This is a genomic window from Staphylococcus sp. M0911, from assembly GCF_003491325.1.
Taxonomy (GTDB): domain Bacteria; phylum Bacillota; class Bacilli; order Staphylococcales; family Staphylococcaceae; genus Staphylococcus; species Staphylococcus warneri_A.
Genome location: NZ_CP022881.1, coordinates 1,730,146 through 1,845,488 on the forward strand (window position 1 = coordinate 1,730,146; position 115,343 = coordinate 1,845,488).

Sequence of the window (115,343 nt, forward strand, 5' to 3'; positions counted from 1 at the left end):
CTCCGCTTATTACACATTTAAATAACAACGATCAAATCAACTTTTTTCAAATAAATATATAGTAAAAGCTGATGCAAAATCGAAATGATGATTTGTTCTACTATAGTTGATTATTTTTTTCCTTCTACATAATCTTTATCGAAAACAAATAGTCTCAATAATAATAGTAACGATGGAACTAATAAAAGTAAACCTAAAATAAATGCAATAACCAATGCTAGACCCATTTCATCATTTACATGAGAACTAGAAATTTTTACGAATGGATGTAATAAATATGGTAATTTACTGATACCATATCCAAAGAAAGCAAATAACATTTGCAATATCACCATTATAAATGCTAAACCATGATTTCTTTTAAAAATAGTTAGTGCGCCTGCAACTAGGAAAAAGATAAAACTTATCACGAACATCCACCAATAGTTAAAGACAGCATTATTAAAATGCTCTGAGTTTTGTACTCTTAGTGATAAAAAGACAAACAAGGAAATAATAATCATTGGTGGTCCCCAAAATATATGCCATTGTCTCATTAAATGATATGCCGGTTGGTCCTTTGCTTTATTAGCATAAAATGTAAGGAATCCAGAAGAGATATATAACACTGAGATAATTGCCAAGAAAACAACAGCCCATGCAAAAGGACTTAGTAATAGTTGAACCCAGTCTAAATCAACATGATTCCCTACCTCTTTAATATAGCCACCTTCTGAAATTGTTAATGCGGTTGCTAATGCAGCTGGAATAAGTAAACCAGTTAACCCATATAGAAAAATCCATGGTAATTTTGTATCTTGTCCATAATTCTCAAAGGCATAGAAACTGTTTCTTATTGAAATAAGAATCGTACCAATTGAACCTGGTACAAGTAAAACCGTTCCTAAATATTTAACGGAATCAGGGAAGAATCCAATAAATCCAACAAAGAAAAAGACAAAGAAGACATTCGTAACTTCCCATACTGGACTAAGATATCTTTCAATAAGATGATTGATTTTCTTTTCTTCACCAGTAAGTTTAGAATGTAATGCGAAGAATCCAGCACCAAAATCAATTGAGGCTACGATGATATAACAAAATAAAAATATCCATAAGACTGTAATACCTATATATGAATATATCATTTGTTATCACCTCTTTCTTTGAGCACTTGATTGACATCATTGATTGCAGGTTTGTTTCTAAACATTCTGAGTAACACATATGCAGATGTAACGATGAGTACAAGATATAATAAACCGAATAAAATCGTCACTAATGTAATACCACCAGCTTGAGTCGCTGCTTGAGATACTCTTAAGTATCCTCTTACAATCCATGGTTGGCGTCCCATTTCCGTTAAGAACCAACCAAATTCAATTGCTAACATAGACGCTGGACCAGTAAGTAATATGCTATATAAAACTACCTTATGTGTAGTTAAGTGTCGTAACTTCTTAATTAATAAAATCAACATAAAAATTCCTGAAATCACAAAACAGAATACGCCCATTGAAACCATTAAGTCAAAGAAATAATGAACAATTAATGGTGGCAATTCATTTTTAGGAAAATCGTTAAGTCCTTTTACTGTCGTCTTCAAACTATTATCAGCTAAGAAACTTAACATTCCTGGGATTTCTATTGCGCCTGATACTTCATTCGTCTTTTCGTTTAAAACACCAAAAAATACTAAATTAGCTTGAGATTGTGTGTCAAAATGCCATTCATATGCAGCCAATTTTTCTGGTTGTACTTTATGTAAAAACTTAGCTGACATATCTCCCGCTAACATCGATAACAATGTTGAAATAAACCCAACAATCATCGTCATTTTTAATGCTTTTAAATGATATCTTTTATCTTCTGGATGCGTCTGTTTTAGCAATTTAAATGCAGCAATTGCCGCAAGAATAAACGCCATTGTCATGCCAGCTGTTGCAACAACATGGAAGGACCTTACGATAAATGATGAGTTAAACATTGCTTCTAATGGTTGAACATTAACCATACGTCCGTTTTTCATTTCAAAACCAGCTGGTGTATTCATAAACGAGTTAACTGACGTTATGAAAAATGCTGAGAATGATCCACCTATAATTACAGGTAAGCCTATAACAAAATGAATCCATTTATTTTTAAATCTTTCCCAAGTATAAAGATAAATACTAAGAAAAATAGCTTCAAAAAAGAATGCGAATGTTTCCATAAATAGAGGTAATGCAATTACATGACCGCCCATTTTCATAAATGTTGGCCAAACAAGCGATAATTGCAAACCAATAATTGTTCCCGTCACTACACCGACAGCAACTGTAATGGTATATCCTTTCGACCATCGTTTCGCTAATGCAATATAATGTGCATCGTTGTTTCGTATACCAAGAAATTCAGCGATAACAAACATTAATGGCATACCTACACCAATCGTTGCAAATATGATATGAACGGCTAAGGTCATACCTGTAAGTAATCGACTCATTTCAACTGAATCCATATATAATCACCTTATATTTATATTTTTTAGTAATTTCACAATGCTTAAAATTATAAATCCTTATCATGATGAACTAAATGTTTTTGCTTGAATTTTTGACATAAATTTTTTATAGAGACACATAATGTTCACACCATTGATATTTTATAAAATTAAATATAAGATAGAATAATATAAATTAATATATAGAAAGGAAGACCAAAGTGTCACATATTACGATATATACACAAGATGATTGTCCACCTTGTACGTTTGTAAAAAATCATCTTCAAGCAAATCATGTAGATTATACAGAAAAAAATATAAAGAATAATCAATATCGAGTAGAAATGATGGATTATGATGCATTTGCGACGCCATTTATCTTATTGAACGATGAACCTATGTATCAAGTTGATATGGATAAAATTAATCAAGCTTTTGACATTCAATAAGTACTTAGCAATTAAAAGATACTAATGATATAAAAGAACCAACTAAAGCAATTTAAATTGCTCAAGTTGGTTCTTTTAATTATTATTTTGAAATGTTATTAACTAATTCCATAACTTCCTCTTGTGTTGCACAATGAATAGCACGGTTCGCTAATTCTGACATTTCATTTTTACTTAAACCATTAATTTGTCTTCTAGCTTTAAGAATAGATGTTGGACTCATTGAGAATTCATCTAGACCTAAACCTAATAATAATGGTACTGCAGTAGCATCTCCTGCCATTTCACCACACATACCAGTCCATTTACCTTCTTTGTGAGAAGCTTCAATGACTTGTTTTACTAAGCGTAAAATTGAAGGATTGTATGGTTGATATAGATAAGATACGCGTTCTGACATACGGTCAGCTGCTAATGTATATTGGATTAAGTCATTTGTACCAATACTAAAGAAATCTACTTCTTTAGCAAAGACATCAGCTAATGCTGCAGTAGCTGGAATTTCAACCATGATACCTAACTCAATATCTTCCGAAACGTCATAACCTTCGTTTTGAAGATTCTCTTTTTCTTCTAATAACATTGCTTTAGCATCACGGAATTCCTTGATAGTAGCTACCATTGGGAACATGATATTTAATTTACCGTAAACAGAAGCACGTAATAACGCACGTAATTGTGGTCTGAAAATATCAGGTTGCGCTAAGCAAAGGCGAATCGCTCTATAACCTAAGAATGGATTCATTTCTTCTGGTAAATCTAAGTATGGTAATTCTTTGTCGCCACCGATATCCAATGTACGAACAACAACACGTTTACCATCCATAGTCTCTAATACTTTTTTGTATGCTTCGAATTGTTCTTCTTCAGTAGGCAATTGATCTCTACCCATGTATAAGAACTCAGTACGATATAAGCCAATACCTTGCGCACCATTTTCAATTACACCAGGTAAATCATTTGGTGTACCAATATTAGCTGCTAACTCTGCGTGAACACCATCAACAGTTACTGTATCAGCATCACGTAATTTTTGTAATTCTTGTTTATCTTCAAAGAAACGTTCACGTTTATTTTGATAAGCGATAACTTCATCTTCTGTAGGATCGATAATAACATCACCAGTTAAACCATCAACGATAATCATATCGCCTTGTTTAACTTCTTTAGTGATTGATTTAGTACCAACTACAGCTGCGATTTCTAATGAACGACTCATAATCGCAGAGTGACTTGTTCTACCACCAATATTCGTTACAAACCCTTGAACGAATTCTTTATTTAACTGTGCAGTATCAGAAGGTGTTAAGTCATTACCAATAATAACAACACTTTCATCAATCATACTTGGGTTTGGTAATTCAACACCAAGAATATGTGCTAACACACGTTTAGATACATCTCTAATGTCTGCTGCACGTTCTTTCATGTATTCATTATCCATTGATTCAAATATAGTAATGAATTGAGTTGTAACCTCATTTAATGCTGTAGCAGCATTAACATGGTCGTTTTTAATTTTATCTTGAATTGGTTGAATTAATTCTGGATCATCTAAAACAAGTAAATGCGCATCAAAAATGGCAGCTTTATCAGCGCCTAATTGAACTTCTGCATTATTTCTTATTTTAGTTAATTCAATTTTAGATGCTTCGATAGCGTTATTGAATTTGCTAGTTTCACCTTCAACATCAGTGATTGTCTCACTGCTGTCGAAAGATAAATCTGGCTCAACTATTAAGTAAGCTTTAGCGATTGCTACACCATCAGATGCAGCAATACCATTAATTAATTTAGACATATTACTTAGTTAAACCTTCTTTTGATAAGACATCACTGATAGATTCGATTGCATCTGCCTCATCGCTACCGTCAGCATAAATTGTAATTTCAGCATCTTTACCTACACCTAAACTCATAACACCCATGATTGATTTTAAGTTTACTTTTTTACCGTTATATTCTAATTGAATATCTGAATCAAATTTTGAAGCTGTTTGTACCAACATTGTAGCTGGGCGAGCGTGGATTCCTGTTTCGTCGATAATTACATATGATTTTTGTTCCATAATTTATTTCTCCTTCTATAAGTTAGAATCTTCAATATACTTACAATCTAACATAAATTTTTATACCTTAACTTTACCAAAACCAATAGTTAAATTCAATTTGTTTAAAACCGGTTTCAGTATATTTCTACAATTTTTTAACAAATTATATCCCTTAAAGTAACTCTTTGATGACTTTTTCACATTTTTCAATATGATCTTGACCTAATTTTTTCATAAAGTAATAACTAATTGATGCTGAAACTGCTTGTCCTACAAATGGGAACCATTTAGTTTGTTTAGCTGCAGTTCGTTTCGCTACATCTTTAATCACTACTTTCATAAGTGCATTGGTTAATTTTTTACCAATAAATTGACTACCTTGAATGGCTGCTGCAGACATGATTCGTTCTCTAACATCATCACTCAATGAATTGACTTGTTTATGATCTAGTCCATAAATTTTATTGACATCACTAATGATATCTCTCATTAATTTTATATCGACACCAAAGTCCAATCCAGGAATTGGTACTACACTCATTCCTGATGATAATAAAGATTTCTTTTTAACGAGATTTTCTGCTTGTGCACGTCTTTGTTGTAACTCATTTTGAGTCACAGGTAAATTACTTTTTTCTTTGATTTCTTCAATATTTAATACTTTATTACCAACTGTATTTGTAACTCTATTCGTCATTTTATTTCTAATGCTCATCTAATTCACACTCCCATGAATCTTATTTCAATAAGACTCTATACCCAGAATACAACTATTTAATGCTCAATATTAACAAAAATTACTTTCAAATATTTTGAAGGTTTGTAATGTGGATGTGTTTTAAAATCTTTAGGTAATCCCATCACTTCTTTGATTTCATAATCAACTTCAGCTTCTTCTAGTGTTGTTTTAATAACATTTTTAAACGCTTTTAAAGAAAAGACACTCGAATTGGTACATAATAATAATGTCCCTTTTGGCGCTAATACTTCTAAGGCGCCATTAATTAATTTGTCGTAATCTTTTTGCACTGAAATTGTTTTCTTTTTATTTCGTGCAAAGCTTGGTGGATCAATGACAATTGTGTCATATTGATGCCCGTGTCGATTTGCATAATTATAAAAATCAAATGTATCCATGACATAAATATATTGTGATTTAGGATCAATGGCATTAAGCCCAAAATTCTCTTCGGTTAGTCCTCTTGAACGATTAGCTAAATCTACACTTGTCGTTGTTTTAGCCTTAGTTGCTGATACGACAGAAAAAGCGCCTGTATAGCTGAACACATTTAAAAGATGACGCCCCTCTGAAAATTGATCACGTAATTTCTTTCTTACTTCTTTTTGGTCTAAGAAGATACCTGTCATTAAGCCGTCATCTAAATCCACATTATAAAACGTAAAGTTCTCTTCAATTACAATTGGAAATGTTTGTTGTTCTCCCTCAACAAACCCACCTGTGTATTCAGTATCTTTAAAACGCATTTTTTCGTATATAGACTGATATTCAAAAACAATTTTGATAGCTTCTAAAATATGATACCTAAATTTATAAATACCTTTCGAATACCATTGAATTAATAAATGGCCATCATAGTTGTCGATAGTTAATCCGCCAACACCATCACCTTCAGCATTGAACAATCTAAAAGCATTCGTACCATCTATGTGATAGTAATATTCTCGTTCTGCTAAAGCTTTTTCAAATAATCGTTTAAAAAACGATGTGTTAATATCTTCGGATGGATCATAACTTAACACCCAACCTAAACCTTTATGCTGTCTACCTACATAAGCCGTTGCTATATATTGTTCTTTTCCATCGACTAATTTGAATAAATCACCTTCTTTTAGATGATCTTGGGCATAAATATCTTCTTCATCAATTAATGGATATTGATTTTGATATTTTGATTCTTTACCTCTATTTAAAGTTGCAATCTTCATTTATTACACTAACCTCTCTTTTATACATTTAATTTCTTCAACCGTCATATTGCTATGCTGATTCGTAAATGCATTTTACATTATATATAATTACTAATTGAATGATTCATTTATTATTTTAACAAAGAATGCTAGGATGTCCTATTTTCTAACAAAAAAGAGTGGTCTTACAATTCGATCGATTAAAGAAGGAATTGTAACCCACCCCATAACACGTGTGATTTGTTTAAATTAATTTGTTAAATGTTTTTTAATTACTCTTTTGGTTTATCTCTTAACTGTAATGAATAAGCAACAATCATTGCTAGTAACATAAGCAATAAAGTTGGCGTAATAAATACAGATAATAATAATCCGTGAACCATAATATTAATGAATTCAGTTAATAATTTAAAGAATAAGATACTTCCCATAAATAATTGTAAGAAGTAAAATTTACCTCTTAAGAAATAAGTAAGTGTTGTAGCAATATAAACTATGATAATAAATAAAAGTAACAATAATGTTACCCATTCTATCACATATTGCGTTTGTGATAATTCCCATTCTCCAGATAAGAACAATGCGTTTCTGTTGTTAAATTCTAAAAATGTAAAGAAGAAAATAACTACACCACAGAAAATTTCAACATACATTGGTTTTATCCATTTTGGCTTTCTCATCCAATGTGGAATATCATCTTCTTGGATATCAACAATATTTTTTACTTTTTCTTTAAATTTATCCCTTTTAACTCTAATTTTTTCTAAATCAACACTTCTTCTTGTTTTACGTGCATATTCTGTTGTCTTATCTTGTAGTTGTTTTAAGTGAACTTTAGTTTGATTCGAGACATTACCTTTACTTGTTCTTGATAATTCAGGTTCTTCTTCACCTAATTCTTGTTTCGTAAGCGGTAGCGCACGTCTTAAGAACAAGAAGTTCCAAATTGACATTTGTCCTAATAACCACATAATAATAAAGAATGTATTAACACTTAAGATGTCAATAGATTCAATTTCATTAGCATCTATACGACCATGTAATGCAATTTGCGTAATAAGGTAACTGATACCATATGATACGATAATCCACATATAATGACTCTTTCGATTATCACTATTCAATTCATCTTTATATACAATATAACCGATATGTATGATGAACGGAATAATAAATACGATACCAAAGAACCCATATACTTGCATCATAAGAACTAGAGTAATTAAGAAATACATTATCCCTATGACTAAGAAGAAAATTGAAATATCATAATCATACTTAATTGTTCTAAATAACGTATGACCTAGTAACATTACAAAGATACCAAATAATATAATAATTATGGCACTTACAATTGGGAAACCCCCGATAAATCTACTCATCACTTTAATTATTTCAGCGAAAAATGCGTTCAGGAATTCCCATATATTATACACATGTGTATTTACCTTCTTATCTCCATTTAATTGTTTAATAAGCGGTAAGTTAATTAATATAATGAGTCCTGTGAAAAGTGAAACGATACCGATGATATAACTAAATATAATCTCGGTGTGTTTCTTAAGAAAAGACATACTATTCACCTCAAAAGTTATTATATATGAAGAACTTATTCTTGTCTTTAATAAATCATTAAATACGTCTATAGACCTAGAAAAGTTTATTATTAGCATAACTGGGTAAAAGGTGTATGTAAACAATAAAACACAATTAGGGGTGGATTTATTATGAGTAACGAAGAATTTGCAAAAAAATCAGCTGAAAAAGCCAAAGAAGCAGAAGAGAAATTAAAAGAACAAAAAGAAGAAAAAACAAATGATACAGAACAAACTAAAAAAGATATTGATGACGCATTAAATTAATTACTAATTGACTATTTAACGATTAGATCATCCAATATTCTATAATAACGATGAATTTGGGACATAAATACAAAAAATAATAGCACAAAGATGATTTGAAATTTTAAATTATCTTTGTGCTATTTTATATTTAATACTACGTATTGACTGACTTAGAGCTTTCATAAGCACACATCATATAAAAATATTAATTTATTATATATTTTATTAACTTGACAATCCACATGAAAAATCATACATTAAAGACAAATTAAAATAATAAACGCACTAGGGGTGTTTTGAACTGAGATGAGGTTAACCCTCAAACCCTTTGAACCTGATCTAGCTAGATACTAGCGTAGGAAAGTGTAATTAACAAAGATGATAATCGTATGTTGAATCATATTCTTATGTTTTACGCACAACTTTCCTAGAGATGGTTGTGCGTTTTTTTAGGAGGATGTTTTTATGTCAAAAGGTTTAAAGCTTTCTGAGATATTAGTAACAGTACTTATCTCTGTCATTTTTGCCATTATTTATAACTTATGGTGGCTATTTTATAATGTTGCACAAGTCGCTGGTTTACACCTTGAACAATTAACATATGGTGTATGGTTTATGGCTGCGATTGTTTGTTATTTAATTATTCCTAAGCCAGGTATCGCCTTACTTGCTGAGTTTGCTGCAGGTGCCGGTGAAACAATTGTGATGGGTAAATTTGATATACCTACAATCATCTATGCCCTACTACAAGGTTTAGCTTGTGAGATTGTCTTTGCTATATTCAAATACCAGTCTCGTTCAGTCATGGTAGCTATGCTTGCGGGATTAGTGACTGCACTTATTTCATTCCCAGTCGACTATTTTTATGGTTATTTAAATGAAGTTGCTGGATGGAACTTAATTTTATTCATTGTTTTCCGTGCGATTAGTGGCATTATCATTGCTGGTTTATTATCTTATTTATTGGTTAAAGCATTGGATCAAACTGGTGTAACTAAAGTATTCAGACCCGCTTCTAAAGATGATTACGATACATTATAAGGGGACTTAAAAGTGTTGAAAGTTACAAATTTACGTTTGAAATATCCTAATGGATATCGAAAAATTTTTGATAATCTAAATATAGAAATTAAAGATAAAGAAAAAGTACTTTTACTAGGACCGTCCGGTTCTGGTAAAAGTACACTTTTAAATGTATTAAGTGGTATTGTACCCAATTTAATAGAATTACCTATGAAATATGACGAATTGCAAATCAATCAGCATAATGGAGTTATCTTCCAAGATCCGGATTCACAATTTTGTATGCCTAAAGTTTATGAAGAACTTGCCTTTGTTTTAGAGAACAGACAAGTGCCAAGACAAGATATGGATGAAGCCATCAGCCAAGCATTAGCATCAGTAAATTTAAATGTAAACGAAAATACACAAATCAATCAATTAAGTGGCGGTATGAAGCAAAAATTAGCTATAGTTGAAACCATATTACAACAAGCAGATACGCTATTTTTAGATGAACCCACTGCAATGTTAGATGTTAATGCGACATCAGATTTATGGCAACGTTTAATCAAGCTCTGGAAAGACCAAACAGTACTTATAGTCGAACATAAGGTCGAACATATTTGGCAACATGTGGATAGAGTTTTATTAATGAACTATGAAGGACAAATTATTGCTGATGATACGCCAAATCATATTTTAAAGCATTATGAACATTTACTTAGTGAATACGGCGTGTGGCATCCAAATGCATGGCATTACGCTCCTAAGCCAAAATATATGGCTCCCTCATCTGAAGCGCCATTATTTAAATTTGAAAATGGTGCTGTTATTCGTAATAAGAAAGATTTATTCAAAGTGGATCAATTAGCTATTCATTCAGGTGAGTGGATCACGATAACTGGTCAAAATGGTACTGGTAAAACCTCATTATTAGAATCCATATTACAATTAATCAAATATAAAGGCGTAATGACATTTCAAGGTCAGGAATTGCGTAAAATTAAAGATGCTGCAAAGCACATGTATCTTGTGTATCAGAATCCAGAACTTCAATTTATCACTAACTCTGTCTATGATGAAATATTGATTCATTTTAACCATTTAGATTCATCTATTGCAGAATCTAAAACCCTCGACTTATTAGATTTACTAGACTTAACCAATGTTAAAAATCAACATCCTTACGAATTATCAATGGGTCAAAAACGTAGGTTAAGTGTAGCAACGGCATTAAATTCAAATGCAGATATCATCCTTTTAGATGAACCAACATTTGGTTTGGATAGCCACAATACATTTCAATTAATAAAACTATTTCAAGAGAGAGTATCTAAGGGGCAAAGTATCATTATGGTTACACATGATCCAGAGATTATTAAACGCTATCCAACACGTCAATGGATAATTGAAAACCAATATTTAACAGAAATCAAAGGTGATCAACATGTTTGAACATTGGAAAATTAGACCCACCTTTATGGATGACGTCAATATTATCACTAAACTCGTTTTAGGCGTTTTACTATTTTTCTTTATTATTTTTATTCATAATTTTGACTTTATGATTTACATCGTTTGTCTCATGTTTATCTTTTTACTTATGTTTAACGGAACGCAATTTAAAATTACTGGTGCTTTTATACTAGCAACCACGTTCTTTGCTCTATTGTCATCACTATTCATGATTTTATACGGTGATGGTGACCACATTTTATTTAAATTTGTCATCATTCAAATTAGTACGGAAAGTATCGTCAGAGGTATTCACCTTTCTCTTCGTACAATTACAGTGTCGATGTTTGGTATTCTTATAGCATTAACGTCACAAGTAGTCATGATTTTTTATAGTCTAATGCAACATTTAAAAGTAAAGCCTAAAGTTGCCTATGCCTTTATGGCCGCAATTAGAATGATACCGTTAATCATCAGTTCTTTAATTCAATTACGTCGTTCTTTAAAAATGAGATATCAAATGATAAACAAATCTAATTATAGAGGGTTCAAAAGACTTAAACATTTAATTATTCCGTTATTAAGTCAAAACATACGACGTGCACATCAACTATCTGTTGCAATGGAGTCTAAAGGTTTTAAAGATGGCCCTAGAACGTATTATTATCATGCACCTTTCTCATACAAAGATATTATATTGATTATATGTTTATTAATTATTATAGGACTTTCTTATTATTTATCATCTACCTTGCCAATAACTGGTATCCATGATGTTCGAATAGGTAGATTAGAATAAAGTATTTTATCCATTCATTCCATATATAAATAAAAAATCCTGGGACAAAAATAATGTCTCAGGATTTAATCATATAATTATAGTAGTTCACTGTAGGCACATTCTTTTTCTCATAGAAATTAGAACGGCTTACACATGTATATCAACTTATATATTCAGATAAACTATAGGAATATACATGAGCTAAAGTCCATAATTACAACCGTCTAAGTAATGAATTATAAAGATGCTCTAATATAAAGTTTTTACAATTATAGTCAACCTTGTTGAAACAGGACAAGGAAATAAATTTTAGTAACATGTTATTTCTGTCCTGTTCTCTTTAATTATTCTTTTATTTCAATGCTTTATTTCCTATGTCTGTTCTATAAAACAAGTGATTGCTCTTTATCTTTTTAACACGTTTATAGGCAGCGGCTTGCGCTTCTTTTATATTTTGCCCTTCACCTATAGCTAATATGACGCGTCCACCACTGTTAACAAACTGGTCATTATCCTTCTTCAAACCACTTACAAAGTAATTTGAGTCTAGTTCAAATCCACTAACTTGATGCCCTTTTTCGTAATTACCTGGATAGCCTTTAGAAGCCAACATAACACCAACCACTGATTCATCCTTCCATTCAAAATGAATCGGCTCATCATTATCAAGTGCAACAATATGATGCATTAAATCGCTATTCATTCTTGTCAATAACACTTGTGCTTCTGGATCACCAAATCTTGCATTAAACTCTATGACTTTCGGCCCTTCTTGAGTCAAAATAGCACCGATGTATAATAGTCCAAAGAAATGGTGGCCTTCTTTAGCCATTGCATCTGCAATCGGTTGAGCAATCTCCTCATTTGTTCTAGCAATTATATCATTACTAATATGAGGTACTGGACAATATGCACCCATACCACCTGTATTTGGCCCTTTATCGTAATCATAAGCACGTTTATGATCTTGAGCAATACAATCAAATGGAACAGCTCTCTTACCATTAACAAATGTCATTAAAGAGAATTCTTCACCTTCTAAAAATTCTTCAAATACAATTGTTCCTGATTTTTCTTCAAACATTTGTTGAACTGCTTCTTTAGCTTCATCTCTTTTTGTAGCAATCACTACACCTTTACCTGCAGCTAAACCATCTTTTTTAATAACGATTGGCAAGTCACATGTTTCAACGAAAACTAATGCCTCTTCCTTATTATTAATTTCCTTATATTGTGCAGTAGGAATATCATATTTAGCCATTATTCTTTTAGCAAATGCCTTTGAGCCTTCAATTTGTGCTGCATCGCGATTAGGGCCAAATACTTTAATTTGATGGTTTCTTAATAAATCAGGTAAACCATCTATCAATGGTTGTTCAGGTCCAATTACAACCCATTCTATTTGATGATTAGTGACAAAGTCTAAGATAGCTTCGTGATCATTTTCTTTAATATTAGTATGGATTTGTGCCACATTAACCATTGCTTCATTGCCTGGTATCACATGAACTTGGTCTACTATTGATGATTGACTTAATTTATAGGCTAATACATGTTCACGTCCACCTGCACCAATAACGAGTACTTTCATGACTTTTCTCCCTTCAACATCTTATGATTAGTGTTTAAAATGTCGCATTCCTGTCATTACCATTGTAATGCCATATTTATTTGCCATATCGATAGAATCTTGATCCTTAATTGATCCACCAGGTTGAATAATTGCTTTAATACCATTTTGAGCAGCTAATTCTACAGTGTCATCCATTGGGAAAAAGCCATCTGATACTAATGCAACATTATCATTAATTTCAATTGCTCTTTCCAATGCAATTTTGGCTGAACCTACGCGATTCATTTGACCAGCACCAATACCTACTGTTTGTTTAGCGTTACTTAATATTACTGCATTACTCTTAACGGCACCTACCACTTTCCAACCTAACAACATTGCTTCCCATTGCGCTTCAGTTGGTTGTACTTCAGTAGCAACAGTCATTTCATCACGACTTACTTCAAAGTTATCTTTATCCTGTACTAAATAGCCACCAGATACTGACACAAATTCTTGTTCTCTATTATCAATTGTTGTATCTATTTCTAATAGTCGAATATTTTTCTTTTTCGTTAAAATATCTAAAGCCTCTTTCGTAAATAGAGGTGCGATAACGACTTCTAAAAAGATAGAATGTAGTGTTTCAGCTAACGTCGCTGTCACTGGTCGATTTAATGCAATAATTCCACCAAAAATGGATTGATTATCTGCATCAAAAGCATTTTGGAAAGCCTCTTCAATTGTATTTCCAATTCCTACACCACATGGATTCATATGTTTTACGGCAATCGTAGTTGGCTCTTCAAATTTTTTAACTAATGAAAGTGCTGCATCAGCATCTTTAATATTATTGAAGCTAAGTTGCTTACCATGTAATTGTTTAGCTCCAGCAATTGTATGTTTAGCATCAGTTGTTCTTACAAAGTAAGCAGATTGTTGTGGGTTCTCACCATAGCGTAAGGTTTCTTTATTCCCTTTAAAGAAATTCACAATAGCTTCATCATATTGAGTTGTATGTTCAAATACTTTAATCATAAGTGATTTGCGGTATTCTTCGTCTAATTGGTCATTTTTTATTCTACTAATCACTTCATTATAATCAGCAGGGTGTACAACGGTTGTCACATGTTTAAAATTCTTGGCAGCTGCTCTTAACATTGTCGGACCACCAATATCAATATTTTCAATCGCATCCATTTCTGTAACATCTGGATTTTCTACTGTTTTTTGGAATGGATATAAATTAACGACTACTAAATCTATTAAATCAATGTGTTGTTCTTTTAATTCATCCAAATGTTCTGATTTATCTCTATCTGCTAAAATCCCACCATGTACTGCTGGATGTAAAGTTTTAACACGTCCATCCATAATTTCAGGAAATTGTGTTAATTCAGATACAGATTTCACTTCAACTTGTGCCTCTTCTAAAATACGTTTCGTTCCACCTGTTGAATAAAGCTCATAACCTAATTCCTTTAAAGATGTCGCAAATTCTACAATACCGTTTTTATTTGAAACACTTAAAATTGCTCTTTTCATTGTTCGCTATACTCCTCTATCGAATGATTTTCGCAATAACGCTTGGATATAATTGGTACTCTAATTGTTTGACTCTCTCTTCTAACATTTCAATAGTATCGTCCGTTTTGATATCACATTTTCTTTGTTCAATAATTTCTCCCGTATCCATACCACTATCAACATAATGTACCGTTGATCCTGTTATTGAATCCCCGCTACGAAATGCTTGTCCAATTGCGTCTATCCCCTTATATTTCGGCAATAATGATGGATGAATGTTTAATATTTTATGAGGATAAGCTGTTAAAATATCCTCCCCAATTAATCTCATATAACCGGCCAATACAATCCACTGAACCCCTTCTGCAGAAAGTAAAGATAATAAATGTTGTTCATAATGAGATTTTGAATCAAAATGTTTTGGTTCATTGATATGTACTGGTATACCAAGTTGTTCTGCTCTATTAACACAATAAGCATCATGATGATCTGTATAAAGTGCAGTAATATCAATGTCCTCTAAATGTCCTTGTTGAACATGTCGTGCGATGTTTTCAAAGTTACTTCCAGAACCTGATGCAAAGATTGCTACTTTGACCACGTTTATACCCCCTGAATACGAATCGGTTTATGGCTATCTTCTACAATTCGACCGATTTCATAGGCATTCACATTCTGTTGTTTTAATATTTCTAATGTCTGAGTTTTATCATGTTCATCGACAATAACAGTAAAACCAATGCCCATGTTAAATATGTTATACATTTCATCTGTACTAATATTACCCTGTTCCTGCAACCAATCGAATATTGCTGGTGTCGGAAACGCATTTGCATCTATGTCTGCAGATAATCCGTCTGGTAAAGAACGAGGAATATTTTCATAAAATCCACCACCAGTAATATGGTTCATAGCTTTTATTGACACATGTTTTTTTAATTCTAATATTGGTTTTACATATAATTGGGTTGGTGCTAAAAATGTCTCTAAATAAGTATGTTGCTCAAATGTATCGTTAAGGTTTATACCTGACTTTTTAATGAGTTGTCTAACTAGACTGTATCCATTGGAATGAATGCCGTTAGATGCTAAACCTATAATGATTTGACCAGGTTTCACGTCTGAACCATCAATATATTCATCTTTCTCAACAGCGCCAACTGCAAAGCCGGCCAAATCATATTCACCTTCATGATACATTTCACCCATTTCGGCAGTTTCGCCACCGATTAAAGCTGTATTAGTTTCTTCACAAGCATCACTGATACCTTTAACGATTTGTTCAATGATTTCAGGAATTACTTTATGCGTTGCAATATAATCTAAAAAGTAAAGTGGCTCTGCACCTGTAGTTAAAATATCATTCACACACATGGCCACCGCATCTATACCTATTGAATCATGCTTAGCGTGGTCAATTGCTAATTTCAATTTGGTACCTACACCATCAGTACCTGAAACTAATACTGGGGCTTTCATATTGAGTTGAGATAAATCAAATGTGGCACCAAAGCCACCTAAACCACCGATAACTTCCTTACGCATCGTACGTTTAACATGACTAGACATTCTTTCTACCGCTTCATAACCTGCATGGATATCTACACCTGATTGTTCGTATGCTTTAGACATTTATATTTCCCTCACTATCAAAATAATGTTTATTTTCATTAATATATGCTTTTTGACGATCACTTAAATGCTTTTTATAATTCTCTTCGTAATCAAACAATCCAGCTGGATAATCTCCAGTGAAGCTCTCAACACACAAACCACTATATGGTGCATCATAATCTAAACCAATCGATTCAATTAATCCATCTACGCTAAGATACGCAAGCGAATCAGCACCTATATATTCACAAATTTCTTCAGGTGATTTACTCGCTGATATTAATTCAGCAGTTGTTGATACATCAATACCATAGAAACTTGGGAACATAAATTCTGGTGATGCAATTCTAACGTGGACTTCATTGGCCCCTGAATCTTTCAACATTTTCACAATTCGTTTAGATGTTGTTCCTCTAACTATAGAATCATCGACTAGGATAATATTCTGACCTTCAACAATATCTTTGACCGCTGACAATTTAACACGTACACCCTGTTCACGAAGTTGTTGTGTCGGTTGAATAAATGTTCTCGCTACGTATTGATTTTTAACAAGACCCATTTCATAAGGTAATCCTATCTCTTCGGCATAACCGCTTGCTGCTGATAACGACGAATTAGGCACACCAATAACCATGTCAGCTTCTACTGGACTTTCTTGTGCTAAACGTTTACCAGAGGCTTTACGAACTGCATGAACATTTTTTCCGGCAATCGTAGAATCTGGTCTGGCAAAATAGATATATTCCATTGCTGAAATTGCAGTATTCGTATGTCTTGTATATGATTTAACTTGGACACCATCATCGTTAATAATGACATATTCACCAGCATGAATATCTTGTACAAACTCTGCTCCCAAAACATCAATAGCGCACGTTTCACTGGCTAGAATATAAGTGTTATCTTGCATTTTACCGACTACTAAAGGTCTAATAGCATTAGGATCAACTGCACCATATAATGCATCTTTAGTTAACACTGCGAATGTGAATCCACCTTTAATTTGACGTAAACTTTCTTTTAAAGCTTCTTCAAATGTAGGTGCTTTACTTCTACGAATTAAATGCATAATCACTTCAGTATCAGATGACGAATGGAAAATCGCACCATGTTTTTCAAGATTTTGTCTTAAAGATTGCGCATTAATCAGATTTCCATTATGGCAAATCGCAACACTCATATCATAAAAGTGATATAAGAAAGGTTGAATATTTTCTATACCTTTGTTACCAGAAGTAGCGTATCTCACATGTCCAATTGCATTATGATAATCCTTTAATCTCGATAATTGATCATCTTTAATAGCCTCAGTAAGTAAACCAAGTCCTCTTTCACCTACTAATTTTTCATGATTGGCAGCTACTATTCCTGCACCTTCTTGACCTCTATGTTGTAAACTATGCAATCCCATATACGTTAATTGAGCAGCATCTGGATGATTCCAAATGCCAAAAACACCACATTTCTCATTTAGTCCTGAGTAGTTAAACATTGGCTAATAGCTCCTTCCCAAACATCTTTGATATCTGCTACATTTTTGATAATCGTTGTTTGGTTATTTGACACTTTGAACTGACTACCACTATTAAATTGACCAATTTCAATAGCATTTTCAATGTTTAGTGATTCATTTTCTTTAACAGAAATGATATATCTACCTTGAGATTCGCTAAATAACTGAGCATTAGAAACATCTATATTAGCCTCTAATCCTAAATTATAATGAGCACTCATTTTTGCTAGTGTAATTAATAAACCACCTTTTCCGACTGTTTGAACATGTGATGCAGCACCGCTTCTAATAGCTGATTTCACCGCTTCGCCTTTTGCAACTTCATCACTTAAATCAATTGATTCAAATTCATGATTCACTGTGCCATATAATAATTTTTCTAATTGGCTACCGCCGAAGTCATCTCTTGTATCACCAACGAGATATAATGTTTCTCCAGACTGTGGTTTAAAATTAGCTAAATAATTAACATCATCAATTAACCCAACCATACCAACTACCGGCGTCGGGAAGATAGATGTACCTCTTGTTTCGTTGTATAACGATACATTACCTGATACAACAGGCGTTTTTAATACATCACAAGCTTCTGCCATTCCTTTTGTAGAATCAATTAATTGTTGGTAAATTTCTTTTTTCTCTGGAGATCCATAATTCAAACAATCTGTCATTGCTAGTGGCGTCGCACCCACAGCAATCAAATTGCGATACGCTTCTGCTACTACCATTTTTCCGCCTTCATAAGGTTGATTAAATACATATCGTGCTTCACCATCAATCGTTGAAGCAATCGCTTTATTCGTGCCTTCAACTCTTACCACTGATGCCTGTAATCCTGGTTTAATAATCGTATTTGCACCAACTTGTTGATCATATTGCTCATATAAATAATGTTTTGATGCAATCGTTGGGTGTTGTAATAACTGGTCAAATACATTCTCAGTATCTATATGACTATAGTCATTTTTAGATGTATTGTACGCTTTCTCTTCACCTTCAAGAACATATACTGGTGCTTCGTCTGATAAGGGTTGTACTGGAATATCTGCAAACACTTCATCTTCGTATGTTAATACAAAGCGATTTGTATCAGTCACTTCTCCAATGACTGCACTATCTAATTCATGTTTTTCAAATAAATCTAAAAACTTTTGTTCTGTTCCCTTTTCGACAACAAGTAACATTCTTTCTTGAGTTTCAGATAGCATCATTTCATATGGTGAGATACCTGGTTCTCTTGTTGGAACTTGGTCTAATCTTAAGTGGAGACCACTGCCACCTTTAGCCGCCATTTCTGAAGAAGAAGAAGTTAATCCTGCCGCTCCCATATCTTGAATTCCGACTAATTCATCAAATGTTATAGCTTCTAATGTTGCTTCCATTAATTTCTTACCAACAAACGGGTCACCAATTTGGACAGATGGTCGTTTGCTTTCACTTTCTTCAGTTAATTCTTCAGATGCAAACGTTGCTCCGTGAATACCATCTCTACCTGTTTTTAAACCTACATAAATAACAGAATTACCTACACCTTTAGCTGTCCCTTTTTGTACCATGTCATGATCAATAATGCCGACACACATAGCATTAACAAGAGGATTACCATCATAGCGGTCATCAAACTCGATTTCACCAGCAGTTGTTGGAATACCAATACAGTTACCATAGCCACCGATACCACTAACTACGCCTTTAAGCAGTCTCTGATTTTGCTTGTTTGATAACTCACCAAAGCGTAAGCTATTTAATAAATTAATAGGACGTGCTCCAATAGAAACAATATCCCTAATGATTCCTCCTACACCTGTAGCAGCACCTTGATAAGGTTCAATAGCTGAAGGATGGTTATGTGATTCCACTTTAAAAACGACTGCTTGGTTGTCACCAATATCTACAACACCTGCACCTTCTCCAGGTCCCATTAATACATGTTCACCAGTAGTAGGAAACTGTTTTAAAAATGGCTTTGAATGTTTGTAAGAACAGTGTTCACTCCACATTACTGAAAAGATACCTGTTTCAGTAAAATTGGGTTCTCTGCCTAAGATCTCACATACTTTAGCGTATTCTTTATCGCTCAATCCCATATCTTGATATAGTTTTTCTAACTTAATTTCTTCAACACTTGGTTCGATAAATTTAGACATTTTGTTCCCTCCAACTATTCACCATAGCCTCAAATAATTTAATACCGCTATCAGTACCTAATAATGATTCCCTTGCTCTTTCAGGATGTGGCATCATACCGCAAACATTGCCTGCTTTATTAACAATACCTGCTATATCAGCGTATGACCCATTAGGATTGTCAGTGTATTTCAAAATAATTTGATTGTTAGTAATCAAATCGTTATAAATGTCTTCATTACAGTAGTAATGTCCTTCTCCGTGTGCTACTGGATAAACAACTAATTCATTTTCTTCATATAAATTAGTGAATGGCGTTTGATTATTTACAATACGTAAAGATTCATTACGACTGACAAATAAATGTGAATCATTATGAAGTAATGCACCTGGTAGTAAACCGATTTCTGTTAAAATTTGAAATCCATTACATACACCTAGCACTGGTTTACCTTCATTCGCTAATCTTTTCACTTCATTGATAACTGGTGCGACACTTGCCATAGCACCTGATCTTAAATAATCTCCAAATGAGAACCCTCCAGGAATAAGTACACCATCAAACCCTGCTAATGTTGTCGTTCTATAATCAACATATTCTGCTTCAACACCTGATTTGATTGCTGCATTATACATATCTCTATCACAATTTGAACCAGGAAATACAAGAACAGCAAATTTCATGTTATGCATTCTCCTTTTCATCAATCACTTTATAGCTATATTCTTCAATCACTGTGTTAGCAAATAGCTTTTCACTTAATGTTGTAATAATATTATCAACCGCTTCATCCGTAGCTTCATCAACAGTCATGTATAATACCTTTCCTACACGAATATCATTAACTTGTTTATATCCTAAATCATGAACTGCACGATTTAATGCTTGACCTTGTGTATCTAATACTTGGGGTTGTAAAGTGACATGTAATTCAATTGTTTTCATTATTTTAAATCCTCCAATTTATTTAAAAATGATTGATATGTTTCAATTAATGAGCCTGTATCATTTCGATAGACATCTTTATCGAAATTCGTATCTGAGTGTTTATCCCATATTCTGCATGTATCTGGTGAAATTTCATCAGCTAATAAAATATTTCCTTCATCTGTAATACCAAATTCAATTTTAAAATCTACAAGTCTTAATTCCATTTCGTCCATAAGTTGAATAAGAACTTTGTTAATATCGAGTGCCATTGATTTTAATGTTGAAATTTGATCATCATAAGCGATGTGTAATAACTTAATATGGTCTTCTGTAATCAATGGATCGTTTAACTCATCATTTTTATAGAAAAATTCAACCAATGGCGCATCAAATTGATATCCTTTTTCAAATCCAAGTCTTTGTGTAATAGAACCTGCTGCAATATTTCTAACTACCACTTCTAATGGAATAATTTTCACTGATTCTACTAATTGTTCAGTATCCGATAATTGTTTGATAAAATGGCTTTTCAAACCATTATTTTCTAGGTATTCAAAGATAATGGAAGTAATACGATTATTTAGTTTTCCTTTGCCAGACATGGCATCCTTTTTAGCACCATTGCCAGCAGTCACTTCATCTTTGTATTCAACACGTAACTCATTGGGTTTATCCGTTGTATATATTCTTTTAGCTTTACCTTCATAAAGTAATGACATTTATTGGTCTCTCCCTTCAAAACGCTTCAACATGTCCTTTTCAGTGTCATCGATTTGGTTCGTTAATATAGTCATGTGCCCCATCTTTCTATTTGGTTTACGCTCAGATTTACCGTAAATATGGACATGCCATTCAGGATGTTCTCCAAATTCATCTTCTAATAAATCTAAATCCTTACCTAATAAATTCATCATGACAGCAGGTTTTAGTATCTCTATCTTGTCAGGCAACGTTTGACCAGTGACAGCTAAAATATGAGTATCAAATTGTGAATAATCACATGACTCAATGGAATAATGTCCAGAATTATGAGGTCGTGGTGCAATTTCATTTACATACAATTGGTCTTTATCATCTATGAAAAATTCAACTGTAAAAGTTCCTACAAAATGGACAGATTTTATAATTTTTTCAACTTCTCGTTTTGCATTCTCTGTTTGATTACATCTTGCTGGGACTACTGTTTTAAATAAAATTTGATTTCTATGTTCGTTTTCTTGTAGTGGGAAGTATGTGATTTGTTGATGATTACCAATGGTCACAGTTAGTGACACTTCTTTATTTATATTTAAAAATTGTTCTGCGACACATTCTTGATTTGATACTAGTCTAACTGCTTCTTCGATATCTTCATCAGATTGAACTAATATTTGACCTTTGCCGTCATAACCACCGAAACGTGTTTTAACAATGAATGGATAACCAAGTGTGTTAATTGCCTTTGATAAATCATCTTTTTGTTTGATTGAGGTATAAGGAACAATTTGTGTCCCTGCTTGTTCTAATGTTTGTTTTTCAGTTAAACGATCTTGAAGTAATTGTATGGCTTGATAGCCTTGAGGAATATTATATTTTTCGGTTAACACCTTAAGTTGCTCTGCTGATATATTTTCAAATTCATAAGTGATGACATCCGAACTTTCACCTAATTGTTGAAGTGCACGTTCGTCATCATAATTCGCTTCTATAAATTCATGTGCCACATATCGACATGGACAATCAGAACTTGGATCTAAAACAATCACTTTATATCCCATTTTTTGTGCTGATTGTGCCATCATCTTACCTAATTGACCACCACCAATAATTCCTATGGTTGCGCCAAATGATAGTTTATTGAAGTTCATTTTGCATTTCCTCCACTTTTTGTACCAATGTTTTTTCATAATTTTCCAAATTTTTACGAACTGATGAATGACTAATACCTAATATTCTTGCAGCTAGTATACCGGCATTTTTGGCACCTGCTTTACCAATAGCTGTCGTCGCGACTGGAATTCCGCCTGGCATCTGAACAATTGACAACAGTGAATCCATCCCTTTTAAACTTTTAGATTCAATAGGTACACCAATAACAGGTAATGTAGTCATCGATGCCACCATCCCCGGTAAATGTGCTGCACCACCGGCTCCAGCTATGATTAAATCATAACCGTTGTTACATGCATGACTCGCAAAATCTACCATTAAATGAGGCGTACGATGCGCTGAAACGACTTTCTTTTCATACGGAATTTCAAATTGTTCAAGCATTGTGCAACTTTCACTCATAATTTCCCAATCGGAAGAACTACCCATAATGACTGCTACTTTCAAGATGTACACCCTTTCAAAACTTTGGATTTATTTGTCAGTAAGTTGTATATTACAGATATAGCATAACAATCATCAAATGCTTTTTCAATCAAAAATCGAACTTTAATTTGAAATTCTAATTAAATTTACGTCTTTTAGCTATTAAATTGTGTAAATTTAATGTTAAAGTTAAGTTATTGAAAAATTAGGAGGAGATATTGTGGTAGCAAAATTATTAGATGGTAAACAAATCGCTAAAGATTATCGTCAAGGTTTAAAAGATCAAGTTGAAGTACTTAAATCTAAAGGATATACACCAAAATTATCAGTCATATTAGTCGGTAACGATGGTGCTAGCCAAAGCTATGTTAGGTCTAAAAAGAAAGCTGCAGAAAAAATTGGTATGATTTCTGAAATCGTTCATTTAAGCGAAGATACTTCTGAAGAAGATGTTTTATCAGAATTAGAACGTTTAAATAATGATGATTCTGTCAGTGGTATCCTAGTTCAAGTACCTCTTCCAAAACAAGTTAGTGAACAAAAAGTATTAGAAGCTATTAATCCAGAAAAAGATGTAGACGGCTTCCATCCAAGTAATATTGGTAAATTATATATTGATGAACAAACTTTTGTACCTTGTACACCACTAGGTATCATGGAAATTTTAAAGCATGCTGATATTGATATCGAAGGTAAAAACGCTGTGGTTATTGGTAGAAGTCATATCGTAGGTCAACCTGTATCCAAACTTTTACTGCAACAAAATGCAACTGTCACAATACTACATTCAAGATCGAAAGACATGGCGAGTTTCGTTAAAGAAGCTGATATCGTTGTCAGCGCAGTCGGCAAACCTGAATTAGTTACTAAAGAAATGGTTAAAGAAGGCGCGGTTATTATTGATGTAGGTAATACACCTGATGAAAATGGTAAATTAAAAGGAGATGTCGTATTTGACGAAGTAAAAGAAGTCGCAAGTGCTATTACACCTGTACCAGGTGGCGTTGGTCCTTTAACAATTACAATGGTACTGAATAATACTTTACTAGCAGAGAAAATGCGTCGAGGTATTGAATAACCGTATAAATAAAAATAGCAGGAGGCCATGACCTCCTGCTATTTTTATATTATATTCAATTCTAATTATACCGCTACACTTAATTTAGGTATAAATGTTTCGTAATGAATTTTAGATTCATCAACATTTAATTCTTTTAAAGATTTAATCATTGATTGAATAAATGATTTTCCACCACAAACATAGATTTCCGTATCATCAATCCACTGTTTTAATTGCTCACTACCAATATAACCGTTTTTATTTTTATCATGTAAGTCATATGTTGCTTGTGTATTCTTATTAGCAATAGAAGTTAATAATGATGAGAATGGTGCATCATTCGTGTCATTTGTCACTTGTATAAATCGAGCTTCACCATTGTCATTTACTACTTCATTAAACATAGATACGAGTGGCGTTACACCTATACCAGATCCTAAGAACAATTGTTTATTACTCTTTTCAACAACATGGAATGGTCCTACAGGTGCTGTTAAATTAATGTTATCTCCTTCTTGATATTCATCGTGTAAAATTGTAGATACTTCACCTTCATGTTCTGTAGTGACATCTCTTTTCACTGCGAATGTAAGATGGTTTTGATCACCTTTTACAATTGAATAATGTCTTTTAGCTCTGTATGGCATTTTTTCACTACCCACATCAACGGTAATATATTGACCAGGTACAAACTGACTTAAATCATATTCATTTGAAGATACTGTGAAAGCCTTAATATCAGAAGATACTTGTTCTATTGTTTCAACTTTAAATGGTTGGAAACCATCCCATAACATTTCTGTGTATATATCCTTTTCAACAGAGATGAAAATATCTGCAATTTCTTGGTATGCTTTCTTCCATGTTTTGATAATTTCATGGTCATCATCTAATCCAACAACATCTTTGATTGCTGCAATTAAGTTTTCACCAACGATATCATACCCTGCTGGTGGTACTTGTAAAGCGCAATGTTTATACGCGATTTCTTTAACTACAGGTAGGATAGCTTCAAGATGATCAATATTAACCGCCGCAGCTAACACAGATTGTGCTAACGCAGTAGATTGTAATCCTCGCTGTTGATTTGTTTGATTAAACATGTTTTTTAGTTCAGGATGTTGTTTGAACATGCGTGCATAAAAATTCGAAGTGATTTCTACCCCTTTATCTTGTAATACAGGTACTGTTTCTTTAACTACGTCTTTTTCTCTTTCACTTAACATTATTTCCACTCCCAGATAACTCGTATTTAAAACCAAAACTTTTTACATTGTCATTCTATACCGTATATATATATTGAATCAAAGAAATGTTAAATTGTTCACATAACGTTCAATTTACATAATTTTAATTATTTATTTCTTATTATATGTTTTAAAAATCTAATTAATCAGGTATATTAAAACTATAGTATGATGTACTATTCTGAAAATTAACGTATGATATACATAAATCGTAGTTGACTAACATTCGGAGGTTACTTTATGAATAAACTAATTCAGTCACTATCAGCAATCGGAGTATCTGCTACTTTAGTCACACCTAATCTAAATGCCGAAGCGACAACTAATTCGGAACCTCAATTAAGAGGCGTGAATGACATCATCATCGAAAAAGGTGAAGACTATAACCTACTTCAAGGCATTAGCGCTTATGATAAAGAAGATGGTGATTTAACACATAAAATCAAAATTGATGGCGATGTTGATACTACTAAATCAGGTACATATGAGGTTAAGTACAAAGTCACAGATTCAGACGGTGCTCAAAAAACTTCAATTAGAAATATTAAAGTCAAATAATATTTTATATTTAGTTGAGATTAAATTCTCAACTTTTTTTATTTTCTGAATTTCTTCAAAATATCTATCTTGAAAATCATAATTTATTGCAATTTCACAAATTTATCCTTTTTCACAAAATGTACACACAATTTTAACAAATCTTACAATCCCCGTCATATCTCAAATTTTTTAAAATTTTTTGCTTATATCAATAATTTTTTTCTTTTAGGTACTTGTAAATATTGCGTAATAAACTAAAATTAATGGTAAGCCCTACATTTGTAGTATTAGGAGGTCAAAAAAGTGTCAAAATTTAAGTCTTTGCTTCTAATGGTCGGAACACTAATTTTACTTAGTGGTTGTTCGAACATTGAAGTTTTCAATGCAAAAGGGCCAGTAGCAAGTAGTCAGAAGTTCTTGATCATCTATTCAATTATCTTCATGCTTGTTATTGTTGTCGTTGTTCTTGCCATGTTCGCATTCTTTATTTTTAAGTATAGCTACAATAAGAATGATGAATCAGGTAAGATGCACCACAATTCTTTAATTGAAACAATTTGGTTTGTGGTACCTATCATTATCGTTATTGCTTTAGCAATTCCAACTGTTAAAACATTATACGATTATGAAAAACCACCAGAAAAAGACAAAGACCCACTTGTGGTTTACGCAGTCAGCGCTGGTTACAAATGGTTCTTTGCCTACCCAGATCAACACATCGAAACTGTTAATACTTTAACAATTCCTAAAGATCGACCAGTTGTATTCAAGTTACAATCTATGGATACAATGACAAGTTTCTGGATCCCAAAATTAGGTGGTCAGAAATATGCCATGACTGGTATGACTATGAATTGGACATTAACAGCAGATCAAACAGGTACTTTCAGAGGTAGAAACTCAAACTTCAACGGTGAAGGTTTCTCACGTCAAACATTTGATGTTCACTCTGTAAGCCAAAGTGATTTCAACAAATGGGTGAAAAAAGCTAAAAGTAAGAAAACGTTAGATCAAGATACATTTGATAAACAAATCTTACCAAGCACACCTAACAAAGAATTAACGTTTAATGGTACTCATATGGCGTTCGTTGACCCTGCAGCTGATCCTGAGTATATCTTCCACGCATACAAACGTTATAATTACGTTCAAAAAGATCCTAACTTCATCGACGAAAAAGATCTTTATAAAGATGTTAAAGATAAACCAGTGAAACCAGCACGTAAGGTTACTATTTCAAACGCTAACTACAAACGTCATGGTATGACACCAATGATTCTTGGCAACATTGAAAAATACGACAATGAATTCAAGAAGAAAGAAAAACACAATGCTAAGGAAATGGAAAAAATTTCCAAAGAAGCAAAAGACGATAGTCCGTCTAAAAAAGATGATCATGGAGGTGGACATTAATGAATTTTCCATGGGATCAATTAATCGTTAAAGGTAACTGGATGATTACAATGGCACAAATTGGTGCGCCATTCTTAGTTATCGGCCTTATAGCGGTAATTACGTATTTCAAATTATGGAAATATCTTTATAAAGAATGGTTCACATCCGTAGACCATAAAAAAATCGGTGTTATGTATTTAATCTGTGCCGTATTAATGTTCGTCCGTGGTGGTATTGACGCGTTACTTATTCGTACGCAATTAACTATTCCAGATAACAAATTCTTGGAATCAAATCACTACAATGAAATTTTCAGTACGCACGGCGTTATCATGATTATATTCATGGCTATGCCATTTATCTTTGGTTTATGGAATATTGTTGTTCCTTTACAAATTGGTGCACGTGATGTTGCCTTCCCTGTAATGAACAACGTAAGTTTCTGGCTATTCTTTGCTGGTATGATTTTATTCAACCTATCATTTATCATAGGTGGATCACCAGCTGCTGGTTGGACAAACTATGCACCACTTGCTGGTGAATTTAGTCCAGGTCCAGGTGTTAACTACTATCTAGTTGCAATTCAAATCTCCGGTTTAGGTACTTTAATGACCGGTATCAACTTCTTTGTAACAATCTTAAGATGTAAAACACCTACAATGAAGTTTATGCAAATGCCAATGTTTACTGTAACAACATTCATTACTACTTTAATCGTTATCTTAGCTTTCCCTGTATTAACAGTGGCTTTAGCTTTAATGACAGCAGATAGAGTGTTTGGAACAGCATTCTTTACAGTTGCAGATGGCGGTATGCCTATGCTATGGGCGAACTTCTTCTGGGTATGGGGGCACCCTGAAGTATATATCGTTATCTTACCTGCATTTGGTATTTACTCTGAAATTATTCCAACATTTGCGCGTAAACGCTTGTTCGGTCATCAAAGCATGGTCTGGGCAACTGCTGGTATCGCGTTCTTAAGTTTCTTAGTTTGGGTTCACCATTTCTTCACAATGGGTAATGGTGCTTTAATCAACTCATTCTTCTCAATTTCAACAATGTTAATCGGTGTACCTACCGGCGTTAAGCTATTCAACTGGCTATTAACATTGTATAAAGGTCGAATTACTTTCGAGTCACCGATGTTATTCTCATTAGCATTCATCCCTAACTTCCTATTAGGTGGGGTTACTGGTGTAATGTTAGCGATGGCATCAGCTGACTATCAATATCACAACACTTATTTCTTAGTAGCTCACTTCCACTATACATTGGTTACTGGTGTAGTATTTGCCTGCTTAGCTGGTTTAATCTTCTGGTATCCAAAAATGATGGGCTACAAATTAAACGAAACGTTAAACAAATGGTGCTTCTGGTTCTTCATGATCGGATTTAACGTTTGTTTCTTACCACAATTCATCCTTGGATTAGATGGTATGCCACGTCGTTTATACACTTATATGCCTTCTGATGGTTGGTTCTTATTGAACTTCATTTCAACTATCGGTGCTTTATTAATGGCAGTCGGTTTCTTATTCTTAGTGGTAAGTATTGTATACAGTCACATCAAAGCACCACGTGAAGCTACTGGTGATAACTGGGATGGCCTTGGTCGTACATTAGAGTGGACTACTGCTTCAGCAATTCCACCTAAATACAACTTTGCTGTCACTCCAGATTGGAATGACTATGATACATTCGTAGATATGAAGGAACATGGTCGTCATTACTTAGACAACCATAATTACAAAGATATTCATATGCCAAATGACACTCCAGTTGGTTTCTGGATGGGTATCTTCTTCACAATTGGTGGTTTCTTCTTAATCTTTGAAACAATCATTCCAGCGATCATCTGCTTAGCAGGTATCTTTGGTACAATGATTTGGAGAAGTTTCCAAATCGACCACGGTTACCATATCCCTGCTTCTGAAGTAGCTGAAACTGAGGCACGTTTAAGAGAAGCACGAATTAAAGAAAGGGAGGCTGTAAGTCATGAGTCATGATACTAATACAATCGATTCACGTACGCATGAAGGCGAATTAAATAAACTTGGCTTTTGGATTTTCCTTACAGCCGAATTCGCGTTATTCGGTACCCTATTCGCAACGTTATTAACTTTGCAACACGGTGGCGATTACGCTGGCAAGATGACTACAGAATTATTTGAATTACCATTAGTTTTAATAATGACATTTGCGTTATTATTAAGTTCATACACTTGTGGTATTGCAATTTACTATATGCGTAAAGAAAAACAAAACTTAATGATGTTTTGGATGATTCTTACTGTACTACTAGGGCTTGTTTTCGTAGGTTTCGAAATCTACGAATTCGCACACTACGCAACTGAAGGTGTTAACCCTACTATCGGTTCCTTCTGGTCTAGTTTCTTTATTCTATTAGGAACACACGGTTGTCACGTATCAGTTGGTATTGTTTGGATTATTTGCTTATTAATTCAAATTGCTACTCGTGGTTTGGATTCATATAATGCTCCAAAATTATTTATAGTAAGTTTATACTGGCACTTCTTAGATGTTGTTTGGATCTTCATCTTCACTGCCGTATATATGATAGGGATGGTGTATAGCGGATGAATACAATCGTAAAACATACAGTAGGATTTATTGCTTCTATCGTATTAACGCTTTTAGCAGTTTTCGTAACTCTATACACATCAATGACTTTCCAAGCAAAAGTAACTATTATTTTTGGATTTGCATTTATCCAAGCTGCACTTCAATTATTAATGTTCATGCATTTAACTGAAGGTAAAGATGGACGAGTTCAATTATTCAAAGTTATCTTTGCAATTATCATAACTCTAATTACTGTTATCGGAACATATTGGGTTATGCAAGGTGGTCACTCACACCACTTATAAAAAGTATAAAAATCATACTTTTAGACCTGTTAGCATTTGCTAGCAGGTCTTTTTTACGTCAAAATATAGTTATCTAATATTATTAAGGAGCAGATAGACATGACGATCCCATTAATTATAGATACCGATCCGGGCATTGATGATGCCGCAGCGATTAGCTTAGCACTCAATCATCCTCAATTAGATGTAAAAATGATTACAACTGTAAATGGTAATGTAAATATTGATAAAACTACTGGTAACGCTTTAAAATTAAAACAATTTTTCAATAGCAGTGTTCCTGTTTTTAAAGGCGCATCACGTCCATTAATTTCAAATCCTGTTGATGCAGCTGAAGTTCATGGGGAATCCGGTATGGATGGCTATGATTTTAAATCTCCTACAGATGAAACAATTTCACCTATGAACGCTATCGAAGCCATGAAAAATGTATTAAAGGAAAGCACTTCCCCCATTACTATTGTTGCTATTGGACCATTAACAAATATTGCGCTTCTACTTGCTACCTATCCAGAAATCAAATCAAAGATTAAGCAAATTGTAATTATGGGTGGTAGTAGCGGCAGAGGTAACGTTACACCTCTTGCAGAATTTAATATATATTGTGATCCTGAAGCAGCTAATATTGTTTTTAATTCTCAACTTCCATTGGTTATGGTTGGATTAGATTTAGCACGTCAAGCCATGTTTTCTCATGAATTTATAAAAAAAATAAAAACAATGAATCAGACCGGTGATATGTTATTTCAACTATTCCAACATTATCGAACTGAAAATGTTCATGAAGGTATCAAATTATATGATGTATTCACTATTTTATATTTAATCGATGCTGACCTATTTAATGTATTTGATGCTAACGTTCAAATAGAATTACAAGGTATACTTACTAAAGGGGCAACTGTTGTAGACTTTGATCCAATAGAACCCAACTGTCAGGTCGTTCATTCCCCTATTTCAAAGCATTACCAACAAGCTTTTTTACAAGCACTTGCTCACTGTAAATAAATTAATACAAAAACGCACATGTTGTCTGTCTCATAGACAACATGTGCGTTTATATTTTTATCATTCAACTTATTTCACTTGAATTCCAGGAACATTATATTGCTTTTTCTGATGAAGCATATCATAGAATACATGTTTCATTTTATTCTCATTAGTTTCATCAGCTGTTTCACCTTCTACAGTTAAGTTACTTGCTAATATCACGATATATTTGTCATTGTAATAAACTGTAAATTTCTGTCCGAAGAATACACCATTCACTCGGTTTATTGTCGGCATAACATAAAAACCGTATCGGTATTCCTTAGGATATTGTTTTGTATCAAATTCGTGAAGTAGTGGATCCGTCACATCCGCATCAAATATTTTATAGTGTTGTAAAGCAAGTATTAATTGTCCCATATCATGAGGTGCCATATATAAGTTACCAGCACCATAATACTGATCAAGAATTTTAGGATGCATTAAAGAGAATTTATTATGAATGATTTTATAACCCCTAGCCATATACTTTTGATATACTTTCTCATCAAAGAAAGCACTATGTTTTAATTTATATGGATTAGCCAACCTATTATAATAATTTTCAACATAAGGCTTATGCGTTACTTTTTCAATCACTTTTGCAAGCACTAAATAATTCCCATCATTATATTGATGCTTATGATAAAACTTATCATCAATACCTTTTTGTTGAATTGATTTAACAGCCTGGTCTAAGTTTTTAATATTTGTAGATGCTTCATATTTATGTAAACCACTCTCATGTAGCATCAAATCTTTTAATGTTATCTCCTTACTAGTTTTAAACCAAGGTAAGTATTTTGTCACAGGATCATTGATATTAACCTTATTTTCAACTTCAAGTTGTTTTAATATCAATCCAGTTGTAAATTTTTGAGAAGATCCGATTAAATACATCGTATTAGCTGAATTTTTTTCACCATTTTCAAAATTTTTAAATCCATACCCTTTATCTAATTTAACTTTCCCATTTTCGAATACTGTTGCAGTACCATTAAAATTAGTTGCTTTCAAATAATTATCAATATCTTTATAGACAGGATTTTTCTTATCCATCACATTTTTAAGTTTTTTAGGTGCCTTTTCATGTTTATCTTTTTTCAATATGTATGTTTCGTTATCATTTTTCTGAAATATGCGGCTATCCGTTTGTAAGTATTCGCTCCACTTTCTTCCAAATATAATCATTAATATAATAAGTATTACTAATACTATTATAAAAAATATAATTTTAGTCTTATTTAGTTTCATGTTATTATTTGCCTCACATGTTAATATCAATACTTTTCGTCAGTATAAAATCTTGATATTATGACAATCATTTTTTATATCCATAATACGCCTAGAAAAATATTTTAATTAATCTTTTATTATTTTTTCTTTCTCGAATACAGAAGTAACACAACACTACCTTATTTAATGTTCAATTTACTTACACCATCCTCCTTTAAACAAGTAAATCTACTTTAATATAAATACACACTTATCTAGTAAATGAAAATATGGTCGATTCACATGGTAAACCTTTTATACACTATGCATAATTATAACGTATATCCCTTTTTAAATCACTTTAAATTAAATAATACCTCTTTAAAAAAATATTTCCATTGTACTTTAGTACCATAAAGGTAAAATAAACATCAAAAATTAATTAAAGCCACAAATCAGTTTTCATAGTATTTATTTAATATACATGATTTGTCTGTTCTATTTTATTTATCTGTAAACAACTAATAACTATTGATTGAAAATAAAATCATAGCAAATTTATAAGGTATAAATATGCAACAATTTATGCATATGCAACATAATTTTTCTTGAAACTCTTAAAAGCATCACCTATATATAACATAATGATTCAAACATTGGTTATAAGTTAATCAATTTCAGTACTTTTCTATAATTTCACAATAAATATGATTCTCTATTCACATTTAATACGTGGAATCATTTATAATATGATATGTAAATTAAATTTTAAGAATGTAAATATTTTTGCATATGTATGTGTTGTAATTTTAACAATAAAGTAATACAATTTAAAGCTATAGTGTGGAAAATAATTAACACCGATACCAAGAAACAACATAACTTTTAATGAAACAAAAAAATAAGTTTATACTATTTAGGAGCAACAAATATGAATAAATTTTTTAAATTCTTTTTAATTCTACTAACCTTCGCTCTTATTGCAATCCCTGTTGTTTTTGCTAATAATCTTTTCAAATCATCGGAGAAAGCATTTGAATCTTCTCAAGATAAAAGTAATGCTGATCGACAATCTAACTTAAGAAGTTCAAAAATCGACCCTGAAAAAGATCCAATCTCTATCTTATTCTTAGGTATCGATGATAATGAAGGCCGTGAAAAAAATGGTCAGAGTTTAGAACATTCAAGATCAGATGCAATGATTCTGTCAACTTTTAATCAAGATAAACATCAAATCAGAATGTTAAGCATACCTCGTGATACGATTAGTTATATCCCTAAAGTAGGCTATTATGACAAAATAACTCATGCACACGCATATGGTGGTCCTATTGCTGCTATGGATTCAGTAGAGGCTACAATGAATGTACCAGTCGATTATTATGCACGTGTTAATATGAAGGCGTTCGTGCAAGCTGTTGATGAGCTCGGTGGTATATATTATGATGTACCTTATAATTTGAATGAACCAAATAGTGATGATACGGGAAGAATTAAAATAAAAAAAGGCTACCAAAAATTAAATGGTGATGAAGCTTTAGCTGTTGCTAGAACACGCCACCATGATTCGGATTTAAAACGTGGTCAACGTCAAATGGACTTAATTAAAATCTTATTCCAAAAAGCCCAAACGTTAGATTCATTTGATAAGTTAGACGAAGTCATTAGTATTGTCGGAAAAAATGCGAAACATAATTTAACTAAATCTGAAATTAAATCATTAGCTAAAATGTATTTATCTGATAGTGTAGAGATGAAGAAATCACAACTAGAAGGTAAAGACGATATGTTAGAAAATATTTATTATTACAATCCTAGCATTAAAAGTATTCAAAAATATTCAAATATCTTGCGCTCTGATTTAGGGTTATCTAAAATTACAGATAAAGATGACTTCTTAAATGAAAGAGTCATTGATCATTATGGTTCATTAGTTCCATTAACTAAATTAGATGATTCGTTATTAAGAAAAGCTCAAAATGATACAACAAATAAAAAGCATAAAAAAGATAACAGTAATGATGCGAATCAACAATCAGATAGTAGTAATGATCAATCCCAAAGCAACGATATGGATGCACAGCAATCAGATATGAATGCACAACAACCAAATGACACAGTTAATAATCAAAACAATCAACAACAGTCCCAACAGGGTCAAGAAATTGATACAACTGCTTATTAATCCAATTATATAATGATAGGAAAGGAGTTGCTAAGATGTCACGAAAAACATATGAAAAGATTGCCAACATCAATGGTATGTTTAATGTTTTAGAACAACAAATTATCCATAGTAAAGACATGGCTTTATTTAGAAATGAATTTTTCTATGTGAATCATGAACATAGAGAAAATTATGAAGCGCTACTTATTTATTATAAAGAAAGTAATCATAATCCTGTTGTAGATGGGGCTTGTTACATCGTAGCTCTTCCAGAGATTTTTAATAAGGTAGATATTTTCGAATCAGAACTGCCATTTTCTTGGGTATATGATGAAAATGGTATTACCGAAGAAATGAAAAGTATTAGCGTTCCTTTACAATATTTAATTGCCGCGGCACTTGAAGTAACGGATGTAACACTATTTAAACCGTCTGGGTTTACAATGGGAATGAACAATTGGAATATAGCTCAAATGAGAATATTTTGGCAATATACCGCAATTATTAGAAAAGAAGCTTTATAAAATCATAGATTACTTTAGGGAAGAAGACATCGAATTAATTGTCTCCTTCCCTATTTTATATCCAAAGGAGTTTGAATATGTTTAATAAAGTGACGAATGAACAAATGTTAGAAGATTGTTTTAAAATTAGAAAAGAAGTTTTTGTAAAAGAACAGCATGTTGCCGAAGATCATGAGATAGATGAATTTGAAGAAGTGGCAATACATATTATTGGTTATGTGGATGATTCTCAACCAATTGCAACTGCACGCATACGACTCTTAGATGAATATATAGGTAAAGTTGAACGCGTAGCAATTCTAAAAGAATATAGAGGCTTAGGGTTAGGTTTAAAACTATTAACTTTTGTTGAAACGATAGCTCGTGAACATCATCTTACCCGTTTGACAATGCATGCACAATATTATGCTACCCCTTTTTATGAAAAGTTAGGTTATATCACTTCTGGACGACCTTTTTATGAAGAAAATATTAAGCATATCGTTATGAATAAAAATATGATTACTTGATAACTTATCTTCACTATATCTTTTGTAATATTTCATTAAACTCAAATTAATAATTTCTATGAAATTACTTGCGTACCATCAATGTTTAAAGCCCTTACATCCCTACTATGGCAAATTTTTATAGGTTAAAATTCTATTACAAATCTGTTAAAAGACGTACACACTCCTTTTCTCATACTATAATTAATACAAATTCAAAAGATACAAGGAGTAATTATATAATGACGAAAAAATTCAATTACAAATTACCGTCAATGGTTGCAGTAACTTTATTGGGAACAGCATTTACGGCTCACCATGCAGATGCAGCAGAAACAGCACAAGATCAAACAAAAAATAAAAATGTACTGGATGACCAAGCAACACTAAAACAAGCTAACAATGCCAAACAAGAAGTGAGTAATCCTACACAAAATATTTCTGGTACTCAAACTTATCAAGATCCAACTAAAGTCAAACCAGTAAAAACTACTTCTACAGAAAATAATGATGCATCAATTAATCAACAGAAGACTGAAAATGCTTCTACTAATGAAAATACTAATGTAAAAGCTCAAACTACTGATGCGTCTAATCAAAATAATAATCAAATCAAAGAAAATTCAACTGTTGAGGAAACTCAGAAACAAGAAGAATCAAATCAAGCCCTTGATAACAATGAAAAACAACAATCTTCACAACAAAATTCAACTGAAGAAAGCAAACAAGAGGTTGCTCAACAAAATGCTAAACAAGAGACTCAAACAGCACAAGAAGAAACATCTGAGACTACAACTCAGAACCAAGCTCAACAACAAACTAATACAACTAATCAAAATGCTAAACAAACCGTTAAGGATAATGGTGGCTACAGATTAGATGATGATGAAGATGACGTAGACGATGAAGCTCATTCAGTTGAACCTTCACAAAAGACACAAGCAACTCAACAATCTAAAGAAAATGTTGCTACATCTTCTAATACTAAAACGCAGTCAGCAACACCTAAAGCTAACGAGTTAAAAGCTAATAACGTGGTAAATGAATCTGCTAAGGTTTCATCTACTCAGTCTAATGACAATGCTACTAAAGAAAATGCTAAACAAGTCACTACATTCAATTCAGTAGCTAAACCAAGAATGATGTATGCAACTGCTAATAGAGCAACTTCATCATTACCAAAGTATCAACCACAAGTGAAATCTTCTATTAATGATTATATTCGTAAAAAGAACTTTAAAGCACCACAAATCGAAGAAGATTATTCATCATACTTCCCTAAATATGGCTATAGAAATGGTGTAGGCCGTCCAGAAGGAATTGTGGTTCACGATACAGCAAATGAGAATTCTACAATTACTGGCGAAATCAACTACATGAAAAATAATTACAACTCAGCTTTCGTACATGCATTTGTAGATGGTAACCGAATTATTGAAACTGCACCTACTGACTATTTATCATGGGGTGCTGGTCCAAATGCGAATAACCGTTTTATCAACGTTGAAATCGTACATACACACGACTATGATTCATTTGCACGTTCAATGAACAATTACGCTGATTATGCAGCCACTCAATTACAGTACTATGGCTTAAAACCAAATAGTGCAGAAAACGACGGTAGTGGTACTGTATGGACTCACGCAGCAATTAGTAGATGGTTAGGTGGAACAGACCATGCTGATCCACACGGTTACTTACAACAACATAATTATAGTTATAACGAATTATATGATTTAATTAATGAAAAATATAAAATTAAAATGGGCCAAGTTGCACCTTGGGGTACAACAACTACTACAAAACCATCTACTGGTGGTACAACTACGAAGCCTTCTACAGGTGGTTCAACAACAAAACCATCAACAAATGATAAATTAACAGTTGCTGCTAATAGCGGTATGGCTCAAATTAAACCAACTAATAATGGTTTATATACAACTGTTTATGATAAAAAAGGTCATTCAACTAACCAAGCTCAAAAGGCATTATCTGTAACAAAAACAGCAACATTAGGTAATAATAAATTCTACCTTGTACAAGATTATAATACTGGTGAAAAATTTGGTTGGGTTAAACAAGGTGATGTTGTTTATAACACTGCTAAATCACCTGTTAAAGTAAATCAATCTTACAATGTCAAACCTGGTACTAAAGCTTATACAGTTCCTTGGGGTACTGATAAACAAGTTGCAGGTACTGTATCTGGTAAAGGTAACCAAACTTTTAAAGCTACAAAACAACAACAAATTGATAAAGCTATTTACTTATATGGTTCTGTTAATGGTGTAAATGGATGGATTAGTAAAAGTTTCTTAACAACACCATCAACATCTAATACAACTAAACCAACTACACCTTCTAAACCTGCAACTAACAGTCAATTAACGGTTGCTGCTAATAATGGTGTAGCACAGATTAAGACATCAAACAGTGGTGTTTATACAACTGTTTATGATAAAACAGGTAAATCAACTGACCAAGTTCAAAAAACATTAGCAGTTTCAAAAACAGCTACTTTAGGTAATGATAAATTCTACCTTGTACAAGATTATAATACTGGTAAAAAATACGGATGGGTTAAACAAAGTGATGTTACTTACAATACAGCTAAGTCCCCTATTTCTGTAAATAAATCTTATAATGTTAAACCTGGTACAAAAGCTTATACAGTGCCTTGGGGTACATTTAAACAAGAAGCTGGTACAGTATCTGGTAAAGGTAACCAAACTTTTAAAGCTACTAAGCAACAACAAATTGACAAAGCTACTTACTTATATGGCACTGTCAATGGTATCTCTGGTTGGATTAGCAAATATTATTTAACTGAGCCTACTGCTACAAGAACAGCACTTGCACAACCTAAAATGGCTATAAAGTCAAATGATACAACTAATAATGAAGCAGCTAAAGCTCAATCACCAACTAATGTGAATACAACACAAGCTACTAAACAAATTGGTCAAGTGAAAGCAAATAATACTGGTATCCGTAGTTCTGTATACGATAAAACTGCTAAGAGTGGTACTAAATATGCTGACCGTACCTTCACTATTTCTAAACAAAGAACCGAAGGCGATCAAACTTATGTATTATTGCAAAATACAGCTTCAAATACACCTTTAGGCTGGGTTAATATCAATGATGTTGACGTTCAGAACTTAGGTAATGAAGCAAAATTAACAGGTCAATATAAAGTTAATAATAATAACAATGGCCTTTATTCAATAGCTTGGGGTACTAAAAATCAACAATTATTACCTGCTAGCCAATTAGCAAATCAAACATTTAATGCTTCAAAAGCTGTATATGTTGGTAAAGAAAAATATTTATATGGTACTGTAAATAATCGTACTGGTTGGATTGCTGCTAAAGATTTAGAACAAGCAAACTCAAATAATCCAGCTACACCTTATAACTATACTTTCGTTATCAAAAATAACAATGGTCACTATTACGACGAACCAAGTGCTAAAAATGGCTATTCTTTAAAAACATATTTTGAGAAACCATTTGTAGTCATTAAACAAAAACAACAAAATGGTGTGACTTGGTATTATGGTAAACTTACTAATGGTAAATACGTATGGATTAAAGAAAGTGATCTAACAAAAGAATTAGTTAAATATTCAAATACAGGTCGTACATTAAATCAAATGGCGTCGATTCAAAATAACTTAAGTTATGGCCCACAGGTACAAAGAACACCTGGTGTATGGTCAAATGCGACATTTAGTGAAACTAAAAATGCCATGGATTCAAATAAACTTGCTAAAGATCCAGTTTCTAAATATCAATTTTTACGTTTAGATCAACCACAATATTTATCTGAAGCTACTTTAAATAAATTACTTAAAGGTAAGGGCGTTCTTGAAAATCAAGGTGCTGCATTTAGTCAAGCTGCTAAGCAATATGGACTAAATGAAATTTATTTAATTTCACATGCCTTATTAGAAACAGGAAATGGCCAATCTCAATTAGCTAAAGGTGCTAATATAACAAATGGTGCAGTTAATACACGTTCTGCAACTAAATATCACAATGTATTCGGTATCGCTGCCTACGACTATAATGCTTTAGGTGAAGGTGTGAAATTTGCTAAAGCATCTGGTTGGGATTCTGTTTCAAAAGCTATTATTGGTGGCGCTAAATTTATTGGCAATTCTTATGTGAAAGCAGGACAAAATACGTTATATAAAATGCGTTGGAATCCAGAAAATCCTGGTACACACCAATATGCAACAGATATTAATTGGGCAGATTCAAATGCACAAGTATTAAAAGGTTTATATGATCAAATTGGTGAAGTTGGTAAATTCTTCGATATTCCAAAATTCAAAGCTTAATTTAATACAAAATAACGGGTTAAATCCCTGATAAAAAGCCAGTAGATGAATTCATCTACTGGCTTATATATATTTAAATATTAAAAGAGATCACCCTAACCATTGTAAGATGATCTCTATTACAACAACATTGACTCCACGGTTATGATTAAATATAACTATGACGACTATTCAACTTATTTAATAGCTGGTTTAAATTCTCAATCTCACTTTCTGATAAACATTGGCAACGGGCTTCTATTAACTCACAACGCGCTGTATTGATCTGTTTAATAAGTGCACGTGCTTCATCAGTGAGTACAAGTTCTTTACATCTTAAATCTTCATGTGATTGATGACTTGTAATATAACCTTTCAATACAAGTTTCTTAATCCATCTTGAAACAATAGATTGTTCTCTACTCACTTTCATCGTTAAATCATATTGAGATAAACGATCATAATTGTACAATATACGTAGTAATTCTAATTGTTCTGATGTAATGTCTGTTCTTTGTCCAAAGCGTCGGTTAACTATATTTAAATCGTTGTTAGTAAGTGTGATAAGTTTTTCAAGTTGTTTATACATGCTGTTCTACTCCACTTTATTTAGTTGATAATATTATATGCTTTTTTTATAAGATATACAATAGAATTTTATACTACGGACAAAATCGTTGCATAATTGCCATAAAATATAATAAATTAAGTACAGTCAAACATGAAAAAAGGAGACATTTATATGCCTTCCATCAAGGAAAGGGATTATTTCTTTGATAATGCTCGAGCAATACTCATATTTTTAGTGGTGCTAGGACACCTATTGCAACCTTACACTTCTGAAGATAAATACTTATCTGCATTATATCTTGTTATTTATAGTTTCCATATGCCGACATTTTTATTTATTTCAGGATATTTTGCGAAAAATTTGGATAAACCCTATTATCTAGAACATATTGCTAAAAAATTATTATTACCTTACTTTATATTTTTCGCATTTTACTCAGTTTATTATTTCTTAACTGGTAAAAGTGATAGTCTACAATTGGACCCTTTCAATCCAGTCTTTGCATTGTGGTTCTTACTAACATTATTTTTCTTTCACGTTGTACTAGTGATCGTTAGAAGATATAATCCTATGATTGTGTTAGGAACATCTTTACTTGTTTCAATCTTTGCTGGATTCTCTGCTAATATTGATGAATATATGAGTATTTCTCGTACGATTGTATTTTTCCCTATTTTTTATTTAGGTCATTTATTTACTAAACAACAAAGTATGATAATTAGAAGTAAAAAATGGGTACCTATTTCTATTGTTGTATTTGTCCTTTATTTTATTGGGTATCTTATACATCCTATAAATGTAGATTGGTTGTTAGGCAGTTCACCCCATACGTCACTTGAACATAATGCTGAAGATGTATATAGTCCTCTTAAACGTTTATTACTCTATGCTGTAATACTAACTTCGATGTTTGCATTTTTAAATTTAACATCACAAAAGTTACGCTTTTACACTTATATAGGTAGTCGAACAATGTATGTGTATTTATTACATGGTTTAATTATCGGTATTATTCGTGGATTCGGACTATACCCATTCAAGTCTCCCGTTTCCATAATGACGTATTTGTTTTTAATAATAACATCAGGTGTTATTGTATATCTATTATCCAATCGCTTAATATGTAAATGGACTAATCCAATTATTAACTTGAAGCCCCCTTCTAAATTCAAAAGGTAAAAATCACTATAAAATTTTTGTTTTCATACCAAAATGTATTACTAAAAAATATGTTATGATAGTAATAATTTGAAAGAATTATATGACTATTCAAACAATTACAGTACTATATTTTGGTATTTTTTAGAGGAGTTAAGATAAATGAAATTACAATTGAACGAGCAATCTAAATTTTTAAGAGCGCCTAGTATTCGTCAATTTTCTAATCGTATGCAACACATTGATGATTGTATTAATCTAACCATTGGGCAACCTGATTTTTCTATGCCTGATGTTGTTAAAAAAGCTTATATCAAAGCTATCGAAGACAATAAAACTACATATTCTCATAATAAAGGTTTACCTGAAACCAGAGAGGCAATCAGACAGTACTTTAACAATAAATATGGCTTTAACTATAACGTAGATGAAATCATCGTTACCAACGGGGCTAGTGAAGCATTAGATACCGCATTAAGAAGTATCATCAATCCAGGTGATGAAATATTAATTCCTGGACCAACTTATGCTGGTTACATTCCTTTAATACAAACTTTAGGGGGTAAACCTGTATTTATTGATACATCTGCTTCTGCGTTTAAAATCACACCCGAGTTAATCAAGCAACATATTTCTGATCAAACTAAAGCGATTTTGCTTAATTATCCAACTAATCCTACAGGTGTCACCCTATCCAAGTCTGAAGTTGAAGTTATTGCAAAAACTTTATCTGATTATGAGATATTTATTATTAGTGATGAAATTTATGCTGAAAATACCTTTAATGGTCAACATACTTCATTTGCTGAATTTGACATTATTAGAGATCAATTACTACTTATAGGTGGCTTAAGTAAATCACACTCTGCTACGGGCATTCGTATAGGTTTCCTAATGGGACCAGAATATTTAATTGAAAAGTTAACATTCATGCATGCTTATAACTGTATTTGTGCTAATGTTCCTGCCCAACACGCGTGTATCGCTGCATTAACTGAAGGCTTAGAAGCACCACAACATATGAACAAAGCATATATAGAACGTCGAGATTACTTAATCACTACATTAAAATCATTAGGATTTGAATTGAATGCTAAACCCGAAGGTGCCTTTTACATTTTCCCAAGTATTAAAAATTACACAGAAGATGATTTTAACTTTTGTGTCGATGTTTTAGAAAAAGCGCACGTCGCTATGGTACCTGGTTCATCTTTCACAGATATCGGTAAAGGCCATGTTCGTATTTCTTACGCTTACGATATGGCTTTACTTAAAGAGGGCATGCAACGTTTAGAAACGTATTTAAAAACGTATTACCCTAATCAATTTGCTTAATAAATAAAAAACCACTTGTAGTTATATAGCGATGCATCCATCATCGATTTATAACAAACAAGTGGTTTTATTATGAGATTCTATGGGAATTTAGGGAATTGGTCAAAGTCTGGGTCACGTTTTTCTTTAAATGCGTCACGACCTTCTTTAGCTTCATCAGTTGTATAATAAAGTAAAGTCGCATCGCCTGCCATTTGTTGTAAACCAGCTAAACCATCTGTATCTGCATTCATTGCAGCTTTTAAGAAACGTAAAGCAGTTGGTGAATGTTTCATAATATCTTGACACCAAGCAACTGTTTCATCTTCTACTTTGTCTAATGGTACCACTGTATTAACTAAGCCCATGTCTAATGCTTCTTGTGCATTATATTGGCGACATAAGTACCATATTTCTCTTGCTTTTTTGTGTCCAACGATTCTAGCTAAATAGCCTGAACCATAACCAGCATCAAATGAACCTACTTTTGGACCTGTTTGACCAAAAATCGCATTGTCTGCTGCAATAGTTAAATCACATACAACATTTAATACGTTACCGCCACCGATAGCATAACCACGAACCATTGCTATAACTGGTTTAGGAATAACACGAATTAAACGTTGTAAATCTAAAACATTTAAACGAGGGATTTCGTCTTCGCCAACGTAACCACCATGTCCACGTTTCTTCTGATCTCCACCTGAACAGAATGCTTTATCTCCTTCTCCAGTTAAGATAATCACTGAAACATTTTGATCATCACGTGCACGTGAAAATGCATCAATCATTTCAGCCACTGTCTTAGGTGTGAATGCATTACGTACTTCAGGACGATTAATAGTTACCTTTGCAATACCTTCGAAAAATTCATATTTAATTTCATCATATTCTCTAAGTGTTTCCCACTGTCTAGTCATTTTGCTCCTCCTTTAAAAAACCTAATATCATTGTATCAAATTCCGTGCTATCTTCCACATGAATTGTATGCCCAACATTAGAAACTATTGTTTTTCTGCTATTAACAATTGAGTCTTTCAATTTTTGTGCAATTTTTACAAACTTCGCGTCTAGCTCTCCTGCCATAATATATGTTGAAATATCGATTTGTGATAGTAATGACCATAGATTAGGCATCTGTCCTGTACCATAATCTCGTAATGCTTTTGCTAAACGATGAGGATCTTGACTCATTCTATTATTCCGAATTTGCTTTTTAACTGATTTTTCTAAGTTATATTGTGATTGGAACAATGGTAATCTTTCCCAATCATTGACAAATATTTCTAAACCAGCTATTTCTAATACTTTCGCTCTTGCAGCATCTACTTGTTGTCTCTCAATTCGATCTTCTTCACTTTGAATACCCGGTGATGTGCTTTCTAATATTAAGCCTGCAAGTTCTATCGAACCATGCAACGCATAATATAAAGCTACTCTACCTCCCATTGAATAACCAAATAAACATAACTGATATTGTTGATATTCAGATAAAACTTGATTTAATGCTTGATTGATATAATCAAAGCTCCATTCTATATCCATAGAAGTTTCATCTTTTCCGTGACCTGGTAAATCAATGACTAATACGTTAGTTTGTTCTGTTAGCTTATCAATATGATTATCGAAGGTTCTGCCATCGCTAATAAATCCGTGTAACATAACTAACAATTGCTTGGAAGATGATTTTGATTGATAAAAATTATGATATAACATTAATCATTTCACTCAATTTCTTATATAAAATTTGATGTTGTTGTAAATTATCTTCTCTATCGGTGATGACTTCATAAACATTCGAACCTAATTTAGATAACGATTCAAATTTAAAATCAGTTAAATGATCAAATCGCTTAAAATTAAAATCATATAACAATGCCGCATGTTCAAAATCTAAGCCAGTTGGTGTTCCGAATAATCTCTCGAAATATTCTGCTGCTGATGCTTTTTGCGGTAAATATGAAAAGATACCACCACCATCGTTATTTAATAAAACTATGTTTAAATGTATGTCATTAATTTTAGACATAAGTAAGCCGTTCATATCATGATAAAAGGCTAAATCACCAATGAGTAACGTAACATTTTTATGTACTGCCATACCTAATGCCGTAGAAACAACACCATCAATACCATTCGCGCCACGATTAGCATAAATTTCCGCTTCATTATCAAATAGTAAATTATCGATATCTCTAATAGGCATACTATTACTTACAAACAAAGCATCTTCATTAGTTAATTTAGAAAGCAATGTGCCGACATAGGCCGCTTCATCAGTGGCATGTTGTAGAAAATCATTGATTTCAATTCGAGCTTGTTTTTCTAATGATTGCCATTGTTGTAACCATGCTTTTCTGTCTATTGTTCTTTCTTCCATTAGTGATCTGAAAAAGTCATTAGCCGATATTTCGTATGACACATCTGGCGGTACAGGGAAAACATCAATTTTATCATTATTTTGTACTAAAATTTGAAATGCTGTAGTCGTTTTTAGCCATTGATTTAACTTTTTAGAAATAACCGGTTTACCAACTCTGATTACGAAATCAACATCCCAATCCATACCTGCTCGATATAATAAATCATAGGTTGTGATGACATTAGGATGATTATGTCGTCTTAACTGGCTTAATGGGTCTGCCAACACAGGTATATCGAAAACCGTTGAATAAGTTAGAATTTGATCTACTTCTTGATGTTGCATATCTCCAACAATGATTAGACCTTTAGGCTTTTCAATTTTATCCTTAATAGGATCAACATGTACCATTTTTTGATAATGAGGTAATGTTTTTGTTTCTGATTTCAATAGATCTTTTCTATCTAAATTAGGTGTTAATGGTTCTCTAAATGGCATATTAAAATGTATCGGCCCTTTATGTGGTCCATAAAGATACTGACTTGCGATTTGCATTTGATAATGTATCGTATCTAGCATATTGGTTGTGCCATCAGCAATTGGCATATCAAATTGGAAATTGACATAATTACTGAACATATTTACTTGATTAATTGCTTGTGGTGCACCTACACTTCTTAGTTCGTGCGGTCGATCACTCGTTAATACAATGAGTGGTATTCGACTAATTTGACTTTCTGCAATTGCTGGAGTGTAATTAGCCGCTGCTGTACCAGATGTACATAAAATAGCGACGGGTCTTTGACTACCTTTGATTAAACCTAATGCAAAAAATGCTGCACTACGTTCATCCGGATGAATCCACGTTTTAATATTTGGGTGTGCTTCTAACGCAATAGCTAATGGCGTCGAACGTGACCCCGGGCTAATAACAACTTCTCTCACACCATAAGCATATAGTTCTGATGCAAATGTAAAGACTTGTGTCGTTAAAGCTTCATTTTTATTACTCATGTTTATCTACTCCTAAAGCATTCATCATTGGTGAAAATTTCACTGCTGTTTCAGCAATCTCACTATCTGGATCAGAATCTTTAACTATGCCACATCCAGCAAATAGTGTTGCTTGATCACCTTTTATCAACATAGATCGAATTGCTACGATAAACTCACAATCATCATAGACATCTATATATCCTACCGGTGAACCGTATAAACCACGTGTGCCAAATTCTTTTTGTTCTATAAATTCTAGTGCTTCATCTTTAGGATAACCACCTAACGCTGGTGTAGGATGCATTCGATCAATTAACCCAATATAAGACTGTTCTTTTAAATTACCTTCTATTTTTGTAAATAGATGATACAAATGGTCATTTTTTAAAATGTTTGGTGTTTCATTGTAGTATACATCTTCAACATAGGGTTGAATGTCATTCAATATACTCTCAACTACAATTTGATGTTCATTTAAATTCTTTTTATCGTTTAGAAAAGCTTGTATGTTTGCTTCATCTTCTTGTTCATTTTGAGAACGTTTAATCGTACCTGCTACTGCTTTGGTTGAAAGCACTTGATTTTCAACCTTTAATAATTGTTCAGGTGTTTGTGAGAAGAACACAGATTCATTAGATTCAAGTAAGAAGATATAACTGTTTTTTTCATTCTTTAATGCTCTAGTTAAAATATATGGAATGCTAATCTTTTTATCAAATTTTATTAATCTTCTACGTGCAAGTACAATTTTCTTAGAATAGTCAATATGATCAATCGCTTCTTGTACTAAATCTCGCCATTCATCTAAATAGATATCCTCCATACGTGTAACATTTCCCAGGTGATCATCTTCTGTATCAACATTGGCTTGTTCCAAATCATTTACTAATGACTTGAATGTCTCCATATCAAATGTACTTTTTTCAGTTGTATAAGTTACAAATGTTCGTTCGTTTTCTGTAGAAATCAATACCTCAGGTAACACAAAATGATTTAAACCATATGCTCGCCATTCATCATCAGACTTATGTTTTGAAAATTGGAACCCACCACACAAACGTAAATGATGTTTCTCATAATCTGGATGAATTAATTCTATATCTTTTTTTAACGTTTCCCATTCTTTAAAGATAGACTGTTTATTTTCGAAATCATTTTCAAATTTTCGAATCGCATGATAACCGAAATATGAAGACTGATTGTCATTTAATCGCAAATAAAAACGATCACCTGCTTGCGATTCAGTTATATGAAATAACTTACTTGGATCTAACTGTTTTTCTATCTCTACTTCAACGGAGACCCAATCCTTAGAACTTCCATATAGCTTGTCGACAATCTCATCTTCTCTTACGTTAACAGTCATTCATCTCACTTCTTTCTTCTATATTTACTCATTAGTATATTGTATCATTTTTCAATACCAATTTTGGTGTGAATTGCTTAATAATCACATGCAATTTTTCACGTGAATTGACCTTTATTCATAATTACTTTAAAATATCAATGTTAAAACTAAAAAAATTAAGAGGTTATAAAAAATGTCAGATCAATATCAACAATATTCAACGGTTAAAAAGTATTGGCAATTGATGAGACCTCATACCTTAACTGCCGCAGTTGTGCCAGTACTAGTTGGTACAGCGTCAGCTAAATTATTCCTACTTGGTAGTGAAGATCATCTTAAATTTAGTTTATTCTTAGCCATGTTAATTGCTTGCTTATTAATCCAAGCAGCTACAAACATGTTTAATGAATACTATGATTTTAAAAAAGGCTTAGATGATCATACTTCTGTAGGTATCGGTGGTGCAATTGTACGAAACGGTATGAGTCCTAAACTTGTGATGAATATCGCAATTGCTTTTTATATTATCGCAGCTTTACTGGGTATATTCCTAGCTTTCCATAGTTCATTTTGGATTATTCCAATAGGCGTTGTTTGTATGGCAATTGGTTATTTATATACTGGTGGACCAATGCCAATTTCATGGACGCCATTTGGCGAATTATTCTCAGGCGTATTTATGGGTATGATTATCATCTTATTAGCCTTTTTCATTCAAACAGGTAATGTTCAAGGACTAATCATTTGGTTAAGTATCCCTATCGTCATAACGATTGGCCTTATAAATATGGCTAACAACATTAGAGACCGCGTCAAAGATAAAGCTAGTGGACGTAAAACACTACCTATTTTACTTGGTAAACGCGCCTCAGTTATCTTTATGGCAATAATGTATATCGTTGCATATGCGCTTGTAGTATTTACAGCCTTATTTAAATCTGGTGGATCATTATTCTATTTATTAGTTTTATTGTCATTCCCAATGCCAATTAAAGCTGTAAGAAGATTTAACAAAAATGATACACCTGCAACAATGATGCCTGCCATGGCTGCTACAGGTAAAACAAATACTATTTTCGGTTTATTATATGCATTAGGCATTTATATTAGTGCGTTGTTAGGTGCAATTTAATGACATTTAATTACTCGGCAATGATAATCAGTCATTGTCGAGCTTTTTATTGCATAATCATATGTCTATATAAATGACCATAAAGATCTATATCACTCACAGTTTTAAACCCTAATTTTTCATATAATCCTAACGCTTTTTCATTATCATAATCACAATTTAAGCTCCATTTTTTCTCAGAGTACATCTCAAGGAGATAAGTCATTAGTTGTGTAGCTATACCTTGTCCTCGATACTCGGGAAACGTAGCGACAGTTTCAATATACATCTCATCGTCCGCTGCTTCTTTCACTGGTAAAGGCGTCCCATATTTACGGATATCTTCATCAAGCGGTAACTTTAACCAATTTTCCTCATAATCAAGTTCATGTTTACCATCATAAGCAATGACACATCCTGCAACTTTGCCATCCACTTCATAAACCCAAACATTTTTATAATAACTTCGATATTCAACATTCACAACACTTAGCTCTAGTATGTTCATCAATCGTTCTTTACTAATTTCATTAACTATATCTAATTCCATATCTTCCCAAATCATATAACATAATTCAGCGATACGCTTATTATCACTAGGATGCGCTTGTCTAATCATCATATATCCTTCCTTAAAATATGTCTTAATTTCATTATATAGAATCTACGATATAATATAAATCAAAGGACCTACCTCATATAGATTTTAAAAATTTCGGTGGTAGAATTGAATTATTAGAAGGACTATCTAAAATAGATTTATAAGTTTGTCATGTACTTAAATCTTTAAACGATACATTTTATCTTTAGGAGGCAATCATAATGAGAGTTAATAAAGTCATTTATATATTAGTAGCTATCTTTTTAGGCGGTATTGGTGTTCATAAGTTTTATGCTGACAAAGTTGGACAAGGTATTTTACATCTTGCCTTCTTTTGGACTGGTATTCCAAGTATTGTGGCTATTATTCATGCTGTTATTGTCGCTTTTACTAAAAAGGCTGACAAAGATGGCTACATTGTTTTTGAATAATAATATTTACCCTATTCTAACGATTTATCTTCCATTCACTTTTAAAACATAAAAAACTGGGTATATTATATCTATCAAGTAAAAGCAAAAGGGAGACATAACCATGATGAACATTATTAAACGTGTAGTAAGATCGCTTATAACAGGTTACATTGTTAAAATTATCCGTGATTTGATTTCAGGTAAATCAAACGGTAAAAAATAAAGAACGCTTTATCAAAATTATCGCTCGTCAATGTATTTATTACTATTGATGGGCTTTTTTATATAAATGGTCATTTAATAAAGACAAAACCTTCCATTCGTTATATAATAAGATAAATTTTATAAGTATTATAATTTTTATTAGAAATTTAAAGTCTTTTATTCTTAATTACTTATGAAATTTACTTTTTTATTTTATAACAATCTGGAGGTCAGTCTATCAATGAGATTTGGAATTTTATTAATTAGATGGATGTTAGCGACATCTTTTTTAGTACATGGTACTTTAAAATTTGTAGACCTAGAAGGTACGATACATTTTCTAGGTTCATTAGGTTTACCCCCACTACTTGCTATTTTAATGTCAATTGGTGAAGTTGTTGGAGGTATCTTCTTGATATTTGGGATTTTAACACCGTATGTTAATGTTTTCTATATTTGTGTGATGTTAGGTTCCATATTCACCTTAAAGTTAACCCGAGGATACGTTAGTGGTTATGAGTTCGAAGTAATTCATATCGTAATGAATGTAGCAGTGATGAGCAGTTATAGTTGGAAAAAGTGTATACAATTTTACTAATCATTTTATTTAATATTAACAGACTTTTGTAAGTATCTTATCACTTTAGGAATACAGCTTGAGTATTGCATTGATATTATAATAATAAACACCATGATTTTAAATCAGCCCTATGGTTAGATTCTAATTTCATGGTGTTTTTATACTATGATATTCAATTATCGCCTAGCCTCATAGTTGGCTTGCTACTATGTTCAATGTATTTCGTTTTAAAGGTCTCACGCACTAAAGAATCTTAACTCTTCGTAGTACATGTTATAAAAAGGAAGTCAACTCTTGATAAGTCAAAAATTAGTAGAAAAAATAAGCCTAGAATGGATTAAAACCATTCTAGGCTTATTTATAGTAACGAAGGGACTATCCATTCGCATTAAATAAAGTGTGTTGACCATATATTGACCAAAATATATTAAACAAACTTAAACGGATTTTTAACAAAATAAAAAAGAACGTTGATTTAACAACGTTCTAGGTAGTTTAAGTAAATCAGAATTAAACTGATTTTTACTATAAAACGGAAACGGAGGGATTCGAACCCTCGCGCCGCTCTCGCGACCTACACCCTTAGCAGGGGCGCCTCTTCAGCCAACTTGAGTACGTTTCCATGGCTCCACAGGTAGGACTCGAACCTACGACCGATCGGTTAACAGCCGATAGCTCTACCACTGAGCTACTGTGGAATAATTAAATTGCAGTGCTTTCTCTATCAAGCACAAATATTATTATATCAATTTTACGTAATTTATCAAGAGATAACTTAAAAAAATATACGGAACATTTACACTATATTAATATAACGTTCCGCATATTTTAAATTTCATCATAATTTATTTATCTACAAATAGCGAATAACGTGATAATGCTTCAAAAATGTTTAGTGAGGATTTTTCATAATCGATAGGTTTATCGGGGTCATTAGATTTCATACGGGATTGTTTATCTACCATATAATAAAAGAAGATTGCGTTCGTATACTGATGCCATAAACTGTGGAATGATACATTTAGGGTAATGGTTTCATTGTTTGCAAATATGATTTTACATTTACGATGTTTTAATTCTTTAATAGACTCAACATAATGCATGTTAATCCATAAATTTTCTTCTTGTCGATCTGAATGAGTAGGAAAAAAGTAAGTTGGGAATAAAGGAGTTAATAAAATTGGGGGTTTACTAGAGATACCTGTAATTCGATTGGTTTCAGCCTTTTTACTTAAATAATTGTTGCCATAAAATTTACATGACCTCTCAATAATCTTCTGAACTTTAAATGGACTTTGTAGGACTGTCTTATCAAACCGAATAATTTCTGAACCATTTGGTTGATTTTGATCATCATAATTAGGCCTAATCACCATGTCTCCCTTTCTAATTACGTATATATTCTGAGTTGTCATTGGGAAAACCTCGCTTTATTAAGTTTTATTATCAATTCTATTTTATAGAACCAATAATATGTTTTTTATTTTATAAGAAAAATGTCAAAAGTCAAGTTATTCTTAAAGTGTAATATGGTACATTTTTTCGCATAAAATGTCAGAATATTCATTGATTTCAAAATTTAAAAAATGTATAATATTTATATATTAAATTCAAACGAAAGGTCGAGATCCCTATGAATCATAATACAAATGTGAAACATACGACACTTGAAGAATTTGTAACTACGGTTAATGATTTAGGCGTTGAACTAGTCATTGATGAAGCACTTAGAGAAGTTAGAAAAAAAGAATTGAAATTACTAATTGATGAAGCTTTAGTAAATAAAGATGAGAAAGCATTCAATGAGTACACGACAGAATATAAAAATTTGGAGGCATTTCTCAGTGAATAATTTAGATTCGAGTCATTCAAAATAAGGTCTATTCCCTACTAAAAAGTTAGAGAATAGACCTTTTAATTTATTAGACATTAAGACATTAATCTTAATATTTCATTTTTATCTATATCACCAAAATAATAATATAAGTTATAATTTGCCAATGCTTCTTCTAAATGGTTAAAGTCATGAAGGCACCCTTCTAAGGCATGTTCTAAATCACTAATATCCCCTTCACCAAAGAAATCACCGAAGATTTTTGCATGTTCAATTATACCTTTTTTCACATCAAATTTGACTTGAATAAATCCTTTCTCGAATTTTTCTTCTCGTTCAAAATTATATTTTGGATTTTTACCATAATTCCAGTCCCAAGTACGGTATTTTTCATTACTTAATTTCTCGATATTTTTCCAATCTTCATCAGTTAATACATACTCTTCAACTTGTTGTTCACCAAATATTGATTTTAAAATGATTTGTTTAAATTGGTCAATATCTATAGACTCTGTTAAAAATTCTTCAATATTAGCCACACGTTTTCTAACAGATTTAACACCTTTTGATTTAATTTTAGCTGGATTAACTTTCAATGCATTTTGAACTTCATCAAGTTCACTGTTTAGCATTAATGTTCCGTGACTAAACATTCTATCTTTAACTTTAACCATTGCATTTCCTGAAATTTTAGCAGCACCAACTTGAATATCGTTTCGTCCTGTCATTTCTGCTTCTACGCCCAATGATTGTAAAGCTTGAACGATAGGTTCTGTAAACTTCTTAAAGTTATGGAAGCTATTACCATCATCATCTGTAATAAAACTAAAGTTTAAATTACCTGTATCATGATAAACTGCACCACCGCCAGAGATTCTACGTACAACATCTATACCTTTTTCATCAACATATGATTTATTGACCTCTTCAATCGTGTTCTGATTTTTACCAACAATAATGGAAGGTCTATTTACATAAAATAAAAAATAACTTTCTTCTGACGGCAGATTTTTTAATACATATTCTTCCATAGCTAAGTTAAGTGTTGGATCAGTTATATCATTATTACTAACAAATTTCATAACAAACGCTCCTTATAGATTCTCTATATATGCCCTTACTTTATTTATGCACAATTTACATTTAAAATTCCAATTATTTACTCAATAATGACAAAATTTTCATAATTTATGCATTAATTCTAAGCGTTTTTAGTGTTATTAGTTTATTTGTAGTGTTTTTTTTAGTACAATATAGTCTAGCTATGAATTAAGGGAGGACTCGAAATGACTGTTGCAGAAGTAGGTAATATCGTAGAATTTTATGATGGTTTAAGAGGCCGAGTTGAAAAAATAAATGATAACTCAGTTATTGTAGACTTAACAATAATGGAAAACTTTAACTCACTAGACTTACCTGAAAAAACGGTTATTAATCATAAACGTTATAAAATTGTTGAACAAGAAGGTTAGTTGTAATGAAAAAAGTTTCGAAAGCTTTATTATGGTTTATAATTAGTTTCATAGTTTTTCATGCCATTTTATTTGTTATGTGGGGTGAACATCAAGAATATTGGTATTTGTATACTGGAATTATGCTAATAGCTGGTATTAGTTATGTATTTTATCAACGTGATATACATTCTAAACGGTTATTAACATCCATAGGTATTGGGATTATTGCCAGTATTATTTTAATCATTATTCAATTGATCTTATCACTCATGACGTCTGAACTAACTTATGCTTCATTAATAAAAGAATTAGCCAAAACTGGTGTACACTGGAAATGGCAAATGTTAGTAACATTAGCATTCGTTATACCGTGTCATGAATTATATATGCGCACTGTTTTACAAAATGAGTTAAATAAGTACAATTTGCCGAATTGGTTATCTATCTTAATCACTGCAATTTGTTCAAGCTCTCTATTTATATATTTAGATAATTGGTGGATAGTACTGTTTATTTTTATAACTCAATTACTACTGTCAATTAGTTATGAATATACAAGACGTATTGCTACAACATCTATTGCACAAATTGTTGCTATTATTCTTTTATTAATTTTTCACGGATAATTTTTAGAATATTAAATGATTAGAAAATAAATATTTAAAGTATAAGTTTAGAGCTCCAAACCATGTGTCCTTACATGATTTAGAGCTCTATTTATTTTTTAAAGTAATTATTTCGACACATACGTTAATTAATATGAAGGTGAAATGATATCGAATTACTTAATCACTTTAAAATTATTTATTAATTCAATTGAATAGTGCTTATCTGATAAATTTTTGGCAATTAGTGTACTCATTGTACTTTCACTAGTTTGATGAATAATAGCATCTTTTAAATATGCTTGATAGTTTCTATAACAATAATCAGTCATATTTATTCTATATAATCCATTTAAATCAATACCATCTAAAGTTACCCGGTTAAATGGTGCTTGATTCATGTCAATGGTATAGTTAAATCCTTGCCAAAATGTACATAACGTTTCATCAATCAGTGTAGATTTTAAAGTGTCTGATTCAAATTCAAGATATGAATATGAAAATTCTAATATATCTTTAATACATTGCCCTTTAATTGTTAAATCAACAGGTTTATCTGGATATGGGTACGCATCATATAAAACTCTATTCGTTATGACGCCGTCTAGTCCTTCTTCACCATTTCGTGGTATATGTACACAACTAATTTGATAATTATAGGCTAATCTAATGCTATCATGTAATAATTGAGCAAAAGGATGTGGTTGTCCAACTAACTCTGCTAAATCTTTAACTGGTGCGTTTATTTCAGTTTCGTTTATCTCTTCGCCTGCCCAATGTTCAACTGCTTTTCGATCATAATACGTGACATTAAGTAAATCTTCATCTTCATCATAATTATTCAAATCAATGACTTCAGGTAAAATTTCCTCAACCTCATAGGTATTAGTTCTTTTTTTAAATCTAATTTTCACATGCACGAGTTCTTCTGCATTTTGTCCAGCTTGTACATAAACTGTTCCATGATCTTGACCAACTAAAGTTTGATGCTGATGTGCTGTAATGATGAGATCTATAACCCCTAATTCCTCCATCAATACTTCAGCTTCATTGACATTTACCTCGTGTTTCTTATTAGATTTGCTAATTTTGTCTAATCCACCATGATATATCACTATTAAAAAATCTGGTTCTTCGATTTCATGTATATATCTAATCCATCTTTTAGCTGATAATAATGTTTTTTCAATACTCACATCTTCTTCCATCTCTGCATATTCATTTTTCATAAGGCCATCAGCTGTTAATCCTACTATTGCAATTTTTAAATTATCAAAATGTTGAATAGAATATGGTGTTGAAAAGTATGGTTCTTTCGTTTTGATATATTCTATATTAGCCGATAACCATGGAAATCTAGATAATGCAACAGAACGCGTTAAAAATGACAATCCAAATTTAAATTCGTTAGGGCTAATACCACTAGCATCATATTGCATGGCATTCATTAACTTTATCATTGGATGGCGCTTATATGGTGCAACAATAGCATAATAAAATGCTGCTAATGACCCTGCCAAACTACCGCCACTATCTAATAAGATTACATTTTGATTATTGTCTCTTACTTGTTTAACAAAAGTTCCGGCACGATATATATTTGAGCCATAATCTCCGTTTAAAAAATGACTATGCATATCAGAAGTTGCTATGACATCTACATCGATATTCTCATTTCTCTCCATCTCAACACACCTCTCATTATGGTTAGTTTAACATGTATTTTTGTTTAAGTGATATCTCTTTGGATAGATAACTTATTTTATCAACAATAATACAAAAGACATTTTAAGTATAAACTGTCTTTGATACTTAAAATGTCTTTAATTAAATTTATCCAATTTGTATACGTTCTTTAGGGTAGCTAAATTTTTTAGGCTCTTTTCTTCCAGCTATCATTATAATAAAGGAAATTAAACCTACACGTCCTATAAACATTAATATCATTAATACAATTTTTGTAATATTGCTTACATCATCTGTTACACCTAGTGTTAAACCACATGTACCAAACGCCGACATAACTTCAAAGAAAACTTGTAAAAATGATAGTTTTCCTTGCTCTGCTACAGATATAATAATCATGCTTGTGAAGGTCAAAATGGAAGCCATGGTAAATACCATAAATGATCGTTGTATATCCATAATATGAATTTCTCTATTGAATACTTTAATTGAAATTTTATCTGCAGAATTACTAAAATTAATGACAAATAAAATTAAAATAGCGAAAGTAGTAGTACGGATACCACCACCTACTGAACTAGGAGATGAACCTATAAACATCAAAATGCTCATAATGATATTTGTTGCATCACTAAAGTGGGATACATCAATGGTTTGTAATCCTGCACTCCTAGTTGTAGCTGATTGAAACAGCGAATAAAACAACGACTGATGCCAACTCATCCCTTTGAATGCATGGTTATGTTCAAGTAAGAAAATAATGATAACACCAAAAACAAATAAGAATAAATATGTTGATGTTGTAATTTTCGTAAATAATGAAAATCTAAAATTTGTTACTCTATTTTTAATGTAGGCTTTGACTTCAAGCAACACTGGAAAGCCAATAGAACCTAAAACGATTAGGAACATTACAATCGTTTGCACAAAATAATCTTTTGCATATGGGACAAGTGAATCACCTGTGATATCGAGACCGCCATTAGTTGTGGCTGATATAGAAACAAATATCCCCTGCATAATAGCATATTTTAAATCGGGATTATCTCTATAAAAATAAAATGCAAGTAAAAGTGCACCTATAAATTCAATTACAAATATGGTTCTAACTATTTCTAAGATTAATTTTACAGTCCCACTCATTGTATCTTTATTGTTATCAAGCATAATTAGCTGGCGTTCACGAATACCTATATGTTTACCTAATACGACCCACAATAATGTTCCAATGGCCATCACACCGATACCGCCAATATTTAAAATGACTAGTATAATAATTTGACCAAACGTAGAATACGTATCAACAATACTAATTGGTGTTAATCCCGTAACGCTTATTCCAGATACTGCTACAAATAATGTATCTATTGGATTAACGTCGACTCCAGATTTGTGTACATATGGTAGATTTAACAACAAGAACGCGACAACAATTGCTGCTAAATAGTATAGAACTATCCCTTGTTGAGGACTGGATCTTTTTAATAGTTGGCCAAATATCGACATTCATTTCACCTCAACATTATTTTAGTTTTATATCTATATTAATGACTTTTCCATCTCTATACACTTTAGCTTTTAATGTACTTTTGTCTTCTCTATGATTAAATATAATTTGTCTATATCTTAAATTATCTTCAATTCTTTTCCCATCTAATTCTACTATGACATCATCTTTTTTCAACCCTGATTTATCGCCAGGGGCATTAGGCTTTACTTCACCAACTATAATACCATTTTTAACACTATCGGGTAATTTGATTGATTGGCGTTCGTCATCATCAATATCTGCTACATTTTTAATTTTGATTCCAGTATTAGGATATTCAATTTTACCTTCTTTCTCTAAATGAGCAGCTATTTTTTGAGCATCATTAATTGGTATTGCAAATCCCATACCTTCCACATTATCCATATCAATCTTCAGAGAAACAATACCTATCAGTTTACCATCTCTATCTACAACTGCACCACCTGAATTACCAGGATTCACAGGAGCATTAATTTGGAAGGCTTTCATTAGTACATCATAGCTATCGTCTTTATCAATATCTACTGGTACATGCCTATCTAAACCAGAGACTATACCATCAGATACACTTTCTTTGAAGTCAACACCTAATGGATTACCCACTACAATAATAGGTTCTCCTAAAACAAGATGATTAGAATTACCAATGGTGATGGCTTTTACAGAATCATCTGCACTTTTAGCTTTAATGACTGCTATATCAGACCATTTATCGGTACCAATCACTTTTCCTTGAACCGACTTATTATTACCAAATGTTATCTTTTGTTTATCCTTATTACCAACTACGTGAGCATTTGTCATAATAAAAAGAGAGTCGCCCACTTTTTTGTAGACGACACCTGAACCAATTTCATTATCTGCTTTAGATGTATTATTTGGAACTGAAGTATTTTTTGTCCCTTCGTTCTCTACTGTTACTACAGATTTTACTGTACTATTCGCACTTTTCATTGTGTCAGTATAATGTTTATTCGTAGGTGTTAAAGCACTGTCATTTGTATGGTCATTTTTATTAACATTAGTAAAAATAGCGTTAAGTATAATAATTAATAATATCACGCCTATAATAATCGCTATTTTAGGCCAATGTTCCTTAAAGAATGACTTGATAATATCTAGATAATCCGTTTTATTTTCTACTTTATTTTGAGTTGAAGATGCATTATCTTTCTTTGTTTCAAATTGATTTTGTTTAGCACTTTGCTTGCTATGATGCTGATGTTTCTTTTCAGTATCAAAATCACGATTTTCAACAGAAGTTGATTGTTTATTTAACTTCTTACTAGATTCTGTTTTATTGTTTTTCTTTTCACTTTCAATTTCACTACCGTTATTTAGGTGATTTTCTTGAGATGCTTTTGATGCTAATCTATCACTTTGATGCTCCCCATAAGTAGATTTTTCATGTTCTTCTTGTTTGCTATCATTTGATGATTGATTTTTACGATTTTGCGTTCGTTTAAGTTGTTGTTCCTCAGGTAATGTTAATTTCGACTTATCATTTTCTTGATCTTGTTGCGTTTTATTCGTTTTATCATTTTGATTTGATACTTGATTTTGTTGTTGGTGAATTTCTTCTTTAGTTAGCTTTTCTATTCTTGCTTTTCTTAAGTTATCTTTAACCCTTTCTTCATTAACTTTAGCTTGGTATTCTTCTTTTTTAGCTTGAATTCTTTCTTTTTGTCTTTGTTTTTCTACTCTTTCTTCTCTTTCTTCATTATGAAAAAATTCACGACGTTGACGTCGATAGCTTTTACGAGGAATTACTTGTTTTTTATTTTTTTCCACTAGATAGCCACTCCTATCATTTCAATCAATTACTTTTATTATGACATACTCAATGGGTTTAAGGTAACATTTTTCACTGTGATATGTATAACCTCAATAAATAGTATTATGTATATATAAATTTTAATATTTTATTATTAAAACTGCAATGTTTAACAAATATTAAATAAGACTTCGTATTAATATACGAAGCCTTAGATTATTATTTCTTTTTCTTTTTATTACTTACAGCTGATGTTAACCAACCGATAACAACTAGTAATATTAGGACTGCCCAGAAAATAGATTGCCATAAAACTGTATGTGGGAATTCTTCTGGTAAGATACCTACGTCTTTATGTGCTAATACTAATACGACTAATTTAATTCCGACCCAACCTACAATCGCGAAAGCTGCGCCTTCTAAACCAGGATATTTATTTAATAATTCAACAAACCATGTTGCTGCGAAACGCATTAAAATAACGCCTATCATTCCGCCTAAAAACATCACTGAGAATTGACCTAAATCCATGCCACCAAAATGTATACCTACTTTTGGTAAAGTCACAGCGATTGCTAATGCTGCTAACATGGAATCAATAGCAAATGCAATGTCTGCGAATTCTACTTTAAATACAGTACCCCAGAATGCTTTGGGACCAACTTTCTTTTCTTGACCTTCTTCGTCAAAGTGATGGTCATCTCCAACATTTTCCTGATTCTTGTCATCTTTCTTATGGAAGAATTCCCATAAATTTTTAATTGACATATAGATTAAATATACAGCTCCTGCTGCTTGAATAAACCAGAAATTAGCAATAATACTAATTAAGAATAATGCTAAAAATCTAAATATAAATGCGCCTAATAAACCATAAAATAGTGCTTTCTTTCTTTGCTCAGGTGGTAAATGCTTTACCATAACTGCCATTACTATTGCATTATCGGCAGCTAAAAGACCCTCTAAAAATACTAAGACTAGTAATACCCATGCATAGGATAACAACAAACTCGGATCCATAGTGGACAACTCCTTTAAATTTTATACAAATAAAGAGACCTATGCTAAATAATAGCAAAGGTCTCACTTAGCAAATATTATTGCCCACTTTACCGGAAGTGAATACTTCGTAATGACGATAAAGCGTAAAATCACTTAAATCATTTAAGTGACCATCAAGTTACTCCCCTCTGACATGAGTGTCATAGGTATTTATTTGTGAATATAAATATTATACAGGTTAATTGCTATAATGACAATTTATTATTTAATAACATCATCATTACATTAAAAGCGATACCCACATATATATATAGCCAAACATTTTACAATAAACTATATAATTTAATGTCTGGGAATTTTTCTTCAAACCAACGTGTCGCAAATTCATTTTCAAATAAAAATACATAATTATCATAACGATCGTGTACAAGTATCGAACGAGATGTATTCATATTATCTTTAATATCTTCCTCGTTTTCAATCCATCTTGCAATTTTACGGCCTACTGGTTCCATCACTACATCTACGTTGTATTCATTGTTCATTCGATGTTCAAAAACTTCAAATTGTAGCTGTCCAACTGCACCTAAAATAATTTGATTCGTGTGCAATGTTTTATAGTATTGAATCGCACCCTCTTGTACTAATTGCTCAATGCCTTTATGAAAATGCTTTTGTTTCATAACATTTTTCGCAGATACTTTCATAAATATTTCAGGTGTAAATTGTGGTAAATCTTGGAAACTAAAGTTTTGTTTCCCACCAACTAATGTGTCTCCAATTTGATAATTTCCTGTATCATATAAACCTATAATATCTCCTGCGACTGCATGATTAACTGTTTCTTTATCATCCGCCATAAATGATGTTGATCGTGTAATCTTTTGTTTTTTGCTCGTACGTTGTAAGGTTACATCCATACCATGTTCAAATGCACCGCTGACTACTCTCATAAATGCAATTCTATCTCTATGTTTCGGGTCCATGTTTGCTTGAATTTTAAATATAAATCCTGAAAAGTCAGTATCAAAAGGACTTACTTCAACATCTTCTTTAGTTTGACGAGCATTTGGCATTGGTGCATGATCGACATAAGCATTTAAAAAGTTTTGAACTCCGAAATTAGCTAATGCTGATCCGAAGAATACTGGTGTCAATTCACCATTTAATAATGCTTCATTATCAAAATTTTCTCCTGCTTCTTCTACTAACATTAATTCTTCAATCGCTTGTTCGAATGCACTATCATTTTTAATCGCATGATCTTCTTCTAATTCATAATCGTCATTTAGGTGTAAGATATTTTCTTCATCTCTAAACGGTTCAATAGATTTAGATTTTCTATCAATAATACCAAAGAAGTTTTGACCCATACCTACTGGCCAATTCATTGGATAAGTATCAATATTTAATGTTTCTTCAATTTCATCCAATAATTCAAATGGTTCCTTACCAACACGGTCTAACTTGTTAATAAAGGTAAAGATAGGAATACCTCGCATCTTACAAACTTTAAATAATTTGAGTGTTTGGGGCTCTATACCTTTCGCACAGTCAATTACCATCACGGCACTATCTACTGCCATTAAAGTACGATACGTATCTTCTGAAAAGTCTTCGTGACCTGGTGTATCTAAAATATTAATCTTATAATCATCATAATCAAATTGCATTACAGAACTCGTTACTGAAATACCACGTTCTTGTTCTACTTTCATCCAGTCACTTGTAGCGAACTTACCTGTTTTCTTACCTTTAACAGTACCTGCTTCACGAATAGCACCACTGAAGAATAGTAGTTTTTCAGTTAAGGTTGTTTTCCCAGCATCCGGATGGGATATAATAGCAAAAGTCTTTCTTGACTCTACTTCTTCCTTTATATTCATTAATCATTCTCCTTTAATATTGTTTCAAACCAATTGGTTACAACATTTGCTAATTTTTGAGCTTCTTCTTCATCATTAAATGTGAAAAATTGCATCAATAACGTATCGTTTATTTCTGACCTAGTTAAATCAATGGCGACTTCAACTGACCAAAATTGATCAGGTATAGCAATAAGCATTGTATCATTCAATCTTTGAAAATATACTTGAAATGCGTATGTTCCTTCTGTATATTCTCTAATCTTCAACAGGCCCACCGCCAAATTTTTTATAAGCCGCTTCTAAACCAATTAAGTCATCACGGTGTGGTACCTTTACATGCCCAGGCATAATTTGATAAGGTTCTCTACCTTTTGAAGCTAATACTACAGTATCACCAGGTTCTGCAACATCAATGGCATGTTTAATACCTTCTGCTCTATCTTCAAATTCAACATAATTTGAGTGAGTGGCACCCTTAGCTAATTCAGCTGTAAGCATTTTAGGATCATCATTGGCAGGATTATCAGGCGTGAAAATAACGTAATCAGCACGACAAGCTACGCTACCCATTTCAGGCGTTTTAGTCATGTCTCTTTCACCAGCCATACCTACTAAGAAGATAAGTTTTTGTTTCACAAATGGTTTAACTGCATCAATGAGTTTATTCATTCCATCTGCAGTATGTGCATAATCTATAATTAAATCTATTGGCAAATTAGGGTCTAATACTTCTAAACGTCCCTCTACTGGTTCAAGCGATTTGACCGCTTCAATGATGTCTTCAAATGTCGCACCTTTACTCCAAACCGCTATCATAGCTGCCATAATGTTTGAAATATTGAATTTACCTACATATGGACTTTCAACTTGATAACTACCAAATGGTGTGTCAAATTCAAATTTAACACCTTGTAAAGATTCTTCTACATTAATTGCTTTAAACTGTGCATCATGATCTATACCATATGTAAATACCTCATACGGCGTAACAGAAGCTAGATACTCTGAAAAATCGTCATCATTATTTAATACTACATATTTTTCTTTAGCGAGGTCCTCTCCTAATTGACTAAATAATAGTGATTTAGCATGTCCATATGCTTCCATTGTTCCATGAAAATCTAAATGATCTTGCGTTAAATTAGAAAAAATCGCAACATCAAATTCCACGCCTCTTAATCGACCTAATGATAAACCATGACTAGATACTTCCATTGTCATTGCTTCAGCACCTTCATCAACAGCTTCTTTGATTTTTTTAGTTAGAGATACTGTTTCTGGTGTTGTATTCGCACCTTTTGTTTTTGTTTCATTAATTTGAAAACCATTCGTTCCTAAATAAGCACTACTTTTATTTAATTTTCTATAAATTAAATGAATCATTGTTGCTATAGATGTTTTACCATTTGTTCCTGTTACACCATATGTAACTAAATGATGACTCGGAAAGTCAAATAATTCATGTGCTAATAAGCTCGCTACTCTTAAAGTGTCAGGTACAATAATTTGAGTAACTTCACCTTTTAAGTCTTGCTCTCTATTGACTACAATGATACTACATCCTTGATCTACTACATTTTGACAAAACTTATGGCTATCAACTGTATAACCTTTTGATGCGACAAAAATACTGCCTTCTTTAGCTGTTCTTGAGTCAGTAGTGATATCTACTACTTCTTTATCTAATGTTCCTATAACTTGTTTTACTCGAATTTTTTCGAACAATACACTCGCATTCAAAATGAATCGCTCCTTTTTTTACATTAAGTCTATTATACACGTTTTGATGACTATGATAAATTTATTCTTTCTATTTAACTGTATTAAATATTGGTTATTCTAAAACAACAAAAACTAACTTATTTCAAGCCAATTTCTTATATCGTCATTTTGATTTTTCTAACATATATTAAATGAGGTTATACCTCTTGTAAGCCCATGAAAGATAAACATTTAGCTCATTCAAAGCTATGAAAATGTAAATTTATACCTCATTTATTAATCTACTATTAAATAAAACTAAAATTCTTGTTATTTGATAGGTTTTAATAATACATACTTGTTAAACCATGCTAACATTATAAATAGATTATCAACCTTATTTAAAGTAATTATAAAGATAATACATCACTTGTATTAAGTTCTTTCAAATTTATTTTTAAGTTAGTTGTGGTATAATGCATAAATACAAATTTTCGGGCAGTGTCTAATTACCCTTTTAAATTGTAATTAAGACTAAATTGCTACAAATCAATGGTATTTCATGTACATGTAATCACGATATTCCTTTTATAATGTATTAAAATACGTTACACTTATTATAAATTTTAAAAATTAACGGAGGGTGGCTTTTAATGGTTACTCAAAATAAAAAGATATTGATTATTACTGGTTCTTTCGGTAACGGTCATATGCAAGTTACTCAAAGCATCGTAAACCAATTAAATGAAATGAATTTGGACCATTTAAGTGTGATTCAACACGACTTATTTATGGAAGCGCATCCTATTTTAACTTCTATATGTAAAAAATGGTATATCAATAGCTTTAGATATTTCAGAAATATGTATAAAAACTTTTATTATAGCCGCCCTGATCAACTAGATAAATGTTTTTATAAATATTACGGTCTAAATAAATTGATTAATATACTCATTAATGAGAAACCGGATTTAATTTTATTAACATTCCCTACACCAGTCATGTCTGTTTTAACAGAACAATTTAATATCAATATTCCAGTAGCTACAGTGATGACTGATTATAGAATGCATAAAAACTGGATTACACCTGAATCAGATCGCTATTATGTAGCAACTAAAGATACCAAAAATGATTTTATAGAAGTAGGCGTACCAGCCTCACAAATTAAAGTCACGGGAATCCCGATTTCAGATAAATTCGAAGAACATATTGATCAAAGAGCTTGGTTAAGTAAACATCACTTAGATCCTGATAGACCTACAATATTAATGTCTGCAGGTGCTTTTGGTGTTTCAAAAGGGTTCGACCAAATGATTAATGAAATCTTAGAGAAAAGTAAACATTCACAAGTTGTTATGATTTGTGGCCGTAGCAAAGAATTAAAACGTTCTTTACAAGCTCAATTCAAAGATCATCCTGATGTTCTCATTCTAGGTTTCACAAAACATATGAATGAATGGATGGCATCAAGTCAATTAATGGTTACAAAACCTGGTGGTATTACAATTTCAGAGGGACTTACTCGTTGTATTCCAATGATTTTCTTAAATCCAGCTCCTGGACAAGAATTAGAAAATGCTAATTATTTTGAGGATATGGAATTTGGTAAAATTGCCAATACACCAGATGAAGCTATAGATATCGTTACACATCTTACAAATAATGAATCAATATTAAATAAAATGACTTCAAACATGAAAGAATCTAAAATTGAGTATGCCACTCAAAAGTTATGCAAAGATCTATTAGAACTATTAGGCCATTCTTCGCAACCAGAAGAGATTTATGGAAAGGTGCCTTTATATGCAAGATTCTTCGTTAAATAACTATTCTAATAATAAAAATTTCATTATAATGCTAGTCATTTTATTTCTTATGGAATTTGCGAGAGGTATGTACATATTAAGTTATATAAACTACCTACCTACTGTCACTTCAATTGCAGTTGCAGTGACATCATTAGCATTTTCTATTCATTTTATTGCAGATGCAGCAACAAATTTTGTGATAGGTTTTTTATTAAAGAAGTTTGGTGCTAAGCTAGTATTAACTTCTGGGTTTTTATTAGCATTTCTAAGTTTATTCTTAGTCATTTGGTTTCCATCATCACCAATTGTCATCATTATTAGTGCTATCATGCTAGGTATAGCCGTTAGCCCTATTTGGGTTATTATGTTATCAAGCGTTCAAGAAGATAAACGTGGTAAACAAATGGGCTATGTATATTTTGCATGGTTGTTAGGTTTATTAGTTGGTTGGGTCGTAATGAACTTCTTAATTAAAATACATCCATTACATTTTGTATTTATGATGTCTTTAGTAGTATTAATCGCATGGGTATTATACTACTTCGTTAATATTCAATTGACTAATTACAATACTAAACCTGTTAAAGAACAATTATTACAGATTGTAAATGTAACTAAACGACACATTGTTTTATTCCCTGGTATATTACTCCAAGGTGCTGCGATTTCAGCATTGATACCTATTCTACCTACATACGCTACAAAAATTGTACATGTATCAACGATTGAATATACAATCGCAATCATGATTGGTGGAATTGGTTGTGCTGTTTCAATGCTATTTCTTTCAAAAATAATTGATAAAAATAGTAAAGGATTTATGTATAGTATTATATTCGGTGGGTTCATCTTATACACACTTATGATATTTGGATTATCTCTAATCACCAATATATATATTGTGTGGGGTATCGCGCTATTCATTGGTCTCATTTACGGCATCTTATTACCGGCATGGAACACATTTATGGCTGGACATATTAATCCAAAAGAACAAGAAGAAACTTGGGGTGTATTTAATAGTGTTCAAGGCTTTGGTTCTATGATTGGTCCTTTATTAGGGGGCTTAATTACACAGTTTACTAATAATTTAAATAATACATTCTATTTTTCTGCACTTATTTTCTTAGTTTTAGCATTATTCTATGGCTATTACTTTATAAATAGAAAACGAGCTAAGTAATTAAAATGGAGTGAGATAAAGATCTATGTACCATAGATTCCACTATCTCACTCCATTTTTTTATAACTATTTTTTATTTCTAATTTAATTTAAATGTATCGATAACTTTCCATTTGTCTTCTTCAGTGCTAAATTGTAGTAATGATAATTCTTCGATTGTCTCTTTATGATCTACCCCTGCTAACTCTACTTGACCATAAATATCTTCAAATTCTTGGCTTGAAAGACCTTGAGCAATTGTAAAATGAGGTACAAATTGATGTTCGGCCTTACCATAGAAATCATCTGTATTAAAACGATCGAAAATTTCTTCAAGTTCGTCATTCTTAGCAACTTTAAAGTAAATGACATTATTTACTGGTTTAAAGCTAGATGCTTTAGTTGCATGAATATCAATTGATGAAATACCTTTAATTCGAGTTTCAATTTCTTTTTTAACTGAATCTAAATCCGCATCATTAACTTCAAATTGAGATTTCACTGTAATATGTGGCATAATTTGTGCATAATGTGTATCATAACGCTTACGATATGCATTTACCTCTTCTTGAAATGACTTTGATGGGATTAAAGCTAATCCTAAAATCATTTGAATTCCTCCTTTGTTTAACCTATTTCCATTATATCAAAATTCTATGAAAACCGTTACTTTAAACTTAAAATTATTTTTTCTATTTTAAACAATATACATAATAATATTTGTACGTTATTAATTTGAATAACGATTGAACATGATGAATTATGAGTATGATTTACTCTGGTAACTCTTCATCTAAAAAGTATTTTAAAATATCCCCTAACAACGGTTTCCATGATTTCCAATTATGTCCCCCATCAAATTCTTGATAGTGATAACGAATATCAAATTGATTAATGAGTGCATTCAACTCACGATTAGGAGTTAAAAAATTAGCACGTTTGCCATTCGTTGGTAATTTAAAGTCTTCCTCTTCTAAACCAATTCCATGCCAAATAGAAAGTTGTGATTTCGTGTCACATCTCTCAACTTTTTCTTTAACCACTTCATCGTATTGTGGACTTAGCATTGCAACTTGGCTAAATATTGTTGGATACGTTAATGCTGTAAGTAATGCTATACTTCCAGCTAAACTATCACCCATTAAAAGTCGAGCGTTACCCACTTTGTATGTTGGGAAAGTTGCATCTATAAACGGTAATAGTTCTTTACCAACTGCTTGAACTGTTAAATGTGATCGACTACCTTTTGGATGAAACTCCTCACGACGTTTTTCTACATCTTCATAATGAAAACCTACAATAATCGCTCTTTGAATTTCATTATCTTTACGTAGTTTTTCATATTCTCGTTGAATTCTTCCAAACCTTAAAAAGTCTAAACCATCGAAGCATATAATCACTTGGTATTTAAATAAATCAGTATATTCTTCAGGTAAGTAAATAGAAATAGTAACATCTCTTTCTAATATGTCACTATACAATATATGTTTGTTAATTTTACCTGGTTTAAATTCAGACATGCTAAAACGCCCCCTAGTAGTATTATTTATATTGTACCAAGAGACGTTATATTTTTAAATTATGTGCGTTATGAACTTTGATTAAAACTGCAAAATGAAATCTACTGCTATGTTTATTTGTTCTATTTATTCCAATACTGATTAATAATTAATAAGTATATTCTTTCATCTTGAAAATGATAAACTCATTATTTATTTTTCAATCTTTCTGGATATGTTTTCAACCAGAATATTGCATTAGGTATTTTCTTCGCATCAGGCTTATAAACAGCATAGTAGCCAGAACCCAATTGTGCCTTTTGTTGTTCATAGTCTTTAAGTGCTTCTAACGCAGGCTTATGCAATATCCATATTGCTATAATATTCAACCATGCCATTAATCCAACACCTAAATCCCCTAATGCCCATGCGACATCAGCTGTTTTAATTGAACCATAAAAAGTTGCAAATAATAAAGCTAACCTTGCTATGATAAAGAAGATATGTGTAGTCCTCTTACTTTGATGTCTTGTTAAATAAGCTACATTGGTTTCTGCAATATAGTAATATGCCAATATCGTCGTAAAAGCAAAGAAGAATAAAGCAATGGCAATAAAGTATGAACCAATACCAGAAAAATGTGGATCAAAATGGTAGCCGCTACCATGGAAAGCTTTATCTATACCTGCTTGAGCATACATTGCAGTACCTGAATAATCTTTACTGCCATCTGCATTTTCTACAAATATTCCTCCATCTTTGATTAAATGTGGAGTGCCATTTGCATTAGTCTCGCCATCAGTTACGTTATATGTACCTGAAAGTAAAATGATGAGCGCTGTCGCTGTACATACAAATAAGGTATCTACATAAACTGAGAATGATTGAACAAGTCCTTGTTTAGTTGGATGAGAAACTTCTGCAGCTGATGCGGCGTGCGGTCCTGTACCTTGTCCTGCTTCATTAGAATACAAACCTCTTTTTACACCTATCTCAATCATGGCTCCGACAATCCCACCAAATGCTGACTGTAACCCAAACGCAGATTTGAAAATTAGTGCAAATAAAGCTGGAACATGTTGAATATTTATAATAATGATTATAATGGCCATTAATATATATATTACCGCCATAAACGGTACAACTGCTGTAGCAACATTAGCAATTGAACGTAGTCCACCAAAAATAATTAACGCTAAAATAACGACAACGATAATAGCCACTATCCAATTTGGAACATTAAAAGCATTGTGCATAGAGCTAGCAATTGCATTCGATTGAACACCAGGTAAGAGTAATCCTACTGAAATTACTGTTACAATCGCAAATATTAAACCATATATCTTTCCAAATTTTCCACCTATCCCATATTCAATATAGTATGCTGGTCCTCCGCGATATTCTCCCTTATCTTCACGTTTGAAAATTTGCCCTAAAGTAGATTCGATAAATGCACTACTAGCACCTAGAAAGGCACTAATCCACATCCAAAATACAGCGCCTGGCCCTCCAATAAATATAGCAGTCGAGACACCTACAATGTTACCTGTCCCAACACGTCCTGCTAACGACATAGCTATAGCTTGAAAGCTTGTGATACCACTTGGTGACTTTTCCCCTTGGAACATTAAACGTATCATCTCTTTAAAATGTCTCACTTGGAAAAAACGCATTCTCAAACTAAATAAAATCCCTGTTAACAATAATCCGTATACTAATGGTTTACTCCAGACGAGATCATTTAAAAATGTAACGATTTTTTCAATCATCGTATACCCCCTTAATTATTATCGATTAAAAAAATTATACAATGTACATTTACACTTTACAATATATTTTCAGAATTTTCATTAAATAATATGTATTTTTAACTTACTCAATATGTCACTTTATCGAATCATGACTCTTTTGTAGCTTTTCAATTTGAGATATACTATATAAGACTATAAAAAATGAAAATTTTCAGGAGGATCTATATATGTTAAATAAAGTTTGGTTTAGAACCGGCATAGCTTTAATTATGTTGTTCATACTCATCAAACTATTTATGCAAGTGCATGAAGTATTTACACCAGTTGTAACTATCGTCGGTTCTGTTTTTCTTCCTTTTTTAATTAGTGGGTTCTTATTCTACATATGTTTACCATTTCAAACATTATTAGAAAAATGGGGATTCCCAAGATGGGCAAGTATTTTAACTATATTTGTAGTATTAATTGCAATTATCGCTATTGTTGTAGCCTTTATTGCACCTATCATTATTTCAAATATTAATAACTTAATTAAACAAACACCTGCCCTACAAAAAGAAACTGAGCGTTTAATCAATTTCTCACTAACACAAATTGATAAATTACCAAGTGATGTCACACATCGAATAAATAACATGGTTAAATCAATGGGAGATGGCGTCACAGATGTATTATCTAACTCAATTTCATATATTACATCATTAATTTCTACCATTTTCTTATTAATAATGGTACCGTTCTTCCTTATTTACATGTTGAAAGATCATGAAAAATTTATTCCTGCTGTAGCTAAATTTTTCAAAGGTGAACGTAAAGTATTTGTCGTAGATTTATTAAAAGACTTAAACTATACGTTAAAATCTTATATTCAAGGTCAAGTAACAGTTAGTGTTATCTTAGGTATCATCTTGTATATTGGTTATACAATAATCGGCTTACCTTATACACCGTTACTTGTTTTATTCGCTGGTGTTGCTAACTTAATACCATTCTTAGGTCCATGGCTTTCTTTCACGCCAGCAGCTATTTTAGGTATTATCGATGGACCTTCAACGTTCATTTGGGTATGTGTCATTACATTGATTGCTCAACAATTGGAAGGTAATGTCATCACGCCAAATGTAATGGGTAAATCACTTAGCATGCATCCATTAACAATTATTGTGGTTATATTAGCTGCAGGTGATTTAGGTGGTTTCACACTTATTTTAATTGCTGTACCTTTATATGCAGTGTTAAAAACAGTTATTAGCAATATCTTTAAATATCGTCAACGTATTATTGATAAAGCAAATAGCAATGTCAAAGATTAATAAAATTTGTCTTATCAATATTTACAAAGCAAAAAGACCAAGTGATTCTTTCATCAATCACTTGGTCTTTTATTATGTTATAAGTAATATACTTTTGTAGTTAATAACTCAACTATTTAATTGCGTGGAATCCACCATCTACATGAATATTTTCACCTGTCACACCACTTGATAAGTCACTTAATAAGTATGCAGCAGTTTTACCTACTTCTTCTTGATCGACATTACGTCTTAATGGTGAACGTTCTTCAATTTCTTTAAGTATAGTATTGAATCCACCCACACCTTTTGCACTTAGTGTACGAATAGGTCCTGCTGAAATAGCATTCACACGGATATTGTCTTCACCTAAGTCAAGCGCTAAATATTTAACATTAGCTTCTAAACTTGCTTTTGCAACACCCATAACATTATAGTTTTGTACTGCAAATTCGCCACCTAAATAAGTAGTTGCAACTATACTACCACCTTCAGGCATTAATTTTTTAGCTTCATGTGCAACAATGGTTAAAGAATATGAACTAATATCTTGTGCTAATAAGAAACCGTCTCTAGAAGTTTCAGAGAAACGTCCTCTTAAATCTTCCATATTTGCAAATGCGATTGAGTGGTAAACACCGTCGATATTACCTACTTCTTCACCAATTTTTGCAAATCCATTGATAACACCTTCATCACTTTGAACATCAATTTGATATAAACGTGCTTCAGGTTGATTTAATTGATCTAATAATTTTTCTAATTCTTTACGGCTACGTTCTTTACGATATGTAAATACTAATTTTGCACCTAATTGGTCCAATACTTTTGCAACACCAAAACCAATACTACGTTTATTAGCAATTCCCATAATGACGTAAGTTTTATTTTCTAGATTTAACATGCAAATAACTCCTTTAATTTAGATATATAATAGTTGATTTCAAACGTTTCCTTCTTTATTCACTCATCATATTCTAACACTTTTAGTACCAGATAATAAAGCATTTTAGATTTGTCTAACTCCTATCACCCATTTAGACTTTCTTCTTCAATAGCAAAACGCCTGCAAGTATCACTTATACTTACAGACGATTTGTATAATAGCTTAATAATAAAATTCTAATTCTTGTTTTAATTCGTCAACATATTCTTTTGATCCTGTAACAATCAATCTATCTTTGTAGCGTAATTGTGTGTCACCGTGTGGAACGATAGAGTCATTATTACGGACAATTCTCACGAAGATTATATCTCCACCGAATGGGAAGTTTCGTAATTGCATATTTTCATATTGATGATTCAACATTTGAATCTCATACAATGATGTTTCTACATTACTTAATAGGTTAAGCATATTAGGTGTTTCTATTAAACCTTTAAGTAAAATCTTATTACTTAAGTAGTTACTGAAAATTTCAATACCTAATGATTTCATTTCCATATCTTCATTGGTACTTTCTAATCTACAAATAACACGTTCAACACCATGTTCTTTCGCCATTAGGGCCACTTTTCTATTTATTTCATCATCATTTGTCGCACAAACAACAATATCACGATCGAATAGACCTAATCTTTCTAGTATCTCTTGCTCATAATCCGCAATTTCAATCATTGTAATTTCATCGGATAACTTGCGACTATCACTTAAATCTTTACGATAATAAAGTGAAATATCATACAGTTGCGATGTTAAATTCTGAGCAATTGGAATAGTGAGTTGATTTTTACCAATTAAACTCACTTCGATACGACGATTCATTTCATTTGGTACAGGGAATAATTTTTTAAAGATGACTGGTACAAATACACATGTAATGACTGCACTTAATATCAGTAATCCTGATGTCTCCGGCGAAATTGTCTTAAGCTGCTCCGCTATTTTGGCAGCTGCAATCACAAGCGATAATGTTGAAGTTAATAAAAATCCAGAGGCAATCGTTGTTTTTAAATCGAACCAACGTTTGATAATGAATACTGGAATTAACTTAGATACGATAAATGCTAAGATTAATATAGGAATAATAATCAGTAGCGATGGTTCTTTAACAAGTGACGGAATATTTAAATCGACACCAACCATAATGAAGAAAATTGGAATAAAGAATCCATAACCAAATGAATCTAACTTTTCAACCATTTCTTCATCAGGATTTAATAATGATACAACAACACCTGCTAAGAATGCTCCGAGTATGTATTCTGCACCTACGCCTTCAGCCAAAGCTACAAGCAATATAATAAGGGCAAAGACAGCACGAATACCAATTTGGGTTGTACCACCCATTAACTTTTGTAAAAATGACATGCGCTTGAATAATACACCGATAACATAAAATACAATAGTGAATACAACTAATATGCCAGTAAGCCATATAGTACTACCACCATGGCCGTTCACTGCACCATATATAGTTAATAATATCATTGTAACTAAATCGGCTAATACCGCTACTAGAAGGATAAATTGTCCAATCGTAGTTCTCATAATGTTCATTTCTTTTAATGTCGGTACTACAACACCTAAAGAAATCGTTGAAATGATGATAACCATTAATAATACATCATCGATTAAACCGAACCATTTAAATGCAAAGGCTAAAATGATTGATACAATCATAATTAACCCAAAAACTAACATAGCTAGATTTAAATGACCAGGCACTTTCTTTTCTTCTTTACTTTCACCTTGTCGTGGTCGTGCATCCTTTTTAAATGCATTAAAATCAATTTCCAAACCACTTAAAAACATTAAAAAGATAAAGCCTAATGTTGATAGAATATTAAGCATAGAATCTTTGGTTACTAGATTTAAAAATGAATTACCAATGATAATTCCCATTAAGATTTCAGCGACGACTACTGGCAAAAAGTTGATATTCAACCTATTAACAATAATAGGTGTTAAAAATGCAGCAACGACTACAATCACAAGTGATAAGAACTCCATTCGTTCCTCCTTAAGTTAAATAAGACATAAATGATGTTGCTAAGCCGAAATAAATTAACATACTGACAATATCATTAATTGTTGTAATAAATGGACCACTTGCTACTGCTGGGTCAATTTTTAATTTATTCATAAGTAATGGAATCATTGATCCTACCAATGTTCCAACTGTCATAGCACAAGTCAAACTACCACCTACGATGACTGCTAATAATGGTTGTCGATAGATTGAAATAATAATAATAATTAAAATAATTGAGCACACAATTCCAGACAACAATCCGCTTCCTGCTTCTCTTAAAGCTACTTTAAACTTACTTTGTTCATCAATATCTCCAGTTGAGATATTACGCACAGAAACGGCTAATGATTGTGTACCAGAATTACCTGACATCCCGCTAATAATAGGAATGAATGCTGCTAATAAGGCAACCTTAGATAATGTATCCTCAAAACTACCTAGAATAGTCGCTGTTATCATACCTAAGAATGTTAAAATGATTAACCACGGTAAGCGTTTCGTCGCTGTTTTGATGACTGAGTCATTCGTAGAGTCAATATCAGAAACCCCGGCTAAACGAGAGTAGTCTTCACTAGCTTCTTCGTCCATTACATCTAAAATGTCATCGATTGTAATGATTCCTAGTAAGTGATTTTGATAATCTACTACTGGTACCGCAATAAAATCATAGTCTCTCATTGTTTGTGCAACGTCTTCTTGGTCTGTTGCAACATCAACGCTAATAACACGTTCGCTCATGACATCTTCAATATAAGCATCGTTTTCAGCAGTGATTAGGTCCCTTAATGATAGAACACCAACTAATTGATCATCTTCATTTACCGCAAAAATGACATATATGGTTTCTGCATTAGGCGCTTGTTCTTTAACATGCATCAATGCTTCTTTCACGGGTGTTGTTGATTTTAAAGAAAGATATTCCGTCGTCATAATACCGCCGGCAGTATCTTCTTCATAATGTAACAATGCTTTGATTTCATTTGCATCTTCGTTATTCATTAATGTGAGTAAACTAGCAACTTTCGGTTTGGATAATTCATTTAAAATATCTACCGCATTATCGTAAGACATCTCTTCTAAAATATGACTAGCATAGTTCGCATTGATATTATCGAATAGCTCCTCATATTCTTCATCATCTATATCTAAATGGTCGAAGAAATCAGCAACTTCACTAGGAGATAAGAATTCAAATATCTTTTGTCGCTTTTCTTCATCGGTATCTTCAAAGTACTCACTTTGTTCGTAATTATGCATTGATAAAAATTCTTCTCTAAATGCATCAATGTCACCATCTTGTAATAATCGATCTAATAAATCTTTATCATACACGTCTTCGTTCACATGTTCTTTCTCTTTTAATTCTGTGTCGTTAGACAAATTAAACACCTCCAAAACAATTTTTTATATTAAGTCATACCATTGATTGAGTTGTTTATGATCAATTTCGATATGTATCATTTTTTTATTAACTGGATGTTCAAAACAAAGTTTTGAACAATGTAAGCATTGCCCTTCTATTTTACCATGTTTTCCGCCGTACAATGTATCGCCTATTAAAGGATGACCTATATATTGAAAATGCACTCTAATCTGATGTGTTCGACCCGTACACAGTTGCACTTCGCAACAACTTACATTCTCTTTTTGTTTTATAGTACGATACAATGTTTTGGCATATTTACCGTTTTCTGATACTTGCCTTTCTATAATACTTGCTTCATTTCTAGCAATGGGTGCTTCAATCACGCCACTTGGTTCAGTAATACCGTGTGCCAAACACGTATAAACCTTATCCATATTAGTTTTTGAAAATAAATGGTGGATATAACCATATTTCGCGAAAAGTACAATCCCAGTAGTATTTCGATCTAAACGGGTTACGATGTGAGGATTGGTATGTTCACCTTTATGTTGTAAATAACCCAATACTTGTTCAACTAAGCTTTCATGTGGATGTTCACGTGAAGGTGCACAGTTTTGTCTATTGGGTTTAGATACAATAATGATATAGTCGTCTTCGAATAATATATCTAGTGGTTTCAAGTATGGTATTAAATTGGCACTAGGTATTTCTAACGGTAGTTGAACAACAAGCTGATCGCCTAAGTTCAATTGATACCTCACTGTGACAGGCCTCTGATTGACAAGTAAAGCGCCATTAGTTTTAATGGCGCTAATTGTTTTCTTAGAAAAGTCATGTCGTTGTAAAAATGATTTAAGCGTTTCTTGCTGTGCAATCGTATATCTAAAAATCATACTTCATCATCACTTGAAATAAATGAATCGTGTACCCTCTTCCAGAATGGGAATGGTCTAAAGCGTGCAAATCTTACCTTTTCATTTGCTACTCTATACTGGATTGCATTTACATTCTTATGCTTAATACTCACATGATCAATCGTAGTTCGTATTGTATCGTGATTGACAGGTGTTATCAAACAAGTATGATGTTTAGGAAGTACTAATGGTGAACCCACTGTTCTAAACACACGATTGTTGATTGAAGCAATCTCTGCAATTTGCATTGCTTCTAAAGATGGATGGATTAATGCACCACCTAAAGCCTTATTATAAGCTGTTGACCCAGATGGCGTAGATATACAAAGTCCATCTCCTCTAAAACGCTCAAAATGTTTACCGCGAATATTAACATCCACAACTAATGTTGATCCATTTTCAGTTTTCATAGTAGCTTCATTCAATGCTAAATACCTTGTTTCATAACCATTATTATTATATCGAACAATGATTTCTAATAATGGATATTCAATAACTTGAAATTCTGAATTATTGATTTCAATTATTAATTTTTCGACTTCATGAGGTAACCAGTCAGCATAAAACCCTAAATGTCCGGTGTGAACACCAACAAATGCCACTTTCGACAACATATGACTATATTGATGAAATGCTTGTAGTAAAGTGCCATCCCCACCGACTGAAATGACTATTTCTGGGTTTTCATTATCTTCAACCATCTGAAAATCTTTCATATAGTTAATCATTTTATGCTTTAACGCATTGGACTTAGAATCACCTTTAGTTAGGATTGTATAACGCATGTTTACACCTCATTAGTCATTTTCATGTTTTTTCGCACGTTTTTGAGTATAATACTTCTGTGCTTCTTGAATTTCATCTTTTATCTCGGACATTTCTTCGTCTAATAAGTAAGCCGCTTCTGCCGCTCTTTCTAAACGATGCTGTATCTCATCTGGATAATCTCCATCATATTTATAACGCAATGTATGTTCTATGGTTGACCAGAAATTCATAGCCAATGTTCTAATCTGAATTTCAGCTAGAATAGATTTCTGTCCATTTAATGTTTCAATAGGATATTCAATAATCACATGATATGAACGATAGCCACTTGGTTTGGTATTGCGAATATAGTCTCTTTCTTCAACAACACTAAAATCCTTACGTTGACGTAATATATTAACTACGACATCTATATCATCAACAAATTGGCACATAATTCTGAGTCCAGCTATGTCATACATTTCTTCTCTTAATCTATCAAATGGAATTTCCCTTTTGTTTGCTTTATCTATAATACTTGAAATAGGTTTAACGCGGCCTGTTACGAATTCAATGGGAGAACTGTGTTCACTAATCTCATATTGTTTACGTAATCCTTTTAATTTTACTTTTAATTCATTAACAGCCTGTTTGTAGGGTGTTAAAAATTGATCCCACTGGTTCATATTACTTCACTCCGCTTCATTCTAGTTCAAAAGTTTTTTCAACAGCAGAAACAAACTCCTTACCATAGTTATTATTGCCTTCAATATTGTCTAATATGTAATCTAATTCCTCTTGGAAATGTTTAAGTTCTAACTCATCGTTTACAATGAGTTTCTTCCCTTTGTTTTCATGTAACATCGACCATGTTTCTTCTACAAAGATTAAATACGAATAGGATTGACCATCATCTAAGATGTATGCAAATCCATAATTATCACTATCAACAAGCATTTGTCCTACTTCTTCTAATCCTTCAATCGAATCTTCTGAATAACAGTAAATTGTATCGTCTTTCACTTTGATTTCATTTATATATATACGCATGCTTGCCCCTCCTTATTCCATATTAGTTTAACATAATTTATGCTTACATCACACGTATGTAGCCGAATATTGTCACATTATTATATGTATTTGAATTTTTTTAGATATATTATTATTCTAATTTCAATTTTAAATAATGTTTGTCTTTTCAAAACATTGTCTTACTTTAAAACAAGAGCCAATTCAGTCATACTAATAGTAAATCAAACAATGATGCAGAGGAGTTACAATGAATGGCAACTAATAATGAAATTGAATTTAAACAAATACTTAGTGAATCAACATATAATAATATTAAAGATCAATATTTCAAGGATAAATCACCTTTCAAACAGATCAATTACTATATAGATACTGCCGATTTCAAACTCAAAGATCACTATTCTGCTTTAAGAATTCGAGTCAAAGACAATACTTATGAGATGACGCTCAAAGTACCTGCAGAGGTAGGTTTAACGGAATACAATTTTAATGTCCCTCTTGAACCTGAAATTGACAAAATGGTTTATCACAATCAATTGCCTGTCGAGATTAGACAAATTTTAGTGGATGACTTTGATGTTCAAGATGGTACATTAGTGATATTAGGCGCTTTAACTACATATAGAATGGAGACATCTTATCAAAATGAACTTCTTGTGTTAGACAAAAGTGAATATCTCGGCACTGAAGATTACGAGCTAGAATTCGAAGTACATGATTATGAAGAGGGTTTACAAAAGTTTTATGACTTACTGAAATCATTTCAAATGACCCACGAGAAGCCTTTAAACAAAGTCCAACGTTTCTTTAATAGAAAAGCTAATTTAGCGTAACAACAACAACGGAAGCTATAATGCAAATTACTTTCAAATGTAAAAATTCATGTTATATTAGATATATATTAATGAAATACGGTGATATTATGCCTAAAACACCATATGACATCATTGGGCAAGATGCACTATATCTAATGATTGATCATTTTTATCAATTAGTAGAAAAAGACGATAGAATTAATCATTTATTCCCTGGTGATTTTATAGAAACGAGTAGAAAACAAAAACAATTTTTAACTCAGTTTTTAGGAGGCCCTGATTTATATACACAGGAACATGGACATCCCATGTTGAAAAGACGACATATGGAATTTACGATTACTGAATATGAGCGCGATGCTTGGTTAGAAAATATGTCTATAGCAATTAATCATGCTAACTTCCCTGCTGGGGTTGGTGACTATTTATTTGAAAGATTGCGACTAACAGCTAATCATATGGTGAATTCCGAAAAATAATTGTAGGTGAAAAGACATGGCTGAAGAGTTAAGAGTAATGGAGAATAAGAGTCGTGAAGATGCAAATACTGATCTATCACCTGTATGCAAAATAGAAATTTACTCTTTTTTCGATCCTTTTAGTAAAGATTGTTTCAAAATATCGGCAATCTTATCAAAACTAAGAATTGAATATAATCAATATATACGTGTTAGACATATTCTTAATCCTTCATTAAAAGTTTTAACAAAATGCCAAGCACAAAGCACCTCTGATTTCGATAATATTGCACTCGCATACAAAGCGGCCGAATTACAAGGCCGTTTAAGAGCAGAACGATTTATACATTTAATGCAAAATGAAATTATACCTAAGCGCGATATTATCACCGAAGAAATGATATGTGATTGTGTAAAAAATGCTGGAATTGATTATGATGTGTTTAAAGAAGACTTACAGAAAAGTAAACTAACAGAAAGTTTAAAAGTTGACTTGCATATAGCACGTGAAATGGAAATAGAACAGTCTCCATCCCTCGTATTCTTCAGTGAAGACGTGCATGAAGAAGGGTTAAAAGTTGAAGGGCTTTATCCATATCACATATACACATACATCATCAATGAACTTATGGGAACGCCAATCGAAAAGAGTTTGCCACCGAAGTTAGAAACATATATACAACAGAAGCAACTTGTGACAATGGAAGAGTTACTCACAATATATGAGTGGCCTGAAAAATTATTAAATAAAGAATTGAAAAAACTCATGCTTCAACAGAAAGTGGAAAAATTAAATTATCCTGACGGCAAGTTTTGGAAATCTAAAATGCCTAAATGTTGAAATTCTATCTTGGCTCTATCAATATTTAAAAATCAGCGCAACAGATTATTTGATATCTGTTGCGCTGATTTTTTGTTTATTCATAATTTGAATAATTTATGTATATTGCCTACTACCTATTTTAAGACAAATAAAAAAACGCCGTGTCTGATTACACGACGCTAAACAAAGGGGATGGGAGAAATTTTTCACTTCAAACAAAGGGGTATGTTTGTTATGTGATTAATTTCATGTTCATAATATAACACGACGTATAGCCCATTTCAACCTTTGAGTTTGATTAAATTTAAATTGTCACAATCTGTTCATAATGTAAGCGAATTCAATCATATTAAGCTTTCATAAGTTTTTCAAAAGCATCTAATTTTTGTTCAAATACTTCACAAGCTTGCTCAATTGGTTCAGGTGATGTCATATCTACACCTGCATTTTTTAAGATTTCAATTGGATAATTTGAGCTACCTTTTTTCAAGAATTCATTAATATATCTTTCAACAGCTGGTTGTCCCTCTGTTAAGATTTGGTGACTTAAACTTTGTGCAGCACTATAACCTGTTGCGTATTGATATACATAATAATTCATATAGAAGTGAGGAATTCGTGACCATTCTTTACTAATGTCTTCATCTGTTTCAACTGCATCTCCAAAATATTGTTTATTCAGTTTGGCATACTCTTCATTCATACGAGTTGGAGTTAATGGTTCCCCTGCTTCTTCTATTTGATGAATTTTATGTTCGAATTCTGCAAACATGGTTTGACGGAATAATGTCGCTCTAAAGCGTTCGAGTTCTTGATTCAATAATAATAAACGTTTGTCGTCATCTAAATGTTTATCCATATAATCGCTTAATAAAGCTTCATTACATGTAGATGCTACTTCAGCTACAAATATTGTATAGTCACTTAGATTGGATGGTTGATTTTGACGACTGAAATAACTATGTGCTGAGTGACCAAATTCATGAACTAAAGTATATAAATCTGAAACTGTATCTGACCAATTTAATAAGATGAATGGATTTGTTAAATGTGCACCAGATGAATATCCACCAGATCGTTTACCTTTGTTTTCATAAACATCAACCCAGCGATTATCCAATCCTTCTTTAACCACATTTAAATACTCTTCACCCATTGGTTCAAGTGCTTTTAACATCCATGATTTAGCTTCTTCATAAGGCATTTCAAATTTAACGTCTTTCACTAATGGTGTATATAAATCATACATTTTTAAGTCATCGATGCCTAACAACTCTTGTCTTAAACGCGTATATCTATGAAGTAAAGGTAAATATTTGTGAACAGTTTTCACTAGGTTATCATAGACTTCTTCTGGAATATGATTATTACTCAAAGCTTTTTCACGAGCAGATTTATAGTGATGTGTACGCGCGTTAAATACATTTTTCTTCACTTCACCTGCTAATGTCGCGCCTAACGTATTGTTATGAGAACCATAAGCTTTATATACATTTCTAAATGCAGATTCTCTTAAAACACGATCATCTGATTCTAGATATTTGATAAACGTACCTTGTGTTAATGGATGTGCTTTACCATCTTTATCTATAGCATCTTCAAATTCTAAATCTGCATTACTGAACATACCGTATACATTTGAAGGCGTAGATAATGCATCTTGTGCTTCAGTCAATAATTTTTCAGTATCAGCATCTAGTATATGTGGGCGCTTTTCATTGATGAGTTGTAGATCAAATTCATATTGTTTTAATTTATCGTTTGATTGAATAAACGTTTGAATTGTCTTTTCATCAAGTTGTAAAATTTCTGGTACTAAAAAGCTCCATGCTGAACTAAATTTAATAATTAATTGATGTGCACGTGCTTCCATTCCTGTGTATTGATCATTGGCAGTATCTTGGTCTTGTTTTAAGTGGGCATAGACATATACCTTTTCTAATTTGGTGCCTATTTCATCTTCTAATGCTAATGCTTGATATAAAGTATCTGCACTATCTCCTAGGTGACCTTTAAACTGTTCTTCTTTACCGATGTCATTTTCGACATCTTTAAATGCCGCTTCAAATGCATCATCACTTGGGAATATCGTTGTTAAATCCCATGTATATTCAGGATATTTACGTTCCTGTTCTTCTCTAGATAATTGTTGACTCATCATGTAAACCTCCTCGAAATAATCAATAACTTAATTTTCTCATTTTAATAGATAATTTGCACGTCATTACAATTCGATTTTCGTGCATTTTGATACTGTTCTATTATTTTATTTAACAGAATTGATTTGCTGTAATGATGATATGCAAAATGTCGTAACTTAATCACAGTATCTATGTTCTGACACGTCAATTCGTCACGTAGTTCTAAAAGTCGAAATTGTAGTTGCCATTCAATTGGATGTGTTTTGATAAAGATTTGTAATGGGATAATGATACCAAACTGTTGAATGACATGTTTGTCATTAAGTCGCAATTGATACATAGCACTTAAAGTGGGTTCTAATACCGAATTCTTACGACGACAGTATTGTATATATCGAGTTATCAAGCTTTCATCTAACTTATAATATGCCATATTGTTATGTCTTTTTTCCGTCAGTATTGTTGCCACATCTTCAACAATGGTCCTTGTTGCACGAAATTGTCTCCCTCCAATATTTTGGATATTTGAATATCTAATTAATTGGCAACACTTTTCTTGCCATGTGTACAAAGACCTATGAATCGCATTTATAAAACTGGCTTGCTGGTTATTTAATGTTAATTTACCGTTTCTGTATTTGATATCTTCGATAATCCAAACTGGTCTAAGTCCGACACTCATTAGCCCTACGGTACGCTTTTGAATTTCAGACAAAGGAATGGAAGAAAATTGTACTTCAATCGCAAATGATGAATTAACTACGATGTCAGGGAACTGTTGTATATTTTCATAATATGGTTCAATTTCAACATTATAGTTCACCCTTTTAAACATTGCGGCAATTTTGTATTTAGTTTGATAATGTAATGCACTTTCCCCTTTTGAACGCCATAGCTTACATGGATCCATATGCGCAAAATGCGCTTTTACTTTCGCCCCATTTTTTAAAATTACTTTCGTTCTACAATGTGGACAGTAATAGTTCCTATTCTTTATTGCTTGTTTTGCTAACACATATTCATGATTTTCATTTATAGCTACTAACATCAGTTCACCTCATATATTTCAACGAAGCAAACCCTCAATTTACTTGTGTCAATTATCGTTTCCTTAAATATAAAAAAACGAGACATCAATATGTCTCGTTAAAATCACTCTATTATCATTATTCAACTGCATCAGTAAAGTAACGACGCACTTGTGAAGTAACGTTATGGCTCATAATAATCTTACCATAATCATTTAAATATACTTCTGTTTTATCAGTTGGGTATGCAAATTCTAATAATTGACTATAGCTATCGTTAATTGTCTCTTGATCGACCGTGTCATCAAAATGAATAGCATAGTAATATTGTGAGTCAACCATATAAAGTAAATCTTCAAACTCATCAGCACTTTGATTATTGTGATATGCATAATTAATGACTTGTTCTAAGTCTTCAAATTTTACAATCACTGTACGAATATTGGCTTGTTTACGTTGTCTTTGAGATTGCTCTTGTTGCGCTTTCTTTTGTTGATTACGTTGTTCAAATATATTTTCGATATTATCTTCGCTTTCAAGTGTTTGAGCTAAAAGTTCATTTACTTGGTCATCAAATTGATCAAAATTACCATCTTCGGCCATATTCATGGCGTCTTCATTTTTAGACTTAGAAATAGTCACTTCCACACCTTTTTCAAAGGCATGTACTTGAATCCATAATGGTCCTTCAACGACAAAATCTTCTTCTTCATTAATTTCATCCATCATTGACCAGAAGAATTCTTCACCGCGTTTGCGGTTAGTCCATAAATCTTCACGACTAAAACCACGTGCTTCTATGTCGCTATATGTTATAAACAATTTAACTGTTGTATCATCAACGCGTTCTATTCTCATATCATCTCACTCCTTACAGTCGATGAATAGTAACCATATTGTATTAGAACGTGACTCAAATTACAATCTATTTGTTTGATTAAATTTAACTATTCTTAAGATGGCTTCTTATATTAACATATTCCCTATTTTAATGCTAAAAAACAGCGCATTTATTCTCGATTTACTTTTTAAAGCATACACAAAAGACAACACCATTTAACAATAGTGTTGTCTTAATATCTTTTAGTAAAGTGATAAAATCACATAGTTATTAAAGTTATTAGTCAACCAAACGTTGAGCTTCTTGTAATTGGAACGTACGGACTTTTCTTGGTAAGAAACGTCTGATTTCATCCTCGTTATAACCTACTTGTAAACGTTTATCATCTAAAATGATTGGGCGACGTAATAAACCTGGGTTATCTTGAATAATTGAATATAAATCTTGTAATGGTAAAGAATCAATATCAACATTCAATTTTTGGTATGTTTTAGAACGAGTTGAAATAATTTCATCAGTTCCGTCTTCAGTCATTTTTAATATTAATTTAATTTCATCGATTGTTAAATGTTCAGAAAAAATGTTACGCTCCGTATATGGAATGTCATGTTCTTGTAACCATGCTTTCGCTTTACGGCAAGATGTGCAACTTGGTGAAGTAAATAATGTTACCATACATCTCACTCTCCTATAAATGGATTCATTCATTAATTTTAAATTAGTTATAGATTAAAGAAATGATTATTATTTGCTTTCTTAACCTTACAATATATATTATAACCATCTAACATTAAAATTAAATGAGAAAATCCTAATTTTTCTGAGAAATCTTGAAATTATTCAAAATTATCTCACAAACTATTTAATACTTAGATATACATTCATTTTAACACAACTTACAATTTAAAGAAATACTGTTATAATGAGAGATAAATAATATTTGAGAAAGTAGGCATCTAATATGGAAACATTATTTTCAGGCATTCAACCAAGCGGTATACCAACAATTGGTAACTATATAGGTGCATTAAAACAATTTGAAGAAATACAAAATGATTATGATTGTTTCTTCTGTATTGTTGATCAACATGCAATCACTGTACCTCAAGACCGTTTGAAATTACGCAAACAAATTAGACAACTCGCAGCAATATATCTAGCTTCAGGTATTGATCCTGACAAATCTACCCTATTCATTCAATCTGAAGTACCTGCACATGTTCAAGCAGGATGGATGCTCACTACAATAGCTTCAATTGGTGAATTAGAACGTATGACACAATTTAAAGATAAAGCTCAAAAACGAACTGATGGCGTCCCAGCTGGATTACTTACTTATCCACCTTTAATGGCAGCTGATATAGTGATTTATAATACTAATATTGTTCCTGTTGGTGAAGATCAAAAACAACATATGGAATTAACACGTAATTTGGTAGATAGATTTAATAGTCGTTATAATGACGTATTAATTAAACCAGAAATCCGTATGCCAAAAGTGGGGGGTCGTGTGATGAGTTTACAAGACCCTACTAAAAAAATGAGTAAAAGTGATGATAATCAAAAGAACTTCATTTCATTATTAGACGAACCAAATGTAGCAGCTAAAAAAATTAAAAGTGCTGTTACTGATTCAGATGGTATTATTAAGTTTGACCGTGATAATAAACCAGGGGTTTCTAATTTACTTTCAATCTATTCTGGTTTAACTAACGAACCTATTAAAGAAATTGAAGCGAAATATGATGGTGAAGGTTACGGAAAATTCAAGGGTGATTTAGCAGAAATAGTTAAATCATTCCTAGTTGATTTCCAAGAAAAATACGACGCATTTTATAACTCTGATGAACTTGATGATATCCTAGATAAAGGTAGAGATAAGGCACATCAAGCCTCATTTAAAACATTGAAAAAAATGGAAAAAGCAATGGGTCTTGGTCGTAAAAGATAATTAATTCACTGCGCGAAAAAGCACTGAGGTTGTCATTCCTCAGTGCTTTTTAATTATATTATTTTTTCTTTTTACCAGTTTCTCTATCAATCGATTTATCGATATACACATCTTTTAATGTAGTATCAGGACCTACCTTATGGTACACCAATCCTTTTACTTGAGGATTGGTTAAATGAGCCTCACCTTTTTGGTAAATTGGTGCAACAGGTGCATCATTTAGCAAAATTCCTTCTGCTTTTTGAAGTGTTGCATTTCTTTCATCTTCATTCTGAAGCAATTTACCATTGGCATCTTTTATTAGCTTATCGTATTCTTTGTTACTCCAGTCAGTGTTGTTTTGTGGATTACCTGTTGTCATTGTTTGTAAAAATGCGGTTGGATCTGGATAATCTGGTACCCAGCCTGCATAAGAAGCTTCATAGTTATTTGCAAGTTCTAAATTGGTCTTTTGTTTAAATGGCAACTGTTTTACCTTCATTTGTACTCCTGGTAAATTTTTTTCTATCTGAGACTTAATATATTCCGCAGAAATTTTTTGAACAGGTGTATCTTGTACATTTAATGTAAACGTCACCTTCTTCTTACCTAGTTCTTTTTTTGCTTTTTTCCAATTTTCTTTAGCCTCTTTTTCGTTATATTTCAATGGAGAATTTATAGTGCTGGCGAAATCCTTACCTTCGGGTGTTTTAGAAGTTCCAAAAGCTGTAAAATTATTTGATGCTAAAGACCCATCATTAAATACAGATTTAACATATTGCTTTTTATTAATTGCTTTTGAAATCGCTAATCTTAAATGTTTATTTTTAAATTCAGGAACCTGCTTTTCATTCAATTTAATGAAGAACGTACCAGCTGTCAATCTTTTATTTAGTGCAACTGAGTTTTTATATTTATCCACTTGTTCAGCAGCTATTATTGCATCATCAACAGAATTGGTATCATACAAGGCAGCTCCAGCTTGGTTATCCTTAAGTACTTTATAATTTACACGACTAAGTTTAACATTATTTTTATCCCAATAGTCTTTATTCTTTACTAATTGGATTTTATCTTCAACTTGCCAATTCACTACTTTGAATGGTCCATTGTAAACTGCTTTATCAGCAGTAGTACCATATGCTTTGCCATATTTTTTAGCCACTTTTTCATTTTGAGGATTAAAAGTATTTAAGGCTAACAACTCATTGATGTATGGCACCGGTCTTTCCAATTTAACTTGTAGTTTATATTTATTTAGCGCTTTGATACCTAAATCCTTAACTGGCTTTTTACCGGCATTAACTTGATCCGCATTTTTTATATCACTCATAATATACGCAAATTCTGAACCAGTTTTAGGATCAACTACTTTTCTCCAGGCGAAAACAAAGTCGTTTGCAGTAACTGGGTCCCCATTACTCCATTTCGCGTCTTTTCTTAAATTAATAGTCAGTGTTTTACCATCCTTACTTTTCTTAGGAAATTTTGTTGCAACAGCTGGCTCTGCTTGATCACGTTTATCCATTGTATATAGCCCTTCAAATACTTGTCCCGCAACATCACTTGACACTGACTCAGTCATCAAGGTTGTATCTAATGTAGTCATATCTTGTGGTATAACTTTTCTAAATACTTGACCCTCATCTGAATATAAACTTTTACTGTTACTGCACCCTGATAAGGTGCTTAATGAAATGATAAAAATCGCAATCAGTGTTATCCATTTTCTCATACGTATCCCCCTCCCTTTAATTATCCTTCTGTATTAACATGCTGTTTTAATTTTTCTGCTTCCGCTTCAGTTGCAAAGACAAAGTGTTCTGGTCGAATCTCGTGCAATTGTCTATTTTGATCATCTGCATTGCTTGCTTCATATGTAATCCGTTTTCTTTGTCTTTCAACGTCTGGATCAGGTTGAGGAATCGCTGATAATAATGACTTCGTATAGTCATGTAAAGGATGATTATATATATCATCTGCAGGTCCGAGTTCAACAATTTTTCCAAAATGCATCACAGCTATTCTGTCAGAAATATATTTAACCATTGATAAATCATGGGCAATAAATAAGAACGTAATCCCTTTTTCTCTTTGTAGTCGTAACATTATATTGACGACTTGTGCTTGTATGGAAACGTCTAATGCTGAAATCGGCTCATCAGCAATGATAAATTCTGGTTCTACCGCTAATGCTCTTGCTATACCAATACGTTGACGTTGTCCACCTGAAAATTCATGAGGATAACGGTTCGCATGTTCTTTACTTAAGCCTACTGTTTCTAATGCATCATATACACGCTTTTTACGATTTCGTTTATCAGTAGCTAAATGATGAATATCTATACCTTCTCCAACAATGTCCATGACTTTTAGACGTGGGTTTAAAGACGCATAGGGATCTTGAAAGATCATTTGAATCTTCTTGTTGAATTTCAACATATCTTGGCGTTTACGAATATTATGTATATCCGTACCATCATAAATAATTTCTCCACTAGTAATATCATTTAATTTAATGATAGCTTTACCTGTAGTTGATTTACCACAACCTGATTCTCCAACTAAACCTAAAGTTTCACCTTTATAAATATCAAACGAAATATCTTCAATTGCTCTAACTTCGTTCTTTTTACCTTGGTTAAAATATTGCTTTAAATGTTTTACTTCTAATAATTTCGTTTTTTGTTTAATCATTAAACGCCACCCTCTCTACTTTGATGGGTTGTGCATAACGGTTAGGTAAAGTTTTTGAGCGTTTTTGAACCGCTAATGGTGGTTCAACTTTAGGCGCTCTTTCATCTAACAACCACGACTTAACAAAATGTGTAGGTGATACTTTAAACCATGGTGCTTCTTCTTTAAAATCAATATCTAATGCATACTGACTTCGTCTAGCAAATGCATCTCCAACTGGTGGATGTAATAAATCTGGTGGTGTCCCTGGAATCGCAATTAAATCTGTATCATTACTTGTTGTTAAATCCGGCATTGATGATAATAATCCCCAAGTATAAGGGTGTTTAGGACCATAGAAGATTTCATCAACATTACCTGTTTCAATCATTTGTCCGCCATACATAACAGCTACTCTATCAGCAATATTTGCTACAACACCTAGATCATGTGTAATAAAAATAATTGAAGTATTAATTTTCTGTTGAAGTTCCTTCATCAAATCTAATATTTGCGCTTGCATTGTTACATCAAGTGCTGTCGTCGGTTCGTCAGCGATTAATACTTTGGGTTCACATGCCAGTGCTGTTGCGATAACAATTCTTTGTCTTTGACCACCTGAAAATTGATGTGGGTATGCTTTAAAACGCTTTTCAGCATTTGGCAATCCAACTAGATTTAAAATTTCTAATGCGCGTTGTTTAGCTTCAGATTTACTCATATTTTTATGTTTAATTAATGGTTCCATAACTTGTTTGCCAATTTGCATCGTTGGGTTTAAAGAGGTCATTGGATCTTGGAATATCATTGAGATATCTCTACCGCGCAATTTGATTAATTCTTTTTCACTTTTATTTGCCAAATTTTCCCCTAAAAAGTTAATTTCTCCCTGTTTAATTCGAGCAGCATCCCCTTGGAATAGCTTCGTGATTGCTTTAGTCGTAACGGATTTGCCAGAACCTGATTCTCCAACAATTGCCAATGTTTCCCCTTTATTCAGGTAAAAGTCTACACCTCGGACAGCTTGAACTTCACCTGCAGAAATATCAAACGAAACATGCAAGTCATTGACCTCTAAAATTCTCTCTGCCATATACATGCCCCTCCTTTATTTACGCATCTTCGGATCGAATGCATCACGTAATCCATCACTAAATAGATAGAAGAATAAAATTAATAAACTTAAAATGATTGCTGGTATAAATAATTCGTGCGGGTGAATTAATAACATTGCACGTCCATCATTGACGAGTGATCCTAATGATGTTTGTGGTGCTGGTACACCAATACCAATAAAGCTTAAAAACGCTTCGAAGAAAATAGCACTTGGTACAGTAAACATAGATGTAACAACAATTGCACCTAATGTATTAGGCAAAATATGTTTGAATATAAGTTTGAATTTAGATGCACCTAAAGTTTGAGAAGCAAGTACAAACTCTTGGTTCTTTAATTTTAAGAATTCACCTCTAACAACACGACTCATACCTAACCAACCTGTGATGGACATCGCTAAAATAATAGTCCAAATCGAAGGTTCAAAGATCAATACAAAGAGAATAACGACGATTAGATTAGGAATCGACGCAATAACTTCTAGGATTCTTTGCATGACATTATCAATTCGACCACCAAAGAAGCCTGATATAGCACCATAAGTCACACCAATAAAGATATCTAATATTGCTGCAACAATACCAATGAATAATGAAATCTGTGTTCCTTTCCATGTTCTTGTCCACAAATCACGACCTAATTGATCTGTCCCAAACCAATAATTTTCATTAGCATGTGCTTCTTTATAGGCATCTTTGCCATCTGTTCCCTTACCATCAAATGGTAAAAATGACACTTTATCTAATACTGGTATTTTCGCTGGTAAATTTCGATGTTCAACATTTTGTTCTGCATAATCTCTGTTATTCATTAGAGGTCCAATAAAGGCGAATAACACAATTAAAATCAGTCCAATCATACCAACAACAGCTAGTTTATTACTTTTTAATTGCGCCCACGCATCTTGCCAGAAGTTTTTACTTTCACGTTGTAACTCTGGCTCTTGATTTAAATCTAATTCTCTTAATACAAAATCCGTAGAAACTGCCCCTTCAGAGGTATGTGACATTGCTGCATTTGAGTAATCTTTATCCATTCTTTTATCTGTCATTACTTTTTACCTCCTTGAACACGAATTCTAGGATCGATAATGCCGTATAAGATATCTACGATAAAAATAGATACGATAAATAATGTACTAAATAAAATCGTTGTCGCCATGATGACAGAGAAATCATTTGTAGTAATCGAACGTACGAATTGATCCCCTAATCCAGGTACTCCGAAGATATTCTCAATGGTAAGTGTCCCAGTTAAAATACCTGCTAACATTGGAACTAATATCGTAATGATGGGTATCAAAGCGTTTCTTAACGCATGACCGAACAACACTCTCATCGTTGAATTACCTTTTGCTCGTGCTAATAAAATATAATCTGAACTTAATACTTCAATCATCTCAGCTCGTATGTATCGGGCAACTGTTGCTAATACTACTGCAGATAAAGCGAGTGAAGGTAACACTGCTGTAGAAAATCCTTCCCAACCTGCAACTGGGAACCATCTTAAACGTACTGCAAACACATATTGTAATAATACAGCTAATACGAAAGATGGTACTGACACTGCAACAACTGAAATCACAGTCGTCGTGTAATCCACCCATGTATTTTGTTTTGTAGCTGCAGCAATTCCTAAAATGAGTCCAACGATAATACCAATAATCATTGCCGTTAATCCCATTTCAAATGATGGTATTAATCTTGGCTTAATCAATTCCCAAACCGGTTGATTATGATATTGGAATGAATAACCAAAATCGCCTGTCACAACATTTTTTAGATAGTGTACGTACTGCACTGCGACGGGGTCATTCAACCCATATTTCTCATTTAATATCGCTTTTTGATCAGCATTTAATTTTGCATCATTAAATGGTGATCCTGGCATCATTTTCATCAAGAAAAATGTGATTGTAATAATGATGAATAATGATAAAAACATATAACCTAATCTTTTAAGGATGTATTTTCTCATCTAATCCCCCCATTTATTTTTCACAATTGACAATCCCTTCAAAATATTCAGAATACTTTATTAGTATTATATCTGTAACTTACATGTAAAATCAATATAGTTTTGCGTTAATGCAATAAAGCAAGCAATTTATAAAATAGAATTTTTTTGTTTTCAGAATAAGTTGATTCATGTAAACTAAAACCAATACGATACGGAGTGATGTTATTGAAATTAATTAAATCTTATCTCTATCCATTACTAATAACTCTATTCATTTCTTTTATTTTTTGGCTATGGACCAAACATACATGGGTCGAGTACATCAATGTCTTATTTTATGTTTCATTAGTGTTTTTCATCATATTGTTTATTATTTTATTAGTTCAAGAAGGTATCTTCGATGTAACAAGCTATGGATTTAGACGTTTAAAATATCAACTTTCCTCTACTTCAAGAAAACGTAGCATGGAAGATGATAGCTTTTTAAATCCTCAACACGTCAAAAAAGAACACTACATGATTTCCTCATGGGTGTTCCCTAACCTGCTTATACATTTCGTTTTAGTTTTAATCACAATAATTATTTCATTCAATATGTAAAAAAGCGCAAGTGCGATGTAATTCACACTTGCGCTTTATATTTATTAATCTTCAAATTTTTTGAATATCAATACTGCATTATGTCCGCCGAATCCTAAACTATTACTCATTGCATGTGTAATGTCTAAGTCTTGCGCTTCATTCGGAACATAATCTATATCACATTCTGGGTCTGGTGTTTCAGCGTGAATCGTTGGTGCAATTTTAGAATCTCTAATTGAAAGTGCAGAGAAGATTGCCTCAATACCACCAGTAGCACCTAATAAATGACCAGTCATTGATTTAGTAGAACTTACTTTTAAATTATTGACTGCATCGCCAAATGTATTCTTAATGGCTTGTACTTCATATAAATCACCTACTGGTGTACTTGTACCGTGCGCATTTAAATATTGAATATCTTTTGCTTCAATACCTGCATCATCTAATGCAGCTTGCATTGCTCTAGAACCACCTTCACCTTCTGGTGCTGGTGCAGTAATATGATAAGCATCGCCTGTTGTACCGTAACCAACAATTTCAGCATAAATTTTGGCACCACGTGCTTTTGCAGATTCTAGTGATTCTACTACCACAATACCTGCACCTTCACCCATAACAAATCCATCTCTACCTTCTTGGAATGGACGACATGCCGTTTCTTTGTCATTATTTGTAGATAATGCACGACTTGCACTAAATCCTGCAATAGCCATATGAGAAATTGGTGCTTCAGTACCACCAGTAATCATTGCATCTGCATCACCACGTTGGATAATCTTAAATGCTTCACCAATTGAGTTAGTACCTGTTGCACATGCTGTAACAGTTGAACCACTTGGTCCTTTAGCACCTAAATCAATAGATACTTGGCCTGTAGCCATATCAGGAATTAACATTGGTACAAAGAATGGGCTGACACGTCTTGGTCCACGTTCTACCAATTGTGTATGCGCCGTTTCAAATGTTTCCATACCACCAATACCAGAACCAATCCACACACCAATACGGTTAGCATTAGCTTTGATATCTAATTGAGAATCTTTGACCGCTTCTCTAGCCGCTACAACAGCATATTGAGTAAATCTATCCATACGGCGTGCTTCTTTTTTATCGATGTGGTCTTCGATATTAAAATCTTTTAATTCACCAGCAAGATGCACATTATAATTTTCAGTATCAATTCGTGTGATAGTATCGATACCATTAACTCCTTTTAATGCATTCTGCCATGTTGTTTCAGCATCGTTACCGATTGGAGATAAGGCTCCGATACCTGTAATAACAACTCTATTATTTTCACTCATTAGTTATCCTCCTATTTTCCCCATTTGATAACGATTGCGCCCCAAGTCAGGCCTCCGCCGAAACCTACTAAGACAAGAGTATCGTCATCTTTAATTTTACCGTTTTCTAGCTCTTGATTGATACTTAATGGTATTGATGCAGCAGATGTATTGCCGTATTTATTTACAGATACGCTCATTTTTTCTGGTTCAATACCTAAGCGTAAACGAGCTGATTCCATAATTCTTATATTAGCTTGATGAGGAACAAATAAATCGATATCATCAGAAGTTAAACCTGCTTTTTCAACAACGCGTGTTGACGCATCGCCCATAATTCTAACTGCAAATTTAAATACTTCTCGTCCATTCATTTTTAATTTACCAGTTTCTTTATCTAAATATAAGTATTTGCCACCGCTTCCATCCGATCCCATTTCGTAACTAATAATACCACGACCTTCTGATACTTCGCCAATGACAACTGCGCCAGCACCGTCACCGAATAAAACGGCCGTAGATCGATCTGTTAAGTCAGTGATCTTAGATAATTTATCAGCACCGACAACTAAAATATTATGATAATCTCCAGATTGAATATATTGTTTAGCTGTAATCATTGAATACATAAATCCAGAACATGCTGCAAGTTGATCCATTGTAGGCACTTTACCAGTACCTAAACGTTCTTGTAATATATTCGCTACACTTGGAAAAGGCATATCTCCAGTAGCTGTCGCCACAATAATCATATCTATATCTTCTGGTTGAATACCAGCATCTTTAATTGCTTTAACACTTGCTTCATAAGCTAAATCTGAAGTATCTTGATCTTCATTTGCCCAATGTCTTTCTTTGATTCCTGTCATTTTAGAAATCCATTCATCTGACGTTTCTAAAAATTGTTCAAAATAGGCATTGTCTACTATATTTTCTGGAGCATAAGCTCCGAAACCTTTAATACCCACATCCATGGTTGTACACCTTCTTAATAAATTTTTAATACCAGGTATTAATTTAACATATTACTGTTTTTAAACTCAAGCATATCACTTTTATTTATCATTTAAATGATAAATAAAATAAAGTACTGATTCTATTATGATAACCTATATTTGCATTTGTTTAATACAAATCAAATCATATCTCTGAAATTAATGATTATTTTAATAATGATATCATATATCGTTAATGTGATTATATATCTTACTACATTCTGATTCGCTCTATACAAACATGTATTTTTCTATTAAAATAAAGGTATATATTATATTGGAGGTCACATACAATGAAATACCTCATGACATTTATTTGGGCATTAGTCTTATTACAAATGGTCAATTTCGTATTGAATAGTTTAAATGGTGGCGGTGCGGTAAAAGTCGTATCTCCAATCATCATGGCTGTTATCTTTACTGTAGCAGTTGCTATCTTAGCTGCTACAATAAGTCCAAAAAGTACGTCAGAACAATACGAATAATAAAAATTAAACAAATGGTCATCTCTAGTAACAGATAGGACATTTGTTATTAATTACAAAAAGCTGGTAGCGAACTTTAATATAGTCGCTACCAGCTTTCATTTGTTTATACTTTAATACAAACAACAGGCTAGAATTGCTCTTCTAGCCTGTTGTTCTTTATGAATTAACACGATTATTCTGGTTTAGTCACGTCAACTGTTAATTCGTTATCATTATTAAGATCTACATTTATTTTAGTACCTTCTGGTAAGTTTTCTTTAATCATCATACGAGCTAATGGTGTCTCAATTTGTCTTTGTACAAATCGTTTTAATGGACGTGCACCAAATTGAGGTTCATAAGCTTCTTCACCTAACCATTTTTTCGCTTCGTCAGTTACTTCAATGGAAATTCTTTGATCAACTAATCTCATATTCAATTGACCTAATATTTTATCGACAATCATACTCATATCGTTTACTGATAATGGTTTGAATAACACAATATCATCCATACGGTTTAAAATTTCAGGTTTGAAGTAAGCATGTAAACTATCCATGACTGCTTTTTCAGTTGATTCACTAATATCTCCTGTTTCTGAAACTTGTTCTAATAGTACTTGTGAACCGATATTACTAGTCATGATAATAATTGTATTTTTAAAGTCCACGCTTCTACCTTTAGAATCAGTCAATCGACCTTCATCTAATATTTGAAGTAATACGTTGAACACATCGCTATGTGCTTTCTCTACTTCATCAAGTAAGATAACTGAATAAGGATTACGTCTTACTGCTTCAGTTAATTGACCACCTTCATCATGGCCTACATAGCCTGGAGGGGCACCAATTAATCTAGACACTGCATGTTTCTCCATGTACTCACTCATGTCAATGCGTATCATATGTTTTTCAGAGTCGAATAGTGATGCTGCTAATGATTTAGCTAATTCTGTTTTACCTACACCTGTAGGTCCTAAGAATAGGAAACTACCGATAGGTCTATTCGGATCTTTAATACCTGCTCTTGCACGTACAACTGCGTCTGATACTAAGTCTACAGCTTTATCTTGTCCAACCACACGTTTATGAAGAATGTCACCTAAGTGAAGTAATTTTTCTCTTTCTGTTTCAACTAATTTAGAAACTGGTATACCAGTCCATTGACTAACGATATCACCAATTTCTTCATCAGATACAATTTCACGAATCATTCTATCATTATCTTCGCCTTGTTCATCTTGGAAAACATCTTCTAATTCTTTTAATTCTTTTTCTAATTGAGGTATTTTACCATATTGTAATTCTGCTGCTTTTTCAAGATTATTATTAGTTTGTGCATCTTCTAATGCTTTTCTACTTTCATCTAATTCTGCTCGTTTTTCTTGTAGTTTCGCAATTTTTTCTTTTTCTTGTTCTACACGTGATTGTAATGACGCTTGTTTTTCTTTTTCATTTGAAAGTTCTTCTTGAAGTTCTTCTAAACGTTGTTTACTAGCATTGTCAGATTCATTTTTCAATGCACTTTCTTCAATTTCTAATTGCATTACACGTCGGTTCACTTGGTCTAATTCAGTCGGATTTGATCCCATTTCCGTACGAATCGTTGCACATGCTTGGTCAACCAAGTCAATAGCCTTATCTGGTAAGAATCTATCAGTAATATATCTGTCGGAAAGTTCTGCTGCTGCAACTAATGCACGGTCTTGAATACGTACACCATGATACACTTCATAGCGTTCTTTTAAACCACGTAGAATGGATATTGTGTCTTCTACATCTGGTTCACTGACACCCACTTTTTGGAAACGACGTTCTAAAGCTGAATCTTTTTCAATATATTCTCTATATTCATTTAATGTTGTAGCACCAATACAATGTAATTCACCACGTGCTAACATTGGTTTTAACATATTTCCTGCATCCATTGCACCATCCGTTTTACCAGCGCCTACTAACATATGAATTTCATCTATAAATAATATAATTCTACCATCAGATTCCTTAACTTCTTTAAGTACTGCTTTTAAGCGCTCTTCGAATTCACCTCTAAATTTAGCACCTGCAACTAATGCACTTAAATCAAGTTCGAAAATGGTTTTATCTAATAATGATTCAGGTACGTCCTTTTTAACAATACGTTGTGCTAATCCTTCAACAATCGCCGTTTTACCAACACCTGGTTCACCAATCAATACAGGATTATTTTTTGTTTTACGACTTAATATACGTATTGTATTACGAATTTCTTCATCACGGCCAATGACCGGATCCATTTTACCTTGACGTACTTCTTCTACTAAGTCACGTCCATATTTTTCTAATGCTTCATAATTTACTTCTGGGTTCTGACTAGTCACATGATTTCCCCCTCTTATTTTATTTATTATTTCTTTAACCACTTCAGTTTTATTACCTATAAAGTTTTGTGTAGTTTGATCAATATCCATCGCTGCACGAAGCACATGCTCCATTGAAATAAATTCATCATCATATTCGTTCATATATGTTTCAGATTTATTCATCAATTCATTCGCTTTTGCACTTATATATTGACCATACTGTACATTATCTCCTTGTACAGTTGGATAAGCTTTTAATTTATTATCATAAGCTTTTTCTAGTTCTTCTACATCAATATTTGCACGTTCTAGAACACTCTTAATTAAACTTTCATTTTCATTTAATGTCGCTTTTAAAATTGCTTCAATTTCGATATTTTGTAATTCAAATTCTTTACTATACTCAATGGCTCTTTGTAATGAACCTTGTATAGCATATGTCATTTTATTGATATCCAATTGTATTCACCTCTATCATTTTAGAGTCGGTCAAAGGTAAAAATTTTCGATTTGACTTTGACTTTCTTTGACCTTAACTACATTATAGTCCCCTTCTAATAAATTATCAACAACTTAAGCTTGTTTTTTGTAATATTTTTTAGGTTTATTTTTAATATCAAATGTGATGAATCAAACCTTTTATTATTCTATTTCCCAATAATTCAAACAACAAACAAAGTATTAATAACTTCATTTAACCGCATCAAACGGTTTTGTTAAATGATACAAAATAACCCGAGATATCTAGTATCTCGGGTTTTTATTATGAATTTATTCACCATTCAATATATTTTAGTAAAATCATACACGTATGATTAGTTTGATTTATTAATTTGTTGGATGATTATTTCTTTTTAATCTTACTTAAAATTTCATCTGTTAAGGCTTCTACACCACTATGTTCTAAATGTATGCCATCTGGCGCAAAGTACTCTGTATGTCCTTCTGACCTTTTGTACCAATCGATTAATGTTACATTACTTTTTTCATTAGCTGCATCTGCCATAAGTTTATTGACATGATCCTCATAACCTCTTGGCACTCTGGTATTGACTAAATATACTTGCGCATCTCCAAATTTATTAATTAAATCATCAAGTTGCTTTTTATTAAAATCTCCATTAGTACCTAATTCTAAAATAACTTGGTCTGATTTTTTATTGTATTGTTTATAATTGGCTTCAACTAGTGGAATTGCTTGGTATAAGTTACGACCAACCTTACCATCAATTTTAGCTTTAGGTACTCTATCTTTAAAGTTTTCACCTATATCTACCATTACCGAATCTCCGATTAGCAATGGACTAATATCAGTATAAACATCTGTATCTCTATTACTTTTTTGGCCAATTTTATCTATTGGAATCATTCTTATTAAATATTTATCTTCTAAATCAGTATTGAATGAATTGGATTTTTGATCGATTTTATCTTTACCTAAACCATCAAAGGCACCACCCATAATAAATGCAAACGGAATGATGCATATTATAATTGCAATTGTTCTTATAAGCGCAGGTTTGTATTTACGTTTCAATGTGAATGCCTTTAAACCTTCTTTTCTAAATGGTGTTTCGATATATCTATATGAAGCTTCAGCGCATAACACTGTTAAAATAATATCCACAATGTAAACATAAAACGGAATTTGACCAGCAATAAAATGACTATGTACAAAACTTATAATAGGGAAATGCCATAAATATAAACTATATGAACGTTTACCGATATAAACAAACAATGGATTGCCTAATAACTTTGATACTAGTGTAGATGGATGAACAACACTTGCTATAATCAACAAAGTCATAGTAGAAATAATATAAAAACCGCCATCATATATCCAGTCGCTTTCATCTTGAACTGTAAAGAACAGCAAGATCAAAAAGGCCAGTCCAATGAATCCCACGCCATCAATTGCTCGTTGTAAAACTTTAGGTGGTTCGGCTTTAAGTTTAAATGGCGGCCATAAGAAAGCTAAAATCACACCTAATAATAATGTTTGGAGTCTCGTATCAGTTCCAAAATACACTCTTGAATGATTAAGATGAGGTTGTGAAATCACAATCATTAACATGAGTGATAATAATGAAATAATCCAAAAAATCAATGTAATATTTCGATATTTCTTTATAGTTAGCAATAGTGTAATTAAAACAACAGGGAAAAATAAATAAAATTGTTCCTCTATCGCTAACGACCATAGATGTTTTAATGGCATAAACGAGAACTGTTCAAAGTAGTTGACATCTTTAGCTATATACCACCAATTTGAAACATAGAATATAGCTGCTATAATATCATGTTTCACTCTAACTATATCTTCAGATTTGAATAGTAAAGTTGCTATTCCTACTACTAAAAGTAACGCTAATACTGCTGGTACCAGTCGTTTTAAACGACGTAACCAGAAATTCTTTAAATTAATAATGCCAGTTTCTTCATACTCTTTTAATAATAAACTTGTTATTAGATAACCTGAAATAACAAAAAATGTGTCAACGCCCAAAAAGCCGCCTGTCAACCATTGCTTGTTTAGATGGTAAATGATAATACCGATAACGGCTATCGCTCTTAATCCATCCAAACCAGGCATATATCTTAATCGCTTACCCCTAGTTTTAGTTCTTTTATATTCTTTTTCCATATTTCACTTTCTTCCCCATAGAATCATTTCGAATTTCGTTTAAGACATCTTACTAATTAATATGATTAATCAATACATCAATGTCATTCGAGTCTTAAGTTAAAAGAGATATGTATGTCTTATAAAATGTCTAAATCATCATTTTCAAAACAGATTAACTTTAATAGTCTGTAGAGTTGGACTAAGGTTACTCTACTGACAATTTATTCACAACTTAAATTTATTGTGTTCTAGTTACAATCAGTCTTAAATATTGTAATACAACCGTAATATAAATTCAATTTAAATACTAAATGAATACTATATTTTTATTGACGATTTGTTTTTCTGATAATTTTCCAAAGAATTTTTTTATATTTAGGAATAATCCGTCAGAGTATGACTTATATATGCATGGTCATACGCTTCAAAAATAAAAAAGAATGGCACATAGTATCCTATACACAATTCGTGCATTAAACTACATGACCATTCTTATTCTTTGTCATAAAGATTATCCAACGCCTAGTGCAATTTTTGCGTATCTAGACATCATGTCTTTATTCCATGGTGGACTCCATACAATGTTTACTTCAGTATCTTGAATTTCTGGAATCTCTGCTAAAACAGTTTTAATTTGTTCGATAATTTGCGGTCCTAAAGGACAACCCATAGAAGTTAATGTCATCTCAACAGTACAAAGTCCTTCATCATCCACATCAACTTTATATACTAAACCTAAATTAACAATATCAATGCCTAATTCAGGGTCGATTACCATTTCTAGAGCCCCTAGGATACTATCTTTTAACGCCTCTTCCATTAGTATCACCTCTCTATATTTATCTTTATACTAATATATCAAATATCCGACAAAACGCCAATAAAATGCTATGATACTACTACAATATATTACAACGACATAAGGAGATAGTTATGCAACCTTATTTAATTTGCTTAGACTTAGATGGAACTTTACTAAATGATAATAAAGAAATTTCTAATTATACGAAACAAGTGTTAACTGAATTACAACAACGCGGTCACTCCATTATGATAGCAACTGGACGCCCATACCGAGCGAGCCAAATTTATTATCATGAGTTAAATATGGATACACCAGTTGTGAACTTTAATGGTGCCTATGTACATCACCCTAAATCTGATGAATTCAAAACAATACATGAAGTATTAGACATTGATATGTCAAAAAATATCATCGAAAAGCTACAACAATTTCAAGTGACTAATATCATTGCAGAAGTTAAAGATTATGTTTTTATCAATAATCATGATCCTCGTTTGTTTGAAGGTTTCTCTATGGGTAATCCTAGAATCCAAACTGGTAACTTACTTGAACAACTTAATGAAGCACCTACATCACTGTTAGTAGAAGCTGAAGAAAGTAAAATCCCAGAAATAAAAGATAAATTGACTCATTTTTATGCTGAAAATATAGAACATCGTCGTTGGGGCGCACCTTTCCCAGTGATAGAAATCGTTAAACGTGGTATTAATAAAGCGCGTGGTATTGAACAAGTCAGACAGTTTTTAAATATTGATCCACAACATATTATTGCTTTCGGTGACGAAGATAATGATATTGAAATGATTAAATATGCACAACATGGTATTGCTATGGATAATGGTTTACAAGAACTAAAGGATATAGCTGATGAAACTACATTTAGTAACAACGATGATGGTATTGGTAGATATTTAAATGACTTCTTTAATTTAAATATCCGATATTATTCATAGATCAGGATGTTAAATCAATCTGAGAAGGTCACATAGTCCTATCTCAGAATTTTTATGATATAGGGAGGTTGTCAAATGAGTAAAATTGTTGTAGTAGGTGCTGTTGCAGGTGGTGCAACTTGTGCAAGCCAAATTAGACGTTTAGATCAAAGTAGTGAGATTACTGTATTTGAAAAAGATAGAGATATGAGCTTTGCAAATTGTGCTTTACCATATTATTTAAGCGATACAATCACTGAAAGAGAAAAAGTTTTAGCGTATACACCTGAAGCCTTTTATGACAAAAAGCATATTAATGTAAAAACATATCATGAAGTCATAGCTATTAATGATACGCGTCAAACTGTTACTGTAAAAAATAGAACAACTGACGAAACATTTGAAGAATCCTATGATTACTTAATCCTTAGTCCTGGTTGCAGTGCCAATCGACTTAACTTTAATACTGATATGGCCTTTACTTTAAGGAATTTAGAAGATACTGATGCGATTAATGACTATATTGATACTCATAACGTTCATAAAGCACTTGTTGTAGGTGCCGGCTATATTTCGCTTGAAGTACTTGAAAATTTATATCAACGTGGGTTAGATATCACGCTCATTCATCGCTCCGAACAAGTCAATAAATTAATGGATCAAGATATGAATCAACCTATCTTTGATGAACTAGAAGAAAAACAAATTGAGTATCGTTTAAATGAAGAAATTACTGATATCAATGGTCATGAAGTCTCATTCAAATCTGGTAAAAAAGAACAATTTGATATCATCATTGAAGGTATTGGTACAAAACCTAATTCTGAATTTATTAAGTCATCTAATATCCAAATTGATGACAAGGGCTTTATACCAGTTAATGATTATTTCCAAACTAATATCCATAATATCTATGCATTAGGCGATGTCATCACATCCCATTATAGACATGTAGACTTAAAAGCTAATGTACCTCTCGCTTGGGGCGCCCATCGTGCTGCCAGTATAATTGCTGAACACCTTACAGGGAAAAGCAATATTAAATTTAAAGGCTATCTTGGTGCAAATATTGTAAAATTCTTTAATTATACATTTGCTAGTGTTGGCGTCAAACCTGATGAGTTATCTCAATTTAATTATAAAATGGTTGAAACGAAGCAAGGTGCACATGCAGGTTATTACCCAGGAAATACTCCCTTACATTTAAGAGTTTATTATGATAAAGAAACAAGAGTAATCATACGGGCAGCTGCAGTAGGTCAAGAAGGCGTGGATAAACGAATTGATGTTTTATCAATGGCGATGCAAAATAATATGACAGTTGACCAATTAACAGAATTTGAAGTTGCCTATGCACCACCATATAGTCATCCTAAAGATTTAATCAATATGATTGGTTACAAAGCACAATAAAAAAGTAAAAGAGGTCGAGACAAAAGCCCAAAAACTTTATGTCTCAACCTCCTATATTTTACATAAACATGGTTTATGACTTATTATCCTAAACCGAACATCTTACTGATTGGTCCCCATGGAAGAATAATACCGATTGCGATAGTTACGATAATTAATGCAATCGTCATCCAGAATAATTTATCACTATTTTCATGTTTCTTTCTCTTAGCAATTGAAACTTCCATCAATGCTAATACGCCTAAGCCACAAAGCATTTTCAATGTAAGTAACATATGATTGCCACCTTCACCTTGGCTTGCTGCTGCGAATTCTTTAATTAATTCCCAGAATCCAGAAATAAGCGCCAATACCATAAATAATCTTAGCAACATTTGTAAAGGTTTAAAATATGGTGATGCTCCTTGTACTTTTGAAATATTTAAGTATGTTGCAAAAAATAAAATGATTGCTAATACCCAACTTAAAATATGAACATGTAACAAGACAATGTCCCCCCACTAATTTATTTACTTTAATTATCATAACATAAAAGTAGTAGCTATCATTGAAGTTTAATACCTTCAAGATATCTACTTTGTTATTTAACATTATACAATTCCATCAATTATTTTGAAATATATGTTGTTAAAGTACCGATATTATCAATTGTTACTTTTACTTCGTCGCCTGGTTGTAAAAATTGAGGTGGTTGCATACCTGCCCCCACTCCAGCTGGTGTACCAGTAGCAATAATGTCTCCTGGATGTAAAGCAACGTATTTAGAAATTTCTTCAATTAACTCGTCAATTTTTAAAATCATTTCACCAGAATTACCATCTTGACGGATTTCATTATTAACTTTAGTTACAATGTTAACATTTTCAGGAGTAGGAAGTTCATCCTTCGTAACGATATATGGTCCCATTGGGCAACCGCCAGTTAAACTTTTAGATAAAAATGCTTGGTCATGATTATTTTGTGCATTACGGTCTGTAATATCATTAATAATTGTATAACCATAAACATAGTCTAATGCTAGCGCTTTAGGGATTTTTTCTCCAGACTTACCAATGACAATACCTAATTCACCTTCATAGTCTAATTGATCTGTAATATCTTTATGATTAGGAATTGTGGCACTATCACCTGTTAATGATGACGCAGCTTTAGTAAATACGTATAAACGTTGTACTTCATGGTTCAATTCACTCGCATGGTCTTCATAGTTACGACCGAAAGCAATAACGTTATTCGGTGGTGTAACTGGAGGTAAAAACTCAATATCATTAAATGAAATTTTATAATCTTCAGCTTTACCGCTATCTTCTGCAGCAACAACTGCTTTACGTACTTGTTCTTGGAAATCTAACGTTTGGTTTTGTTGTAACCCTGCTAATAATGTTTTTGGATGAAAATCACTTTCCGCAAAATCAGCAAATACTAATGTTAAATCCCAAACAGCATCTTCACGTTTAACTTTAACACCGTATGAAGTTCTGTCATTATGCTTGAATGATAAAAATTTCATTCATAATCAACTCCTCATCTATATCTTAATACATATTATAACTATAATGACCACGAAATAACAAATATATAAGTAAGAAAATTAAGAAAGTTTCTACAGATTAATGATGATATTGCATTTGGATAGTCTTAAATCATTCATGGTTATCAATTTCTAACATGCCAAATTTAAAGAAATATAGATAACCTTTAACTTTGGTTTGAAGAATCGTTTCTAATGTGTTGCGATAATATTTCATCTGAATTTGATATTTATCTTTCAATTGTTGTCCAATTTCTTCATCTGTTAATCCTCTTCGACGATTAAAGGCATCTGTCTTATAATCTACAAAGTAATATTGACCTTCACTCACATAAATCAAGTCAATCATACCTTGAATAATCGATACACCTTCATCAACTAACTCTAACTGATCCACTCTAGCTTGATTGACTACAAATGGCAGTTCTCGGAAAACGCGATCAGCACATGCAATATTCATGTATAAATCACTTTGTATAAATGTCATAATCTCATTAAATCTTATATCCTCTTTAGCGTCTGATTCGATAATATTTCTTTCAACTAAAAGATCTATATATTCGTCTAACTCGGTTTCAGTTAATCTATCTTTTTTAAATGGCAAGTGCTGCATGACTGTGTGCATCAATGTTCCTACTTCATTCGCCTTACGTTTACCTTGTTGACTTAAAAACTTAGGTCTTTCGTATGTTGATACACCAATACGGTATTGACGCACTCGATCATAATTTGTACCACTTTCCTCTGTTTCTAATTGACGCTTCAATTCAGATACAGACTGCTTTGATGGTTTTTCAATATCCTTTTGATATGGATATTCAAATGTAAGTTTTTCTTTAATTTTAGCTTTGATGTCATCATTACCGCTTTGATAACGTTCAATATCTTCCACAGTTCTTATTTCACTTTCTGAAACTACGGTCTCTGTAGAAATATCTTCGAAGTTATCTACATATAAATTCACTCTCGGTTTAACATTGCTATCTAATTGTTCAATGTCTGATTCAAACTTTTGATCATTCGTAATACTTGAAGATTGATATTTAGCTAAAATACTATAAATCATAGTAAATGGTGTTGATGCAGTTAAACGTTCATTAACAGCAAGATGATTTCCTGAAATTGGTAACCTTTCTAATTTGCCCAACTCTTTTTCATCTTTTACTCTTCCTATTAGAATTAACTGCTCTTTGGCACGTGTTAATGCAACGTAAATTAAACGCATTTCCTCAGAAATCATTTCCTTCTCGTTAATTGCCTTGTAAGCAACTGAAGATAATGAAGGATACGCAATATCTTCATTAACATCGAAATAATCCATACCCAAACCATATTTCTGATTCAATACAACTTGTCTACTCAGATCATTTTTATTAAATCGTTTAGATAGTCCTGAATAAATGACAAATGGGAATTCCAATCCTTTACTACTATGAATGGTCATCATTCTAACCACATTATCATTCGGACCTACGATATTTTCTTCACCGAAATCCTTACCTCTATCAATCAACTCATCGATAAATCTAATGAATTGGTATAATCCTCGGAAACTTGAATTCTCAAATTCAATTGCTTTATTAAACAAGCCATAAAGATTTGCACGACGTCCTCTGCCACCTATGAGTCCACTAAAATATTGAATCACATAATGGTCGTTATAGAATTTATCAATTAATTGATAGACAGGGTAACGTTGACTATAATCTTGATAATGTTGAATATCAGCTAAAAATCGTTTTAACTTAGTTACTAATTTTTTATTAGCCTTATCATTGTTGATATATTGTTGAATAGATTGATAAAAATAATCATCATTCGGACTAAACACACGAATAGTAGCTAATTCATCTTCTGTAAACTGATAAATCACTGAACGCATTAATCCAACTAAATAAATGTCTTGTAAAGGATTATCCACTGTACGTAAAAACGATAAAATTAAACGTACCTCTGTTTGATCAAAATATCCTTCCCTACTATTGACATGGAAAGGGATATCATTATCTTTAAATGCTTGTTGTAAATTACGTGCTTGGCCATAACTTCGTTCTAGAATAACGATATCTTTATATGTCGCTGGGCGATACGTATGAGTTTTCATATCATAAACTTTTCGATGCTCTAAGATATCTTTTACTTGTTCAACGATATAATTGGCCTCTTGCTCAGTACCAGTTAATTCACTATTTTCGGAGCTAGCTTCTACTAATGTACGTAATTCTACATTATGATCCACTTCATCAAATGGTGCGCCATAATACAATTGTGCAGCGTCATCGTAAGTGATTTCACCTACTGCTTCATCCATCATATGCCTAAATAAATAATTAGTAGTAGATAATACTTCTTTACGTGAACGGAAATTTTGCGATAAATCAATACGCATTCCTGCATTCTGTCCATCCACATTAAATCGATTATATTTTTCAATAAATAAGCTAGGATCTGCTTGTCTAAATTTATAAATGGATTGCTTTACGTCACCAACCATAAATAAATTACCATTCGACTCACCTCCCGTTTTAATACAAGATATGATTTTCTCTTGTACACGGTTCGTGTCTTGATACTCATCCACTAAAATTTCAGAAAAATGTTGACGATACATGTCAGCGATGGCTGAAGGTGTACCATCTTCATTGGTTAAAATTTGAAGTGCAAAATGTTCGTAATCTGCAAAATCTAATACATTTCGACTTCGCTTATGTTTACTAAAATCATGGATGACATCTTTCACAATTTCTGAAAGATAGCGCACACGCGGTGCAAGTAATTGCATATCGCGTTTTAAATCTTCTGGAGTTCTTGAAAAATAATCGTTTTTTACTTTATTAATCAGGTCTTTATATTTATCATATGAGGCTTTTGCATCTTCTAGAGCGTCGAGCATCATCGCATTTTCTTCTTTTATTTTGGCGCTAATACTTGGGAATCGACTTACAAATTGATGATGAACAAGTACATCAACCTGTAATTGATCGTTATGATATAAATCACGCATAAATCGACGTTCTTGTTCAATAACTTCTAATTGTTTCTCAACACCTTCCATCATTGAAAATAATTCATAACTTTTTTCAAGTGACTCATGACCAGCATTAATAAAAATCATTGCTAAATCGTTTAATAATTTTAATAAATCATCTTGCTGTCTTTCATCATCGTATGGTGCAGAGAGTTGATTTAACCATTGGAATGGATCAGGATTAGCAATACTAAAGAAATATAACTGTTTAATTATGTTTCTAAATTGTGTATCGCTACGATCATTGGATAATTGCTCTGTTAAATCAATGAAATCAGGATTTAACTTATCATAGTGTTGTTCTAAAACCTCATCGATCGTTTGTTCTAAAAGTAAAATATTTTCCGCTTCACTACTCGTTCTAAAATTCGGATCGATATCTAATACATCATAATGTTGTTGAATTAGTTTTAAACAAAAGCTATGCAATGTGGATATTTGTGCTTGATGTATTTTGATACGTTGATTTTTTAAATGTTCGTTATTGGGATCTTCTATGGATGCCTGTTGAATACGTTGATCCACACGATGCTTCATCTCTCTAGCACTTAAATTCGTAAATGTTACAACTAATAAACGGTCAACATCAATTTCATCTCTTAAAATTCGTTGAATAATTCTCTCTACAAGAACAGCTGTCTTTCCTGATCCTGCAGCAGCCGCTACTAACGTATCTTGACCTTTTGCATAAATACTACGCCATTGTGCATCTGTCCAAATAACATCTTTAGGTTTTGTAGGTATCATTCATCTTCACCTCCATTTTCTTCCATTTGTTGTATTACTTCTATTGGATTAATCGATTCATCAACTGTGCGATATCGTTTACTATCAATCATACCATCCACATGACATACTGATTGATAACTACAAAATTGACATGGCAATGTTTGTTTATATTTAAGTGGTGATACTTCTGTGTGACCATCCATAATATGTGTTGCTGTATCAATAAAGTTATTTTTATTATGTTCTATAAATTTATAAATGGTTTTTTCATCCGCAACTTGACTACCAGCTTTACTAATAGCACCTTTAGCCGTTAAACCAACTGGTACTATATCGGATTTAAACTTAGGTTCTAATCGAATATCTAATGCATCTAAAACATCTTCATCACTATTAACTAATCCACTCATTTTAAATGATTTAATATAATCTTTTTCTATTTTCTCTTGATCAATTTCCGACCAGTTTTTCAATTTTAATCTTGGCTCATGAACATGGAAATATAGTAATCCGCCTGGCTTAACTATATCTGTTAATCCTAATCTATCTTGATTTTGAAGCACAATATCCATATATGTCATCATTTGCATTTGTAAGCCATAATACACTTTCGTTAAATCAAGCGTAGCACTACTTTCTGACGATTTATAATCGATAATATTAACATAGCTTTGATTGTCTTTAGTATACGTATCAATACGGTCAATTTGACCTCTGATATTAATGGGTACACCTTGTTTAGTTGTTAATGATTGTGCAATTAACTCATCATCAGATTTAGGCTTTTTACGGAAACCTGTTTCAAATTGTTGTGGTTTGAATTTTGTATAATCGCCTTGATATTTTAATGCATTGAGTGTCGTCTCAACAATGGCACCTATTCTTCGTGATAAGTAGCGGTAATATGCAGATGAATTCAGTAAATTAAATTGCACTTTAGGTAGAATAGTTTCTAATGCTTCAGTAGTTAATGACTTGATTTTCTTTTGATCTAAATGTTTAAAATCGCCATTGATACGATCTGAAATGTATTTCAATACAGAATGGAAGATATCACCTAAATCAAAGTTCTGTAATTCATATTTTGTACGTTCATTGAGTCGTAAGCCATGTGAAGCGTAGTGTTTAAATGGACATTGTTGATATCCTTCGAATCTCGATACACTTGCATTGATTGTTTTACCATATAAGTCTTGCGCCAGTGTTTCACTAAGTTGTGTTGTCTCATTATCATAAGTTAAAGACGTAATTAAGTAATCTAGGTCCTTATTTAAATGCTCGTCATCTCTCATAACTTGGTATGCATCTATCCATGTATCTGCTACAATTTCTTCGTCTAACCACGCTCTAAGTGATTCAAACAAATTAATTTTAGTCTGATGTACATGTTCAATTAACGACATAGGTTGCGCTTGATGCATCTGATGGATATTTATCGCATTCAAGTCTTGATAAATATCTTTAATTTGAGCTAAAAATGGACTCATTTCTTTTTCATCACCAGATGCCCCCATTAAACTATATGAAAATGTCACTTTAGATGTTGCACGGCTCATCGCGATATAACACACAAATGCTTCATCCATTTGTAGAATATCTGACGTAGGGCTTAATTCAATTTGGGCATTTTCTTCAAATAATTTCTTTTCATCGTCACTAATTAAACTAGAGGAAGAAATGGGTTGTGGCATTGAACCATCATTCATACCTACTAGGAAGATATGCTTTTTATTATCTACTTTTGCTAAATCCATGGTACCAATACTTACTTGATCTAGTGTTTGTGGAATCATAACAAATTCTAATTGTTCTAATCCTATATCAAACACTTCCAAGAAACGGGATAATGACATATTTTCGTTCTCAAAGACGGTCACTAGGTCATCTAAAATTTGTATTAATCCGTTCCAAATTTGATCAATTTCTTCAGCTTGTTCATGATAGCCATCATTATCTAGCATATCTCTCTCAGTCATCAAATGATTCGGCAATTCAAAATACTCCATACTCTCATAAAATGCCGTCGCAAAATCACGTACTGTTTCGCCTTCATTCATGGCTTGTTCAAAGTGTAAAATTTTATCGATGACATCTGTTTTTAATTTAACTACCTGTTCGAATGTGTCTCTTTCTTCTTGAGTCAGTTGATGTTCTTTACGTCCCATTTTTCTAAAGTTTTCAATATTAAATATCTCATCATCTAACCATTTTTTGCCATATATTCCTCGTTCTATCGCAAAGTTTTCCAATAAATCTATAAGATGGGTGCTATTTTTAAATTGGTCTGTGAGTACATTTGTTTTTAACAAACGCATCATTGCATTGATATGCCAATTAGATTGTATGACTTCGATTAATGAACGAATCATTTCCATAATAGGATGATGTGTCATTGAACGCTTTGTATCGATATTAAATGGAATTTGATATAAAGGTAATATAGATTCAAATAAATCCGCATAAGACGCATCTCTATAGAGGATCGCAATGTCTTGAAAACGTAATTGATTATCTCGTGTGTCTTTATGTATTTGACGTGCGATTTCATTTATTTCTTCTCTCATACTTGATGATTCGAAGATATCGATAAATCCCTCTGATTTCTGTGGCGTGATTTGTAATGCATCAAATTGTGACTCCAATGATTTTAAGTCATTATTTTCAAAGCGATAAATATCTGTAAAGATATTTTTATTTAATTGAATATGCAAATCTTGTGCTATATCTTCGAGATGAGTAAGTACTTCTGAGGGTTTTCTAAATAAACTGAAAGCATCTTGATTGCCATCAGTAGTGAGTAATACTGTTACTTTCTTAGCATGCTTTACCAATGCTTGTATCATTTCATATTCTAATGTTGAAAAGTTGTGGAAGCCATCTATGTATATTTCTGACCGTTTCAACCACTCAGATTGATCCATTTGTTTGATAAATTGACGTAATGAGTCCTCTACTGTAATAAATTGTCCGTGCATTCTCGATTCAAATTGCTTATATATTAAAGAAATATCTTCTAATTTATGTTTTGTTCTTGTTTGAACATGATGTGTATTTAAAAATTCATCTATATGTTCTGGTACAACAGAGTACTTTTTAAAATCTTGAATCTGCTCTGCTAACTTTTCACTAAATCCAAAATATTTAGCTTGCGAACGATATAATTTCATATCATCTTGATATTGTTGTACTAGATGATAAATCATCATTTCTGTCGCAGCCTTAGAAAGTCGCTGTTCCGTAAAGCCTCCAACTTCTTGGAATACTCTATGACTTAATCTTTCAAAGTGAAGTACTTCGGTTCTTAAGCTACCATTCAATGCTTCGTCATTGACAAATGCTTGTTCAAATTGAAATGTACTTTGTGTTGGAGCGATTAAAATAATTGGATCTCCAAGTGGGTCACGTTTCATTTTATCTTTAATTTCGTTAACCATTGCTGTGGATTTACCAGTCCCAGCTCTACCTATATATGCATTTAATTCCATTACAGCCTTCACTCCTTTGACAACATTTTAACACGGGAGTGGTACAGAAATCTCTAAAATTAATATTGAGATTTCGTCGTAACCCCAACTTGCTATGCTTGTAGAATTTCTTTTTGAAATTCTCTATGTTTTGGGTCCCTGCTCCCCTACAAGGTTGACTAGAACTAAGATTAATAGAATATTGATTTTAGTTCAGTCAACTACTGCCAAGTCACTCAATATTATATGTATATTTCTTAACACTACATTTTTATAAATTATTGTTCCTAATAGCTTTCACTATTAGGTAAGTCATACTAATTTGCTTTGCAAAAGTATGACTTTATGCGCACTAGCTTTAGCTAGGGTGATCCTTTAATTTAAATTAATATTGAGATTTCGTCGTAACCATAGCTTTCATTGTTTGTAGAATTTCTTTTTGAAATTCTCTATGTTTGGGTCCCCGCTCCCCGGCAAGGTATGTATAACAAAAAAGCGGTAGACGTCATCACAACATCTACCGCTTCAAATCATATTAATTTTTAGTATTATCTGGATTAAAGTTAAATTTAAATTCATTTAATGGCCAGAATCTGAATGATACTTTACCAACAATTTGATCTTTATCGATTAAGCCGAAAGAACGACTATCTTTACTTACTTCACGATTATCACCTAGAACTAAGTATTTATCTTTAGGTATAACATTAGATTTAGAATTTGCATTAGCTAAATCTTTCACTTGGAAAGTACCTGTAATATATTCAACTTGCTTACGCTTCTCATTATAATTTAAATATGGTTCGTCTTGTTTCTTACCATTAATGTATAATTGGTCTTTTTTATATTGTACTTTATCACCAGGTACCCCAATCACACGTTTTACGTAGTCATCTTTCTTGTTAGCATGAAAAACGATGACATTCCCTTTTTTCACATCACCTATTTTATATCCCATAATATTTACAACTACACGTTCACCGTCTTTTAATGTTGGGTCCATTGAATCACCTTTAATTGTATACGGTTGACCAACAAATTTTCCTATTAAAAACACTAATGCTAAAGCCACTACTATGGCAATAACCCACTCCATAATTTCTTTTTTCAAATTAGACACCTCTTATATTCATTTAAAATCTGTCGTAAATGCTTCAAACGGATAATATTTAATACTTATATCTCCAATAATATTCTTTTTATCAATTAAACCATAGCGTCTAGAGTCTGATTGATTATGATCATTATCATTTAACACAAAATAATGTTTAGGGGAAATGATATCGCCATCAGAATATTTCATATCTCTTAATGAAAAGTTTTTTAATTGTCTATTTTTCGCAAATTTATCTTTAACTTCTCTATCATCACGATAAATTTTATTATTTCTTATTTCAATAGATTGACCTGGTTCGCCTATAATCCTACCAAAATGCGTATGTCCGTCAATGTTGTACATAATAATATCACCAGTATCCAATAAATTGAATGTCACTTTTATTTTATTAACAATTAATCTATCACCTTTAACTAAAGTAGGTGACATATTGTCATCTGTGACAATATCTCCTCTAATTAGGAATGTTTGGATGAACAGTACAATAATAATCGCAAATATTAAGGAAATCAAATATTTAATAACAGTTTTCACTTTTTCACTCCTTAGTAGAGCCCATAAAATGCTTTTCTACTCTTTTACTGATAAACCAAAGTATGATGAAAAAAAGTATAGTCACAATTGCTCTTATCGGATTAGTGAAAATAGTCGTTACTTCTCGTCCCATTATCCCTAATACAGTGATAGAAATCAATTTAGATAAAGTTAGTACAATAAAATAATACTTTGTCTTAATATGTGAAAGGCTTGCTACGACATTAATCAAGGTATTTGGTGTAAATGGAAAGCATAATAATATAAATAATGGTATTAAACCTTGTCTATCAATAAAACTAATTAATCGTTGTACAGATCGCTTAGTTTTAAATTGCTTCATCTTATTTGTGTTGACTAATCGCTTGAATATTAAAAACATAGTAAAAGTACCGGAAACAATACCTAGCCAACAAATGATAATACCTACGATTGCACCATATGTATGCATTATTAATATGACATATAACGTTAGTGGTAATATTGGAATAATCGCACGAAAATAAATGAGCACAAAACCTGGAATATATCCAAATTGCCGAAATAAATCAAACCACTCTTCTAACTGTTCAAACGACAAAATCCCAAATCCTTTCTTCGGTAAACATTACTATATTTATTATAGT

At 32.3% G+C, this 115,343-nt stretch carries 102 protein-coding genes, 2 tRNA genes and 1 riboswitch; of the genes, 36 read left to right on the plus strand and 68 right to left on the minus strand.

What is annotated here, in order from left to right; genetic code table 11:
• Positions 1–110 precede the first annotated feature (110 nt).
• Together ssp1_RS08340 and ssp1_RS08345 are read right to left on the minus strand one after the other, a co-directional pair.
• Positions 111–1,127: a cytochrome d ubiquinol oxidase subunit II gene (locus ssp1_RS08340; RefSeq protein WP_075778647.1), complete on the minus strand. Its 1,017-nt coding sequence runs from the start codon at positions 1,125–1,127 to the stop codon at positions 111–113.
• A complete protein-coding gene (locus ssp1_RS08345; protein WP_075778646.1) occupies positions 1,124–2,479 on the minus strand; it encodes a cytochrome ubiquinol oxidase subunit I in 1,356 nt (451 codons plus the stop codon). The genes ssp1_RS08340 and ssp1_RS08345 overlap by 4 nt, the downstream gene beginning before the upstream one ends.
• Positions 2,480–2,682: 203 nt before the next feature.
• On the opposite strand from ssp1_RS08345, the gene ssp1_RS08350 reads away from it, so the two are divergent.
• Positions 2,683–2,913 carry a glutaredoxin family protein gene (locus tag ssp1_RS08350; RefSeq protein WP_002450699.1) on the plus strand — a complete coding sequence of 77 codons (231 nt, stop codon included), beginning with the start codon at positions 2,683–2,685 and terminating at the stop codon, positions 2,911–2,913.
• A gap of 82 nt (positions 2,914–2,995) precedes the next feature.
• Here ssp1_RS08350 and ptsP read toward each other — a convergent pair whose 3' ends face one another.
• The 5 genes from ptsP to auxA all read right to left on the minus strand — a co-directional run bounded on the left by ptsP (position 2,996) and on the right by auxA (position 8,467).
• Positions 2,996–4,714 (minus strand): phosphoenolpyruvate--protein phosphotransferase, encoded by a 1,719-nt coding sequence (gene ptsP / locus ssp1_RS08355; protein WP_049423563.1) that lies wholly within the window; start codon positions 4,712–4,714, stop codon positions 2,996–2,998.
• 1 nt (position 4,715) lies between these two features.
• Positions 4,716–4,982, minus strand: a complete 267-nt coding sequence (locus tag ssp1_RS08360; protein ID WP_002450701.1) for a phosphocarrier protein HPr — start codon at positions 4,980–4,982, stop codon at positions 4,716–4,718.
• Between the two features lie 154 nt (positions 4,983–5,136).
• Entirely contained in the window at positions 5,137–5,679 is a 543-nt protein-coding gene (locus ssp1_RS08365) for a DUF697 domain-containing protein (protein ID WP_002450702.1), read from the minus strand.
• A gap of 59 nt (positions 5,680–5,738) precedes the next feature.
• Positions 5,739–6,911 carry a class I SAM-dependent rRNA methyltransferase gene (locus ssp1_RS08370; protein ID WP_118828188.1) on the minus strand — a complete coding sequence of 391 codons (1,173 nt, stop codon included), beginning with the start codon at positions 6,909–6,911 and terminating at the stop codon, positions 5,739–5,741.
• A gap of 254 nt (positions 6,912–7,165) precedes the next feature.
• Positions 7,166–8,467: a lipoteichoic acid stability factor AuxA gene (auxA, locus tag ssp1_RS08375; RefSeq protein ID WP_049423558.1), complete on the minus strand. Its 1,302-nt coding sequence runs from the start codon at positions 8,465–8,467 to the stop codon at positions 7,166–7,168.
• A 153-nt stretch (positions 8,468–8,620) separates the two neighbouring features.
• Between auxA and graF the strand changes: the two genes are divergently transcribed.
• From graF to ssp1_RS08395, 4 genes are all read left to right on the plus strand, one after another.
• A complete protein-coding gene (gene graF, locus ssp1_RS11955) occupies positions 8,621–8,755 on the plus strand; it encodes a glycopeptide resistance-associated protein GraF (RefSeq protein WP_002450705.1) in 135 nt (44 codons plus the stop codon).
• A 259-nt stretch (positions 8,756–9,014) separates the two neighbouring features.
• A riboswitch (TPP riboswitch) is annotated at positions 9,015–9,116 on the plus strand.
• A gap of 86 nt (positions 9,117–9,202) precedes the next feature.
• Positions 9,203–9,778, plus strand: coding sequence for an ECF transporter S component (locus ssp1_RS08385; protein ID WP_002450706.1), 576 nt, complete (start codon positions 9,203–9,205; stop codon positions 9,776–9,778).
• 12 nt (positions 9,779–9,790) lie between these two features.
• Positions 9,791–11,194: an ABC transporter ATP-binding protein gene (locus tag ssp1_RS08390; protein ID WP_075778644.1), complete on the plus strand. Its 1,404-nt coding sequence runs from the start codon at positions 9,791–9,793 to the stop codon at positions 11,192–11,194.
• Positions 11,187–11,993, plus strand: a complete 807-nt coding sequence (locus ssp1_RS08395; protein ID WP_118828189.1) for an energy-coupling factor transporter transmembrane component T family protein — start codon at positions 11,187–11,189, stop codon at positions 11,991–11,993. Before ssp1_RS08390 ends, ssp1_RS08395 begins: the two co-directional genes overlap by 8 nt.
• A 334-nt stretch (positions 11,994–12,327) precedes the next feature.
• Here ssp1_RS08395 and purD read toward each other — a convergent pair whose 3' ends face one another.
• Genes purD through purE form a run of 11 tightly spaced genes read right to left on the minus strand, consistent with a single transcriptional unit; the run spans position 12,328 to position 23,558 of the window.
• Positions 12,328–13,566 (minus strand): phosphoribosylamine--glycine ligase, encoded by a 1,239-nt coding sequence (purD, locus tag ssp1_RS08400; protein ID WP_075778642.1) that lies wholly within the window; start codon positions 13,564–13,566, stop codon positions 12,328–12,330.
• Between the two features lie 27 nt (positions 13,567–13,593).
• Positions 13,594–15,072: a bifunctional phosphoribosylaminoimidazolecarboxamide formyltransferase/IMP cyclohydrolase gene (gene purH, locus ssp1_RS08405; protein WP_075778641.1), complete on the minus strand. Its 1,479-nt coding sequence runs from the start codon at positions 15,070–15,072 to the stop codon at positions 13,594–13,596.
• 16 nt (positions 15,073–15,088) lie between these two features.
• Positions 15,089–15,655, minus strand: coding sequence for a phosphoribosylglycinamide formyltransferase (gene purN / locus ssp1_RS08410; RefSeq protein ID WP_107536132.1), 567 nt, complete (start codon positions 15,653–15,655; stop codon positions 15,089–15,091).
• Between the two features lie 2 nt (positions 15,656–15,657).
• A complete protein-coding gene (gene purM, locus ssp1_RS08415) occupies positions 15,658–16,686 on the minus strand; it encodes a phosphoribosylformylglycinamidine cyclo-ligase (protein ID WP_075778639.1) in 1,029 nt (342 codons plus the stop codon).
• Entirely contained in the window at positions 16,679–18,163 is a 1,485-nt protein-coding gene (gene purF, locus ssp1_RS08420) for an amidophosphoribosyltransferase (RefSeq protein WP_107536133.1), read from the minus strand. Before purF ends, purM begins: the two co-directional genes overlap by 8 nt.
• Complete coding sequence (gene purL / locus ssp1_RS08425; protein WP_002450714.1) at positions 18,142–20,331, minus strand: phosphoribosylformylglycinamidine synthase subunit PurL; 2,190 nt, start codon at positions 20,329–20,331, stop codon at positions 18,142–18,144. Before purL ends, purF begins: the two co-directional genes overlap by 22 nt.
• Positions 20,324–20,995, minus strand: a complete 672-nt coding sequence (gene purQ / locus ssp1_RS08430; protein ID WP_118828190.1) for a phosphoribosylformylglycinamidine synthase I — start codon at positions 20,993–20,995, stop codon at positions 20,324–20,326. The genes purL and purQ overlap by 8 nt, the downstream gene beginning before the upstream one ends.
• A 1-nt stretch (position 20,996) precedes the next feature.
• Positions 20,997–21,257, minus strand: coding sequence for a phosphoribosylformylglycinamidine synthase subunit PurS (gene purS, locus ssp1_RS08435; protein ID WP_002450716.1), 261 nt, complete (start codon positions 21,255–21,257; stop codon positions 20,997–20,999).
• Complete coding sequence (purC, locus tag ssp1_RS08440) at positions 21,257–21,961, minus strand: phosphoribosylaminoimidazolesuccinocarboxamide synthase (RefSeq protein ID WP_002450717.1); 705 nt, start codon at positions 21,959–21,961, stop codon at positions 21,257–21,259. The genes purS and purC overlap by 1 nt, the downstream gene beginning before the upstream one ends.
• The gene (gene purK / locus ssp1_RS08445; RefSeq protein WP_002450718.1) at positions 21,962–23,089 is read right to left on the minus strand and encodes a 5-(carboxyamino)imidazole ribonucleotide synthase; all 1,128 of its coding nucleotides are present in this window, start codon (positions 23,087–23,089) and stop codon (positions 21,962–21,964) included.
• Positions 23,076–23,558 carry a 5-(carboxyamino)imidazole ribonucleotide mutase gene (purE, locus tag ssp1_RS08450; RefSeq protein ID WP_049423542.1) on the minus strand — a complete coding sequence of 161 codons (483 nt, stop codon included), beginning with the start codon at positions 23,556–23,558 and terminating at the stop codon, positions 23,076–23,078. The genes purK and purE overlap by 14 nt, the downstream gene beginning before the upstream one ends.
• Positions 23,559–23,757: 199 nt before the next feature.
• Between purE and folD the strand changes: the two genes are divergently transcribed.
• Positions 23,758–24,615 carry a bifunctional methylenetetrahydrofolate dehydrogenase/methenyltetrahydrofolate cyclohydrolase FolD gene (folD, locus tag ssp1_RS08455; protein ID WP_107536134.1) on the plus strand — a complete coding sequence of 286 codons (858 nt, stop codon included), beginning with the start codon at positions 23,758–23,760 and terminating at the stop codon, positions 24,613–24,615.
• Between the two features lie 65 nt (positions 24,616–24,680).
• Here folD and ssp1_RS08460 read toward each other — a convergent pair whose 3' ends face one another.
• Complete coding sequence (locus tag ssp1_RS08460; RefSeq protein WP_075778635.1) at positions 24,681–25,823, minus strand: globin domain-containing protein; 1,143 nt, start codon at positions 25,821–25,823, stop codon at positions 24,681–24,683.
• A gap of 261 nt (positions 25,824–26,084) precedes the next feature.
• On the opposite strand from ssp1_RS08460, the gene ssp1_RS08465 reads away from it, so the two are divergent.
• The 6 genes from ssp1_RS08465 to rihC all read left to right on the plus strand — a co-directional run bounded on the left by ssp1_RS08465 (position 26,085) and on the right by rihC (position 31,675).
• On the plus strand, positions 26,085–26,402 hold the full coding sequence (locus ssp1_RS08465; protein WP_002450722.1) for a DUF5011 domain-containing protein: 318 nt from the start codon (positions 26,085–26,087) through the stop codon (positions 26,400–26,402).
• Positions 26,403–26,687: 285 nt separating this feature from the next.
• Positions 26,688–27,797, plus strand: coding sequence for a cytochrome aa3 quinol oxidase subunit II (qoxA, locus tag ssp1_RS08470; protein WP_118828191.1), 1,110 nt, complete (start codon positions 26,688–26,690; stop codon positions 27,795–27,797).
• Positions 27,797–29,785, plus strand: coding sequence for a cytochrome aa3 quinol oxidase subunit I (qoxB, locus tag ssp1_RS08475; RefSeq protein ID WP_075778633.1), 1,989 nt, complete (start codon positions 27,797–27,799; stop codon positions 29,783–29,785). The genes qoxA and qoxB overlap by 1 nt, the downstream gene beginning before the upstream one ends.
• Positions 29,775–30,380, plus strand: a complete 606-nt coding sequence (qoxC, locus tag ssp1_RS08480; protein ID WP_002450725.1) for a cytochrome aa3 quinol oxidase subunit III — start codon at positions 29,775–29,777, stop codon at positions 30,378–30,380. The genes qoxB and qoxC overlap by 11 nt, the downstream gene beginning before the upstream one ends.
• Positions 30,377–30,667, plus strand: coding sequence for a cytochrome aa3 quinol oxidase subunit IV (qoxD, locus tag ssp1_RS08485; RefSeq protein WP_075778632.1), 291 nt, complete (start codon positions 30,377–30,379; stop codon positions 30,665–30,667). The genes qoxC and qoxD overlap by 4 nt, the downstream gene beginning before the upstream one ends.
• A gap of 99 nt (positions 30,668–30,766) precedes the next feature.
• On the plus strand, positions 30,767–31,675 hold the full coding sequence (gene rihC, locus ssp1_RS08490; RefSeq protein WP_075778631.1) for a ribonucleoside hydrolase RihC: 909 nt from the start codon (positions 30,767–30,769) through the stop codon (positions 31,673–31,675).
• Positions 31,676–31,744: 69 nt separating this feature from the next.
• Here rihC and ssp1_RS08495 read toward each other — a convergent pair whose 3' ends face one another.
• The gene (locus tag ssp1_RS08495; RefSeq protein ID WP_075778630.1) at positions 31,745–32,950 is read right to left on the minus strand and encodes a serine hydrolase domain-containing protein; all 1,206 of its coding nucleotides are present in this window, start codon (positions 32,948–32,950) and stop codon (positions 31,745–31,747) included.
• An 892-nt stretch (positions 32,951–33,842) separates the two neighbouring features.
• Here ssp1_RS08495 and ssp1_RS08500 point away from each other — a divergent pair.
• The 4 genes from ssp1_RS08500 to ssp1_RS08515 all read left to right on the plus strand — a co-directional run bounded on the left by ssp1_RS08500 (position 33,843) and on the right by ssp1_RS08515 (position 40,439).
• Positions 33,843–35,096, plus strand: coding sequence for an LCP family protein (locus ssp1_RS08500; RefSeq protein WP_049423529.1), 1,254 nt, complete (start codon positions 33,843–33,845; stop codon positions 35,094–35,096).
• 35 nt (positions 35,097–35,131) lie between these two features.
• Complete coding sequence (locus ssp1_RS08505; protein ID WP_002450730.1) at positions 35,132–35,602, plus strand: DUF2538 family protein; 471 nt, start codon at positions 35,132–35,134, stop codon at positions 35,600–35,602.
• A gap of 77 nt (positions 35,603–35,679) precedes the next feature.
• On the plus strand, positions 35,680–36,111 hold the full coding sequence (locus ssp1_RS08510) for a GNAT family N-acetyltransferase (protein ID WP_075778629.1): 432 nt from the start codon (positions 35,680–35,682) through the stop codon (positions 36,109–36,111).
• 221 nt (positions 36,112–36,332) lie between these two features.
• Positions 36,333–40,439: a GW dipeptide domain-containing protein gene (locus ssp1_RS08515; RefSeq protein ID WP_075778628.1), complete on the plus strand. Its 4,107-nt coding sequence runs from the start codon at positions 36,333–36,335 to the stop codon at positions 40,437–40,439.
• Between the two features lie 148 nt (positions 40,440–40,587).
• On the opposite strand, the gene ssp1_RS08520 is transcribed toward ssp1_RS08515, so the two are convergent.
• Complete coding sequence (locus tag ssp1_RS08520; protein WP_002450733.1) at positions 40,588–41,007, minus strand: MarR family transcriptional regulator; 420 nt, start codon at positions 41,005–41,007, stop codon at positions 40,588–40,590.
• Positions 41,008–41,160: 153 nt separating this feature from the next.
• Between ssp1_RS08520 and ssp1_RS08525 the strand changes: the two genes are divergently transcribed.
• Positions 41,161–42,168, plus strand: a complete 1,008-nt coding sequence (locus ssp1_RS08525) for an acyltransferase family protein (RefSeq protein ID WP_107536164.1) — start codon at positions 41,161–41,163, stop codon at positions 42,166–42,168.
• Between the two features lie 141 nt (positions 42,169–42,309).
• Positions 42,310–43,482, plus strand: coding sequence for an aminotransferase class I/II-fold pyridoxal phosphate-dependent enzyme (locus ssp1_RS08530; RefSeq protein ID WP_075778626.1), 1,173 nt, complete (start codon positions 42,310–42,312; stop codon positions 43,480–43,482).
• 80 nt (positions 43,483–43,562) lie between these two features.
• On the opposite strand, the gene menB is transcribed toward ssp1_RS08530, so the two are convergent.
• From menB to ssp1_RS08550, 4 genes are read right to left on the minus strand one after another with little or no spacing between them, the layout of a single operon-like run.
• A complete protein-coding gene (gene menB, locus ssp1_RS08535) occupies positions 43,563–44,381 on the minus strand; it encodes a 1,4-dihydroxy-2-naphthoyl-CoA synthase (RefSeq protein WP_002450736.1) in 819 nt (272 codons plus the stop codon).
• Positions 44,374–45,177, minus strand: a complete 804-nt coding sequence (gene menH / locus ssp1_RS08540) for a 2-succinyl-6-hydroxy-2,4-cyclohexadiene-1-carboxylate synthase (protein ID WP_075778625.1) — start codon at positions 45,175–45,177, stop codon at positions 44,374–44,376. The genes menB and menH overlap by 8 nt, the downstream gene beginning before the upstream one ends.
• Entirely contained in the window at positions 45,164–46,837 is a 1,674-nt protein-coding gene (gene menD, locus ssp1_RS08545; protein ID WP_049423518.1) for a 2-succinyl-5-enolpyruvyl-6-hydroxy-3-cyclohexene-1-carboxylic-acid synthase, read from the minus strand. Before menD ends, menH begins: the two co-directional genes overlap by 14 nt.
• Positions 46,830–48,185 (minus strand): isochorismate synthase, encoded by a 1,356-nt coding sequence (locus tag ssp1_RS08550; RefSeq protein ID WP_075778624.1) that lies wholly within the window; start codon positions 48,183–48,185, stop codon positions 46,830–46,832. The genes menD and ssp1_RS08550 overlap by 8 nt, the downstream gene beginning before the upstream one ends.
• A gap of 175 nt (positions 48,186–48,360) precedes the next feature.
• Here ssp1_RS08550 and ssp1_RS08555 point away from each other — a divergent pair, with 175 nt between their 5' ends.
• Entirely contained in the window at positions 48,361–49,299 is a 939-nt protein-coding gene (locus tag ssp1_RS08555) for a 1,4-dihydroxy-2-naphthoate polyprenyltransferase (protein WP_075778623.1), read from the plus strand.
• A 46-nt stretch (positions 49,300–49,345) separates the two neighbouring features.
• Here the strand turns inward: ssp1_RS08555 and ssp1_RS08560 are convergent, their stop codons facing one another.
• The gene (locus ssp1_RS08560) at positions 49,346–49,897 is read right to left on the minus strand and encodes a GNAT family N-acetyltransferase (protein ID WP_075778622.1); all 552 of its coding nucleotides are present in this window, start codon (positions 49,895–49,897) and stop codon (positions 49,346–49,348) included.
• A 203-nt stretch (positions 49,898–50,100) separates the two neighbouring features.
• Here ssp1_RS08560 and ssp1_RS08565 point away from each other — a divergent pair, with 203 nt between their 5' ends.
• From ssp1_RS08565 to ssp1_RS08570, 3 genes are all read left to right on the plus strand, one after another.
• On the plus strand, positions 50,101–50,310 hold the full coding sequence (locus ssp1_RS08565; RefSeq protein WP_002450742.1) for a TM2 domain-containing protein: 210 nt from the start codon (positions 50,101–50,103) through the stop codon (positions 50,308–50,310).
• Between the two features lie 103 nt (positions 50,311–50,413).
• Positions 50,414–50,515, plus strand: a complete 102-nt coding sequence (locus ssp1_RS12125; protein ID WP_253187594.1) for an SAR1012 family small protein — start codon at positions 50,414–50,416, stop codon at positions 50,513–50,515.
• 222 nt (positions 50,516–50,737) lie between these two features.
• The gene (locus tag ssp1_RS08570) at positions 50,738–51,094 is read left to right on the plus strand and encodes a DoxX family protein (RefSeq protein WP_075778621.1); all 357 of its coding nucleotides are present in this window, start codon (positions 50,738–50,740) and stop codon (positions 51,092–51,094) included.
• Between the two features lie 515 nt (positions 51,095–51,609).
• Here the strand turns inward: ssp1_RS08570 and ssp1_RS08575 are convergent.
• From ssp1_RS08575 to ssp1_RS08585, 3 genes are all read right to left on the minus strand, one after another.
• Positions 51,610–51,698: transfer RNA gene (locus ssp1_RS08575), tRNA-Ser, on the minus strand.
• 1 nt (position 51,699) lies between these two features.
• Positions 51,700–51,774: transfer RNA gene (locus ssp1_RS08580), tRNA-Asn, on the minus strand.
• Between the two features lie 147 nt (positions 51,775–51,921).
• Positions 51,922–52,491: a competence protein ComK gene (locus ssp1_RS08585; protein ID WP_049425458.1), complete on the minus strand. Its 570-nt coding sequence runs from the start codon at positions 52,489–52,491 to the stop codon at positions 51,922–51,924.
• A 218-nt stretch (positions 52,492–52,709) separates the two neighbouring features.
• Here ssp1_RS08585 and ssp1_RS08590 point away from each other — a divergent pair, with 218 nt between their 5' ends.
• Positions 52,710–52,928: an IDEAL domain-containing protein gene (locus ssp1_RS08590; RefSeq protein ID WP_002450745.1), complete on the plus strand. Its 219-nt coding sequence runs from the start codon at positions 52,710–52,712 to the stop codon at positions 52,926–52,928.
• Between the two features lie 77 nt (positions 52,929–53,005).
• Here the strand turns inward: ssp1_RS08590 and lplA are convergent, their stop codons facing one another.
• A complete protein-coding gene (lplA, locus tag ssp1_RS08595; protein ID WP_075778101.1) occupies positions 53,006–53,992 on the minus strand; it encodes a lipoate--protein ligase in 987 nt (328 codons plus the stop codon).
• A gap of 204 nt (positions 53,993–54,196) precedes the next feature.
• Here lplA and ssp1_RS08600 point away from each other — a divergent pair, with 204 nt between their 5' ends.
• Positions 54,197–54,382 (plus strand): YkvS family protein, encoded by a 186-nt coding sequence (locus ssp1_RS08600; protein ID WP_002450747.1) that lies wholly within the window; start codon positions 54,197–54,199, stop codon positions 54,380–54,382.
• Between the two features lie 5 nt (positions 54,383–54,387).
• Positions 54,388–54,990, plus strand: coding sequence for a CPBP family glutamic-type intramembrane protease (locus ssp1_RS08605; RefSeq protein WP_002450748.1), 603 nt, complete (start codon positions 54,388–54,390; stop codon positions 54,988–54,990).
• A 155-nt stretch (positions 54,991–55,145) separates the two neighbouring features.
• Here the strand turns inward: ssp1_RS08605 and ssp1_RS08610 are convergent, their stop codons facing one another.
• The 7 genes from ssp1_RS08610 to ssp1_RS08640 form a co-directional block, all read right to left on the minus strand.
• Positions 55,146–56,654 carry a bifunctional metallophosphatase/5'-nucleotidase gene (locus tag ssp1_RS08610; protein ID WP_075778100.1) on the minus strand — a complete coding sequence of 503 codons (1,509 nt, stop codon included), beginning with the start codon at positions 56,652–56,654 and terminating at the stop codon, positions 55,146–55,148.
• A 148-nt stretch (positions 56,655–56,802) separates the two neighbouring features.
• Positions 56,803–58,161 (minus strand): TrkH family potassium uptake protein, encoded by a 1,359-nt coding sequence (locus ssp1_RS08615; RefSeq protein ID WP_002450750.1) that lies wholly within the window; start codon positions 58,159–58,161, stop codon positions 56,803–56,805.
• A gap of 16 nt (positions 58,162–58,177) precedes the next feature.
• Complete coding sequence (locus ssp1_RS08620) at positions 58,178–59,977, minus strand: trypsin-like peptidase domain-containing protein (protein WP_118828192.1); 1,800 nt, start codon at positions 59,975–59,977, stop codon at positions 58,178–58,180.
• Between the two features lie 202 nt (positions 59,978–60,179).
• Positions 60,180–60,980 (minus strand): TerC family protein, encoded by an 801-nt coding sequence (locus ssp1_RS08625; protein ID WP_002450752.1) that lies wholly within the window; start codon positions 60,978–60,980, stop codon positions 60,180–60,182.
• A gap of 305 nt (positions 60,981–61,285) precedes the next feature.
• Entirely contained in the window at positions 61,286–62,848 is a 1,563-nt protein-coding gene (locus ssp1_RS08630; protein ID WP_118828193.1) for a peptide chain release factor 3, read from the minus strand.
• Positions 62,848–63,096 carry a YueH family protein gene (locus ssp1_RS08635; protein WP_049425452.1) on the minus strand — a complete coding sequence of 83 codons (249 nt, stop codon included), beginning with the start codon at positions 63,094–63,096 and terminating at the stop codon, positions 62,848–62,850. Before ssp1_RS08635 ends, ssp1_RS08630 begins: the two co-directional genes overlap by 1 nt.
• Positions 63,086–64,570, minus strand: coding sequence for a UDP-N-acetylmuramoyl-L-alanyl-D-glutamate--L-lysine ligase (locus tag ssp1_RS08640; protein WP_075778098.1), 1,485 nt, complete (start codon positions 64,568–64,570; stop codon positions 63,086–63,088). Before ssp1_RS08640 ends, ssp1_RS08635 begins: the two co-directional genes overlap by 11 nt.
• A 614-nt stretch (positions 64,571–65,184) precedes the next feature.
• On the opposite strand from ssp1_RS08640, the gene ssp1_RS08645 reads away from it, so the two are divergent.
• Both ssp1_RS08645 and ltaA read left to right on the plus strand, forming a co-directional pair.
• Positions 65,185–66,360, plus strand: a complete 1,176-nt coding sequence (locus tag ssp1_RS08645) for a diglucosyl diacylglycerol synthase (RefSeq protein ID WP_075778097.1) — start codon at positions 65,185–65,187, stop codon at positions 66,358–66,360.
• Positions 66,338–67,525: a lipoteichoic acid biosynthesis MFS flippase LtaA gene (gene ltaA, locus ssp1_RS08650; protein ID WP_075778096.1), complete on the plus strand. Its 1,188-nt coding sequence runs from the start codon at positions 66,338–66,340 to the stop codon at positions 67,523–67,525. Before ssp1_RS08645 ends, ltaA begins: the two co-directional genes overlap by 23 nt.
• 79 nt (positions 67,526–67,604) lie before the next feature.
• On the opposite strand, the gene ssp1_RS08655 is transcribed toward ltaA, so the two are convergent.
• The 3 genes from ssp1_RS08655 to ssp1_RS08665 form a co-directional block, all read right to left on the minus strand.
• Positions 67,605–68,114 carry a YjcG family protein gene (locus ssp1_RS08655; RefSeq protein WP_002450758.1) on the minus strand — a complete coding sequence of 170 codons (510 nt, stop codon included), beginning with the start codon at positions 68,112–68,114 and terminating at the stop codon, positions 67,605–67,607.
• A gap of 163 nt (positions 68,115–68,277) precedes the next feature.
• Positions 68,278–69,024, minus strand: coding sequence for an esterase family protein (locus tag ssp1_RS08660; protein ID WP_002450759.1), 747 nt, complete (start codon positions 69,022–69,024; stop codon positions 68,278–68,280).
• A 188-nt stretch (positions 69,025–69,212) separates the two neighbouring features.
• Positions 69,213–70,772, minus strand: coding sequence for an alanine/glycine:cation symporter family protein (locus tag ssp1_RS08665; RefSeq protein ID WP_075778095.1), 1,560 nt, complete (start codon positions 70,770–70,772; stop codon positions 69,213–69,215).
• Between the two features lie 209 nt (positions 70,773–70,981).
• Here ssp1_RS08665 and cozEa point away from each other — a divergent pair, with 209 nt between their 5' ends.
• A complete protein-coding gene (gene cozEa / locus ssp1_RS08670) occupies positions 70,982–72,067 on the plus strand; it encodes a lipoteichoic acid biosynthesis protein CozEa (protein WP_118828194.1) in 1,086 nt (361 codons plus the stop codon).
• A 112-nt stretch (positions 72,068–72,179) separates the two neighbouring features.
• Here cozEa and fabI read toward each other — a convergent pair whose 3' ends face one another.
• The 7 genes from fabI to ssp1_RS08705 all read right to left on the minus strand — a co-directional run bounded on the left by fabI (position 72,180) and on the right by ssp1_RS08705 (position 79,098).
• Positions 72,180–72,950: an enoyl-ACP reductase FabI gene (gene fabI / locus ssp1_RS08675; RefSeq protein ID WP_075778094.1), complete on the minus strand. Its 771-nt coding sequence runs from the start codon at positions 72,948–72,950 to the stop codon at positions 72,180–72,182.
• 204 nt (positions 72,951–73,154) lie between these two features.
• Complete coding sequence (locus ssp1_RS08680; RefSeq protein ID WP_002450763.1) at positions 73,155–74,999, minus strand: monovalent cation:proton antiporter family protein; 1,845 nt, start codon at positions 74,997–74,999, stop codon at positions 73,155–73,157.
• Positions 75,000–75,009: 10 nt separating this feature from the next.
• Positions 75,010–76,401: a magnesium transporter gene (gene mgtE / locus ssp1_RS08685; protein WP_049425025.1), complete on the minus strand. Its 1,392-nt coding sequence runs from the start codon at positions 76,399–76,401 to the stop codon at positions 75,010–75,012.
• Positions 76,402–76,425: 24 nt separating this feature from the next.
• Positions 76,426–77,280 carry an RluA family pseudouridine synthase gene (locus ssp1_RS08690; RefSeq protein WP_049425027.1) on the minus strand — a complete coding sequence of 285 codons (855 nt, stop codon included), beginning with the start codon at positions 77,278–77,280 and terminating at the stop codon, positions 76,426–76,428.
• The gene (locus tag ssp1_RS08695; protein ID WP_002450766.1) at positions 77,277–78,086 is read right to left on the minus strand and encodes an NAD kinase; all 810 of its coding nucleotides are present in this window, start codon (positions 78,084–78,086) and stop codon (positions 77,277–77,279) included. The genes ssp1_RS08690 and ssp1_RS08695 overlap by 4 nt, the downstream gene beginning before the upstream one ends.
• Positions 78,087–78,098: 12 nt before the next feature.
• Positions 78,099–78,734: a GTP diphosphokinase gene (gene yjbM, locus ssp1_RS08700; RefSeq protein WP_002450767.1), complete on the minus strand. Its 636-nt coding sequence runs from the start codon at positions 78,732–78,734 to the stop codon at positions 78,099–78,101.
• Between the two features lie 16 nt (positions 78,735–78,750).
• The gene (locus ssp1_RS08705; RefSeq protein ID WP_002450768.1) at positions 78,751–79,098 is read right to left on the minus strand and encodes a UPF0738 family protein; all 348 of its coding nucleotides are present in this window, start codon (positions 79,096–79,098) and stop codon (positions 78,751–78,753) included.
• 233 nt (positions 79,099–79,331) lie between these two features.
• Between ssp1_RS08705 and ssp1_RS08710 the strand changes: the two genes are divergently transcribed.
• The 3 genes from ssp1_RS08710 (at position 79,332) to yjbH (ending at position 81,194) form a co-directional block, all read left to right on the plus strand.
• Positions 79,332–79,913 (plus strand): CYTH domain-containing protein, encoded by a 582-nt coding sequence (locus ssp1_RS08710; RefSeq protein ID WP_002450769.1) that lies wholly within the window; start codon positions 79,332–79,334, stop codon positions 79,911–79,913.
• Between the two features lie 89 nt (positions 79,914–80,002).
• Entirely contained in the window at positions 80,003–80,374 is a 372-nt protein-coding gene (locus ssp1_RS08715) for a truncated hemoglobin YjbI (RefSeq protein WP_107536170.1), read from the plus strand.
• Between the two features lie 16 nt (positions 80,375–80,390).
• Positions 80,391–81,194 carry a protease adaptor protein YjbH gene (yjbH, locus tag ssp1_RS08720; RefSeq protein ID WP_002450771.1) on the plus strand — a complete coding sequence of 268 codons (804 nt, stop codon included), beginning with the start codon at positions 80,391–80,393 and terminating at the stop codon, positions 81,192–81,194.
• A gap of 331 nt (positions 81,195–81,525) precedes the next feature.
• Here the strand turns inward: yjbH and pepF are convergent, their stop codons facing one another.
• The 4 genes from pepF to spxA all read right to left on the minus strand — a co-directional run bounded on the left by pepF (position 81,526) and on the right by spxA (position 85,861).
• On the minus strand, positions 81,526–83,334 hold the full coding sequence (gene pepF / locus ssp1_RS08725; RefSeq protein WP_075778092.1) for an oligoendopeptidase F: 1,809 nt from the start codon (positions 83,332–83,334) through the stop codon (positions 81,526–81,528).
• Positions 83,335–83,378: 44 nt separating this feature from the next.
• A complete protein-coding gene (locus ssp1_RS08730; protein ID WP_075778091.1) occupies positions 83,379–84,365 on the minus strand; it encodes a competence protein CoiA in 987 nt (328 codons plus the stop codon).
• Between the two features lie 118 nt (positions 84,366–84,483).
• Positions 84,484–85,203, minus strand: a complete 720-nt coding sequence (gene mecA, locus ssp1_RS08735) for an adaptor protein MecA (RefSeq protein WP_002450774.1) — start codon at positions 85,201–85,203, stop codon at positions 84,484–84,486.
• Between the two features lie 262 nt (positions 85,204–85,465).
• The gene (spxA, locus tag ssp1_RS08740; RefSeq protein ID WP_002450775.1) at positions 85,466–85,861 is read right to left on the minus strand and encodes a transcriptional regulator SpxA; all 396 of its coding nucleotides are present in this window, start codon (positions 85,859–85,861) and stop codon (positions 85,466–85,468) included.
• A gap of 286 nt (positions 85,862–86,147) precedes the next feature.
• Here spxA and trpS point away from each other — a divergent pair, with 286 nt between their 5' ends.
• On the plus strand, positions 86,148–87,137 hold the full coding sequence (trpS, locus tag ssp1_RS08745) for a tryptophan--tRNA ligase (protein WP_075778090.1): 990 nt from the start codon (positions 86,148–86,150) through the stop codon (positions 87,135–87,137).
• 58 nt (positions 87,138–87,195) lie between these two features.
• Here the strand turns inward: trpS and ssp1_RS08750 are convergent, their stop codons facing one another.
• Genes ssp1_RS08750 through opp3b form a run of 5 tightly spaced genes read right to left on the minus strand, consistent with a single transcriptional unit; the run spans position 87,196 to position 92,885 of the window.
• Positions 87,196–88,851, minus strand: a complete 1,656-nt coding sequence (locus tag ssp1_RS08750) for a peptide ABC transporter substrate-binding protein (protein WP_075778089.1) — start codon at positions 88,849–88,851, stop codon at positions 87,196–87,198.
• A gap of 20 nt (positions 88,852–88,871) precedes the next feature.
• Positions 88,872–89,813 (minus strand): ABC transporter ATP-binding protein, encoded by a 942-nt coding sequence (locus tag ssp1_RS08755; RefSeq protein WP_075778088.1) that lies wholly within the window; start codon positions 89,811–89,813, stop codon positions 88,872–88,874.
• Positions 89,806–90,885, minus strand: coding sequence for an ABC transporter ATP-binding protein (locus tag ssp1_RS08760; protein WP_075778087.1), 1,080 nt, complete (start codon positions 90,883–90,885; stop codon positions 89,806–89,808). Before ssp1_RS08760 ends, ssp1_RS08755 begins: the two co-directional genes overlap by 8 nt.
• A gap of 15 nt (positions 90,886–90,900) precedes the next feature.
• On the minus strand, positions 90,901–91,959 hold the full coding sequence (opp3C, locus tag ssp1_RS08765) for an oligopeptide ABC transporter permease (RefSeq protein WP_075778086.1): 1,059 nt from the start codon (positions 91,957–91,959) through the stop codon (positions 90,901–90,903).
• Entirely contained in the window at positions 91,959–92,885 is a 927-nt protein-coding gene (gene opp3b, locus ssp1_RS08770) for an oligopeptide ABC transporter permease (protein WP_075778085.1), read from the minus strand. Before opp3b ends, opp3C begins: the two co-directional genes overlap by 1 nt.
• A gap of 201 nt (positions 92,886–93,086) precedes the next feature.
• Here opp3b and ssp1_RS08775 point away from each other — a divergent pair, with 201 nt between their 5' ends.
• On the plus strand, positions 93,087–93,467 hold the full coding sequence (locus tag ssp1_RS08775; RefSeq protein ID WP_075778084.1) for a DUF3899 domain-containing protein: 381 nt from the start codon (positions 93,087–93,089) through the stop codon (positions 93,465–93,467).
• Between the two features lie 44 nt (positions 93,468–93,511).
• Here ssp1_RS08775 and fabF read toward each other — a convergent pair whose 3' ends face one another.
• Together fabF and ssp1_RS08785 are read right to left on the minus strand one after the other, a co-directional pair.
• Positions 93,512–94,753, minus strand: a complete 1,242-nt coding sequence (gene fabF / locus ssp1_RS08780; protein WP_002450783.1) for a beta-ketoacyl-ACP synthase II — start codon at positions 94,751–94,753, stop codon at positions 93,512–93,514.
• 11 nt (positions 94,754–94,764) lie between these two features.
• Positions 94,765–95,706 carry a beta-ketoacyl-ACP synthase III gene (locus tag ssp1_RS08785; RefSeq protein WP_002450784.1) on the minus strand — a complete coding sequence of 314 codons (942 nt, stop codon included), beginning with the start codon at positions 95,704–95,706 and terminating at the stop codon, positions 94,765–94,767.
• A gap of 314 nt (positions 95,707–96,020) precedes the next feature.
• Between ssp1_RS08785 and ssp1_RS08790 the strand changes: the two genes are divergently transcribed.
• Positions 96,021–96,212 (plus strand): YjzD family protein, encoded by a 192-nt coding sequence (locus ssp1_RS08790; RefSeq protein WP_118828195.1) that lies wholly within the window; start codon positions 96,021–96,023, stop codon positions 96,210–96,212.
• Between the two features lie 175 nt (positions 96,213–96,387).
• Here ssp1_RS08790 and clpB read toward each other — a convergent pair whose 3' ends face one another.
• The 3 genes from clpB to ssp1_RS08805 all read right to left on the minus strand — a co-directional run bounded on the left by clpB (position 96,388) and on the right by ssp1_RS08805 (position 101,984).
• Entirely contained in the window at positions 96,388–98,994 is a 2,607-nt protein-coding gene (clpB, locus tag ssp1_RS08795; RefSeq protein ID WP_118828196.1) for an ATP-dependent chaperone ClpB, read from the minus strand.
• A gap of 385 nt (positions 98,995–99,379) precedes the next feature.
• Positions 99,380–101,182 (minus strand): acyltransferase family protein, encoded by a 1,803-nt coding sequence (locus ssp1_RS08800; protein WP_075778082.1) that lies wholly within the window; start codon positions 101,180–101,182, stop codon positions 99,380–99,382.
• A gap of 493 nt (positions 101,183–101,675) precedes the next feature.
• Positions 101,676–101,984: a metal-sulfur cluster assembly factor gene (locus ssp1_RS08805; protein ID WP_002450788.1), complete on the minus strand. Its 309-nt coding sequence runs from the start codon at positions 101,982–101,984 to the stop codon at positions 101,676–101,678.
• Between the two features lie 113 nt (positions 101,985–102,097).
• On the opposite strand from ssp1_RS08805, the gene ssp1_RS08810 reads away from it, so the two are divergent.
• Complete coding sequence (locus ssp1_RS08810; RefSeq protein WP_002450789.1) at positions 102,098–102,922, plus strand: Cof-type HAD-IIB family hydrolase; 825 nt, start codon at positions 102,098–102,100, stop codon at positions 102,920–102,922.
• Positions 102,923–102,997: 75 nt separating this feature from the next.
• Complete coding sequence (locus tag ssp1_RS08815; RefSeq protein ID WP_075778081.1) at positions 102,998–104,314, plus strand: CoA-disulfide reductase; 1,317 nt, start codon at positions 102,998–103,000, stop codon at positions 104,312–104,314.
• An 83-nt stretch (positions 104,315–104,397) separates the two neighbouring features.
• Here ssp1_RS08815 and ssp1_RS08820 read toward each other — a convergent pair whose 3' ends face one another.
• From ssp1_RS08820 to ssp1_RS08850, 7 genes are all read right to left on the minus strand, one after another.
• Positions 104,398–104,799: a YisL family protein gene (locus ssp1_RS08820; protein ID WP_002450791.1), complete on the minus strand. Its 402-nt coding sequence runs from the start codon at positions 104,797–104,799 to the stop codon at positions 104,398–104,400.
• Positions 104,800–104,921: 122 nt separating this feature from the next.
• Positions 104,922–105,824: a fumarylacetoacetate hydrolase family protein gene (locus ssp1_RS08825; RefSeq protein WP_002450792.1), complete on the minus strand. Its 903-nt coding sequence runs from the start codon at positions 105,822–105,824 to the stop codon at positions 104,922–104,924.
• 133 nt (positions 105,825–105,957) lie between these two features.
• The gene (gene addA, locus ssp1_RS08830; RefSeq protein WP_107535793.1) at positions 105,958–109,620 is read right to left on the minus strand and encodes a helicase-exonuclease AddAB subunit AddA; all 3,663 of its coding nucleotides are present in this window, start codon (positions 109,618–109,620) and stop codon (positions 105,958–105,960) included.
• A complete protein-coding gene (addB, locus tag ssp1_RS08835; RefSeq protein ID WP_118828197.1) occupies positions 109,617–113,087 on the minus strand; it encodes a helicase-exonuclease AddAB subunit AddB in 3,471 nt (1,156 codons plus the stop codon). Before addB ends, addA begins: the two co-directional genes overlap by 4 nt.
• A 514-nt stretch (positions 113,088–113,601) precedes the next feature.
• On the minus strand, positions 113,602–114,177 hold the full coding sequence (gene lepB / locus ssp1_RS08840; protein WP_002450795.1) for a signal peptidase I: 576 nt from the start codon (positions 114,175–114,177) through the stop codon (positions 113,602–113,604).
• A gap of 18 nt (positions 114,178–114,195) precedes the next feature.
• On the minus strand, positions 114,196–114,717 hold the full coding sequence (lepB, locus tag ssp1_RS08845; protein WP_075778078.1) for a signal peptidase I: 522 nt from the start codon (positions 114,715–114,717) through the stop codon (positions 114,196–114,198).
• A 4-nt stretch (positions 114,718–114,721) separates the two neighbouring features.
• Positions 114,722–115,297, minus strand: coding sequence for a TVP38/TMEM64 family protein (locus tag ssp1_RS08850; RefSeq protein ID WP_002450797.1), 576 nt, complete (start codon positions 115,295–115,297; stop codon positions 114,722–114,724).
• Positions 115,298–115,343: the final 46 nt, after the last annotated feature.

Bases quoted from the DNA above. Each gene is read 5' to 3' on its own strand.
- ssp1_RS08340 (WP_075778647.1), bottom strand. From the start codon at position 1,127: ATGATATATTCATATATAGGTATTACAGTCTTATGGATATTTTTATTT.
- ssp1_RS08345 (WP_075778646.1), bottom strand. From the start codon at position 2,479: ATGGATTCAGTTGAAATGAGTCGATTACTTACAGGTATGACCTTAGCC.
- ptsP (WP_049423563.1), bottom strand. From the start codon at position 4,714: ATGTCTAAATTAATTAATGGTATTGCTGCATCTGATGGTGTAGCAATC.
- ssp1_RS08360 (WP_002450701.1), bottom strand. From the start codon at position 4,982: ATGGAACAAAAATCATATGTAATTATCGACGAAACAGGAATCCACGCT.
- ssp1_RS08365 (WP_002450702.1), bottom strand. From the start codon at position 5,679: ATGAGCATTAGAAATAAAATGACGAATAGAGTTACAAATACAGTTGGT.
- ssp1_RS08370 (WP_118828188.1), bottom strand. From the start codon at position 6,911: ATGAAGATTGCAACTTTAAATAGAGGTAAAGAATCAAAATATCAAAAT.
- auxA (WP_049423558.1), bottom strand. From the start codon at position 8,467: ATGTCTTTTCTTAAGAAACACACCGAGATTATATTTAGTTATATCATC.
- graF (WP_002450705.1), top strand. From the start codon at position 8,621: ATGAGTAACGAAGAATTTGCAAAAAAATCAGCTGAAAAAGCCAAAGAA.
- ssp1_RS08385 (WP_002450706.1), top strand. From the start codon at position 9,203: ATGTCAAAAGGTTTAAAGCTTTCTGAGATATTAGTAACAGTACTTATC.
- ssp1_RS08395 (WP_118828189.1), top strand. From the start codon at position 11,187: ATGTTTGAACATTGGAAAATTAGACCCACCTTTATGGATGACGTCAAT.
- purD (WP_075778642.1), bottom strand. From the start codon at position 13,566: ATGAAAGTACTCGTTATTGGTGCAGGTGGACGTGAACATGTATTAGCC.
- purH (WP_075778641.1), bottom strand. From the start codon at position 15,072: ATGAAAAGAGCAATTTTAAGTGTTTCAAATAAAAACGGTATTGTAGAA.
- purM (WP_075778639.1), bottom strand. From the start codon at position 16,686: ATGTCTAAAGCATACGAACAATCAGGTGTAGATATCCATGCAGGTTAT.
- purF (WP_107536133.1), bottom strand. From the start codon at position 18,163: ATGTTTAACTACTCAGGACTAAATGAGAAATGTGGTGTTTTTGGCATT.
- purL (WP_002450714.1), bottom strand. From the start codon at position 20,331: ATGTCTAAATTTATCGAACCAAGTGTTGAAGAAATTAAGTTAGAAAAA.
- purQ (WP_118828190.1), bottom strand. From the start codon at position 20,995: ATGAAATTTGCTGTTCTTGTATTTCCTGGTTCAAATTGTGATAGAGAT.
- purS (WP_002450716.1), bottom strand. From the start codon at position 21,257: ATGAAAACAATTGAATTACATGTCACTTTACAACCCCAAGTATTAGAT.
- purC (WP_002450717.1), bottom strand. From the start codon at position 21,961: ATGTCATTACTTTATGAAGGTAAAGCTAAAAGAATATATACAACGGAT.
- purK (WP_002450718.1), bottom strand. From the start codon at position 23,089: ATGAACTTCAATAAACTATCATTTGGCGCAACCATAGGAATTATTGGT.
- ssp1_RS08460 (WP_075778635.1), bottom strand. From the start codon at position 25,823: ATGTTAAGTGAAAGAGAAAAAGACGTAGTTAAAGAAACAGTACCTGTA.
- ssp1_RS08465 (WP_002450722.1), top strand. From the start codon at position 26,085: ATGAATAAACTAATTCAGTCACTATCAGCAATCGGAGTATCTGCTACT.
- qoxB (WP_075778633.1), top strand. From the start codon at position 27,797: ATGAATTTTCCATGGGATCAATTAATCGTTAAAGGTAACTGGATGATT.
- qoxC (WP_002450725.1), top strand. From the start codon at position 29,775: ATGAGTCATGATACTAATACAATCGATTCACGTACGCATGAAGGCGAA.
- qoxD (WP_075778632.1), top strand. From the start codon at position 30,377: ATGAATACAATCGTAAAACATACAGTAGGATTTATTGCTTCTATCGTA.
- rihC (WP_075778631.1), top strand. From the start codon at position 30,767: ATGACGATCCCATTAATTATAGATACCGATCCGGGCATTGATGATGCC.
- ssp1_RS08495 (WP_075778630.1), bottom strand. From the start codon at position 32,950: ATGAAACTAAATAAGACTAAAATTATATTTTTTATAATAGTATTAGTA.
- ssp1_RS08500 (WP_049423529.1), top strand. From the start codon at position 33,843: ATGAATAAATTTTTTAAATTCTTTTTAATTCTACTAACCTTCGCTCTT.
- ssp1_RS08505 (WP_002450730.1), top strand. From the start codon at position 35,132: ATGTCACGAAAAACATATGAAAAGATTGCCAACATCAATGGTATGTTT.
- ssp1_RS08510 (WP_075778629.1), top strand. From the start codon at position 35,680: ATGTTTAATAAAGTGACGAATGAACAAATGTTAGAAGATTGTTTTAAA.
- ssp1_RS08515 (WP_075778628.1), top strand. From the start codon at position 36,333: ATGACGAAAAAATTCAATTACAAATTACCGTCAATGGTTGCAGTAACT.
- ssp1_RS08520 (WP_002450733.1), bottom strand. From the start codon at position 41,007: ATGTATAAACAACTTGAAAAACTTATCACACTTACTAACAACGATTTA.
- ssp1_RS08525 (WP_107536164.1), top strand. From the start codon at position 41,161: ATGCCTTCCATCAAGGAAAGGGATTATTTCTTTGATAATGCTCGAGCA.
- ssp1_RS08530 (WP_075778626.1), top strand. From the start codon at position 42,310: ATGAAATTACAATTGAACGAGCAATCTAAATTTTTAAGAGCGCCTAGT.
- menB (WP_002450736.1), bottom strand. From the start codon at position 44,381: ATGACTAGACAGTGGGAAACACTTAGAGAATATGATGAAATTAAATAT.
- menH (WP_075778625.1), bottom strand. From the start codon at position 45,177: ATGTTATATCATAATTTTTATCAATCAAAATCATCTTCCAAGCAATTG.
- menD (WP_049423518.1), bottom strand. From the start codon at position 46,837: ATGAGTAATAAAAATGAAGCTTTAACGACACAAGTCTTTACATTTGCA.
- ssp1_RS08550 (WP_075778624.1), bottom strand. From the start codon at position 48,185: ATGACTGTTAACGTAAGAGAAGATGAGATTGTCGACAAGCTATATGGA.
- ssp1_RS08555 (WP_075778623.1), top strand. From the start codon at position 48,361: ATGTCAGATCAATATCAACAATATTCAACGGTTAAAAAGTATTGGCAA.
- ssp1_RS08560 (WP_075778622.1), bottom strand. From the start codon at position 49,897: ATGATTAGACAAGCGCATCCTAGTGATAATAAGCGTATCGCTGAATTA.
- ssp1_RS08565 (WP_002450742.1), top strand. From the start codon at position 50,101: ATGAGAGTTAATAAAGTCATTTATATATTAGTAGCTATCTTTTTAGGC.
- ssp1_RS12125 (WP_253187594.1), top strand. From the start codon at position 50,414: ATGATGAACATTATTAAACGTGTAGTAAGATCGCTTATAACAGGTTAC.
- ssp1_RS08570 (WP_075778621.1), top strand. From the start codon at position 50,738: ATGAGATTTGGAATTTTATTAATTAGATGGATGTTAGCGACATCTTTT.
- ssp1_RS08585 (WP_049425458.1), bottom strand. From the start codon at position 52,491: ATGACAACTCAGAATATATACGTAATTAGAAAGGGAGACATGGTGATT.
- ssp1_RS08590 (WP_002450745.1), top strand. From the start codon at position 52,710: ATGAATCATAATACAAATGTGAAACATACGACACTTGAAGAATTTGTA.
- lplA (WP_075778101.1), bottom strand. From the start codon at position 53,992: ATGAAATTTGTTAGTAATAATGATATAACTGATCCAACACTTAACTTA.
- ssp1_RS08600 (WP_002450747.1), top strand. From the start codon at position 54,197: ATGACTGTTGCAGAAGTAGGTAATATCGTAGAATTTTATGATGGTTTA.
- ssp1_RS08605 (WP_002450748.1), top strand. From the start codon at position 54,388: ATGAAAAAAGTTTCGAAAGCTTTATTATGGTTTATAATTAGTTTCATA.
- ssp1_RS08610 (WP_075778100.1), bottom strand. From the start codon at position 56,654: ATGGAGAGAAATGAGAATATCGATGTAGATGTCATAGCAACTTCTGAT.
- ssp1_RS08615 (WP_002450750.1), bottom strand. From the start codon at position 58,161: ATGTCGATATTTGGCCAACTATTAAAAAGATCCAGTCCTCAACAAGGG.
- ssp1_RS08625 (WP_002450752.1), bottom strand. From the start codon at position 60,980: ATGGATCCGAGTTTGTTGTTATCCTATGCATGGGTATTACTAGTCTTA.
- ssp1_RS08630 (WP_118828193.1), bottom strand. From the start codon at position 62,848: ATGAATATAAAGGAAGAAGTAGAGTCAAGAAAGACTTTTGCTATTATA.
- ssp1_RS08645 (WP_075778097.1), top strand. From the start codon at position 65,185: ATGGTTACTCAAAATAAAAAGATATTGATTATTACTGGTTCTTTCGGT.
- ltaA (WP_075778096.1), top strand. From the start codon at position 66,338: ATGCAAGATTCTTCGTTAAATAACTATTCTAATAATAAAAATTTCATT.
- ssp1_RS08655 (WP_002450758.1), bottom strand. From the start codon at position 68,114: ATGATTTTAGGATTAGCTTTAATCCCATCAAAGTCATTTCAAGAAGAG.
- ssp1_RS08660 (WP_002450759.1), bottom strand. From the start codon at position 69,024: ATGTCTGAATTTAAACCAGGTAAAATTAACAAACATATATTGTATAGT.
- ssp1_RS08665 (WP_075778095.1), bottom strand. From the start codon at position 70,772: ATGATTGAAAAAATCGTTACATTTTTAAATGATCTCGTCTGGAGTAAA.
- cozEa (WP_118828194.1), top strand. From the start codon at position 70,982: ATGTTAAATAAAGTTTGGTTTAGAACCGGCATAGCTTTAATTATGTTG.
- fabI (WP_075778094.1), bottom strand. From the start codon at position 72,950: ATGTTAAATCTAGAAAATAAAACTTACGTCATTATGGGAATTGCTAAT.
- ssp1_RS08680 (WP_002450763.1), bottom strand. From the start codon at position 74,999: ATGGAGTTCTTATCACTTGTGATTGTAGTCGTTGCTGCATTTTTAACA.
- ssp1_RS08690 (WP_049425027.1), bottom strand. From the start codon at position 77,280: ATGATTTTTAGATATACGATTGCACAGCAAGAAACGCTTAAATCATTT.
- ssp1_RS08695 (WP_002450766.1), bottom strand. From the start codon at position 78,086: ATGCGTTATACAATCCTAACTAAAGGTGATTCTAAGTCCAATGCGTTA.
- yjbM (WP_002450767.1), bottom strand. From the start codon at position 78,734: ATGAACCAGTGGGATCAATTTTTAACACCCTACAAACAGGCTGTTAAT.
- ssp1_RS08705 (WP_002450768.1), bottom strand. From the start codon at position 79,098: ATGCGTATATATATAAATGAAATCAAAGTGAAAGACGATACAATTTAC.
- ssp1_RS08710 (WP_002450769.1), top strand. From the start codon at position 79,332: ATGGCAACTAATAATGAAATTGAATTTAAACAAATACTTAGTGAATCA.
- ssp1_RS08715 (WP_107536170.1), top strand. From the start codon at position 80,003: ATGCCTAAAACACCATATGACATCATTGGGCAAGATGCACTATATCTA.
- yjbH (WP_002450771.1), top strand. From the start codon at position 80,391: ATGGCTGAAGAGTTAAGAGTAATGGAGAATAAGAGTCGTGAAGATGCA.
- pepF (WP_075778092.1), bottom strand. From the start codon at position 83,334: ATGAGTCAACAATTATCTAGAGAAGAACAGGAACGTAAATATCCTGAA.
- ssp1_RS08730 (WP_075778091.1), bottom strand. From the start codon at position 84,365: ATGTTAGTAGCTATAAATGAAAATCATGAATATGTGTTAGCAAAACAA.
- mecA (WP_002450774.1), bottom strand. From the start codon at position 85,203: ATGAGAATAGAACGCGTTGATGATACAACAGTTAAATTGTTTATAACA.
- spxA (WP_002450775.1), bottom strand. From the start codon at position 85,861: ATGGTAACATTATTTACTTCACCAAGTTGCACATCTTGCCGTAAAGCG.
- trpS (WP_075778090.1), top strand. From the start codon at position 86,148: ATGGAAACATTATTTTCAGGCATTCAACCAAGCGGTATACCAACAATT.
- ssp1_RS08750 (WP_075778089.1), bottom strand. From the start codon at position 88,851: ATGAGAAAATGGATAACACTGATTGCGATTTTTATCATTTCATTAAGC.
- ssp1_RS08755 (WP_075778088.1), bottom strand. From the start codon at position 89,813: ATGATTAAACAAAAAACGAAATTATTAGAAGTAAAACATTTAAAGCAA.
- ssp1_RS08760 (WP_075778087.1), bottom strand. From the start codon at position 90,885: ATGGCAGAGAGAATTTTAGAGGTCAATGACTTGCATGTTTCGTTTGAT.
- opp3C (WP_075778086.1), bottom strand. From the start codon at position 91,959: ATGACAGATAAAAGAATGGATAAAGATTACTCAAATGCAGCAATGTCA.
- opp3b (WP_075778085.1), bottom strand. From the start codon at position 92,885: ATGAGAAAATACATCCTTAAAAGATTAGGTTATATGTTTTTATCATTA.
- ssp1_RS08775 (WP_075778084.1), top strand. From the start codon at position 93,087: ATGTTATTGAAATTAATTAAATCTTATCTCTATCCATTACTAATAACT.
- fabF (WP_002450783.1), bottom strand. From the start codon at position 94,753: ATGAGTGAAAATAATAGAGTTGTTATTACAGGTATCGGAGCCTTATCT.
- ssp1_RS08785 (WP_002450784.1), bottom strand. From the start codon at position 95,706: ATGGATGTGGGTATTAAAGGTTTCGGAGCTTATGCTCCAGAAAATATA.
- ssp1_RS08790 (WP_118828195.1), top strand. From the start codon at position 96,021: ATGAAATACCTCATGACATTTATTTGGGCATTAGTCTTATTACAAATG.
- ssp1_RS08800 (WP_075778082.1), bottom strand. From the start codon at position 101,182: ATGGAAAAAGAATATAAAAGAACTAAAACTAGGGGTAAGCGATTAAGA.
- ssp1_RS08805 (WP_002450788.1), bottom strand. From the start codon at position 101,984: ATGGAAGAGGCGTTAAAAGATAGTATCCTAGGGGCTCTAGAAATGGTA.
- ssp1_RS08810 (WP_002450789.1), top strand. From the start codon at position 102,098: ATGCAACCTTATTTAATTTGCTTAGACTTAGATGGAACTTTACTAAAT.
- ssp1_RS08815 (WP_075778081.1), top strand. From the start codon at position 102,998: ATGAGTAAAATTGTTGTAGTAGGTGCTGTTGCAGGTGGTGCAACTTGT.
- ssp1_RS08825 (WP_002450792.1), bottom strand. From the start codon at position 105,824: ATGAAATTTTTATCATTCAAGCATAATGACAGAACTTCATACGGTGTT.
- addA (WP_107535793.1), bottom strand. From the start codon at position 109,620: ATGATACCTACAAAACCTAAAGATGTTATTTGGACAGATGCACAATGG.
- addB (WP_118828197.1), bottom strand. From the start codon at position 113,087: ATGGAATTAAATGCATATATAGGTAGAGCTGGGACTGGTAAATCCACA.